Below are 113941 nucleotides of genomic sequence, written 5' to 3' on the forward strand. Positions count from 1 at the left end.
ATCGAGATAGCAGTCAGCGCTGTCGTATTCGCCGGAGAACATGCGACGGAATTCAAGCTGCGCCAGCTTCTCTTCCAGCACGTCGAGTTCTGCCACGGCTTCGTTAAAGGTTTCTTCGTCGTCAGCTTCGACGGCCAGCTCCAGCAAACCGGAAACATCTTCCAGCCCCTGGGCCATTTGATCCAGCGTATCTACGATAGCTTCGAGAGAGGAACGCTCTTTACCCAGCGCCTGTGCGCGTTCAGGTTCGTTCCAGACGTCCGGCTGTTCCAGCTCGGCGTTTACTTCTTCAAGACGCTCTTTCTTGGCATCGTAGTCAAAGATACCCCCTAAGAACGTCAGAGCGCTCCGTGAGGTCCTGAATACGGTTTTTTACCGGATTAATTTCAAACATGGTCTGTTTTCTTTTATGGACTTGTCAAAATGCGGTGATAAGAGCGGGATTGTACCGAATCCACGCCCTTTTTTATAGAGATTACTGCCGCTAAATTGGCCAGATATTGTCGATGATGATCTGAAGGGTGCGGTTACCGCGAAACTCGTTGATGTCCAGTTTGTACGCCAGCTCGACCTCGCGCACGCCGTTGTCCGGCCAGATTGAGGTATCGACGTTAAAAGCAATGCCGTCCAGAAGCGGTCCACCGCCCACGGGCTCGACAATCACTTTCAGATGACGTTCGCCGACAATGCGCTGCTGCAGCAGGCGGAATCGCCCGTCAAACAGCGGTTCCGGGAACATCTGCCCCCACGGGCCGGCATCGCGCAGCATTTGCGCCACGTCCATCGTCATCTCAAGCGGTGAAAGCTCGCCATCGGACACCACTTCCCCCTGAAGCAGGGCCGGGTCAATCCAGTCGGTGACCAGCTCGCCGAACAGGCGCTGGAACTCGTCGAATTTCGCCTCTTCCAGCGACAGGCCAGCCGCCATCGCATGGCCGCCGAACTTGATCATCAGACCCGGGTACAGCGTATCGAGACGCTCCAGAGCATCACGCATGTGCAACCCCTGAATTGAGCGGCCAGAGCCTTTCAGCGTGCCGTCGCCCGCGGGTGCGAACGCGATCACCGGGCGGTGGAAGCGCTCTTTAATTCGTGACGCCAGAATGCCGACCACGCCCTGATGCCACTCGGGATGGTACATCGCCAGGCCGCCCGGCAGCGTATCGCCGCTGCGCTCCAGTTTTTCACACAGGGTCAGCGCTTCGGCCTGCATCCCCTGCTCAATCTCTTTACGTGTCTGGTTCAGGGCGTCCAGCTCGTTGGCCAGCACGCGGGCTTCACCGATGTTGTCGCACAGCAGCAGCGCCACGCCGACGGACATATCGTCCAGCCTCCCGGCAGCGTTCAGACGCGGCCCGAGGGCAAAGCCCAAATCGCTTGCCGCCAGCTTGAGCGGGTCGCGGTTAGCAATCTCCAGCAGTGCCTTGATCCCCGGACGGCACTTGCCCGCCCGGATGCGGCTTAGGCCCTGCCAGGTCAAAATACGGTTATTGGTATCGAGCGGGACCACGTCGGCGACGGTACCCAGCGCCACCAGATCGAGATATTCGGCCAGGTTCGGTGCGGCAATACCGCGGGATTCGAACCAGCCCTTATCGCGCAGCAGGGTCCGTAACGCCAGCATCAGATAAAACGCCACGCCCACGCCTGCGAGGGATTTCGATGGGAAATCGCAGTCGCGCAGATTGGGGTTAATAATCGCTTCCGCTGCGGGCAGCGTTTCTCCCGGCAGGTGGTGATCGGTAACCAGCACCGGGATCCCTAACGCGTGGGCATGATCGACCCCAGCATGGGAAGAGATCCCGTTATCGACGGTCATGATCATCTGCGCACCCCGGGCGTGGGCCTGATCGACCACTTCCGGGCTGAGTCCGTAGCCGTCTTCAAAACGGTTCGGCACCAGATACGTGACGTTATCGCAGCCCAGCGCGCGCAGGCTGAGCACGCTCAGCGCGGTGCTGGTTGCGCCGTCGGCGTCGAAGTCCCCTACCACCACAATCCGCGTTCCTTCACGAAGGGCGTTGTAGAGCATCTCAGTGGCTTTTTCGATACCGCTCAACTGCTGCCAGGGCAGCATCCCTTTCACGCTGCGTTCAAGATCCTCAGCGCTACGCACGCCGCGACTGGCGTAGAGGCGCTTAAGCAGCGCCGGGAGATCGTCCGGCAAATCAACCGGTTCAACCGCCTCGCGGCGGCGCAATTTTATCGGGGCTTTCACGCGGATTATTTACCACCAAACTGTTTCTGGTGCGCGTCGAGGAATTCTTTCATCTCCTTCGGTCCCTGATAGCCCGGAACGACATAGCCGTTGCTCAGGACAATCGCTGGCGTCCCGCTCACGCCAAACTGCACGCCCAGCGCGTAGTGGTTAGCAATGTCGATATCGCAGGAGGCTGGCTTAACCTCTTTTCCGCTCATCGCATCATCAAAGGCTTTGTTGCGGTCTTTCGCACACCAGATGGCCTTCATGTCCTGCTCTGGCTGGCTCTGCACACCCGCGCGAGGGAAGGCAAGATAGCGCACGGTAATGCCCAGCGCGTTGTAGTCTTTCATCTCTTCATGCAGCTTGTGGCAGTAGCCGCAGGTGATGTCGGTGAAGACGGTAATGACGTGTTTTTCCTGCGCCGCCTTATAGACGATCATCTCTTTTTCGAGCGCGTTCAGGTTTTTCATCAGCAGCTGGTTGGTCACGTTGACCGGCTGCGCGCCGCTCACGTCGTACATTGGCCCCTGAATAATGTGTTTGCCGTCTTCAGTGACGTACAGCACGCCGCTGTTGGTCAGTACCGTTTTCATGCCAGCGACCGGCGCAGGCTGAATATCGCTTCCGGTGACGCCGAGCTTAGCCAGCGACTGCTTGATGGCGGCGTCGTCCGCATGGGCGAAACCGGTAAAGGAGGCTGCCAGCAGGGTGAACAGCGCGAAAGTCTTTTTCATATGTGATCCTGTTACAATTCGTCGGCACTCACGCTCGAGGGTGGTGCTGTTGGTGTAGCTGCCGCAGGCGTTCCGTCGCGACATGGGTGTAAATTTGCGTCGTGGAAAGATCGCTGTGTCCCAGCAGCATCTGCACCACGCGTAAATCAGCGCCGTGGTTGAGCAGATGCGTCGCGAAGGCGTGACGCAATACGTGCGGCGAAAGCTTTTCACTGTCGATACCCGCCAGTGTGGCGTAATGCTTGATGCGATGCCAGAACGTTTGTCGCGTCATCTGCTGTGCGCGCTGGCTAGGAAACAGGACATCGATAGACACGCCGTTGAGCAACCACGGACGGCCATGCTCCAGATACGTTTCCAGCCAGTAAACCGCCTCTTCGCCCAGCGGAACCAGCCTTTCCTTATTGCCTTTACCGATGACGCGCACCACGCCCTGACGCAGGCTGATGTCGCTCATCGTCAGGCCAACCAGTTCCGAAACGCGCAGGCCGGTAGCATACAATAGCTCAAGCATGGCTTTATCGCGTAACTCCAGCGGCAGGTCAACTGCCGGTGACTGTAATAATCTCTCAACTTGCGCTTCGCTGAGATCTTTCGGCAGCCGCTGCGGGAGCTTAGGGGATGCCAGCAGCGCGCTGGGATCGTCCTGGCGAATCTTCTCACGATAGAGATGCTGGAAAAGCCGACGCATGGCGCTGAGCAAACGAGCGGAGCTGGTGGCTTTGTACCCCCCTTCTACACGTTCACCGAGCAGCGCCTGCAGGTCGTCGCTTTGCGCGCTCGCCAGCGAGAGCTGCCGACGGGCCAGCCACTCCACCAGCATGGTAAGATCGCGCCGGTAGGCGCTGAGCGTATTCTCGGCCAGGTTTTTTTCCAGCCACAGCGCGTCGAGAAACTGTTCAACGAGTGCGAGATCCTTTTCCACATCAGCCCCTTTGATTCTGCAGTCAGGCCATTATGCCTGATTGTGACCGGTTTCTGGTACACTACGCGCAAAGTCAACGCAAGAATTGAGATAGTTACGCGATGAATATTGGTCTGTTCTATGGTTCCAGCACCTGCTACACCGAAATGGCGGCAGAGAAAATTCGCGACATCATTGGCCCGGAACTGGTGACGTTGCATAACCTGAAAGATGACGCGGTCGCGCTGATGGAACAGTACGATGTACTGATCCTCGGCATCCCAACCTGGGATTTTGGTGAGATACAGGAAGACTGGGAAGCCATCTGGGATCAACTCGATTCAGTCAATCTCGACGGCAAAATCATTGCCATGTACGGCATGGGAGATCAGCTGGGTTACGGGGAGTGGTTCCTGGACGCGCTTGGCATGCTGCACGACAAACTGGCGCCGAAAGGGGTGTCGTTCATCGGCTACTGGCCAACCGAAGGTTACGAGTTCACCAGTAAAAAGCCGATTATTGCCGACGGCGAGCTGTTTGTTGGACTCGCGCTGGATGAAACCAACCAGTACGATCTCAGCGATGAGCGCCTGCAAACCTGGTGCGAGCAGATTTTGGGCGAAATGGCTGAAAAGTTTAGCTAACGCATATTATCCCTGCGTCGTCTGTTGCAATAGCATCCGGCGCAGGTCTCGCCACTCGGCAGCATCCATACTGTCAGCCGCCAGCCAAAGATGCTGGCAACGCCCGCCGTCCACCTTGCGTAACCGTAACATCATGCCGCAGTTGAGCATCCAGGGCATACCGAGGATATCCCACTCTTTACCCTGCCAGCGCAGGCGGGAATCCATCAGTAATTTGATCTCTCCCTGACGGGCATTAATTCGACGCTGGCTGCGTACGCTGTCAAAAACGACAAACGAGAGTAACAGCAGCCACAGCGGCGTATAGCTTAGCGGCCACGGCATCAGTAACACAAAGGCCGCAACCAGGCCGTGGAGCAATAAAGACATCCACTGCGAGCGCCACGAGACGCGAAGATCAGATTGCCACAGGACCACGTTCCCGATTCCGTGTTTGAATTAATTGCACCATCCGTTGCAACTCGGTATCGGCGGGTTTGCCGTGGTTCATCAGCCAGTTGAATAAATCCGGATCGTCAGACTCAAGCAGGCGAACAAACAGACGCTTATCATCGTCGCTTAAAGTGTCATACTCATATTCGAAGAAAGGCATGATGGAAATATCAAGTTCACGCATTCCGCGACGGCACGCCCAGTGAATACGGGCCTTGTTGTTAATATCCATGTTCAGTTTCCTGCATTACGTTTGGCACAGTCGGTGCCCCGTTCAGTGTTCTTTATTTCTCTACGGGGACACCAGCTAGTGTAACGTGTTTTTGACCGTTTCATTACTGGAATATTGCGATCGACGAGCAGGCTTCCAGAATAATCCCTACAAAGACAGCGGATTACATTATTTTGCGTAGCGTTACGCATAACCGGTTTAGGGCACAAATGGCCTGTTGAAAGCGCTTGCATTGCCTGCAGGCTCTTTTACCATTAGGCATTATCAAAGCGTTAAGCAATTCAGGATATCGTTATGGCATTTACACCATTTTCTCCTCGCCAGCCCGCCGCCTCTGCGCGTCTGCCGCTGACGCTTATTTCTCTTGATGACTGGGCGCTGGCGACGCTCACCGGTGCCGACGCCGAAAAATATCTGCAGGGCCAGGTGACCGCCGACGTCAGTCAGATGACCGAACACCAGCACCTGCTGGCCGCCCATTGCGACCCAAAAGGCAAAATGTGGAGCAACCTGCGTCTGTTCCGCCGTCAGGACGGTTTTGCCTTTATTGAGCGCCGCAGCCTGCGTGACGCCCAGCTCAAAGAGCTGAAAAAATACGCGGTCTTCTCCAAAGTCACTATCGCCCCGGACGACGAACATGTCCTGCTGGGTGTGGCAGGCTTCCAGGCGCGTGCGGCGCTGAAAAATCTGTTCAGCGAACTGCCGGATGCCGAAAAGCAGCTCGTCAGCGAAGGTGACACCTCTATCCTGTGGTTTGAACACCCGGCTGAGCGTTTTCTGTTAGTCACCGATGCTGAAACCGCCGAGCGCGTCACCGAGGCGCTGCGCGGCGAAGCGCAGCTTAACAACAGTCAGCAGTGGCTGGCGCTGAACATCGAAGCGGGTCTGCCGGTAATTGACGCAGCAAACAGCGCACAGTTTATTCCTCAGGCAACCAACCTGCAGGCACTGGGCGGCATCAGCTTTAAAAAAGGCTGTTACACCGGCCAGGAGATGGTGGCGCGTGCAAAATTCCGCGGGGCAAACAAACGCGCGCTGTGGACGCTGGCGGGCCATGCCAGCCGTGTACCTGAAGCGGGTGAAGACTTAGAGCTGAAGATGGGTGATAACTGGCGCCGCACCGGCACCGTGTTAGCCGCCGTACAGCTGGATGATGGACGTCTTTTGGTTCAAGCCGTCATGAACAACGACATGGAAGCCGACAGCGTGTTCCGCGTGCGTGACGATGCAAATACGCTGAGTATTGAGCCGCTGCCGTATTCTCTGGAAGAGTGATGCTGTATCGCCCGGTTGCGCTACGCTTACCGGGCCTGCTTATCCCGTAGGCCGGGTAAGGCGAAGCCGCCACCCGACAAAAAACTACGCCTGCCCCACATACAAATAAATCGCCAAAAAGTGGCATACGCTGCCGCCCAGCACAAAGCCGTGCCAGATGGCATGGTTGTAAGGAATGCGCTTGCAGACGTAGAAAATCACGCCGAGCGAGTATACCACGCCGCCTAAGGCCAGAAGCGTCACGCCCCCTATCGACAGTTTGATTGCCAGTTGATACACCACAATTAGCGACAGCCAGCCCATGGTCAGATAGGTTACCAGCGACAGCACCTTAAAGCGGTGCGCGATGGTCAGCTTAAACAGGATCCCCAGCAGTGCCAGGCTCCAGATAACAATCATCAGGCCACGCGACAGCGGCGAGTTGAGCCCCACCAGCAAAAACGGCGTGTAGGTGCCTGCAATAAGAAGATAGATAGCGCAGTGGTCAAATTTCTTGAGCCATATTTTGGCCCGCTGATGCGGGATCGCGTGATAAAGCGTCGACGCCAGAAACAGCAGGATCATACTCCCGCCATACAGGCTGTAGCTGGTAATGGCCATCGCGCTGGCATTAGCGTCCACCGCCTGCACCAGCAATAAGACTAAACCGACAATCCCAAACACCAGGCCAATGCCGTGGCTGATGCTGTTGGCTACTTCCTCAGCCAGCGAATATCCCTGTGCGATTAATGGTCTGCTCACCATACAAAACTCCGGGAAAACAAAAGATGATTATTCATCGCATCACTATGCTAACTGAGAATGATTCCAGTGAACACATGTTAGCTAAAATAAAGTTAAACATAACGTTTCTAAATTACAATCAGACAGTTACGGTTTAATTTCAGCGAACGTGCGTTTCGATTTAAATTATAGACGTTTAAAATCAATCACATAAAACTGGTTCTGGCTGGGATAGATCTCTGCGATCACGCTTTTCAGCGTATCCAGGGTCATATTCTCCTGTTCAGCATGTTTTTGCGTCAATGTGTCGAACGTAACGGTTGACGTCCCTGTTACTTCGATGGTGCAAAAATAACCATCATCCTCATAACGTCCCACCCGCAGGATATCGCCGGTTTTGAAATGGGATTCACTTTGATCCCGGATAGTGATGGTTTTACGCCCGGCCAGAATGTCGTCCTGAAAGCGCTGAAAAAAAGTGATGTCGTTTGGCTGCATGTTATTATTCCCTGAAGAAAAGTCTGATGAGTGAGTGTAGCCATTGTGAGCATGTTCTCCCATTCCGCCATTGCCAGTCTCAATAACCTGGAGATGATGGTCTACAACTATGTCATAAAAAATCGTGACAAAGTGATGTACATGACCATTCGCGAGCTGGCGGATGCTGCAGACGTCTCGACGACCACAATCCTGCGCTTTTGCCGCAAGCTTAACTGCGAAGGGTATTCTGAATTCCGCGTGCGCTTTAAGCTGTACCTTGAGCAGAACGAGCCCCAGCAGGCGAACTTCGGCGCCAGCGAAATAATCAGCTTTTTTAAAAGCGTGAATAATGAAGAGTTCGACGCGTTATTGGATAAGGCGGTCGATATTATTTTATCTTCCGAGCGAATTATATTTGTCGGTGCCGGGACATCAGGTTCGCTGGCAAAATATGGCGCACGTTTCTTTTCTAATATTGGGAAATTCAGTAACCATATTGATGACCCTTATTTCCCGGTCACGAATGACATGGCAAAAAATGCGCTGGCGATTGTGCTCTCCGTCTCGGGCGAGACCGAGGAGATCCTGCGCTTCGCCAGCCAGTTCAGCCTGCATCACTGTAAGGTGCTCTCCATTACCAGCCACGAGCACTCGCGCCTGGCAAAACTGGCGGACTTTAATCTCTCCTGGCACGTTCCTCAGACTCGAATTGCAGGCGTCTACGATATAACCACGCAAATTCCCGTCATCTATATTCTGGAATCTCTCGGCCGTAAGCTGGCGAAGAAACTTACAGAATAAAACACCCTGTTTTTTTGATGTGACAAATCACATTTACCGTAAATTGTTATATCGTGACATTTAATTTCGCTTTGCTAGACTCGATGCCAATAAGTCATTTATTGAGAATAGCAGCGATGAAAAAATTGACCTTACCAAAAGATTTTTTATGGGGTGGCGCGGTTGCCGCTCATCAGGTTGAAGGCGGCTGGAACAAAGGCGGCAAAGGGCCAAGCATTTGCGACGTATTGACCGGCGGCGCACACGGCGTACCGCGTGAAATCACGCAGGAGGTGGTGCCGGGTAAATACTACCCAAACCACGAGGCCATCGACTTCCACGGCCACTATAAAGAAGACATCAAGCTATTTGCCGAGATGGGCTTCAAGTGTTTCCGTACCTCCATCGCCTGGACGCGCATCTTCCCGAAAGGTGATGAAACGCAGCCAAACGAAGAGGGGCTGAAGTTTTACGACGACATGTTCGATGAGCTGCTGAAGTACAACATCGAACCGGTGATCACCCTCTCCCACTTCGAAATGCCGCTGCACCTGGTGCAGGAATACGGTAGCTGGACCAACCGTAAAGTGGTTGATTTCTTTGTGCGCTTCGCGGAAGTGGTTTTTGAGCGCTACAAAAACAAGGTCAAATACTGGATGACCTTCAACGAAATCAATAACCAGCGCAACTGGCGCGCACCGCTGTTCGGCTACTGCTGTTCCGGTGTGGTCTATACCGAACACGAAAATCCCGAAGAGACCATGTATCAGGTGCTTCACCACCAGTTTGTGGCCAGCGCCCTGGCGGTGAAAGCCGCGCGCCGCATCAATCCGGAGATGAAAGTCGGCTGCATGCTGGCCATGGTGGCGCTCTATCCATTCTCCTGCAAGCCGGAAGACGTGATGTTCGCCCAGGAATCGATGCGCGAGCGCTACGTCTTTACCGACGTCCAGCTGCGGGGTTACTACCCGTCTTACGTCCTGAACGAGTGGGAGCGCCGCGGGTTCTCCATCAAAATGGAGGCAGGCGACGAGCAGATCCTGCGTGAAGGTACCTGCGACTACCTGGGCTTCAGCTACTACATGACCAACGCGGTGAAAGCGGAAGGCGGCACCGGGGACGCGATTTCCGGTTTCGAAGGCAGCGTGCCGAACCCGCACGTTAAGGCTTCCGACTGGGGCTGGCAGATTGACCCGGTAGGGTTACGCTATTCCCTGTGCGAACTGTACGAGCGTTACCAGAAACCGCTGTTTATCGTTGAAAACGGCTTCGGCGCCTACGACAAGGTTGAAGAAGACGGCAGCATCAACGATGACTATCGTATCGACTATCTGCGTGCCCACGTGGAGGAGATGATCAAAGCCGTTACCCACGATGGCGTGGATCTGATGGGCTATACGCCATGGGGCTGTATCGACTGCGTGTCGTTCACCACCGGCCAGTACAGCAAACGCTACGGCTTTATCTACGTGAATAAACACGACGACGGTACGGGCGACATGTCGCGTTCACGCAAGAAAAGCTTCGAGTGGTATAAGGGCGTAATTGCCAGCAACGGCGAGAAACTTTAACGCCGAGCGCCGTTACGCTTGATCCCCTCTCCCCTTTGGGGAGAGGGTTAGGTTAGGGGTTTACTTCCCACCCGCCAGCTCAATAAAGCTCCCCGTCACGTAAGACGCCTTCTCGCTCAGCAGCCAGACAATCGCCTGGGCGACCTCTTCCGGCTGACCGCCGCGCTGCATCGGCAGCAACGATTTCACGCGATCCACTCGCCCCGGCTCTCCGCCGGAAGCATGGATATCGGTATAGATCAGACCCGGACGGACGCAGTTGACGCGAATGCCCTGCGCCGCTACCTCCAGCGATAAACCCGTTGTCAGCGAATCCACCGCCCCCTTGGACGCGGCATAATCCACATATTCACCCGGCGCGCCCAGACGCGACGCTGCAGAAGAGACATTCACTATCGCCCCACCCTTGCCGCCATGCCTGAAGGACATTCGTTTTACCGCTTCCCGGCAGCAGAGGAAGTAGCCCGTGACGTTGGTCGCCAGGACGCGGTTAATGCGCTCAGCGGAGAGATTCTCGATGGTGGATTGCTCAAACAGAATTCCCGCATTGTTGACCAGCGCGGTAAGCGGCTCGCCTTCACGATCGATGCTGTCAAACATCGCCAGCACCTGAGCTTCATCACTGATATCTGCGCGGACGGCAAAGGCTTTACCGCCAGCTTCAACGATCTGGTTTATCACGTCCGTCGCGGCTTTAATGTTGTGATGATAGTTCACCGCCACGCTGTAGTCTTCGCGTGCCAGCTGGAGCGCAGTGGCTTTCCCAATGCCCCGACTGGCGCCGGTCACAAGTGCAATGCCCATTTTCTTCTCCCAATAAAAAAGCCGGGTGGCGCCTTCGCCTTACCCGGCCTGGATTACTGCACCAGCGCGATTACTGGTATTCGCTCATCGGTACGCAGGAGCAGAACAGGTTACGGTCGCCGTAGACGTCATCGAGACGCTTCACGGTCGGCCAGTATTTGTTCGCCACACCTGCCGGGAAGACCGCCAGCTCGCGGGAGTAACCGTGGTTCCACTCAGCCACCATCTCGTGCTGGGTGTGCGGAGCGTTGACCAGCGGGTTATCTTCCAGCGTCCACTCGCCGTCCTGCACGCGGTCGATCTCCATGCGGATGGCCAGCATCGCGTCGATAAAGCGGTCCAGCTCTGCTTTGCTTTCAGACTCCGTTGGCTCAACCATCAGCGTACCCGCAACCGGGAACGACATGGTTGGCGCGTGGAAGCCGTAGTCGATCAGACGCTTGGCGATATCCAGCTCGCTAATGCCGGTCTGCTCTTTCAGCGGACGAATATCGAGGATGCACTCGTGCGCCACGCGGCCGTCGCGGCCGGTATAGAGCACGGGGAAGGCGGACTTCAGGCGAGTCGCAATATAGTTGGCATTCAGAATTGCCACCTGGCTCGCCTGCTTCAGCCCTTCCGCGCCCATCATGCGAATGTACATCCAGCTGATTGGCAGGATAGAGGCGCTACCGAACGGTGCCGCAGAGACCGCGCCCTGACGGGTCAGCATGCCTTCGATCTGCACAACGCTGTGGCCTGGGACAAACGGTGCCAGGTGCGCTTTCACGCCGATTGGGCCCATGCCCGGGCCGCCACCGCCGTGCGGGATGCAGAAGGTTTTGTGCAGGTTAAGGTGCGACACGTCCGCGCCGATAAAGCCCGGAGAGGTAATGCCCACCTGCGCGTTCATGTTCGCGCCGTCGAGGTATACCTGACCGCCGAACTGGTGCACCACTTCGCACACTTCACGGATGGTCTCTTCGTACACGCCGTGGGTGGACGGATAGGTCACCATGATGCAGGAGAGCTTGTCGCCCGCCTGTTCGGCTTTCGCGCGCAGGTCAGCCAGGTCGATGTTGCCGTTCTTATCGCACGCGACCACCACGACTTCCATGCCCGCCATCTGGGCTGAGGCCGGGTTGGTGCCGTGGGCGGAGCTTGGGATCAGGCAGATATCGCGGTGACCTTCGTTACGGCTTTCGTGATAATGACGGATTGCCAGCAGGCCCGCATATTCACCCTGCGCGCCGGAGTTCGGCTGCATGCAGAGCGCGTCATAACCGGTCAGCTTCACCAGCCAGTCGGAAAGCTGGTTGATCATCATATGATAACCTTCTGCCTGCTCTGGCGGGCAGAACGGGTGCAGCTCGGAGAATTCGGGCCAGGTGATCGGGATCATCTCTGCCGCGGCGTTGAGCTTCATGGTGCATGATCCCAGCGGGATCATCGCCTGGTTCAGCGCCAGATCCTTACGCTCCAGAGAGTGCATGTAACGCATCATCTCGGTCTCGCTGTGGTAGCGATTAAAGACCGGGTGCGTCAGGATGGCGTCGTTACGCAGCATGCTGTCCTGAATGGAGCGGCTGTCGAGCGCGACCTCTTTGTCGAGCGCGTCAATGTCCAGACCGTGCGCGTCACCCAGCAGCACGCTGAACAGGTTCAGGATATCGTCGCGGGTGGTGCTTTCATCGAGCGTAATGCCGACGGCGTTGTGGATGTCGCTGCGCAGGTTGATCTCTGCCGCGTTCGCGCGGGCCAGCACGGCCGCTTTGTCCGCCACGTCCACGCACAGGGTGTCAAAGTAGTGGGTATGGCGCAGCTTAAGACCTTTTTGCTGCAGGCCGCAGGCCAGGATATCGGCCAGGCGGTGAATGCGGCTGGCAATGCGTTTCAGGCCTGCCGGGCCGTGGAACACGGCGTACAGGCTGGCGATGTTTGCCAGCAGAACCTGCGAGGTACAGATGTTGGAGTTCGCTTTCTCGCGGCGGATATGCTGCTCGCGGGTCTGCATCGCCATGCGCAGTGCAGTATTACCGGCAGCGTCTTTGGAGACGCCGATAATACGGCCAGGCATGGAACGTTTGAATTCATCTTTCGCGCCGAAGAACGCCGCATGCGGACCGCCGTAGCCCATCGGCACGCCGAAGCGCTGCGCTGAGCCGAATACGATATCCGCGCCCTGTTTGCCCGGTGCCGTCAGCAGCACCAGCGCCATAAAATCGGCGGCAACGCTGACAACCACCTTGCGGGATTTCAGCTCGGCAATCAGCGCGCCGTAGTCGTGAACTTCGCCGGTGGTGCCCACCTGCTGCAGCAGAACGCCGAAAACGTCCTGATGATCCAGCACTTTGTCAGCGTCATCGACGATCACGTCAAAGCCGAAGGTTTCCGCACGGGTGCGCACCACGTCCAGCGTCTGCGGATGCACGTCCGCCGCGACGAAGAAGCGGTTGGCATTTTTCAGCTTGCTCACGCGCTTAGCCATCGCCATCGCTTCGGCGGCGGCGGTCGCTTCATCCAGCAGAGAAGCAGAGGCGATATCCATGCCGGTAAGGTCCAGCGTCACCTGCTGGAAGTTCAGCAGCGCTTCCAGGCGGCCCTGGGAGACTTCTGGCTGATAGGGAGTGTAAGCGGTGTACCAGCCCGGGTTTTCCAGCATGTTGCGCAGGATAACCGGCGGTAACTGCACGTTGGTATAGCCCATGCCAATGTAAGACTTATAGCGCTTGTTCAGGCCTGCGATGGCCTTCAGCTCCGCCAGCGCGGCGAATTCCGTGGTGGCTTCCCCCACCTGAGGCGGCGTGGCAAGCTGGATGTCTTTTGGCACAATCTGGCCGATCAGTGCGTTTAATGAATCCGCGCCAACTGTCTTCAGCATCTCCTGCTGTTGCTGAGCATCCGGCCCAATGTGACGTTCGATGAAGGCGCCACGGTTTTCAAGCTGGCTTAAAGTCTGTGTCATGAGCGATGGTTCCTGAAACGTGCAGTGAATGTGTTTTCTCCCTCTCCCTGAGGGAGAGGGCTGGGGTGAGGGTGTCGTCTGTTCCCCTCACCCTACCCTCTCCGCAAAGGGGAGAGGGATAATGGCTTACTCGTCTTCTAACAGTGCTTCGTACGCGGTCGCATCCAGCAGCGCGGCAACCTGGGATTCGTCGCTGGCTTTGATCTTGAAGATCCAGCCGCCTTCATAAGGCTCGCTGTTGACCAGTTCCGGCGAATCGCTCAGCGCATCGTTGACGGCAACAATCTCACCGCTTACAGGGGCATAGATGTCAGATGCTGCTTTTACGGACTCCGCCACGGCGCAGTCGTCGCCCGCGCTAACGGTCGTGCCCACGTCAGGCAGGTCAACAAACACCATGTCGCCCAGCAGCTCTTGCGCGTGCTCGGTGATCCCTACGGTGTAAGTGCCGTCCGCCTCTTTGCGCAGCCACTCGTGTTCTTTGCTGTATTTCAGTTCTGCTGGCACATTGCTCATTGAAGTTCTCCTGATAAAAATAGTTAGGCGACCGGCTTACCGGCGCGAACAAAAATCGGTTTGGTCACGTTGACCGGCATTTCGCGGTTGCGGATTTGCACCACCGCCGTTTCGCCAATGCCCGCCGGCACGCGTGCCAGTGCAATACTGTAGCCCAGCGTCGGGGAGAAGGTACCGCTGGTGATCACGCCTTCACGAGGATTGCCGTCAGCATCGGTAAAGCGCACCGGCAGTTCACCGCGCAGCACGCCCTTCTCGGTCATCACCAGACCCACCAGCTGTTCAGTACCCTTCTCGCGCTGCATCTCCAGCGCTTCACGGCCAATAAACTCACGGTCAGCCGGTTCCCAGGCGATGGTCCAGCCCATGTTGGCGGCCAGCGGAGAGACGCCTTCATCCATCTCCTGACCGTAAAGGTTCATTCCCGCTTCCAGACGCAGCGTATCGCGCGCGCCCAGACCCGCAGGCTTCACGCCCGCTTCCACCAGCGCACGCCAGAAATCAGCGGCCTTCTCGTTCGGCATCGCAATTTCGTAGCCCGCTTCACCGGTGTAGCCGGTGGTGGCGATAAACAGATCGCCCGCCTGCACGCCGAAGAACGGCTTCATGCCTTCGGTTGCTTTGCGCTGCTCGTCGTTAAACAGAGAGGCGGCTTTCGCCTGCGCGTTTGGTCCCTGCACGGCGATCAGCGACAGATCGTCACGGACGGTGATGTCGATGGCATAAGGTTCGGCGTGTTGGGTGATCCAGGAGAGGTCTTTTTCGCGGGTGGCGGAGTTTACAACGAGGCGGAAGAAATCTTCAGTGAAGTAATAAACGATAAGGTCATCAATCACGCCGCCCGAGGCATTCAGCATGCCGGTATAGAGCGCTTTGCCCGGCGTCTTCAGTTTGGCGACGTCGTTTGCCAGCAGATAACGCAAAAACTCCCGGGTGCGGCTACCGCGCAGATCGACAATCGTCATATGGGACACGTCGAACATACCGGCATCGGTGCGCACCGCGTGGTGCTCATCAATCTGCGAGCCGTAGTGCAGCGGCATCATCCAGCCATGGAAGTCCACCATGCGGGCGCCGCATAACACGTGTTGTTCGTACAAAGGAGTCTGTTGAGCCATCTTGTCCTCGTTGAAAAATTCACCGTGAAACCCGGTATCGGCCCCGCGTTCGGGCACCGACGCAAACGTTCTCTTTTACCTGAACTTACCACCGAAACCGGCGGTTAACCATAAGGCAAAATGGGTCATCACATTAGCTTATGACCAAAAAACGCTAAAAAGCCTACAGAGTTATTCACTGGAAAAATGCGATTAACCCCGCACAAAATTAACAATGCTCTAACAGGATTTAGCACATGGTGATATTTCGTGCGGAAAATCGGGCCGAATTTCCGTAACGAGAAAAATGCGACATTAGATTATCTAATGCGAAAAATGACGTGAAATTAGAATATTTCAAACGAGGGAATTTCCCCGGCGCAGAGGCCGGGAAAAGAAAGTGTGACAGGGGTCTAAATTAACGCAGCCAGTCCGGCAGGTCGTTAAGACCCATCGCCTGACGGAGGAGTTGGGGCTTAACGCCCGGAAGGGTGTCAGCAAGCTTGAGGCCAATATCGCGCAGCAGTTTTTTCGCCGGATTCGCTCCGGCAAACAGCTCGCGGAAGCCCTGCATGCCCGCCAGCATCATCGCCGCGCTGTGCTTGCGGCTGCGCTCGTAGCGGCGCAGGTACAGATGCTGACCAATATCTTTCCCTTCGCGATGCAGGCGACGCAGCTCCTCAACCAGCTCCGCCGCGTCCATAAAGCCGAGGTTAACGCCCTGTCCTGCCAGGGGATGAATGGTATGCGCCGCATCCCCCACCAGCGCCAGACGGTGCGCCGCAAACTGACGCGCGTAGCGGCCGGTTAACGGGAATACCTGACGTTCGCTTTCAAGCGTGCACAGGCCAAGGCGGTTATCAAAGGCCACGCACAGCGCCTGGTTAAAGGCCTCCGGCGTCGCCTCATGCATCTGCTGGGCTTTTTCCGGCACCAGTGACCAGACAATCGAGCACAGGTGCGGGTCGCTAAGCGGCAGGAACGCCAGAATGCCGTCGTTGTGGAAAATCTGGCGCGCCACGCCGCCGTGCGGCTCTTCGGTACGGATCGTCGCGACCAGCGCGTGATGACGATAGTCCCAGAAGGTCAGCGGGATGTCGGCTTTATTCCGCAGCCAGGAGTTCGCACCGTCAGCACCGACTACCAGACGCGCGGTCAGCATGTCGCCGCTCTGCAGGGTGATAAACGCCTCGTTTTCGCCCCATGCCACCTGCTGGATCTGCGCAGGCGCAATCAGCGTCACGTCGCTGCACTGCTGTGCTTTCTGCCACAGCGCGTGGTGGATCACCGCGTTTTCAACGATGTGCCCCAGATGGCTATAGCCCATGCTTTCATCATCAAAAGCAATATGACCAAAGCTGTCTTTATCCCACACGTCCATGCCGTGATAGCAGCTGGCGCGGTGCGCCACAATATCTGCCCAGACGCCAAGGTGCGTCAGCAGCTTTTCGCTGGCCGCATTGATCGCCGAGACGCGGAGTTCCGGCGGCGCATCCGGTGCAACGGGCTGGGGCTGCTTTTGCTCCAGCACCGCCACGCGCAGGCCGCTGCCCTGCAATCCACAGGCCAATGCCAGTCCAACCATTCCGCCGCCAACGATGGCGACATCAACATTTTGCACGATGATAACTCCTTAACGCGCGACCCAACCCAGGGTCCGCTGCGCCAGCACGTCACGTGCCGGAATGAATAGTTCCATCGCCATCAGCCCGAGGTTGCGGCCCGCAACCAGCGGTGCCCAGCGATTGGCAAAGAGATGGACTAAGCCGTCGGTAACGCCGATGGTGGCCTCTTTATCCGCCTGACGGCGCTTCTGGTAATGAATCAGCACCGAATACGCCCCGCAGTCTTTTTGCTCGCCCCACGCATGCGCCAGTGATTCGGCCAGGCTCATGACGTCGCGTAAGCCCAGGTTAAAGCCTTGCCCCGCGATGGGGTGCAGCGTCTGTGCGGCATTACCGACAAGCGCCAGACGATGGGAGACAGACTGAGACGCCGTGGTCAGCGAAAGCGGGTAGACCGTCCGCTTGCCTGCGTGGGTAATACGCCCCAGCCGCCAGCCAAAGGCTTTCTGCAGCTCGGTACAAAAACGTTCGTCGGACCAGCCCTTAACCTCTTCCGCCTTATCCTGAGGATGACACCACACCAGGGAACAGCGCCCGTCCGACATCGGCAGCATCGCCAGCGGACCATGCTGCGTAAAGCGTTCAAACGCCCTGCCGTGGTGGTCAGCTGCGGTAGAGACGTTCGCAATGACCGCCACCTGCCCGTAAGGCTGCTGGCGCCACTCCACGCCACACTGGGTGCCGAGCGACGAGCGCGAACCGTCCGCGGCGACCAGAAGCTGGCCTTCAAGAACGGTGCCGTTTTCCAGCGTCACGCTAACCGACGCCTCACTACGGCTCACGCTGGCCACGCGCGCGGGGCAATGCAGCGTGACGCCCGGCGCGTCCTGGAGCAGGCGGAACAGTCGCAATCCGACGTCGTGCAGCTCAACGACCTGTCCCAGGGCATCAATCCGGTAGTCCTGCGCGTCCAGCGTGACAAAGCCAGCATGGCCGCGATCGCTGACGTGCACGGTACCGATCGCCGTGGCGCGGTCGGCTATCGCCTGCCAGATACCAATGCGTGAAAGCTGCTGGCAGGTGCCCTGCGCCAGCGCAATGGCGCGCGCATCAAAACCGGGGTGGTTTGACGCCTCTGGCGCAACGGCTTCCACCAGGTGCACCGGAAGCTGGCCCTGCGTCAAATGCGAAATGGCCAGCGCCAGCGTGGCCCCGGTCATGCCGCCGCCAACGATAATCACGCTCATGCGCGTGCCGCTGCCATCAGCGCCTCGATATCGTCAGCGTTTTTCACGACGCTGGCGGTCAGGTTTTCGTTACCGGTTTCGGTAATCACGATGTCATCTTCAATACGAATGCCAATCCCGCGGTACTCTTCAGGCACGTCGGCATCCGGCGCGATATACAGGCCCGGCTCCACGGTTAACACCATGCCCGGCTCCAGCACGCGCGAACGGTCGGTGCCGTACGCGCCAACGTCATGCACGTCCAGCCCCAGCCAGTGGCTCAGGCCGTGCATGAAATACGGTCGATGCGCGTTTTCAGCAATCAGGCTGTCGACATCCCCTTTCAGGATCCCGAGCCTGACCAGACCGGTAATCATGATGCGCACTACTTCGCCGGTCACTTCCTGCATGGAGGTACCGGGACGATACAGCCTGAGCGCCGTCTCAAGAGACTCGAGAACGATGTCGTAAATGGCGCGCTGTGCCGGTGAGAACTTACCGTTCACCGGGAAGGTACGGGTGATGTCCCCCGCATAGCCCTGATATTCGCAACCGGCGTCAATCAGCACCAGATCGCCGTCGCGCAGCACGCTTTCGTTCTCGGTGTAGTGCAGAATGCAGCCGTTTTCCCCGCCGCCGACAATGGTGTTGTAAGAGGGATAGCGCGCGCCGTGGCGGTTAAATTCGTGGTGAATTTCGCCTTCCAGCTGGTATTCGAACATCCCGGGACGGCATTTCTCCATCGCGCGGGTGTGCGCCAGGGCGCTGATTTCGCCCGCACGGCGCATCACGTTAAGCTCCTCTTCAGACTTGAACAGGCGCATCTCATGCACCACCGGACGCCAGTCCGTCAGCGTGGCCGGTGCGGACAGGTTCTGGCGCGAGCCTTTGCGCAGCTTATCCAGCGCGGTGAAAACAATCTCATCTGCGTACGCATATTCGCCCTGCGCGTGATAGAGCACGTCGAGGCCGTTAAGCAGCTGATAGAGCTGCTGGTTGATTTCGCTAAACGCCAGCGCGCGGTCAACGCCCAGCTTCGCCGGTGCGGCCTCTTGCCCCAGGCGGCGGCCAAACCAGATTTCAGCAGTTAAGTCACGTACGCGGTTGAAAATCACGCTGTGGTTGTGGGTGTCATTGCTCTTAATCAGCACCAGCACCGCTTCCGGCTCGTTAAAGCCGGTGAAGTACCAGAAATCGCTGCTCTGGCGATAGGGATATTCGCTGTCGGCGCTGCGCGTCACTTCGGGCGCAGCAAAAATTAGCGCGGCGCTGCCCGGCTGCATTTTCGCCAGCAGCGCCTGACGGCGGCGCGAATACTCTTGACTCGAGATAACCATGACACCCTCCTGTGCGTTATTTTTCTTAATGTAAGGTTGGCTTGCGGACTTCCGGCGCGGTCGGCTGTGAGCGCGTAAAGTTATCGTGGCACAGCAGTGCCGCCACGCGCACGTACTCGATGATCTCTTCGAGAGACATTTCCAGCTCTTCCTGGTCTTCGTCTTCATCGTAGCCGAGCTGAGCGATATTACGCAGATCGTCGATCGCCTCACCCGCTTCGCCGGTCACTTTATCCAGTTTAGGCTGCGTCACGCCCAGCCCCAGCAGATAGTGGTTTACCCAGCCGGCCAGCGCATCGGCGCGATCGAACACGCTAACGTCGTCGCCTTCAGGCAGATAAAGCTGAAAAAGGAAGCCATCGTCTTCCAGAGAATCGCTGGTGGCGGCGTGCATTTTACGCAGCGCTTCCGCCAGCTCGTGACCAAACGCCAGCCCTTCATTCGTGAGGTCGTGGATCAGCGGCTGCCATGAGCTGTCGCTGTTTCCGCCGCACAGCATGCCACTGATCAGACCGTGCATTTCGGCAGGGGTTAAACCGACTCCCTGCTGGTTCAGTAACTGGTTTAAATCCTTGTAACCAGGCATTTCGTTCTGTATAGACATGAGCATTCGTCGTCAAAGGGGGGAAGTTTCATGATATGCTACCACTTTGGACCCTGGTGATACCAGAAAAGGGCTTGTATCTTCACATCAGGGTAGCTATAGTGTCGCCCCTTCGCAGCCCCCGGGCCGTAAGCGAAGGCAGCGCAGTCAATCAGCAGGAAGGTGGCATGTCTGCACAACCCGTCGATCTCCAGATTTTTGGCCGTTCACTGCGAGTGAATTGTCCGCCTGAACAAAGGGATGCTTTGAATCAGGCTGCGGACGATTTGAATCAGCGGTTGCAAGATCTAAAAGAACGCACTAGAGTCACAAATACTGAGCAGCTGGTTTTCATCGCCGCGTTGAACATCAGCTATGAACTGACTCAGGAAAAAGCGAAGACCCGCGACTACGCGGCAAGCATGGAGCAGCGCATTAAAATGCTCCAGCAGACCATAGAACAGGCATTGCTTGATCAAGGTCGCAATCCCGAAAGACCGGGACCCAAGTTTGAATAACACTTCTCAGTTGACTATGGTAGAGTAACTGTGAAGACAAAATTTCTCTGAGATGTTCGCAAGCGGGCCAGTCCCCTGAGCCGATATTTCATACCACAAGAATGTGGCGCTCCATGGTTGGTGAGCATGCTCGGTCCGTCCGAGAAGCCTTAAAACTATGACGACACATTCACCTTGAACCAAGGGTTCAAGGGTTACAGCCTGCGGCGGCATCTCGGAGATTCCCTCTCTTTTCTTCTACCGACTACCATGACTCAATTCCCTGAAGTTTCTGCTTCACGCCTGGACATCCGTCAGCTAATTCGTCAGCGCCGCCGTGCGTTAACCTCCGATCAGCAAGCGCATTTTGCCCAGCAGGCCGCCGCCCGTATGATGGCGTATCCCCCTGTCTTGATGGCGCATACCGTTGCGCTGTTTCTGTCGTTTGACGGCGAGCTGGACACCCAACCGTTGATAGAGCAACTCTGGCGCGCCGGGAAGAAGGTCTATCTGCCGGTGCTGCACCCGTTTAGCGAGGGGAATCTGCTGTTTCTGCACTACCATCCGCACAGCGAGCTGGTGGTGAATCGCCTGAAAATCACCGAACCGAAACTCGACGTGCGCGACGTGCTGCCGCTGTCACAGCTGGATGTACTGATCACGCCGCTGGTGGCGTTTGATGAACAGGGCCAGCGTTTAGGGATGGGCGGCGGTTTTTATGACCGGACGCTGCAAAACTGGCAGCAGTACGGGTTGCAGCCGGTGGGCTATGCGCATGATTGTCAGGGCGTGGAGGCGTTACCGGTGGAGAAATGGGATGTGCCGTTGCCGGCGGTGGTGACGCCCAGCAAAATCTGGGTCTGGTAGAATAAAGCCGGGTGGCGCTTACGCTTACCCGGCCTACAAATGCTCAGAGTAGGTCGGGTAAGGCGCAGCCGCCACCCGACACCACAAACCGCACTATCAGTACAGCAGACGCGCGCGAATCGTCCCCGGGATGGCCTTCATGCTCAGCAGCGCTTTCTCGGCCACATCATCATCCGCTTCGATATCAATAACCACGTAGCCCATCTGCGAGTTCGTCTGCAGATACTGCGCGGCAATGTTGACGCCCTGCTCGGCAAAGATCTGGTTGATCGCGGTCAGCACGCCTGGACGGTTTTCGTGGATGTGCAGCAGACGACGACCACCGTGCAGCGGCAGAGACACTTCCGGGAAGTTCACGGCAGAGAGCGTAGAACCGTTGTCGGAGTATTTGCTCAGTTTACCCGCCACTTCCAGACCGATGTTCTCCTGCGCTTCCTGGGTGGAACCGCCAATGTGAGGCGTCAGGATCACGTTGTCGAACTCGCACAGCGGAGAGGTAAACGGATCGCTGTTGGTCGCAGGCTCCGTCGGGAAGACGTCGATGGCGGCGCCCGCCAGATGCTTACGCTTCAGCGCATCGCACAGCGCAGGGATATCGACAACCGTGCCGCGCGCGGCGTTAATCAGCAGTGAGCCCGGCTTCATCAGCGCCAGCTCTTCCGCGCCCATCATGTTTTTGGTGGATGCATTTTCCGGCACGTGCAGGCTCACCACGTCACTCATGTTCAGCAGGTCAGACAGGTGTTGAACCTGGGTGGCATTGCCCAGCGGCAGCTTGCTTTCGATATCGTAAAAATAGACATGCATACCGAGAGATTCCGCCAGAATCCCCAGTTGGGTACCGATGTGGCCATAGCCGATAATCCCCAGCTTTTTACCACGCGCTTCATATGAGCCAGACGCCAGTTTGTTCCACACGCCGCGGTGCGCCTTGGCGTTAGCTTCAGGAATGCCGCGCAGCAGAAGCAGCAGTTCGCCAATCACCAGCTCCGCCACGGAACGGGTGTTAGAGAACGGGGCATTGAAGACGGGAATACCGCGTTTCGCGGCAGCATTCAGGTCAACCTGGTTGGTACCAATGCAGAAGCAGCCGATAGCCACCAGCTTTTCCGCCGCGGCAATAACCTCTTCAGTCAGGTGAGTACGGGATCGCAGGCCAATGAAGTGGGCATCACGGATGGACGCTTTCAGCTCTTCGGTATCGAGCGCGCCTTTGTGAAATTCGATGTTGGTGTAACCTGCCGCACGAAGGCTATCGATTGCTTTTTGATGTACGCCCTCGACCAGCAGGAATTTAATCTTGTCTTTCTCCAGTGATACCTTTGCCATTTACCCGACCCTGTTTTTGTCTGAACTGATGTTGTGCTGGATATGAATCCGCCGTAGCCAACATATCAAAAAAAACTATTGCAGCAATATGAACGTTTGCGTCGGCACTCTGAAGAAAAGTCATACAGAGCAAAATGTCAGAGGAAAATGCTATGGAAATTTACAAACGCGGAAGGATCGGCAAAAGAGGCGTAAAAACGTGACACAAGTCACCGAATTTAGCTTTTCAAAAATTTTTTAGCGGGGGGAGGACTCCCCCCATCAGATCATTTTACGATGGTTTTCACGCCGTCAGCGGTGCCGATCAGCGCCACATCCGCGCCACGGTTGGCGAATAGCCCTACGGTCACTACGCCCGGAATGCCGTTGATGGCATTTTCCAGCGCAATCGCATCAAGAATTTCCAGACCGTGAACGTCGAGGATCACGTTACCGTTATCGGTGACTACACCCTGACGGTATTCCGGACGACCGCCAAGCTTCACCAGCTGACGGGCAACCGCGCTACGGGCCATTGGGATCACTTCGACCGGCAGCGGGAAATTACCCAGAATGTCGACCTGCTTGGAGGCGTCCGCGATGCAGATAAACTTGTCCGCAACGGAGGCGATGATTTTTTCGCGCGTCAGCGCCGCGCCGCCGCCTTTGATCATCTGCATGTGGCCGTTGATTTCATCCGCGCCGTCAACGTAAATCCCCAGACGATCCACTTCGTTGAGATCGAAAACGGTAATGCCGAGGCTTTTCAGCTTTTCCGTGGAAGCATCAGAGCTGGAAACCGCGCCCTCGATTTGCCCCTTCATCGTGCCCAGCGCATCGATAAAGTGTGCCGCGGTTGATCCCGTACCGACACCGACAATGGTACCCGGCTGTACGTACTGGAGAGCGGCCCATCCTACTGCTTTTTTCAGTTCATCCTGCGTCATGATCGTTTTGCCTGTGGTGTGAAAACTCAGGGCGCATTATAGAACACGTCGAATGGAATTCGTCTGCCACAAAGGGAAAATTGTGTCATAGTGCAGAATAAGCAAAATTAAGGAGCCAGCCAGAGCAATGAAACGTCCGGACTACAGAACACTACAGGCACTTGATGCAGTTATTCGTGAACGCGGTTTTGAGCGCGCGGCGCAAAAGCTTTGCATCACCCAGTCCGCCGTATCACAGCGTATAAAACAGCTTGAAAACATGTTCGGCCAGCCGCTGCTGGTGCGTACCGTGCCGCCACGTCCAACCGAGCAAGGGCAAAAACTCCTCGCCCTGCTGCGCCAGGTTGAACTGCTGGAAGACGAGTGGCTGGGTGACGAACAAACGGGCTCTACGCCGCTGCTGCTCTCTCTGGCGGTCAACGCCGACAGTCTGGCAACCTGGCTGCTGCCGGCTCTTGCGCCGGTATTAGCAGATTCCCCTATCCGCCTGAACTTACAGGTTGAAGATGAAACCCGAACCCAGGAGCGCCTGCGTCGCGGTGAAGTGGTTGGGGCCGTCAGTATTCAGCCTCAGGCGCTGCCAAGCTGTCTTGTCGATCAGCTGGGCGCACTGGACTATCTGTTTGTGGGGTCAAAAGCCTTTGCCGAGCGCTACTTCCCCAACGGCGTCACCCGCGCCGCGCTGCTGAAAGCCCCTGCCGTGGCGTTCGACCATCTGGACGATATGCATCAGGCGTTCCTGCAGCAAAACTTCGATCTGCCGCCTGGCAGCGTGCCGTGCCATATCGTCAACTCGTCTGAAGCCTTCGTGCAGCTTGCGCGCCAGGGCACCACCTGCTGCATGATCCCACACCTGCAGATTGAGAAAGAGTTGAAAAGCGGTGAGCTGATTGACCTGACGCCGGGGCTGTATCAGCGCCGGATGCTCTACTGGCACCGTTTTGCGCCGGAAAGCCGTATGATGCGCAACGTCACCGACGCGCTGCTGGCGTACGGGCACAAGGTGTTGAGACAGGATTAAAAAGAAAAGCCGGGTGGCAGCTACGCCTTACCCGGCCTACAGATTACTGAGCAGGTTTCGGCTGTGCTGCAACTGGTTCCAGCTGGAAGACCACATCGACCTGATCGTCGAACTGAATAGTTGGCTGCTCGTAAGTTTCCTGAGCGGACACCGGGGCTGCATCAGCCTTCATCATACGAACCATCGGGCTTGGCTGGTAGTTAGAGACGTGGTAACGCACGCTGTAAACCGGGCCAAGCTTGCTCTTAAAGCCAGAAGCCAGCTGTTCCGCCTGGTGAATGGCATCATCAATCGCCGCTTTACGCGCTTCGTCTTTATATTTTTCCGGTTGCGCAACGCCCAGCGACACGGAACGAATTTCGTTGAGACCCGCCTTCAGCGCACCGTCCAGCAGCGAGTTAAGCTTATCCAGCTGACGCACGGTCACTTCGACGGTACGCACGGCGCGGTAGCCCTTCAGGATGCTTTTGCCATTCTGGTAGTCGTAATCGGGTTGAGTACGCAGGTTCGCAGAGTTGATATCTTTTTTACCGACACCGTTCTGCTCGAGGAAAGAGAGGTATTGCGCAACGCGATCGTCAGCCTGCTTCTTGGCCGTCGCCGCATCTTTCGCCGCCACATTCACCTCAATTGCCAGGGTTGCAACATCGGGTACCGCGTCCACGCTTGCGGTGCCTGACGTGACGATGTGCGGACCATCCGGCAGTTCACTTGCCTGCACCGACACCGCACCGAAACTTACTAATGCCGCCAGGGCCATCACCTTAAACTTCACTGTTATTCCTCCATGTTGCGAAGAGTGCCCATTAACAGGGCGCATGCCAGCAAGCTTAGCGGGTCTTGTTCAGTTGTCCATAAGACAAGGATTAGTTGAACAATTCCTGAACGTGGTGAATCCCCTCTTTTGCCAGCTGAAAAGCAATAAACCACATCACCAGCCCCACAAGGGTATTAATGATGCGCTGGGCTTTGGCCGTACGCAGGCGAGGTGCCAGCCATGCCGCCAGAATGGCGAGACCGAAGAACCAGAGGAACGAGGCGCTGACCGTACCGAGCGCAAACCACCGTTTCGGCTCAACGTCCAGCTGTCCGCCCAGGCTGCCCAGCACCACAAAGGTGTCGAGATAAACATGCGGATTAAGCCAGGTGACCGCCAGCATGGTGACGATAATCTTCCAGCGGCCCTGCTTCATGACCTCCGCGCTCGCCAGCTCGAGATTGCTGCTCATCGCCGTTTTCAGGGCACCAAAACCATACCAGAGCAGAAACGCCACGCCGCCCCAGGTAACCAGCGCCAGCAGCCACGGAGACTGCATCAGCAGCGCGCTGCCGCCAAAAATCCCGGCGCAGATCAGCAGTAAATCACTTACCGCGCACAGCAGGGCAATCATCAGATGGTACTGGCGGCGGATGCCCTGAGTCATCACGAACGCATTTTGCGGTCCGAGCGGAAGGATCATGGCCGCGCCTAAGGCAAGCCCTTGAAAATAATAAGATAGCATGACGATTTTCTCGCAGTGTTGTTCTGGAGGCTGACTATACTGCGCGAATCACATTAGAGGAAATGGATAATATTAATTGGGTATTAGCGGAGCTTATGAAAGCAAAGCCCGGTGGCGCGAGCGCCTACCGGGCCTACGGGTGACGTTATTCTGCTTCTTTGACTTTTTTGACGTTTACGTCCATCTGCGGATACGGGAAGCTGATGCCGTTGGCGTCGAAGTCGCGCTTAATGCGTTCCAGCACGTCCCAGTACACGTTTTGCAGATCGCTGCTTTTGCTCCAGATGCGCACCACAAAGTTAATGGAGGAAGCACCGAGTTCGTTCAGGCGAACCGTCTGCTCTTTGTCTTTCAGAATGCGATCGTCTGAAGCAATGATATTAGTAATCAGCGACTTCACCTGATCGATGTCGGAGTCGTATGCCACGCTGATAATCAGTTCGTTACGACGCACCGGTTCACGGGAGAAGTTAATAATGTTGCCTGCAATGATTTTTCCGTTCGGCACGACCACGATGCGGCCATCCACGGTACGCATGGTCGTAGAGAAAATCTGCACCTGCAGCACGGTTCCGGCAATGCCGCCCAGGTCAACGTATTCGCCGGAGCGGAACGGACGGAAGGTTACCAGCAGCACGCCTGCCGCCAGGTTTGAAAGCGAGCCCTGCAGCGCCAGACCAATGGCCAGGCCGGCGGCACCGAGAACGGCGATGACGGAGGCGGTCTGCACGCCCACACGGCCCAGCGCCGCAATCAGCGTAAAGGCGATAACGCCGTAGCGCACCAGTGCGGAGAGGAAGTCAGCCACCGTGGCGTCAATGTGACGGGCCAGCATCACGCGGTTAACCGCGTTCGATACGATACGCGCCACGATCATCCCGACGATGATGATGGCAATCGCCGCGACAATGTTCACGGCATAGCTCAGCAATAGCGCCTGGTTGCGTACCAGCCAGTTACCGGCGTTATTGATGCTGTCTACAACATCGAGTTGTTCCATTTATTCTTCCTTTTGTTAAACCAAAACACAAAATCCATCCCCCATGGAGACAGGCAGGTTCGTAAAGGGTAAACAAAAAGTGCCGGGTTTGCCAAACAGATCACAAAAACAGGTCTGGCAGGGTATTGAAAAAGCATAAAAAAAGGCCCGCATTTGCGGGCCTTCTGATGCTGTTAGCAGCTCAAATTACAGAACGTCGATCGCGTTCAGTTCTTTGAAAGCCTGCTCCAGACGGGTCACCATGGACGTCTGAGCAGCGCGCAGCCATACGCGTGGATCGTAGTATTTCTTGTTCGGCTGGTCTTCGCCTTTCGGGTTGCCCAGCTGGCCCTGCAGGTAAGCTTCGTTCGCTTTGTAGTACTGCAGGATACCGTCCCAGGTTGCCCACTGGGTATCGGTATCGATGTTCATTTTCACTACGCCGTAGCTTACGGAGTCTTTGATTTCCTGAGCAGAAGAACCGGAACCGCCGTGGAAGACGAAGTTCAGGCTGTTGTGCGGCAGGTTGTGTTTCTTAGACACGTATTCCTGAGAATCACGCAGGATGGTCGGGGTCAGAACCACGTTACCTGGTTTGTAAACGCCGTGTACGTTACCGAAGGACGCTGCAATGGTGAAGCGTGGGCTGATTTTGCTCAGCTCGGTGTAAGCGTAATCAACGTCTTCTGGCTGGGTGTACAGGGCAGAAGCGTCCATGTGGCTGTTGTCCACGCCGTCTTCTTCACCACCGGTGCAGCCCAGTTCGATTTCCAGGGTCATGTCCATTTTGGCCATGCGCGCCAGGTACTTAGAGCAGATTTCGATGTTTTCGTGCAGTGACTCTTCAGACAGGTCGATCATGTGAGAAGAGAACAGTGGCTTACCGGTTGCCGCGAAGTGTTTTTCACCCGCGTCCAGCAGACCGTCGATCCACGGCAGCAGTTTCTTCGCGCAGTGGTCAGTGTGCAGGATAACTGGAACACCGTAGTGTTCAGCCATCTGGTGAACGTGGTGCGCACCAGAGATAGCGCCCAGGATTGCAGCACCCTGAGGAATGTCAGTTTTCACGCCTTTACCTGCGATGAACGCAGCGCCGCCGTTAGAGAACTGAACGATAACTGGAGCTTTAACTTTAGCAGCAGTTTCCAGTACGGCGTTGATGGAGTCGGTACCCACGCAGTTAACTGCTGGCAGAGCGAAGTTGTTTTCTTTAGCTACCTGGAACACTTTCTGTACGTCATCACCAGTGATAACGCCAGGTTTTACGAAATCAAAAATTTTAGACATGTTGCTTAGTCCTGTATCTTCGGCCGTTAGAAAAGGTGCGAGCTCTTAAAAGCGCGCTGAAAATTGGGCAGGTTTCCCTGCCCTTGAATGGCTTACTTCTTAGCGCGCTCTTCGAGCATTGCTACTGCTGGCAGTACTTTGCCTTCCACGAATTCGAGGAATGCACCGCCACCAGTGGAGATGTAGGAGATCTTGTCAGCGATACCGAACAGGTCGATTGCTGCCAGGGTATCACCACCGCCTGCGATAGAGAACGCTTCGCTGTCTGCGATAGCGTTAGCAACGATTTCAGTACCTTTGCGGAAGTTCGGGAATTCGAACACGCCAACAGGACCGTTCCACAGGATAGTTTTTGCGTTTTTGAGGATTTCAGCCAGTTTCTGTGCAGAAACGTCGCCCAGGTCCAGAATCTGCTCTTCGTCTTTGATGTCGTTTACAGATTTCAGGGTCGCGGTTGCGGTTTCGGAGAACTCGGTCGCGACGCGAACGTCAGTTGGAACCGGGATATCACAGGTACCCAGCAGGCGTTTGGCTTCGTCAACCAGGTCTGCTTCGTACAGGGATTTACCGACGTTGTGGCCCTGAGCGGCAACGAAGGTATTCGCGATACCACCGCCAACGATCAGCTGGTCAGCGATTTTAGACAGGGAATCCAGAACGGTCAGTTTGGTAGAAACTTTAGAACCACCAACGATAGCCACCATCGGACGAGCTGGTTCTTTCAGTGCTTTACCCAGCGCTTCCAGTTCGTCAGCCAGCAGAGGACCGGCACACGCTACGTCTGCGAATTTACCGATACCGTGGGTTGACGCCTGTGCACGGTGAGCAGTACCGAAGGCATCCATCACGAATACGTCGCACAGTGCAGCGTATTTTTTGGAAAGGGTTTCGTCGTCTTTCTTCTCGCCTTTGTTGAAGCGAACGTTTTCCAGAACAACCAGTTCACCGGCCGCAACTTCAACGCCGTCCAGGTAATCTTTCACCAGGCGAACCGGGTTGGACAGTTTGTCTTTCAGGTAATTAACCACTGGCAGCAGAGAGAACTCTTCGTTGTACTCGCCTTCAGTTGGACGACCCAGGTGGGAGGTGACCATCACTTTCGCGCCCTGCTTCAGAGCCAGTTCGATGGTTGGCAGAGATGCACGGATACGCGCGTCGCTGGTCACTTTGCCATCTTTAACCGGTACGTTCAGATCGGCACGGATGAAAACGCGTTTACCAGCCAGATCCAGATCGGTCATCTTAATTACAGACATGGTGAATCCTCTCGTTGATTCTTAAAGTTTTGCAGACGCACGATGCGTCTTACCTGAAACCTTGAGCGGCCATTGCTAACGTGGTGTCGAGCATTCGGTTAGCAAAGCCCCATTCGTTATCACACCAGACCAGCGTCTTGATAAGGTGTGCCCCACTGACTCTCGTTTGCGTACCATCGACGATGGCGCTGTGCGGGTCGTGGTTAAAATCTACTGAGACCAACGGTAATTCCGTATAGTCAACTATACCATGAAATGCCCCCTGTGCCGCTTTTTGCAGCAACAGGTTGACTTCACAGGCTTTTACCGGTTTTTTCACCGTCACGCTAAGGTCGATTGCGGTAACGTTAATCGTCGGAACACGCACGGCAATCGCTTCAAACCGGTCATTAAACTGCGGAAAAATTCGGGTGATCCCTGCCGCCAGTTTCGTATCTACCGGAATAATTGACTGGCTCGCCGCGCGAGTGCGTCGTAAATCCGGATGGTAGGCGTCGATAACCTGCTGATCGTGCATGGCGGAATGAATCGTGGTCACGGTGCCGGATTCAATGCCATACGCATCGTCTAACAGTTTGATGACCGGAATAATGCAGTTGGTGGTACAGGAGGCGTTGGAAACAATGCGGTGTTCGGCCTGCAGCTCATGCTGGTTGACGCCAAACACGACTGTCGCGTCGAGGTCATTACTGCCGGGATGAGAAAACAGGACTTTTTTCGCGCCTGCAGCCAGATGAGCTTCGCCGTGTTCGCGGTTGCCATAAACACCGGTACAGTCAAGCACGACATCCACACCCAGTTCACGCCAGGGTAGCCCGGAAATGCTGTTCTCATGCAGAACACGAATAGCGTCATCACCCACAAAGAGCTGATCTCTTTCCTGGCGCACATCCCAGGCGAAACGTCCGTGGCTGGTGTCATACTTCAATAAATGCGCCATGCCCGCAGCATCCGCCAGTTCATTGATTGCCACCACGGTTATTTCCGCCCGACGTCCGGATTCATACAAAGCACGAACCACGTTACGCCCGATGCGACCGAAGCCATTAATCGCTACGCGTACGGTCATAGATCTCCTGCAAAGCAATCCCTGAGTTTGAGGTGGCTGAAAGAGTAATCCAGCTACGCCCGAAGGGGAATCCTTGCTGTCACAAACTGCGATTGATTGGTCAATTGTCGAACATTTAATCGACTGAAACGCTTCAGCAAGAATAAGCGAATCGGGGAATAAAAGGAATGTCTGTCCAGATGAATAAGCGAGCTATATGACTTGCGTCACATTTTAGGTGGAATAATGACGCAAAAAAAGCCGGGTGGCGCGCTAGCGCTTACCCGGCCTACTTTCGAGCCATTTGTAGACCCGGTAAGCGTAGCGCCACCGGGCAAAACGGCGATTACAGCAGCTCTTTCGCTTTCGCGACAACGTTCTCAACGGTGAAGCCGAACTCTTCGAACAGCTGCTCTGCCGGAGCAGACTCACCGAAGGTGGTCATACCGACGATGGCACCGTTCAGGCCCACGTATTTGAACCAGTAGTCAGCGATACCCGCTTCCACTGCCACACGCGCGGAAACCGCTTTAGGCAGAACGGATTCACGGTAAGCGGCATCCTGCTTGTCGAACGCATCGGTAGACGGCATGGAGACCACGCGCGCCTTCACGCCTTCGGCAGTCAGTTTTTCCCATGCGGCAACAGCCAGCTCAACTTCAGAACCGGTAGCGATGAAGATCAGCTCAGGCTGGCCCGCGCAATCTTTCAGCACGTAACCACCGCGAGCGATGTTTGCCAGCTGCTCAGGGGTACGCTCCTGCTGCGCCAGGTTCTGACGGGAGAGGATCAGCGCGGTTGGACCGTCCTGACGCTCAACGCCGTATTTCCACGCCACCGCGGATTCAACCTGGTCACATGGACGCCATGTGCTCATGTTCGGGGTCACGCGCAGGGAAGCCACCTGCTCTACCGGCTGGTGAGTTGGGCCGTCTTCGCCAAGACCGATGGAGTCGTGGGTGTAGACCATCACCTGACGCTGTTTCATCAGCGCCGCCATACGCACGGCGTTACGGGCATATTCAACGAACATCAGGAAGGTAGAGGTGTACGGCAGGAAACCACCGTGCAGGGAGATACCGTTGGCAATCGCGGTCATACCGAATTCACGTACACCGTAATGGATGTAGTTACCGGCAGTATCTTCGTTGATTGGCTTAGAACCAGACCACAGGGTCAGGTTAGATGGCGCCAGGTCAGCGGAGCCGCCCAGGAATTCTGGCAGCCATGGGCCGAACGCTTCAATCGCATTCTGAGACGCTTTACGGCTCGCGATTTTAGACGGGTTCGCCTGCAGCTTAGCGATAAACTCGTTCGCTTTCGCGTCGAAGTCAGACGGCATGTCACCTTTCATACGACGGGTGAATTCAGCCGCTTCCTGCGGGAAGGCTTTCGCGTAAGCAGCGAACTTCTCGTTCCAGGCCGCTTCTTTCGCCTGGCCTACTTCTTTTGCATCCCACTGAGCGTAAATCTCTGATGGGATTTCGAATGCAGGGTGTTTCCAGCCCAGCGCTTCGCGGGTCAGTGCGATTTCTGCATCACCCAGCGGCGCGCCGTGGGAGTCGTGCGTACCCGCTTTGTTCGGTGAACCGAAGCCGATGATGGTTTTGCACATCAGCAGGGACGGTTTGTCCGTCACAGCGCGCGCTTCTTCCACTGCACGTTTAATCGAGTCAGCATCGTGACCATCAACGCCACGCACAACGTGCCAGCCGTAGGCTTCGAAACGTGCTGCGGTGTCGTCGGTGAACCAGCCTTCAACGTGACCGTCGATGGAGATACCGTTGTCGTCATAGAACGCAACCAGTTTACCCAGCTTCAGGGTACCTGCCAGGGAACACACTTCGTGAGAAATGCCTTCCATCATGCAGCCGTCGCCCATGAACGCGTAGGTGAAGTGGTCAACGATGTCGTGACCAGGACGGTTGAACTGCGCCGCCAGGGTCTTCTCAGCAATCGCCATACCCACGGCGTTAGCAATACCCTGACCCAGCGGGCCGGTGGTGGTTTCTACGCCAGCGGTGTAGCCCACTTCCGGGTGACCTGGAGTTTTGGAGTGCAGCTGACGGAAGTTTTTCAGCTCTTCAATTGGCAGATCGTAGCCGGTGAGGTGCAGCAGGCTATAGATCAGCATAGAGCCGTGGCCGTTGGATAGCACGAAGCGGTCGCGGTCAGCCCATGACGGGTTCTGCGGGTTGTGGTTCAGGAAATCACGCCACAGGACTTCGGCGATATCAGCCATACCCATAGGGGCCCCTGGGTGGCCGGATTTGGCTTTCTGAACTGCGTCCATGCTCAGCGCACGAATAGCATTAGCAAGCTCTTTACGTGAGGACATTTTAACTCCAGATCGGACTGTTAAAGGCCATGCCCTTGACGACAGCGCGTTTTGGGCTACGCCGGAAAAAAGTGCCAACAATGTAACCCAAGCGGCATGCCATGTACATGGACCATTCTTTTGCAGCTTAAGAAATCTCTGGATCATGCTCGCATGTTGCGCAATCTACTCGCCCGGCCCTGTAGATATTCCTTATACTTAGCCCGACACCGGCTTCGCTGACGGTGACCTTTTCGGATTTTATTCAGATTAACGAGTACGGAAGCAACCTCATGAAAATGCGTGCAATAGTGCTGGCCCTGGGTACAACGCTCCTGCTGAGCGGCTGTCAGAATATGGATTCTAACGGTCTGATGACGTCAGGGGCAGAGGCCTTTCAGGCCTATTCCCTGAGCGATGCGCAGGTGAAAGCGCTGAGCGACCAGGCCTGTAAAGATATGGACGGAAAAGCCACGCTTGCGCCGGCCAACAGTACCTACACGCAGCGTCTGAATAAGATTGCTTCCGCGCTGGGCGACAACATCAACGGCCAGCCGGTGAACTACAAGGTGTACATGGCGAAAGACGTCAACGCCTTCGCGATGGCGAACGGCTGTATCCGCGTCTATAGCGGACTGATGGATATGATGACCGACAACGAAGTGGAAGCGGTTATCGGCCATGAAATGGGCCACGTTGCCCTGGGCCACGTGAAGAAAGGGATGCAGGTTGCCCTGGGCACCAATGCCATCCGCGCAGCGGCGGCCTCTGCGGGCGGGATCGTTGGCAGCCTGTCACAGTCACAGCTTGGCGACGTGGGTGAAAAGCTGGTTAACTCTCAGTTCTCACAGCGTCAGGAGTCCGAGGCGGATGACTACTCCTACGATCTGTTGCGCAAACGCGGCATTAATCCATCAGGCTTAGCCACCAGCTTCGAAAAACTGGCCAAGCTGGAAGCGGGACGCCAAAGCTCAATGTTTGACGATCACCCGGCCTCAGAAGAACGCGCGCAGCATATTCGCGACCGTATGGCCGCAGACGGAATTAAATAATTTCAGGAGGAGGCAGTTTTGCCTCCTTTTTATTTCGCATGAATTGTTAACTTAACAGCACGTATCGATAACACCCCTGAAAGCCCCGCCAAATCTGCCCTATGGCATTGAAATGTCTGGTCACATAATTATTGCAAAGGTCACTTTTTCCGGTAATTATCACCTCCGCAGTTATTCAAATTAATATATCCAGACAGAGACGTTCCCTCCGTGAAAAAAGAATTATCATTAGTTGCTTTAAGCTTATTTGCCGCATTACCTGCCGCTGCAAGCCAGCAATCCGACAGCCAGGGTTTTATTGACGACAGCCGTCTGGACCTGTTTTTCCGCAATGCGTATATCAGCCGCGACTACCATCAGGGCCAGCAGGACAAAGCCGAATGGGGTCAGGGGATCATCGCCACGTTTGCATCCGGCTATACCGAAGGGCTGGTGGGCTTTGGTGTGGACGGTATTGCTCAATACGGCGTGCGCCTGGACGGCGGTCGCGGCAAAAGCGGCGCAGGCGGCATCGACTTCTTTAAGCAGGAAGACGACGGCCGGGCAAAATCCGATCTGGCAAAGTTTGGCGCAACCGCCAAAATGCGCATCTCGAATACCGTACTGAGCTACGGGAATCAGCGTCCTGAATTGCCTATCGTCAATGCCGACAGCTCTCGCCTGCTGTTTGAAAGCTACACCGGCGCCATGCTGACCTCAAAAGAGATCGACGGTCTGGAAATCAACGCCGGTTATTTCACCGACGAGCAGCGTAAAAGTGACGATCGCCACGACAGCGGACTGAAGAGCCTCTCCTTCGGCGGCGCGAGCTACCAGTTTAACGACCAGTTCAGCGGCGCGCTTTACGCCTCTCACAATGAAGAGGTGATGAACAAGCAGTATCTGGGCCTGAACTTCAAGCAGCCGTTCAGCACCGGGCAGCAGCTGGTGCTCGACTTCAACGGCTATAACTCCCGTCTCGATCAGAGTTACGCGGACAGCCTCGACACGGGCCGCAGCAACACTATCTGGAGCCTGGCGGCGAGCTACATCTGGGATATTCACACGTTCAAAGTGGCGTACCAGCAGAGCAGCGGCAGTACCGGCTACAACTACGGCGGCTATCGTGACAAGGGCGGCGTGGGTGACGGCGGTAACACCATCTGGCTGGCGAACTCCTACTGGTCAGATTTTAACGGCGAAGATGAACGTTCATGGCAGGCTTCCTACGGTCTGGACTTTAGCGGCCTTGGCTTACCGGGCCTGAGCTGGACCACCGCCTACGTGCGTGGCGATAACATCAAAACCTCTGAAACCAGCAACGGCAAAGAGCACGAGTGGTTTAACCAGATCCAGTACCAGGTGCAGGATGGTCCGGCTAAGGATCTGAAGCTTAAACTGCGCTACTCCGTCCTGCGCGTCTCCAGCAACGCCAGCGATTACAACGTGGGCGGGGACGAGATCCGCGCTTACGTGGAATACCCGTTTAACGTGTTCTAAAGGCAATAAAAAACCTCTCAATAGAGAGGTTTTTTTTCACGCCAGGCGAGGCTTATTCGCCTTTTTTAGCTGCCTGAATGTAGAGCATTTCCAGTGCCAGAGTCGCTGCGGCCAGCGCAGTGATCTCGGACTGGTCATAGGCAGGCGCCACTTCCACCACGTCCATCCCGACAATGTTCAGATCCTTCAGGCCGCGCACCAGCTTGATGGCACGATCTGAGGTCAAACCGCCGATGACCGGCGTACCGGTACCGGGAGCAAATGCCGGATCCAGGCAGTCGATGTCGAAGGTCAGATAGACAGGCATATCACCCACAATCTGCTTCACCTGAGCGAGGATGTCATCCACGCCGCGGTCGTTAACCTGACCCGCATCCAGCACGGTGAAGCCGTTATCTTTGTCGAACTCGGTGCGAATACCGATCTGCACGGAGTGGTTCGGGTCGATCAGACCTTCGTTCGGCGCGGTAAAGAACATGGTGCCGTGGTCAAACTCACAGCCGTTCGCGTAGGTGTCGGTATGCGCATCAAAGTGTACCAGCGCCATTTTACCGAAGTGCTTCGCGTGGGCGCGCAGCAGCGGCAGGGTCACGAAGTGGTCGCCGCCGAAGGAGAGCATGCGCTTACCGGCAGCCAGCAGCTTCTCGGCGTGCGCCTGCAGCTTTTCGCTCATCTCACGCGCGTCGCCGAAGGCATACACCAGGTCACCGCAGTCCACCACGTTCAGGCGCTCGCGCATGTCGAAGTTCCACGGGAAGCGGTTGTGCTCCCAGGCCAGGTTAGTGGAAACCTGACGGATCGCCGCCGGGCCGTGACGACCACCCGCGCGGCCAGATGTCGCCATATCGAACGGCACGCCGGTGATCACCCAGTCAGCGTCGCTGTCGTACGGCTGGAAGTTCATCGGAAGGCGTAAAAAACCAAACGCGTTAGATACCAGAGAGTTATCGTACTGATGACCTAAAGTGCTCATGTCCTGACCTCTTTTAAAGTCGATACATTAAAAACAGATGAAAAAAAATCCCCTCCGCGTCGTTAAACCCGACGAGGAAGGGATTGATTCGTAAATCGCTTATTAGGGCGAATTATCGCCGGTAATGCATACGGGTTCAAGTGAGTATAGCATTCTGCCGGATGGCGGCTTCGCCTTATCCGGCCTACATTCGTAGGCCCGGTAAGCGCAGCGCCACCGGGCATCAGCGACTATTCGTCTTCCAGATACGTATATCCGTACAGACCCGCTTCAAACTCTTCCAGGAACTGCTGCTGGAGCGCGTCGTCCAGACCGGTGTTTTTCACCTGATCGCGGAACTGTGTCAGCAGGGTTTTCGGATCGAGCTGAACGTATTCCAGCATGTCCGCCACGGTGTCCCCTTCATCGGACAGCTCAACTTCCACGCTGCCGTCAGGGAACACGAACACGTCCACCGCTTCGGTATCACCGAACAGGTTATGCATGTTGCCGAGGATCTCCTGATACGCGCCGACCATAAAGAAGCCCAGCATCGGCGGGTTCTCCGGGTCGTATTCCGGCATTGGCATTGTCGTTGCGATGCCGTCGCCGTCAACGTAGTGGTCGATAGCACCGTCGGAATCGCAGGTAATGTCCAGCAGCACCGCGCGACGTTCCGGGGCGTGGTTCAGCCCTTCCAGCGGCAGAACCGGGAACAGCTGATCGATACCCCAGGCATCCGGCATCGACTGGAACAGCGAGAAGTTGACGTAAATCTTATCCGCCATACGCTCCTGCAGCTCGTCGATAATCGGACGGTGCGCGCGGTTGCTCGGGTCGAGCTGTTTCTGCACTTCATGGCACATGTTCAGATAGAGCTGCTCCGCCCACGCGCGCTCCTGCAGGCTGAAGGTGCCTGAAGAATAGCCCACGTGAATATCGTGCAGGTCCATCTGGCTGTCGTGCAGCCATTCGCGCAGGGAACGACGCGTGCCCGGCTCGTGCATCTCCTGCCAGGTTTCCCACATGCTCTGCAGGGAACGCGGCGCATCGTCTGCCGGCGGCGTCGCTTCGGTGGTTTCGCTGCGCTCAACGCCGATGATGTTCGAGACCAGCACCGTATGGTGCGCGGTCACCGCGCGACCGGATTCGGTGATCACCGTCGGGTGCGGCAGGCCGTTCTCTTCACAGGCATCGCCGATCGCCCAGATGATATTGTTCGCGTATTCGTTCAGGCCGTAGTTCACGGAGCAGTCAGATTGCGAGCGGGTTCCTTCGTAGTCCACGCCCAGGCCGCCGCCCACGTCGAAGCACTGAATATTTACGCCAAGCTTATGCAGCTCAACGTAGAAACGCGCTGACTCACGCACGCCGGTCGCAATATCGCGAATGTTGGCCATCTGCGAGCCGAGGTGGAAGTGCAGCAGCTGAATGCTGTCCAGTCGACCGCGCTCGCGCAGGATTTCCACCAGCTGCAGTACCTGGTTTGCCGCCAGGCCGAACTTGGATTTTTCGCCGCCGGAGGACTGCCATTTGCCGGAACCCTGCGACGCCAGACGCGCACGCACGCCAAGGCGTGGCACCACGTTCAAACGCTCGGCTTCTTCCAGCACGATGGCGATTTCGGTCATCTTTTCGATAACCAGATAGACCTTGTGGCCCATCTTCTCGCCAATCAGCGCCAGACGAATGTATTCACGGTCTTTATAGCCGTTACAGACGATCACTGAACGGGTCATGCCCGCATGCGCCAGAACTGCCATCAGTTCCGCTTTGGAACCTGCTTCCAAACCCAGCGGCTCGCCGGAGTGGATCAGAGATTCAATTACGCGGCGGTGCTGGTTCACCTTGATCGGGTAAACCAGGAAGTAGTCACCTTTATAACCGTAGGACTCACGCGCGCGCTTAAACGCGGCGTTAATCGAACGCAGGCGATGTTGCAGGATCTGCGGGAAGCAGAACAGTGCAGGCAAACGCTGGCCCTGAGCTTCACGGGCTTTAACCAGCTTCGCAAGATCCACGCGCGCTTCAGGGACGTCCGGATCCGGGCAGACGCTGATGTGGCCCAGTTCGTTGACGTCGTAATAGTTATTGCCCCACCAGGCAATATTGTAAGTGCGCAGCATCTTGCTGGCTTCCTCGGAGCTCATCGCAACCTCCTGCATAGAACGTAGTACACCCTGTTCGCCCGCTGACGAAGGCGAAAAAGAAGACATGTCGTCAGACATAGCGAACCTCAACTCTTTGTATTAAGTGTAAAACAGTTGACTACTATCGCAGCGTTATACGGCGATAACAACCCATAAACGGCTCCGTTTCCCAGCAGAGTATGCTGAAATCCAGACCGTGCGACCGGTTTCTTATTCATATCATTGTAAAACACGTATCCGAACTCTGTATGACAAGGTTCGGCGAAACCACGAGAAAACTCTTGTATTAACAAGAGCGCCCTTGTTCAGTTTTCACAAAGCGCGACCGGCCCTGGAATCCTGAGAAGCGCCGAGATGGGTATAACATCGGCAGGTTTGCAGACTAAAAATGCGGGTTGCGGGAATCAAATGCGCGCCAGAACGGCTGCGCTGAATTAGCGGAAAACGATGGTTCATTATCTCGTATCACCTCCACGGCCGCTTCTGCTGAAACGGACCCCAAGCCAAAGCTAAAAGTTCACTGCTTAACCCGGCTGGAAGTGGCGACACGATGAGTTCATCGAGCGCTTATTTTATATGAGCCGCGCGCCGCGTTTTATACCGAGAAGGGGGTTAAAAAGCAAAACAAAAATGCGCGTGTTGCCGGAGCCGTCAGGAATTATTGCCAGCAGCAATTTCAACTGAGTGAGAGGTTAGTCAAAAAAAACTGGAAATCGGGCGAAGAAGTGACCTAAAATAGCCATCCAGATGTTAATCCATCTATACTGATTAACACTCATACTGCCAGTGTCAAAAACCTGCAGGCCTTGGTAGAATTATCTCCTTTGGCTATTCCACACAGCAGCTTGAGCTAACCAAATTCCTCTTAGGTGAAATAAAACATGGCAAAACACCTGTTTACGTCCGAGTCCGTATCAGAAGGACATCCTGATAAAATTGCTGACCAAATCTCCGATGCGGTGCTGGATGCGATCCTGGCGCAGGATCCTAAAGCGCGCGTAGCGTGCGAAACCTATGTCAAAACCGGCATGGTTCTGGTTGGCGGTGAGATCACCACCAGCGCATGGGTTGATATCGAAGAGATCACCCGTAACACGGTGCGTGAGATCGGCTATGTGCATTCTGATATGGGTTTTGATGCCAACTCCTGCGCGGTACTGAGCGCAATTGGCAAACAGTCTCCGGATATCAACCAGGGCGTTGACCGTGCCGATCCGCTGGAACAGGGCGCGGGCGACCAGGGTCTGATGTTCGGCTATGCCACCAACGAAACCGACGTGCTGATGCCTGCACCGGTCACCTACGCACACCGTCTGGTGCAGCGTCAGGCAGAAGTGCGTAAAAACGGCACCCTGCCGTGGCTGCGCCCGGATGCGAAAAGCCAGGTCACCTTCCAGTATGACGACGGCAAAATCGTCGGGATTGACGCGGTGGTTCTGTCTACCCAGCATTCCGAAGAAATCGATCAGAAATCCCTGCAGGAAGCAGTGATGGAAGAGATCATCAAGCCGGTTCTGCCTACCGAATGGCTGAGCTCTGCGACCAAATTCTTCATCAACCCAACCGGACGCTTTGTTATCGGCGGCCCAATGGGTGACTGCGGTCTGACAGGTCGTAAAATCATCGTTGATACTTACGGCGGCATGGCGCGTCACGGTGGCGGTGCGTTCTCCGGTAAAGATCCGTCTAAAGTTGACCGTTCTGCGGCGTACGCGGCACGTTATGTGGCGAAAAACATCGTTGCTGCCGGCCTGGCTGACCGCTGTGAGATTCAGGTCTCCTACGCAATCGGCGTGGCTGAACCCACCTCCATCATGGTTGAAACCTTTGGTACCGAGAAAGTGCCTTCAGAACAGCTGACGCTGCTGGTACGCGAGTTCTTCGACCTGCGTCCATACGGCCTGATTCAGATGCTGGATCTGCTGCACCCTATCTATAAAGAAACCGCTGCATACGGTCACTTTGGTCGTGAACATTTCCCATGGGAAAAAACCGACAAAGCCGCTCTGCTGCGTGAAGCTGCCGGTCTGAAGTAATCGACTGATATCGCTTTTAAAAGGCCAGCCTTCGGGCTGGCCTTTTTTTGTCGGATGGCGGCTGAAAGGTGTACCCTTTGGAACCGATTACACCGCACCGACACGAATGCGCTTTCAGAATATTCTCTTTGCATGTTCGCCTTTCTTCTGCTGTTACATTCCCTTTCAGTTAAGTCTGAAATGTGTCCTTTCGCGATGCATATCACCTCATTTACCTCTATATTTTCAAAGCTTTAATTTTATTTACGGTTGCAAAGCTGTGTAACCGATTACACCTATGTGATTAATCTCACATATTTTTGTGGGTCGCTCACCTACCCTTAACATCAATAAAACTGATAACCCAACTGGAGGGCATAATGCCTGACAATAAAAAACAGGGGCGTACGTCCAACAAGGCGATGACATTCTTCGTCTGTTTCCTCGCCGCCCTGGCAGGATTACTTTTTGGCCTGGATATCGGCGTGATTGCCGGTGCATTACCTTTCATTACAGAAGAGTTCCAGATCAGCGCTCACACCCAGGAGTGGGTGGTTAGCTCAATGATGTTTGGCGCGGCCGTCGGGGCCGTCGGCAGCGGCTGGCTCTCCTTTAAGCTCGGACGTAAAAAGAGCCTGATGATCGGCGCGATCCTGTTCGTTGCCGGCTCACTCTTCTCTGCCGCAGCGCCTAACGTTGAGGTCCTGCTGGTTTCCCGCGTGCTGCTTGGTCTGGCCGTGGGCGTGGCGTCCTATACCGCCCCGCTTTACCTGTCTGAAATTGCGCCGGAGAAAATCCGCGGCAGTATGATTTCCATGTACCAGCTGATGATCACCATTGGTATCCTGGGCGCGTACCTTTCCGATACGGCGTTTAGCTACAGCGGCGCATGGCGCTGGATGCTCGGCGTGATCATCATCCCTGCGGTTCTGCTGCTGATTGGCGTCTTCTTCCTGCCGGACAGCCCTCGCTGGTTTGCTGCAAAACGTCGATTCCACGATGCAGAACGCGTGCTGATGCGCCTGCGCGATACCAGCGCGGAAGCGAAAAACGAGCTGGAAGAGATCCGCGAAAGCCTGAAGGTCAAACAGTCCGGCTGGGCGCTGTTTAAAGAGAACAGCAACTTCCGTCGCGCCGTTTTCCTCGGCGTACTGCTGCAGGTTATGCAGCAGTTCACGGGGATGAACGTCATCATGTACTACGCGCCCAAAATCTTTGAGCTGGCGGGTTATACCAACACCACCGAGCAGATGTGGGGGACCGTCATCGTGGGTCTGACCAACGTGCTGGCGACCTTTATCGCCATCGGTCTGGTGGACCGCTGGGGACGTAAGCCAACCCTGACGCTGGGCTTCCTGGTGATGGCGGCCGGTATGGGCGTCCTCGGTACCATGATGCATGTGGGCATTCACTCCCCAACCGCCCAGTACTTTGCGGTAGGCATGCTGCTGATGTTTATCGTCGGGTTTGCGATGAGCGCCGGTCCGCTGATCTGGGTGCTGTGCTCTGAGATCCAGCCGCTGAAAGGACGTGATTTTGGCATCACCTGCTCTACCGCAACCAACTGGATTGCCAACATGATCGTCGGCGCAACGTTCCTGACCATGCTCAATACCCTGGGCAACGCGAACACCTTCTGGGTCTACGCCGGTCTGAACATCTTCTTTATTGTGCTGACCATCTGGCTGGTTCCAGAAACCAAACATGTGTCCCTGGAACATATTGAACGTAATCTGATGAAAGGTCGTCCTCTGCGCGAAATCGGCGCCCACGACTAATCCTCACTCGGGAGGTGCCTCTTGCACCTCCCCGCTTCGCGCTTTATGCTCTGCCCCTATGAAAGCACCCCGTCTCCCCATCGCCATTCAGCAGGCCGTTATGCGCAGCCTGCGGGAAAAGCTCGCCCAGGCGAACCTGAAGCTTGGGCGCAACTACCCTGAACCCAAACTCGTCTACCAGCAGCGTGGCACCTCGGCCGGTACCGCCTGGCTCGAGTCGTATGAAATCCGCCTTAACCCGGTGCTGATGATGGAAAACCAGCAGGCGTTTATCGATGAAGTGGTGCCGCACGAGCTGGCGCATCTGCTGGTGTGGAAGCACTTCGGGCGCGTCGCCCCCCATGGAAAAGAGTGGAAGTGGATGATGGAGGCGGTGCTCGGCGTTCCGGCGCGCCGTACCCACCAGTTCGAGCTGGAGTCGGTGCGCCGCAATACCTTCCCCTACCGCTGTCAGTGCCAGCAGCACCAGCTTACCGTCCGTCGCCATAATCGCGTGGTGCGCGGCGAGGCGACCTACCGCTGCGTCAAATGCGGCGAGCCGCTGGTTGCGGAATAATCATCTGAACTTTCAGGAACTTTCCTGATCTGACTGATTGCATACAGGAACAACATTCGTTACGTTGCGGGCTCGTTTTGACACGGAGTGTAAGATGTCCCGTAATTTTTCTCTCGCGGTCGCCTTTCTGACGACGGCGCTCTCAGGCCATGCTCTGGCCGACGGTATCAACAGTTTTTCCCAGGCCAAGGCCGCAGGCGTGAAGGTGAACGCCGATGTGCCGGGCGATTTCTACTGCGGCTGTAAAATTAACTGGCAGGGTAAAAAAGGGGTCGTTGACCTTGAATCCTGCGGCTACAAGGTGCGTAAAAACGAAAACCGCGCCAGCCGTATTGAATGGGAACATGTCGTTCCGGCATGGCAGTTTGGCCACCAGCGCCAGTGCTGGCAGGATGGCGGACGTAAAAACTGTGCCAAAGACCCGGTTTACCGCCAGATGGAAAGCGACATGCATAACCTGCAGCCCGCGGTGGGCGAAGTGAACGGCGACCGGGGTAACTTCATGTACAGCCAGTGGAACGGTGGCGAAGGCCAGTACGGCCAGTGCGGTATGAAGATTGATTTTAAAGAGAAAGTCGCCGAGCCCCCTGCCCGCGCGCGCGGCAGCATTGCCCGTACCTACTTCTATATGCGCGACCGTTACGATCTCAACCTCTCCCGCCAGCAGACGCAGCTGTTCAACGCCTGGGACAAGCAGTATCCGGTGACGGAGTGGGAATGCCAGCGCGACGACCGTATCGCCAGAGTCCAGGGGAATCACAACCCTTACGTCCAGCGGGCTTGCCAGGCGCAAAAGAGCTAACCTACACTACGGCAATTCGCTTATATCGCATGACACATGGAATTTCTGACTATGCGCATTCCCCGCATTTACCACCCTGAACTGATTACCGCAGGCCGCGAAATCGCCCTGTCTGATGACGCCGCCAACCACGTTGGCCGCGTGCTGCGCATGGGCGCCGGTCAGGCAATCCAGCTGTTCGACGGCTCGAACCAGGTGTTCGACGCCGAAATTACGCGGGCAGATAAAAAAAGCGTACACGTGAACGTCCTGCGCGGTGAAGTGGATGACCGGGAATCACCGCTGCACATTCATCTGGGCCAGGTCATGTCGCGCGGTGAGAAAATGGAGTTCACCATTCAGAAATCCATTGAACTGGGTGTAAGCCTCATTACGCCACTTTTTTCTGAGCGCTGTGGCGTTAAACTGGACGCGGAACGTCTGAACAAAAAGATCCAGCAGTGGCAGAAAATTGCCATTGCGGCTTGCGAACAGAGTGGCCGGAACCGTATTCCGGAGATCCGCCCGGCGATGGGTCTGGAGGAATGGTGTGCAGAAGAGGACAGTGGGCTGAAGCTCAATCTTCATCCGCGCGCCAGCGCCAGCATCAATACGCTACCGCTGCCCGTTGAGCGCGTTCGCCTGCTGATTGGCCCCGAAGGCGGCCTGTCGGCGGACGAAATTGCGATGACGGCACGTTACCAGTTTACTGATATTCTGTTGGGACCTCGCGTTCTGCGCACTGAGACAACGGCACTCACGGCCATTACCGCGCTACAGGTACGGTTTGGCGATCTGGGTTGAAGCATTAACGGAGAAGAACATGATCAAGCTCGGCATCGTGATGGACCCCATCGCAAACATTAACATCAAGAAAGATTCCAGCTTCGCCATGCTGCTGGAAGCGCAGCGTCGCGGCTATGAACTCCACTATATGGAGATGAACGATCTTTACCTGATCAACGGTGAAGCCCGCGCCCGCACCCGCATCGTTAACGTCGAGCAGAACTACGACAAATGGTACGAATTCGGCACCGAGCAGGACATTGCGCTTGCCGATCTCAACGTCATCCTGATGCGTAAAGATCCGCCATTCGACACTGAATACATCTACTGCACCTATATTCTCGAACGCGCAGAAGAGAAAGGAACGCTGATCGTCAACAAGCCGCAGAGCCTGCGCGACTGCAACGAGAAGCTCTACACCGCCTGGTTCTCTGACCTGACGCCGGAAACGCTGGTGACCCGCAGCAAAGCTCAGCTGAAGGAATTCTGGCAGAAGCACGGCGACATCATCATGAAGCCGCTGGACGGCATGGGCGGTGCGTCGATTTTCCGCGTGAAAGAGAGCGACCCGAACATTGGCGTGATTGCCGAGACCCTGACCGAGCTGGGCACGCGTTACTGCATGGCGCAGAACTATATTCCGGCGATCAAAGACGGCGACAAACGCGTTCTGGTCGTGGATGGCGAACCGGTTCCTTACTGCCTGGCGCGTATCCCGCAGGGTGGTGAAACCCGCGGTAATCTGGCCGCCGGTGGCCGCGGCGAACCGCGTCCGCTGACCGAAAGCGACTGGGAAATTGCCCGCCGCGTTGGCCCGACGCTGAAAGCCAAAGGCCTGATCTTCGTTGGCCTGGATATCATCGGCGATCGTCTGACCGAAGTGAACGTCACCAGCCCGACCTGCATTCGTGAAATTGAGGCTGAATTCCCGATTTCGATCACCGGAATGCTGATGGACGCTATCGAAAAACGTTTACAGAAATAACCTAACAATACTATTAGTGACAGCGCCTGTGTTTGTCCCCATACTGGGCGCTGTCGCTTTTTAAACCAGGAAACAGTACCTCTGACAATGAATTTACAGCATCACTTTCTTATTGCCATGCCTGCTCTCCAGGACCCGATTTTTCGCCGCGCCGTGGTTTATATTTGTGAATACAATGAAGACGGCGCGATGGGTATCATCATCAATAAACCACTGGAAAATCTTCAGGTTGAAGGAATTCTGGACAAGCTGAAAATCTCGGCTGAAGAGCGCCTGCCGGAAATACGGCTTGATAAACCTGTGATGCTGGGCGGACCTCTTGCAGAAGATCGCGGTTTTATCCTGCATACGCCGCCGGTGTTCTCTTCCAGTATTCGAATTTCGGATAACACCGTCATCACCACCTCGCGTGACGTGCTCGAAACGCTGGGTACCGCAGAGCAGCCTTCTGAAGTGCTGGTGGCGTTAGGCTATTCGTCCTGGGAGAAAGGCCAGCTTGAGCAGGAGATCCTCGATAACGCATGGCTTACCGCGCCTGCGGACATGAATATCCTGTTTAAAACCCCCATCGCCGATCGCTGGCGTGACGCGGCGAAGCTGATTGGTATTGATATCCTGACCATGCCTGGCGTAGCGGGGCACGCCTGATGAGCGGAACGCTTCTGGCCTTCGATTTTGGCACCAAAAGCATTGGCGTCGCCGTGGGGCAGCGCATCACCGGTACCGCGCGTCCGCTTACTGCCCTGAAGGCCAACGACGGTACGCCGGACTGGAATCTTATTGAGCGTCTGCTCAAAGAGTGGCAGCCGGATGACATTATTGTTGGGCTGCCGCTGAACATGGACGGTACCGAACAGCCGCTTACCGCCCGGGCGCGAAAGTTCGCCAATAAAATCCATGGCCGCTTTGGCGTCTCCGTGAAGCTTCACGACGAGCGTCTTAGCACCGTCGAAGCGCGTGCGGGTCTGTTTGAGCACGGCGGCTTCCGGGCGCTCAACAAAGGCAGCGTGGACTCCGCTTCTGCCGTGATTATCCTCGAAAGCTATTTCGAACAGGGCTTTTAAGCACGGGGCCTACAGCCGCCCCTGCGCCCGTCTCTCCGCCAGGCTCTGGTCAAAGTTCTGCATTCCTGCCTGCAGACCGGTTTGGATGATGCCGGGCAGTTGCCACGTTTTCCCTTCACGAATAAGATTTGCCGCCGCAGCGGTGTTCACCAGCAGTTCATACAGCGCGACGCGGCCGTCCTGCAGATCGGGAAGCAGCTTCTGCGCCAGCACTGCCCGGAGGCTGCCGGCCAGCTGGTTACGCACCGGATCTTTCTCCTGCGCCGGGAACGTATCGACCAGCCGTTCAATCGCCTGCGATGCCCCGCGCGTATGCAGCGTCGCCAGCACCAGATGTCCGGTTTCCGCCGCCGTTAGCGCCAGGCGGACCGTTTCGCTGTCGCGCAGCTCCCCCAGCAAAATAACGTCCGGATCCTGGCGTAAGGCACTGCGCAGCGCGTCGGCAAATGACGGACTGTGCTGGCCAATCTCCCGCTGCTGGATCAGGCAACGCTCGCTCTGGTAGATAAACTCCACCGGATCTTCAAGCGTGAGGATATGGCCGTCAGTATGGTGGTTGAGAAAATCGACCATCGCCGCCAGCGTCGTAGATTTGCCGCTGCCGGTCGCCCCCGTGACCAGAATCAGCCCGGCGTCATTGGATAACAGTTCCGGGATTGCCCGCGGCGCGCCCAGCGTAGCGAGCTGCGGACAGGTACGCGGCAACAGCCGCAGCGTCACAGAGACACCGCGCATCTGCTTAAAGGCACTCCCGCGCAGACGCTGGCCTCCCGTTACCGTCGCGGCAAAATCCACCTGTCCATTTGCCCACCATGTTCCCTGCTGCTCATCGTTGAGCCACGCTTTTAACAACGCCCCGACGTCAGGAGGAGGAAACGGTGCCGGTTCAAGGCGGCCCGTTCTGCGCCAGCGGGGTGGCGAATCACTGCACAGGTGTAGATCGGAGACGTTATGCTTTACACTAAGGGCCACAATTTCTTCCACATCCATAGACTACTCCTCGGAAAATGAACGACATTGCGCATAACCTGGCACAGGTCCGGGACAAAATCTCAGCCGCCGCAACGCGTTGCGGCCGGGCTTCAGAAGAAATTACGCTGCTTGCAGTCAGCAAAACCAAGCCTGCGAGCGCCATCGCAGAAGCTATTGACGCAGGCCAACGCGCGTTTGGTGAAAACTACGTCCAGGAAGGCGTGGATAAAATTCGTTCCTTCCAGGAACAGGGGAATACGGATCTGCAGTGGCACTTTATTGGTCCACTGCAGTCGAACAAAAGCCGTCTGGTGGCGGAGCACTTTGACTGGTGCCATACCGTTGACCGTCTGCGCATTGCGACACGCCTGAACGACCAGCGTCCGTCAGAGATGCAAGCGCTTAACGTGCTGATTCAAATCAACATCAGCGATGAAAACAGCAAGTCCGGCATTGCGCTGAGCGAGCTGGATGCGCTGGCAGCCGAAGTGGCCGCCCTGCCGCGCCTAACCCTGCGCGGGCTGATGGCAATTCCGGCGCCTGAGTCAAGTTATGAAAGGCAGTTTGCCGTGGCACAGCAAATGGCTGTAGCATTTGAGGCGCTTAAAGCGCGCTATAACACGGTAGACACGCTTTCTCTGGGCATGTCGGACGATATGGAAGCCGCCATCGCGGCAGGCAGCACTATGGTGCGCATCGGCACGGCAATTTTCGGTGCGCGCGACTACTCAAAATAATAAGGAAACCTGAGGAACGCCATGAAGACGTTGACTTTCCTGCTCTCAACTGTGCTTGAGCTGTATACGATGGCGCTTTTGCTGCGCGTCTGGATGCAGTGGGCCCGCTGTGATTTTTACAATCCGTTCTCGCAGTTTGTCGTGAAAATCACGCAGCCTGTTGTCGGGCCGCTGCGTCGTATTATCCCGGCGATGGGTCCCATCGACAGTTCGTCTCTGCTGGTGGCGTTTATTCTCAGCGTTATCAAAGCGATCGTGCTGTTTATGGTCATCACCTTCCAGCCGATTATCTGGATTGCTGCGGTCCTGATTTTAATCAAAACCGTCGGTCTGCTGATTTTTTGGGTGCTGCTGGTCATGGCCATCATGAGCTGGGTAAGCCAGGGCCGTAGTCCGGTAGAATATGCGCTGATCCAACTGGCCGAACCGCTGCTGCGCCCGATTCGCAACCTGCTGCCTTCGATGGGCGGTATTGATTTCTCGCCGATGATCCTGGTACTGCTGCTCTATGTGGTCAACATGGGGATCGCTGAGCTGCTGCAGTCCACGGGCAATATGCTGCTGCCGGGGCTGTGGATGGCGCTATGAGTGCAGTAAGCACCTGCGCTGACGGGCTGGTTTTGCGGCTGTATATTCAGCCCAAAGCCAGCCGTGACGGTATCGTTGGGCTGCATGGCGACGAGTTAAAAGTCGCCATCACCGCCCCGCCGGTTGACGGCCAGGCGAACGCGCATCTTACCAAATATCTGGCAAAACAGTTTCGCGTCGCCAAAAGCCAGGTCATCATTGAAAAAGGTGAACTTGGGCGACATAAACAGGTAAAAATCCTTAATCCGCAATCTATCCCGACGGAAGTCGCGGCTCTGAAAGAACAGGACTAAACCATGCAGAAAGTTGTTCTCGCGACCGGCAACGCCGGTAAAGTGCGCGAGCTGGCCTCGCTATTAAATGATTTTGGTCTGGACGTGATCGCCCAGACCGACCTTGGCGTGGATTCCGCCGAAGAGACGGGGCTGACGTTTATCGAAAACGCGATCCTGAAAGCGCGTCACGCCGCGCAGATTACCGGCCTGCCCGCGATTGCTGACGACTCCGGCCTGGCCGTGGATTTTCTCGGCGGCGCACCGGGGATTTACTCCGCGCGCTATTCCGGCGTTGACGCAACCGACCAGCAGAATCTGGAAAAGCTGCTTGTCGCCCTTAAAGACGTACCGGACGAACAGCGCTCCGCGCAGTTCCACTGCGTACTGGTCTATATGCGTCACGCGGAAGACCCTACGCCGATCGTCTGCCACGGCAGCTGGCCGGGCGTGATTACTCGTGAAGCGGCTGGCAACGGCGGCTTTGGCTACGATCCGATTTTCTTTGTCCCGACCGAGGGCAAAACCGCTGCGGAACTGACCCGCGAAGAGAAAAGCGCGATATCCCACCGTGGACGCGCGCTGAAACTGTTACTGGAAGCACTGCGTAATGGCTAATTTGCCGCCTCTGAGTCTTTATATTCACATCCCGTGGTGCGTGCAGAAATGCCCGTACTGCGATTTCAACTCGCACGCGCTGAAGGGCGAAGTGCCGCACGATGACTACGTTGCGCATCTGCTGGCCGACCTGGACGCCGATGTACCTTACGCACAGGGACGTGAAGTTAAGACCATTTTCATAGGTGGCGGTACGCCGAGCCTGCTGTCAGGCCCGGCGATGCAGACGCTGCTGGACGGCGTGCGTGCGCGCCTGAACCTGGCAGCGGATGCTGAAATCACGATGGAAGCCAACCCCGGTACCGTTGAGGCCGACCGTTTTGTCGACTATCAGCGCGCGGGCGTGAACCGCATCTCCATCGGCGTGCAGAGCTTTAGCGAGCCGAAACTGAAGCGCCTGGGGCGTATTCACGGCCCGGAAGAGGCGAAGCGCGCGGCAAACCTGGCGACCGGTCTGGGCCTGCGCAGCTTTAACCTGGATTTGATGCACGGCCTGCCGGACCAGTCGCTGGAAGAGGCGCTGGACGACCTGCGCCAGGCGATCGAACTGAACCCGCCGCACCTGTCGTGGTATCAGCTCACCATCGAGCCCAACACCCTGTTTGGCTCGCGTCCGCCGGTGCTGCCGGATGACGACGCGCTGTGGGATATCTTCGAGCAGGGTCACAGGCTTTTAACCGCTGCGGGCTATCAGCAGTACGAAACGTCGGCGTATGCAAAGCCGGGCTACCAGTGTCAGCACAACCTGAACTACTGGCGTTTTGGTGACTATCTCGGGATTGGCTGCGGCGCGCACGGCAAGGTGACCTTCCCGGACGGGCGGATTCTGCGTACTGCCAAAACCCGCCACCCGCGCGGGTATATGGAAGGCCGCTACCTGGAGCGCCAGCACGACGTCGAAGCGGCGGATAAGCCGTTTGAGTTCTTTATGAACCGCTTCCGTCTGCTGGAAGCCGCGCCGCGCGCGGAGTTTGCGCTGTACACAGGGCTGGCGGAATCGGTGATTCGCCCGCAGATTGACGAAGCGCTGGCGCAGGGGTATCTCACCGAGAGTGAGAAATACTGGCAGATCACCGAGCACGGCAAGCTGTTCTTAAACTCCCTTCTTGAGCTGTTCCTCGCCGAAGAATCCTGAAGGCGGATTCAGGATTTTGCATCCCGTTCTGCCGGCTGAGGGAAAGGTTGGCAGAGTGTGTGGATGATCGACCTGAAGAGACAGTCGATCACCATGGGTAAAGGATGTTAAAAATTGTTCGCCATGTCCCCGGACCGTACACCCTGAAAGGGAGAGGGAGCAAACCATCCCCTCGCCCCTTTGGGGAGAGGGATAGGGTGAGGGGAACTTACTTCAGCGTCCCCACCAGCGCCTTACGGCTGTCTTCCAGCGACACCACGCGCTTACACACGTCTTTGCCGAACTGCTGGAAATCATCTTCCTGGTTTTTCCACTCGTTCTGAATGGAGGTTTGCAGGCCGCCCAGACTGCCCAGCACGCCCTGCAGCGGGTTACCGCCGCCTTTCAGCACCGCTTTGGCACCCATCTCGTTGATGCTGTCCTGCAGGATGCCGCCCATCGCCTGGTTCACCAGCTGCTGCCCGTCGGCACGGACCTGATCGATCGCCTTATAGTGGAACGTCAGGCCGTCGGAGCGCGTCTCGATAATACGGTTCATCTGCTCTTTAAGCTGCTTGTCCAGCTTCGTCAGGCGGGTGCGCATGTTGCTGCTCTCCCCCACCTCTTTGGTGATGATCTTATCCAGCGCCACGCGGCTCTTTTCGACGCGCGTCAGGGCACCTTCATTAATCCACGGCAGCGCGGTACGCAATTCGGACTGGTAGTCTTTCGCCTGCTCGCGCTGTGCGGCAGTCAGGTTGTACTGCTTGCCGTTATAGGTGACGTTCCCTTCTGGCGTAATCACCAGATTGCCGTTCTCGCCTTTGACCTGCACGGTTTGCGGGCTTAACACCACGTCATCACGCGGGGTGACGCTACACTGATAATCCGCATGGGCGGTGAATCCGGTTGCCATCAAAGCAACTGCCAGCAACGTTTTGCGCATCTTAAACACTCCCTCAGACAAAACGGGCCAGCTAATGCTGGCCCCTTACTGCTTAATTAGTCCCACCAAACGTCGAAAAGTTCGCTGACGCGGACATCTTCGAGCTTGTGGTCTTCAAGCCACTTACGTACCAGAGCCTGATGTTCTTCGGTGCATTTACCCACTTCCTGGGTGCAGATCAGACCTTCCCATGCCAGGTAGCCGCTACCGTCGAAGGCCAGCTTGTTTGGCTCAATCACGTCGTTGATGAACGCATCCACGTCCTGATCGATCTGTTCTACATTGGTGCCTTCCGGGAAACGCCACGCAACGGAGAAGCCCACTTCCTGGAATTCTTCGATGTGCATCTTTTTACGCAGACGACGGCTACGATTCTTTGCCATTATTTCACCCTCTCGAACATTAAGTCCCATACACCGTGACCAAGACGATGGCCACGCTGTTCAAATTTCGTTACCGGACGCGATTCCGGACGCGGTACATAGTCGTTGCTCGCAGACTGGTTTTTGTAACCGTCCAGCGACGACATCACTTCCAGCATATGTTCCGCATACGGTTCCCAGTCGGTCGCCATATGGAAGACACCGCCCAGCTTCAGCTTGCTTTTTACCAGCTCGGCAAACGGCGCCTGAACGATACGGCGTTTATTATGACGCGCTTTGTGCCACGGGTCAGGGAAAAAGAGCTGAACCATGGTTAAAGAATTGTCAGGAATCATTTTGTGCAGCACTTCCACCGCGTCGTGACACATCACGCGCAGGTTCTCAACGCCCTCTTCGTGGGCCGTTGCCAGACACGCGCCCACGCCCGGCGAATGCACTTCGATACCGAGGAAGTTCTGCTCCGGGCGCGCTTTCGCCATGGTCACCAGCGAGGCGCCCATACCGAAGCCAATTTCCAGCGTGACCGACGCGTCGCGGCCAAACAGCTCGGCAAAATCCAGAGGCTGCTCGCTGAACTCAACGCCCATCACCGGCCAGTAGTTGTCCAGCGCGTGTTGCTGACCTTTTGTCAGGCGGCCCTGACGACGGACAAAGCTGCGAATACGGCGCAGCGGGCGACCGTTTTCATCAAATTCCGGTGAAATGACGTCGTTTTTCATAAAAGAGTTGTCTGCTTGTGAGAATGTTCGGGAAACGGGCATTATCCAAAGTTAAGGCTTCTATGCAAGCATGGGAAAGATCCGGTTTACAGCAGATTGACGCTGTGCTGCAATCTGCGTCCCTGATTATGCGAATCGATGACCATGCAAGCCTCTCAATTTTCAGCCCAGGTGCTGGACTGGTACGACAAATACGGGCGTAAAACCCTGCCCTGGCAAATTGAAAAAACGCCTTACAAAGTATGGCTCTCCGAGGTGATGTTGCAACAAACGCAGGTCGCCACGGTGATCCCTTACTTCGAGCGTTTTATGGCGCGCTTCCCGACGGTGACCGATCTGGCCAACGCGCCGCTGGACGAGGTCCTGCACCTGTGGACCGGTCTTGGCTATTACGCCCGCGCGCGTAACCTTCACAAGGCCGCACAGCAGGTCGCCACGCGCCACAGCGGGAAGTTCCCGGAAACCTTCGATGAGGTGGCCGATCTCCCCGGCGTTGGACGTTCAACCGCAGGCGCTATTCTCTCCCTGTCTTTAGGCAAGCATTTCCCTATCCTCGACGGCAACGTGAAGCGCGTGCTGGCGCGCTGCTATGCCGTCGACGGCTGGCCGGGGAAGAAGGACGTTGAAAAACGTCTTTGGGAAATAAGTGAGGCGGTTACTCCGGCTAACGGCGTCGAGCGTTTCAACCAGGCGATGATGGATCTCGGCGCCATGGTCTGCACGCGCTCAAAACCAAAATGCGAACTCTGCCCGGTGAATAATCTCTGCGTGGCGTATGCCAACCATTCATGGGCGCAGTATCCGGGTAAGAAACCCAAGCAGACGCTGCCGGAGCGCACCGGCTATATGCTGCTGATGCAGCACGGTGACGAGGTCTTCCTCGCCCAGCGTCCGCCGAGCGGTCTGTGGGGTGGTCTATACTGCTTCCCACAGTTTGAAGATGAAGACTTGCTGCGTGAATGGCTTAAACAGCGCGGGATTGCTGCCGATAACCTGACGCAGCTGACCGCGTTTCGCCACACCTTCAGCCATTTCCATCTGGATATTGTGCCGATGTGGCTTCCCGTGTCCTCCGTCGCCTCGTGCATGGATGAAGGCACCGCTCTCTGGTATAACTTAGCGCAACCGCCATCAGTCGGACTGGCGGCTCCCGTGGAGCGCCTGTTACAGCAATTACGTGCCGGTGCAATGGTTTAGCATCGACAAGAAAAAGAGGAATGAGTATGGCCAGAACGATTTTTTGTACTTTCCTGCAGCGTGACGCTGAAGGCCAGGATTTCCAGCTTTATCCGGGCGACCTGGGTAAACGCATCTACAATGAAATCTCCAAAGAAGCCTGGGGACAGTGGCAGAAAAAGCAGACCATGCTGATCAACGAGAAGAAACTCAGCATGATGAACCCGGAACACCGCAAGCTGCTTGAGCAGGAGATGGTGAGCTTCCTGTTCGAAGGAAAAGACGTGCACATCGAAGGCTATACGCCACCGGAAAAATAACAGCGTGCGGGGCAAACCCCGCCGTTAAAGCAAACACAACACGCACTCCCGGAATGATGAAAAAACTTTTAGCGCTAGCCCTTGTTGCGCCGTTGCTGGTCTCGTGTTCGTCAAAAAAAGGCGAAGATTACAACGAAGCCTGGATCAAGGACACCAACGGTTTTGACATTTTGATGGGGCAGTTTGCCCACAACATCGAGAACATATGGGGATTTAACGAAGTTCTTATTGCCGGACCTAAGGACTACGTTAAGTACACCGACGCCTATCTGACCCGTAGCCACATCAACTTTGATGAGGGGACGATCACGATTGAGACCATCGCAGGCACGGACCCTGCGGCACGACTGCGTCAGGCGATAATCAAAACCCTGCTGATGGGTGACGATCCTGGCTCTATCGATCTCTACTCCGATGCCGACGATATTACCATCTCGAAAGAGCCGTTCCTGTACGGCCAGGTCGTCGATCAGACCGGTCAGCCGATCCGCTGGGAAGGCCGCGCCACGAAATTTGCCGACTACCTGCTGCAGACGCGCCTGAAGAGCCGCTCTAACGGTCTGAAGATCATCTATAGCGTCACCATCAACCTCGTCCCGAACCACCTCGACAAGCGTGCGCATAAGTATCTGGGCATGGTGCGTCAGGCCTCGCGTAAATACGGCGTGGATGAGTCGCTGATCCTGGCGATTATGCAGACCGAATCCTCGTTTAACCCGTATGCGGTAAGCCGTTCCGATGCCCTGGGGCTGATGCAGGTTGTGCAGCACAGCGCCGGTAAAGACGTCTTCCGCGCGCAGGGTAAATCCGGCACGCCGAGCCGCAGCTATCTGTTCGACCCGCAGAGCAACATTGATACCGGCACGGCCTATCTGGCGATGCTGAACAATGTCTACCTGGGCGGCATAGACAACCCGACGTCGCGCCGCTATGCAGTGATCACCGCCTATAACGGCGGCGCGGGCAGCGTGCTGCGCGTCTTCTCAAATGACAAAGTGCAGGCCGCGAACATCATCAACAGCATGGCGCCGGGGGATGTCTACTCTACCCTCACCACCCGCCACCCGTCTGCGGAATCCCGTCGCTATCTGTATAAGGTGAATACGGCGCAGAAGAACTACCGTCGTCGCTAAAAAACGGCCACTCACCCTGCCCTCTCCCCTTTGGGGTGAGGGCATCAGGCCGCCCCCATCACCCACCCATACGAAAATGTTATTTGCATCACAATCCAAACTGCAAATTAATGTGGATTGCATTTTTTTGCGGGAGGTAACAAAACATATCGTTGCCAACTGATAGAATTGCATCAAATAACAACCCTGAATGTTCCCAAAACAACATATCTCCCGCTCACTTGTGAGGAAAGTAACATGAACCTTAAGCTGCAGCTTAAAATATTGTCGTTTCTGCAGTTCTGCCTGTGGGGTAGCTGGCTGACTACACTCGGCTCCTATATGTTTGTGACGCTCAAGTTCGATGGTGCGTCAATCGGTGCCGTCTACAGCTCGCTCGGTATTGCGGCTGTCTTCATGCCAACGCTGCTGGGCATCGTGGCGGATAAATGGCTAAGCGCCAAATGGCTGTACATGCTTTGCCATCTGGTGGGTGCGGGGACGCTGTTTATGGCAGCCCAGGTGACCACGCCGGGGGCGATGTTCATGGTGATCCTGCTTAACTCGCTGGCCTATATGCCAACGCTTGGGCTGATCAACACCATCTCCTACTACCGCCTGAAGTCTGCGGATATGGATATCGTGACCGATTTCCCGCCAATCCGTATCTGGGGCACCATCGGCTTTATCATGGCGATGTGGGGCGTGAGCTTCGCGGGCTTCGAACTGAGCCATATGCAGCTCTATATCGGTGCGGCGCTCTCCGTGGTGCTGGCGATCTTCACCCTGACGCTGCCGACCATTCCGGTTTCTAACCAGCAGAAAAACCAGAGCTGGAGCACCATGCTCGGCCTGGACGCCTTCGCGCTGTTCAAAAACAAACGCATGGCGATCTTCTTTATCTTCTCCATGCTGCTGGGCGCAGAGCTGCAGATCACCAACATGTTCGGCAACACCTTCCTGCACAGCTTCGATAACAACCCGCTGTTCTCCGGCAGTTTTATCGTTGAACATGCGTCGGTCATGATGTCCATCTCTCAGATCTCTGAGACGCTGTTCATCCTGACCATCCCGTTCTTCCTGAGCCGCTACGGCATCAAGAACGTCATGCTGATCAGTATCGCGGCGTGGATGTTGCGCTTCGGCCTGTTCGCCTACGGCGATCCAAGCCCGTTCGGCACCGTGCTGCTGGTGCTGTCGATGATTGTTTACGGCTGCGCCTTCGACTTCTTCAACATCTCCGGTTCGGTGTTTGTGGAAAAAGAAGTGAAGCCTGAAATCCGCGCCAGCGCGCAGGGTATGTTCCTGATGATGACCAACGGCTTCGGCTGTATTCTGGGCGGCGTGGTGAGCGGTAAAGTGGTTGAGATGTACACCACCAACGGCATCACCAACTGGCAGCCTGTATGGCTGATCTTCGCGGCGTACTCGCTGGTGCTGTTCTTCGCGTTCATCGCGCTGTTCAAGTACAAGCACGTGCGCGAGCCGCACGGTGCGCAGCCGATCGCGCATTGATTGTTGTGCCCGGTGGCGCTGCGCTTGCCGGGCCTACAAAACAAGACCGTAGGCCGGGTAAGGCGAAGCCGCCACCCGGCTATTTTATTCCAGACAGCACCCAACCCACCGACAGCAAATCCGCGCTACCGCCCGGGCTCAGGTTCCGTTCAATCAGTGCGTTATCCATCTTAAGCAACGCCTCGCGGTCCCAGCCAGTGGCCAGTAATTCCCGCGCATAGCCCTGAACGTAGCGCAGCCCTTCCATGCCGCCGCGTGAAACCAGATTACTGTCCTGATTAACCGCCATCAGGCGTAACAGCAGGCCGTGAAGTGAATGTCCGTTCCACTGCGCCAGCGCCTTACGGACCGTCGCAAAGCCGCTCTCAGCCTCGCCGCGCGCCCCGGTTAAGCCGTACTGCTGAAACTGCCGCTCGCCCGCCGTCGCCTGCCCGCTGCGTGCGGCCAGCTCCCGCGACACCAGCCCGCGGCAGATGTTACTCACCTCACAGCAGAGGCTATCTGCGGAGATATTTTTCACACGACCGCCGGCGAAGCACAGTAAACCCAGAGCAAAAATCCCGCCCTTGTGGGTATTCACTCCGTTCGTCGCGGCGTACATCGCCTGCTCGCAGGCCATCCCCATCGGGCGGAGAAGGCGTAGCTGTTCGCCAGCGGGTTTATCCGCATGCGCGCTGCCCAACTCGGCAAAGCGCGTAAACCACGGCGTAATCGCCATAATGCTGCGAACGAACAGCGCATGGTCCATATCGCGATGGGAACCGTTATTGAGCTTGTCCACCAGCCCCGGCTTGGGCGTCAGCTCCAGCTCCTGCCACAGCGCCGCTTCGGCAAGCGCAGGCACGTCAACCGGGCGCGGTTTAGTCGCGAGCAAACCAGTCATCGATCATTTTCTCCACGCGGGAAACCACCTGCTCCACAGGATGAGCGCGCGAACGGGAGCAGGCATGAGCGGGCTCGTCGCAGATCAGGCAACGCCTTAGATTTGCGCCCAGCGACTGACGCCCGACGTGGCCGTGCTTAGGGCAGATCACGTCCAGATCCCACAGCCTGCCGAGCGGGTGCATCTGCTCCAGATTCGCACAGTGCGCTTTGATTTCCGCCGCCGGATGGGCCACGCACCACAGGGCTTCTGGCCCGGTCGGGAGCCATAGAACCTGGCGGTCCAGCACCTGCCAGCGGTTTTCCCACAGCAGCTGGTCGCACATCTGCAGCGCCACGCCCATGGTATTGCGATAGCGCAGGCTGTCCTTGATTTCCCCTGGCGTGACCAGCGTGAGGGAAATCACCGGTTGTTGATAGTGCTCGAGCATGTCAGCCTGGCGCGCTGCGCGGCGCTCTTTCGCCGCCAGCAGTTCGTCCAGGCTGACACCCGTCCGCACGGGTGTCGCTGAAATCATACTTACTCCTTCACCTGTCGCACGGTGTCGATCACGCTGCCGTCGCGGTAGCGGATCACCCCGACGATTTTGTCGGTAAACTCTATCGGTTTAGGGATGCCGGTCAGGGAGATCGCCCGCTCGTACAGCGCGTTGATATCCACAACCTTCAGCCCGGCTTCCAGCAGCCGCTCGCGGATTTCCGGACGCGCCGGGTTAACCGCGATGCCGTGGTCGGTGACCAGCACGTCGATGCTTTCGCCCGGCGTGAGGCGCGTGGTAACCCGCTTCACAACCGTGGGAATGCGGCTGCGCAGCAGCGGCGCGACGACGATGGTCAGATTCGCCGCGGCGGCCACGTCGCAGTGCCCGCCGGACGCGCCTCGCATCACCCCGTCGGAGCCGGTGATGACGTTGACGTTGAAATCAACGTCGATTTCAAGCGCGCTGAGGATCACCACGTCGAGCTGGTCACAGCTTGCCGCCTTGCTGCCGGGGTTGGCGTAGACGTTGGTGGAGATCTCCACGTGGTTCGGGTTGCGCGCCAGCGAAGCCGCCGCCTGACCGTCAAAGCACTGGGTATCGAGCAGCTTTTCGATCAGCCCCTTCTCGTGCAGGTCCACCAGGCTGCCGGTGATGCCGCCGAGCGCAAAGCGCGCCTTCACGCCGCTGCGCTCCATCTTCTCTTCCATAAAGCGGGTGCAGGCCGTGGCCGCCGCGCCGGAGCCGGTCTGCATCGAGAAGCCCGGTTTGAAGTAGCCGGAATGCTCAATCACGTCCGCCGCATAGCGGGCGATCATCAGCTCGCGCGGGTTGCTGGTGACGCGCGCCGCGCCGACGCTGATTTTCGCCGGGTCGCCTACGCTTTCAACCTGCACGATGTAGTCCACCTGGTCCTGCACCAGGCTGGCGGGCATATTGGGGAACGGCACCAGTTCTTCAGTCAGCAGCACCACCTTACGGGCAAAGTGCGCGTCCACCATGGCGTACCCCAGCGAGCCGCAGCACGATTTTCCGTGCGTCCCGTTGGCGTTGCCAAACTCATCGCTGCACGGCACGCCGAGAAACGCCACGTCGATATTCAGCTCGCCGTCCTGGAGCAGCTTCACGCGACCGCCGTGGGAGTGGATTTGCACCGGCTCGTCCATCAGCCCGTGGGAGATGGCATCCGCCAGCCTGCCGCGCATGCCCGAGGTGTAAATCCGGGTGATGACGCCGCTTTCGATATGCTCGATCAGCGCGTCGTTGCAGGTCATCAGCGAGCTGGAGGCCAGGGTCAGGTTTTTGAAGCCCATGCGCGCCAGCAGCGCCACAACGGTGTTGATCACCCGATCGCCTTCGCGAAACGCGTGGTGGAAGGAGATGGTCATGCCGTCCTGCAGGCCGCAGCGCTTAACCGCCTCTTCAACAGAGGCGCACAGCTTGCGGCTGTGTTTCGCGTCGCTGTCCGCCAGCACGGCGTGGCGCTGTGGGCGGTATCAAACGGTTTTAGGTCCCGCAGATGGGGAAAATTCACGTGAAGAAGTTCTGTCTGATTCATTATTTCATCCTTACCGACGCACGCCGGAGGCCGCCGCGCGCTCCAGCACCACCTGCGCGTGGTTAATAATCGGTGCATCCACCATTTTGCCGTTAAGCGACACCACGCCCAGGCCGTTACGCTCGCCCTCTTCTGCAGCCTCAATCACCCTTCTGGCGTGATCCACCTCTTCCTGCGTCGGGGCGTAGGCGTTGTGCAGCAGGTCAATCTGGCGCGGGTTGATCAGCGATTTGCCGTTAAAGCCCATCTTGCGGATCAAATCGACCTCGCGCAGGAACCCGGCCTCGTCGTTAACGTCTGACCACACCACGTCGAAGGCGTCGATGCCCGCCGCGCGGGCGGCGTGCAGCACGGCGCAGCGGGCGTAGAACAGCTCGGTGCCATCGCCGCGCTCGGTCTGCATGTCCATCACGTAGTCAAAGGCGGCCAGCGCAATGCCGATAAGGCGCGGAGAGCTGCGGGCAATCGCCACGGCGTTGATGACGCCAATGGCCGACTCAATCGCCGCCATTACGCGGGTGGAGCCGACCTCGCGGCCACACTCCTGCTCGATGCGCTCAAGGTGGCCTTCCAGCTCGTAGATGTCGTCCGGCGTGTCGGTTTTCGGCAGTCGGATCACGTCCACGCCTGCCCGCACGGCGGCTTTCAGATCCAGCAGGCCAAACGGCGTGCTCAGCGGGTTAATGCGCACCACGGTTTCGATATCCTGATACATCGGATGCTGCAGGGCATGGAACACCAGCATGCGCGCGGTATCCTTCTCGCGCAGGGCAACGGCGTCCTCAAGATCAAACATGATGGAGTCGGGACGGTAGATAAAGGCGGTGGAGAGCATGGCGGCGTTGGCGCCCGGCAGGAACAGCATACTGCGGCGGAGTTTGCTCATTTCAGCGCCCCCCAGTTGATGGCCTGTTCATCGGCGGCACGCATCAGCGCGCTTTGCAGGCGGGCGCGGATCACACAGTCCAGCGCCCCTTTGTCTTCAATAATAATTAATCCCTGGTGCACGTTCATGGCGCGCAATGTGTCGTTGACCACCTGGCGAATTTGCTCGCCAAACTGCTTAATCACTTCACTGTGGATGACTATCTCCAGCTCGCCGTGAGCGGGAGCGATTTTCACCATCAGGTCGCTGGACTCCTGCGTTCCGGCCAGCGCCTCCCTTACAATTTTCATGATAAATTCCTGGTAGTTAAGCGACTTCCGCACTCGCACGGTAATGCGTTTCGAGATGCGCGAAGGTGGAGTCCGGGACAATCTCCCGGATCCGGGAAAACTGCTGTGTCTTCAGTAAGCGGCGCACTTCGGACGCCGATATGGCGTTACCGGTGGCCTTGATGCGCGGCATTTCCACCACCTCAATATGTGAGGCCAGCAGGTCGTGCAGCGTCTGGTTGTACTGGCGGGTAATGTCGCAGAACGGCTCCGAGCCGATGAAGCGGTGCGTGATGCCCAGCGCCGGGGCGATAAAGTCCCGGAAGATCAGCACGTCGATCTCGCTCCACGCCTGCTGCACTTTGCCGGTCTCCTTCAGGAAGTAGGCCGGAAACGTGGCGCGAGAGATGATGTACTGCGAGCCTTCATGCACCACGACGTTCGGCAGATGCGCCACGCCCGCGCGCACCATCTCCAGACGCGCGCTGAACGGGAAGAACGAGGCGTCTTCACGCACCACAAAAAGATGCAGGGCATCGCACCGCTGCGCCGCCTGCTCCACCAGATGGCGGTGGCCGAGGGTGAACGGATTGGCGTTCATCACGATGGCGCCAATGTTCTTCCCGCACTTGCGCTTCGCGCTCAGGGAACGGCAGTAGCGCTCGATCCCCTGCGGGGTGTTCTCCATCAGCACCGCGTTGTTCCCGCTCTGGGCAATCGGCCAGAAGCCGCTGCGGGCAAAGCGCTCCCGGTTGCACGGACGGGTGCAGAGGAAGAGGTGAAAATGGCCGCACTCCAGCGCCGCATTTTCCACCTCTGCCAGCAGCCGCGCGCTGAGGTTCTCGCCGCGAAGCTGCTCGTTGACCGCCACGCATTTGATAACGTTGGCAGCAAGCCCTGCGCAACCCACCAGCTGCGAGCCGGACCAGGCTTCGACGAACAGCGTGATGTCGTTGTCCAGGCCAAGGCCGCTGTCTGCCAGCAGGTAGCGGATCTGGCTTAAGCGTTCCGGGTGTTTCGCCACGAGGGTGTGGCGAAAATCGATGGGTTGCGATTGCATGCTGCCGCCTTACTTAATGTGCTGCCGCAAGCCCGACGGCTGGCGCTTCCACGATCACGTTGCTGAGATGACCGATATGCTCGATCTCCACCTCAATGCGATCGCCCTCTTTCATAAACAGCGGCGGATTGCGCTTTTTACCCACCCCGCCCGGGGATCCGGTGATGATCACATCGCCAGGACTTAAGCGGGTGAAGGTGCTGATGTACTCGATCAGCTCCGCAACCTTGTGGATCATGCTGCTGGTGTTGTCTTCCTGCACCATGCGGCCGTTCAGCCAGGTGCGGATTGCAAGCCTGTGCGGATCGGGGATCTCATCTGCCGTCGCCATCCACGGGCCAAACGCGCCGGTTTTGCGCCAGTTTTTACCGGCGGTAAACCAGGTGTGCTGCCAGTCGCGGGCGGAGCCGTCCATGTAGCAGCTGTAGCCGGCCACGTGGCGCAGGGCGTCGTCGCGGCTGATGTTCTCCCCGCCTTTACCGATGATCACCGCCAGCTCGCCTTCGTAGTCGAATTCGCTGGAGTGGCGCGGCTTCAGCACCGGCTCGTTGTGTCCGGTCTGTGAATCCGGGAAGCGAACAAACAGCGTCGGGGCCGGGTTGTGCTGGTCAAACTCCTTGCGCTTGTCGGCGTAGTTCATGCCCACGCAGAGGATTTTTTCCGGCTGCTCAATCACCGGTAAGAAGGTGATGGCGCTCATCGGCACGTCCACGGCATCGTTCAGGTAGCGGGTGGCCTGTGCCAGCCCGTTGCCCTGCAGCAGCGCTTTAAGGTCGCTGTAGCGGTCGCCAAGACGGCGGCCTAAATCAATCACGCCGTCGGCCTGGACGATGCCGTAGCTGCGTTTTCCCTGGTATAAAAAGCTTGCGAGTTTCATTGTTCTTTCCTGAAAACTTAAACGAGGAAGTTGCCCAGAATCAGCAGTGAGACAGAGACGTTAATCGCCCCGCCGATACGGGTAGCAATCTGGGCGAATGGCATCAGGCTCATGCGGTTGCCTGCGGTCAGGATCGCCACGTCGCCGGTACCGCCCTGACCGCTCTGGCAGCAGGAGACGATGGCGACATCAATCGGGTGCATACCAATCTTTTTGCCGACGAAGAAGCCGGTCGCCACAAGCGCGGAGACGGTGCTGATAATCACCAGCAGGTTGGTCAGCGTGAAGGCGGCCACCAGTTCATGCCACGGGGTGATAGCCACGCCAACGGCAAAGAGAATCGGATAGGTCACAGAGGTCTGGAAGAATTTGTACACCACCTGAGAGCCTTCCAGCAGGCGCGGAGAGGCACCGTTACAGAGCTTCACCAGAACCGCCATAAACAGCATGCCGACCGGAGCAGGCAGGCCAATCAGCTTGTGGCCGAGCATGCCCAGCATATAGAGCAGCACCGCCAGCAGCGCGCCGGAGGCGATAGTGGTCACGTCCGCCTTGCCGGAGAATGCTGGCTGAGAGACGGTGGCATCGGCATTGGCGCGGTTAGGCATCAGCTGGCCTTCACCGGTCAGGTGCGGGTAGCGTTTACCGAGCTGGTTCAGGCAGCCGGAGATGATGATTGCCGTCAGCCCGCCGAGCATGACCATCGGCAGCACGCGGCCGAGCGCCACGCCCTGATCCATATGCAGCAGGGTGGCATAGCCGATGGAGAGCGGGATTGCACCTTCGCCCACGCCGCCCGCCATAATCGGCAGAATGATAAAGAAGAAGATCTGGAACGGCTCAAGACCCAGCGCCAGGCCGACGCCCATCCCTACCAGCATGCCGACGATTTCGCCGCACAGCATCGGGAAGAAAATGCGCAAGAAGCCCTGGATCAGCACCGTGCGGTTCATGCTCATGATGCTGCCGACGATAATGCAGCAGATGTAGAGATAGAGAATGTTGGTGGATTTGTAGAACTTGGTGGTGGACTCGACCACCACGTCCGGCAGCAGGCCGTAATAGACCAGCGCGGAAGGGATAAAGGTGGCGCAAATCGCCGCCGCGCCGAGCTTGCCGACAATCGGCAGGCGTTTGCCAAACTCGCCGCAGGCAAAGCCGAAGAAGGCCAGCGTGGCCACCATGACCACGATATCGCTCGGCAGTTTTCCGCCCAGGCAATCAATGGCAATCAGCGCGCCCGCCAGAACGAACAGCGGCAGAGGAATAATCCCGATTTTCCAGGTATCCATAATATGCCACCAGCGCTCTTTGAGCGAAGGTCGCTGAATTTCAATCGGGTCGTGGGTAACAGAGAAAGAATCGTCAGTTGTGCTCATAATAAGCCCCTTGGTTATTTTGTGCGTTCAGCTTAGAGTCACAAAGGCTTACTTTATGTGAGGGATGGCATATTAAAAGCGAAGTTTTAATGGCAGCTATGGTTTTAATGGTTTCTTTTATTTAATGTGATTTATACCTTATTTATTGCCGTGGTTTTTATGGTTTCTTTTCTAAATTGAACAAACAAATAACATTTGTTCATGCAGCCCAAAGCACGTTAGCCTTTTGGATAACGCTTTTACAGCGCCCGCTGTGCAAGGGATCACAAGTTTTCGGCAAAGCGGGCGTACGCGCAAAAAAAGATGATATATTGGCGATCTTTGTCGCTACCTTACGTGATAGTTATGAAAGTCTCTTTCCAGATCAAGCTGTTTATTTCGCTGGTTGCCTTTTTCTCAGTGCTTTTTGCGTTACTGGGCGGATATTATTATGCCGACGTAGGGAAACAGCTTTATCAGGAAATGAGTACGCGAGCCAAAATACAGGCTGAAGAGATTGCACTTATTCCGACATTGCGTAATGAAGTTGAACAAAAGAATATCAACGCCATCCATGATTTTATGCAGAAGATTTCTGCGCATAGCGACGCCAGCTTTATTGTGATTGGTGATAATAAAGGCCAGCATCTTTTTCACTCCGTCTTTGCCGACAGAGTGGGCACCACGCTGGTAGGCGGTGACAACGAAGCCGTATTGCAGGGTAAAAGCATCACCACCATCCGCAAAGGCGGGCTGGGCATTTCGCTGCGCAGTAAAGCCCCCATCTTCAACGCTGCAGGACAGGTGGTCGGCATCGTTTCGGTCGGCTATCTCACCAGCTACCTGGACACCATTACCGTCAGTAAGGTGGTCAACATTCTGATTGCCGCCGTGCTGCTGCTGATTGCTCTCTTTATCTTCTCCTGGTTCTTTACCCGCAGTATTAAGAAGCAGATCTTCTCCCTTGAGCCGCGCGAGATCGGCCTGCTGGTGCGTCAGCAGAAGGCCATGATGGAGTCTATTTATGAAGGGGTGATTGCCATTGACGATCAAAGGCGGATTGAAGTCATCAACCAGGCGGCGCGCAAGCTGCTGGGCCTGAGCCAGCCGGCCCGTGAACTGCGCGGACAGCTGATAAGCCAGGTGATCGATCCGGTCCCGTTCTTCGACACGCAGACGATGCTGGCGAAAGATACCCATGACGAGATTTGCCGTTTTAACGATCTCACGGTGATTGCCAGCCGGGTACACATCATGCTTGAGGGGTCGCTGCAGGGCTGGGTGATCACCTTCCGCGATCGCAACGAGATCGACTCGCTGAGCGCCCAGCTCAGCCAGGTCAAACGCTATGTCGATAACCTCCGCATTATGCGCCACGAGCAGTTAAACCGGATGACCACCCTCTCCGGCCTGCTGCATATGGGCCGCTATGAGGAGGCGATTGGCTACATTCAGGCGCAGTCTGAACACGCCCAGGAGCTGCTGGACTTTATCTCTTCGCGCTTCAGCTCACCGACCCTGTGCGGTCTGCTGCTGGGGAAAGCCGCCCGCGCGCGGGAGAAAGGCGTTGAATTGTGCTTCGATCCGGCCTGTCGGCTGGATAAATCATTCCTCCCCCTCGGGGAGCAGGAACTGATTTCAATTATTGGCAACCTGCTGGATAACGCCATCGAAGCGACGCAGCGGTCGCCGCTTCCCCACGCGCCGGTGGAGGTGCTGATAAAGCTCAGCGAACAGGAGCTGATTATTGAAGTCGCCGACCAGGGCGTTGGCATTACACCGGAGATCCGTGAGCGGATCTTTGAACGTGGCATCACCACCAAGACGCGCGGCGATCATGGGATTGGTCTGTATCTGATCGAAAGCTATGTCACACAGGCTGGCGGCGCAATAGAAGTTGCCGATAATACCCCGCGCGGCGCCATTTTCTCCCTGTTTATCCCGGCCACGGGAACCGCCCGGCAACTGGAAGACACCGACTATGCAACATGAACTTATCGACGTACTGATTGTTGAAGACGAGAACGAACTGGCGCAACTGCACGCGGAGCTGATAGGCAAACATCCGCGTCTGAGGCTGGTGGGCATTGCCTCGTCGCTGGCTGCGGCCCAGGCAGAGCTTGCAAATAAACAGCCGCAGCTGGTGCTGCTGGATAACTACCTGCCGGACGGCAAAGGGATCTCGCTTATCAATAACCCCATGCTGGCCCGCGCCAACTGCTCGGTGATTTTTATTACTGCCGCCAGCGATATGGACACCTGCAGCCAGGCCATCCGCAACGGCGCGTTCGACTACATCCTCAAACCCGTCTCCTGGAAGCGGCTCAGCCAGTCGCTGGAGCGGTTTGTACAGTTTGCCGAACAGCAGCGGGTCTGGAAGATTGTCGACCAGCAAAACGTCGATTCGCTGTATCAGCTGCAGGCGAAAAACTACCGCCTGGACAACGGCAGCAAAGGCATTGAGGAAAATACGCTGGCGCGGGTGCAGTCGCTGTTTAACGACAAGGCAACGCACTGCTTTACCGTGGATGAGGTGGTGAGCGAGACGGGGTTGAGTAAAACCACCACCCGTCGCTATCTGGAACACTGCGTCGAGGCGGGTTTTCTGACGGTGGAGATGCTGTACGGTAAGATTGGGCATCCGAGGAGAATGTACAAGCGTAGTGCGGTTTGATGAGACGTTCCCTCTCCCTGGGGGAGAGGGTTAGGGTGAGGGCAGCAGCCCGCACTATCTCAGTACATACCCATATAGCCGCTTAATCCCGTCGGCATCCTTCTCGCTGTAAACGCCCTGCAGTTCCGGCGAGAAGCCGGGCAGCAGGTTGATGCCCTCCTCCAGCGCCAGGAAGTAACGCTGTACCGCCCCGCCCCAGACTTCACCCGGCACCACGCACAGCACGCCTGGCGGATAGGGCAGCGCCCCTTCGGCAGCAATTCGCCCTTCGGCATCCCGTATGCGAACCAGCTCCACGTCGCCTCGAATATAGGCCCGGTTCGCATCCTGCGGGTTCATCACCACCTCAGGCAGGCTCTCCTTGCGGAACATCGCCTTCTGCAAATCCTTCACGTCGAAGCTGACGTAGAGATCGTGCATCTCCTGACACAGCTGGCGAAGGGTGTAATCCCGGTAGCGCACCGGGTATTTCTGAAAAATCGTCGGCAGCACGTCCGCCAGCGGCGTGTCGTCTTCAATATGCTGTTCAAACTGGCCCAGCATCGCCACCAGCTGTGCCAGCTTCTCGCTGCTTTCGGCAGGGGTCAGCAGGAACAGGATCGAGTTAAGGTCGCATTTCTCCGGCACAATGCCGTTTTCACGCAGATAGTGCGCCAGAATCGTCGCCGGGATACCGAAATCCGTGTACTCGCCGGTTTCGGCATCGATGCCCGGCGTGGTCAGCAGGAGCTTGCACGGGTCGACAAAGTACTGCTCGCTTGCATAGCCCTCAAAGCCGTGCCATTTGGCCCCCGGCTCGAAGCTGAAGAAGCGCAGCTCGCTGGCAATGGCGTGCGTCGGATGATCCTGCCACGGCCGCCCCGCCACCACCGGTGGGATAAACGGTTTGATCATATGACAGTTGGCAATGATTGCCTTGCGCGCTTCAATACCCAGCTCGACGCACTCCGCCCACAGCCTGCGTCCGCTTTCCCCTTCGTGGATCTTGGCATTCACATCCAGCGCTGCGAACAGCGGATAAAACGGGCTGGTGGAGGCATGCAGCATAAACGCGTTGTTCAGCCGCTTGTGCGGGCAAAAACGCGCCTGACCGCGAATGTGGTTATCCTTTTTATGGATCTGCGAGGTTTGCGAGAACCCGGCCTGCTGTTTATGCACCGACTGGGTCACGAAAATCCCCGGATCGCTCTCGTTCAGCTCCAGCAAGAGCGGGGACGTTTCTACCATCATCGGAATAAACTGCTCGTAGCCCACCCAGGCGGAGTCAAAGAGAATGTAGTCGCACAGATGGCCGATCTTATCGATCACCTGACGGGCGTTGTAGATCGTCCCGTCGTAGGTGCCAAGCTGAATGATCGCCAGGCGGAACGGACGTGCCTCATCGGCCTTCTCCGGTGCCGCCTCGCGGATAAGATCCCGCAGATACGCATCGTCAAAGCAGTGGTCGTCAATCCCGCCAATAAAGCCAAACGGGTTACGCGCGGCCTCAAGGTAAACCGGCGTGGCACCCGCCTGGATCAGCGCCCCGTGGTGGTTAGACTTATGGTTATTGCGGTCGAACAGCACCAGGTCGCCGCGGGTCAGCAGCGCGTTGGTCACTACCTTGTTGGCCGCTGACGTGCCGTTCAGCACGAAGTAGGTTTTATCCGCGTTAAACACTTTCGCCGCGAACTTTTGCGCGTGCTTAGCGGAGCCTTCGTGGATCAGCAGATCGCCCAGCTTCACGTCGGCGTTGCACATGTCGGCGCGAAACACGTTCTCACCGAAGAAATCATAGAACTGTCGCCCTGCCGGGTGCTTTTTGAAAAAGGCCCCGTGCTGGTGGCCCGGACAGGCGAAAGTGCTGTTGCCCATCTCCACATACTGGCTCAGGGTGTCGAAAAAAGGCGGCAGCAGATTCTCTTCATAACGGCTGGCAGCGCTCTCCAGTTCCAGAAACTCCTGAGCTTTACCCGAGATGACCGCGGTGGCGCCGTCGGGCACCTCCGTTGGCTCCGGAGAGAAAATAAACACCGGCAGCTGAAAGCCCGTGCGTTTCAGCAGTGCAAGGATACCGCTGCGGCTTTCAGCCGTTGTGATGACGACGGCCGCCACATCGGTAAAATCAGTGCTGTCCAGCGTCACCTTTTCGCGGTGCGTAGACACAGTGGAGAGCAGCTCGCGGCTGACGGCAATTTTCATGGTTTTCATAGGCGCAGTTACCCTCACCGGGCGGTGAGACAGGGAGGAGAAAATTCGCGCAATAATGTCACCTTTTATTTTGAGGTGCAAGAAGGAATCAGTATGCACGAAATCAGCCAAAGCTAAGGCCCGCGAAGCCCTGCCGTGCCATAATAATGCAATATCAATGATTAAATAACAGGAGTTAACTTTGGTTATCGGGCCATTTATTAACGCAGGAGCCGTATTGCTGGGCGGCGTACTCGGCGCCGTGCTGAGCCAGCGGCTCCCGGAGCGGATTCGCACCTCCATGCCCTCAATATTCGGCCTGGCATCGTTAGGGATTGGTATTCTTCTGATGATCAAATGCGCCAACCTGCCGGTGATGGTGTTGGCTACCCTGCTCGGCGCGCTGATTGGCGAATTTTGCTATCTGGAAAAAGGCATTAACAGCGCGGTGAGTAAAGCCAAAAACCTGATTGCCCGACCGGGCAAGGCGAAACACGGCACGCACGAGACGTTTATTCAGAACTATGTCGCCATCATTATTCTGTTTTGCGCCAGCGGCACCGGGATTTTCGGTTCGATGCAGGAAGGGATGACGGGCGACCCGAGCATTTTGATTGCAAAAGCGTTTCTTGATTTCTTCACCGCCACTATTTTTGCCACCACGCTCGGCATTGCCGTGGCGGCGATTTGCGTCCCGATGCTGCTTATCCAGCTGGCACTGGCTACCTGTGCCACGCTAATTCTCCCGCTAACCACGCCGGCAATGATGGCAGACTTTACCGCCGTCGGCGGCCTGCTGCTGCTGGCTACCGGGCTGCGCATCTGTGGGATCAAGATGTTTGCCGTGGTGAATATGCTGCCCGCACTGCTGCTCGCCATGCCGCTCTCCGCGCTCTGGACGCACTTTTTCGCTTAAGGATGCGGCGAAATGGTGAGAGATTGCGCAGTCTGTAACGAAAACAACATTTTTCGTTGACGCCACCGGGCAGATCGGGTTTAATGCGCCCCGTTGCCCGGATAGCTCAGTCGGTAGAGCAGGGGATTGAAAATCCCCGTGTCCTTGGTTCGATTCCGAGTCCGGGCACCACTATTTAAAGAACCCGCCCAAAAGGCGGGTTTTTGCTATATGGCTACGGCCGATTTCTGGGCGCTGATAAGCGTGGCTTTAATGCAGGCACGCTTACGATAATAGTCCGGTAAGTTAATACAGGCGGTGGCTCTTTTTTATCACTTAATTTTGCCGGATAAATTGCTGACCTGATTTGAAAGGTTGTCGTTGCTCCGCTTCATGTCATCAAGGCTTCTTTGCAATCGCTCGATCTTACTCTCCTGCTCAGAATTCTTTCTCTCAAGCTGTAAAACCTTCTGAGTTAGCTCATCGACTTTGCGGTTGTCGGACTTCATCTTCCTCAGGCTATCCTGCATCTCCTTTAGATCCTCCCCCCTGAAATTAGAAGGCTCGATTTCATCTGCACCATAAATTACCGGGATATATCCACTATTAAAGTTGCTGGGTTCGATACTAACCTGAACTTTATTTTGCCCCGTAGAGTGCGCATAACCTATTGAAGAAAAATAAAAAAAAGAAACAACACACAGACCAGACAGATATTTATTCATTTCTAACGTCCTTTTAAATTTTTCAATCACTTCCAGGAGTCTCCTTCTGGTATCACCCGCTCAGGATAAAACACTTGGCTTAGCCTCTGGCATTTCATAAACGGGGTTAAAGAGCAGAAGATACTTTTCGTTTTTCATTATAATACGCGTTTCCTCTCCCCCAAAATCCAACCGCCACCCGCTCATTTTCTGCCACCTTACATCCGCCGGCATCGAGAAAAGTGCGTTACCACGCACCTTATTAACGAACCCGCCCTCGTGGCGGTTTTTTGCTTTTGAATTCCTGACAACTTTAGGGATCGTTCCCACCTGTGCCCAGCAGTTTATTTTTGAAGATAAACAGACACGCCTCATTGAAGTTCTCCGCCCCCAGCCGTTCCGAGAGCGCCGTACGTTTGCGGTAGAGACTTTTCACTGACGTATTCAGTTCGCCTGCAATCTCCTCCATTGACATGCCTGCCCTCAGCAACCGCAACATGATCGTTTCATGCGTGCTCAGCCGTAAATTCAGCAGCCACTTCGTGGTCAGGCGCCTGCCCTTCATATTGAGCACCAGGTTAAACAGCGAGGCCATGTCCGGCGCCGTCAGCGATGTGTTCATAAACAGCTTCATACTGAGCAGATTCTCCTCGCGATGGCGCATATCAAGCATAACGCAGCAAATCGTTTTTCTCGTTCTGGCCGGATGGCGTATCAGGTAATCATATAAACGAAGCGGCGCACGACTATCAATCAATACAGAATATTCATCTGCACCGTTATCAAATATGTTTCTGTCAATCGAGTCGAGCAGGATAATATCCGGAAAAAATATCCGCATCCCCCTGACAAGGTAGCGATCCTGAGTCACTAACACTATTGAAGTTGCCACTAACCATCCCTTTTAGATTAAAGCAAGAACGATCCCTCAGAAAGAAGGCCGCCTTCGTTTTATAGCGCTGTTATATTAACGACAAATGTATTCTGGCTTTGGACATCCCTCAATACACACATTGATGAGTAAGACTTCCTGTAGACTATCATTCAATGTCTGCCTTTAATTATAAATAAAAAACAATCCCAGAAAAGTCACTTCTCTAAACATTAAGAATTTTTGTCATGAAACTTCCCAAACATGCACCAGAAAGTACTTTAATTGAGGCAAATATGCGTCATTTAAAATATATACAAAACTGTCACAATAAAAATAAAACCACTATATTTCAATGTATTACAATTAACGACTCAATTCAAAATAAACACAAAAAACTGCTCATTACAGAATTATCTCAAAACTACACAGCAGCTTTTCAGCATATTTATCCGGCAACATATCAGGTGTACATTACCTCCCATCAAGACCACTGAGATGAGGTTTCATAATTACCTTTAAGTAAGTACCCCATAACGTTACTGCATTCAGATTTAATGTTCCCATTTATGGCCTTTAACGCAGAGTTAAAAGGCGGCCGTGTTATGCAATGGATTCATGATAAACAAATGGCAAATAGATATGGAAAGATCGCTTCGCTTAAGTACATTATTCTTTTATCGCACCCCAACATTATTGTTTCTGTTATTACTCTTTCCTGTTCTGGTTCAGGGTTCGGAATCCGTTTATGAGCAACAGATTCAACAGGCGCGTAACGGTAATTACACGTCGTTTCTCGATTATCTTCAGCGTTATCAGCAGCAGCATGCCCTGACGCCTGAACACGTTGCGGACTGGTTACAGGTGGCGGCCTGGGCAGGTCATGATGACGAGGTTATTCAGGTCTGGCAGCGCTACAGCATTTATATGCCGCTGCCCGCCCGTGGCGTTGCGGCTGTCGCACAGGCCAGGAGAAATCAGAAAGCGTGGCAGCCAGCTCTGGCGCTCTGGAAAGAAGCGCTGAGCCTTGCGCCGGATAACGACGATTATCGTATCGGCTATATCAAAACCCTGGCCGATGCCCGTAAAGATACGCTTGCCCTTAAGGAAGCCCGACAGCTGGTGGCGGAGGAGCCCTCTCAGGCGCATCTTCAGACGCTGGGGTATGTCTGGTTACGCCAGGGAAAAAGCTGGGATCGGCTTTTAGCAGACGCGCGCGCGCTGAATATCGCGCCAGAAAATCACGCGCTTCTTCGCGAGCTGATCGACGCGCTAACGGATAACCGGGTCAATACTCCCGCTCTCCAGCTTTCAAAAAAGGTGGCGCTGTCCCCAGCGGAACGTCGTCGTCTAGAGCTGAATGCCGCAGCCGAAAGCGTTCGCCTTGCAGATGTGCCTGGCAGAACAGAAAAGGAGCGCCTGCAGCTTGCGCAATCCGCACTGAATCGTTACGACGCGCTGCTGTCTCGCTGGCAAAGCGAGCCGCAGGCGGCGGAAGACGTCGTCCTTGCGCGTATCGACCGGCTCGGCGCGCTCTACGCTCATGCCGATTACCCGCGGGTCATCAGCGAATATCAGGATCTGACGGCAGCCCGGCATCCGGTGCCGGGCTGGGCAATCGGCTGGGTGATCTCGTCCTACCTCCAGGAGAAAAATACCGCTGCCGCCTTCGCGCTTCTGCAGCGCTATCCGCAATACGCTTCCGATCCGCAGGACGAGGAACACCCGCTTTTCTACGCCTGGCTGGATACGGGAGAGTATCAGGCCGCCCGCCAGTACGTTGAGCGCCAGACCCGCAACGTCCCCTGGACCCGTTACGATTTCGGCTCCCCTACCCCTCAGCCGAACGATCGGTGGCTTGCCGGCCAGTCGCTCCGTTTTAACTATTTGCTGGCGACGAATGCCCTGCCGGAAGCCGAAAAGCTGGCGCGACGTCTGGCGACAACCGCGCCGGGCAATCAGGGATTGCAGATTGACTACGCCACGCTGCTTCAGACGCGAGGCCTGCCGCGCGCGGCCGAGCAAACGCTGAAAATGGCGGAGGCGCTGGAGCCCTCGAATCTCGAACTTGAGCAGCAGCAGGCTTACGTCGCCATGGATCTGCAGGAATGGCGGCAGATGGATTTACTGGCCGACGACGTTGTCGCCCGCGCGCCGCGCGATCGCAGCGCAAGGCGTCTGGACAGGCTCCGCACCGTCCACCATATGTCCGAGCTGCGCCTCAACGCGAGCAAGGGTTTGCACTCCGATAACCCCGTCAGCGGGACGCACGACCTCAACTGGGACGCCACGCTCTATGGCCCACCCGTGGCGGATAGCTGGCGGCTGTTTGCCGGCACCCGCTATGCAGAGGGTAATTTCGATGAAGGCAAAGGCTCCAGCCGTCACCTGTTGGGCGGCGTCGAATGGCGGCCACGCAACCTCCAGCTCGAAGCCGAACTCTCCAGCAACCGCTATCACGGGGCAAACAAGCCGGGCGCTCGCCTCTCAACTACGTACGTTCTGACAGATAACTGGCAGGTCAGCGGCAGCCTTGAACGCCTGTCGCGCACCACGCCCCTGCGGGCGTTACGCAACGGGATCAACGCCAACCGGGGGGAAGGCGGCGTGCGCTGGTATCAAAACGAGCGTCGTGAGTACCAGTTCAGCGCCGCCCTCAGCCGCTTCTCGGATCATAACCGCCGCCAGGAATACACCCTCACGGGCAAGGAGCGTCTCTGGCAGACCCCGTCACTGACGCTGGATCTCGAACCGGGGATCGCCGCCAGTAAAAATAGCCTGCGGGACACGCTCTACTACAACCCGGCGCGGGATCTCTCCGTGACGGCGGCCCTGGCCGTTGACCATGAGATGTACCGCCATTACGACACCCTCTGGAGCCAGCAGTTTGTGGCGGGAGGCGGCAGCTACTGGCAGAAAAATCAGTCCGCTGGCGCCATCGCCCTGCTGGGTTACGGACAGCGCGTCCAGTGGAACAACGTTATTGATACCGGCGTGATGCTGAACTGGGACAAGCGCCCTTACGACGGCAAACGCGAGAGCAACCTCTCCGTCACGTTAGACGCGACTTTACGCTTTTAAGGATGATTATGCTTAACACACGTTTTTCCGCGAGCCTGATACTCCTCGGCTGGCTCTGCCTCAGCGCGAGCGTCTGCGCGCAGGCATTTTCGTTTATTGCGCCCAAAGCGCGGCCACAGCTGGAGGCGAGCAAACCCTGGCCGCAGAACCAGTTTCTGGTGCTGGCCTACCACGATGTAGAAGACGATGCCGCCGATCAGCGCTACCTCTCCGTGCGCACCAGCGCGCTAAACGAGCAGATAAGCTGGCTGCTGCACAACGGTTATCACATCATCAGCGTGCAGGACATTCTGGATGCCCATAACGGGAAAAAAACGCTGCCACCGAAAGCCGTTCTGCTCAGCTTTGACGACGGCTACAGCAGCTTTTACACCCGCGTCTGGCCGCTGCTTCAGGCGTGGAACGTCCCTGCGCTCTGGGCGCCGGTGGGCAGCTGGGTGGATACGCCGGAAAATCAAAAAGTTAACTTCGGCGGTCTGATGACGCCCCGCGATCGCTTCGCGACGTGGGACATGGTGCGCGAGCTCAGCCGGTCCCCGCTGATTGAGATCGGATCGCACACCTGGGCCTCGCATTACGGCATTCCGGCCAACCCGCAGGGCAGCCGCGAACCTGCCATCGCCAACCGCTTTTATGACAAAACCACGGGCCGCTATGAAACCGATCGGCAGTTCAGCCAGCGGATCGGCGATGACGTTCGCAAAGTGACTGAAAAAATCACGCAGGTAACGGGCAAGGCACCGCGCGCCTGGGTCTGGCCCTACGGCGCTGCTAACGGTACGTCGCTTGCGATCGCCAGACAGCAGGGTTATCAGCTGGCCTTTACCCTTGAGGACGGGCTGGGGAACGTGCAGGATCTCGGCAACATTCCTCGTCTGCTGATCGCCGGAAACCCCTCGCTCAAGGCTTTTGCCAATACGGTAAGCCAGGTTCAGGAGCACGATCCCGTTCGCGTCATGCACGTCGATCTCGACTACGTTTACGATCCCGATCCGGCCCAGCAGACCCAAAACATCAACAAGCTGATCCAGCGGGTCTACGACATGAAAATCAGCCATGTTTTTCTGCAGGCGTTTGCCGACCCGCAGGGCGACGGCAGGATCAAGGCGCTCTATTTCCCCAACCGTCGTCTGCCGGTCCGGGCCGATCTCTTTAATTTTGTCTCCTGGCAGCTGCAAACCCGCGCGGGGGTGAAAGTCTTCGCGTGGATGCCGGTGCTCTCGTTCGATCTCGATCCTGCCCTGCCGCGCGTGCAGCGCCGGGATCGTCAAACCGGCCAGCTGCGCGAAGCCACCGAGCCCTATATCCGGCTCTCCCCGTGGGACCTGCAGGTGCGCCAGCAGGTAACGGACATCTACGAAGATCTGGCCCGCTATGCCAGCTTCAACGGGATTTTGTTCCATGACGATGCGGTGCTGACGGACGTGGACGATGGCGCTCAGAGCACAACACGTCAGAAAAGCCAGCTGCTGATTGGGTTTACCCACGCCCTGAGCCTGGCGGTGAAGCATATCCGTGGCCCGCAGATAAAAACCGCGCGCAACATGTTCGCCTTACCCATTCTTCAGCCGGAAAGCGAAGCGTGGTTCGCGCAGAATCTTGACGATTTTCTGGCGGAGTATGACTGGACGGTGCCGATGGCCATGCCGCTGATGGAGTCCATTTCGGCTGACGAGAGCGATGCCTGGCTGGCGCGTCTGGTTAAAGCGGTCGCCACACGTCCCGGCGCGATCGATAAAACCATTTTTGAACTGCAGGCCAGGGACTGGGATAAGAAACCGCAGCGCGCCGTTTCTGATAGCCAGCTTGCGCAGTGGATGCGCGTGCTTCAGCTGAACGGCGTCAAAAACTACGGTTACTACCCCGATGATTTCATCAACAACCAACCTGATATCACACGCATCAGGCCTGTATTTTCTTCGTACTGGTACCCTGACAATGACTGATCGCATTATCGCCTTTTCCATTTTATGTCTGGTATTCGGGTTGCCGTTAGGCGTGGCCGCCCTCTTTACCGGCGAACTGATTCTGGATTTTGTGTTCTTCTGGCCGCTGTTCATGTCCGTGCTCTGGATAACCGGCGGGCTCTATTTCTGGTTTCAGCTTGAACGCCACTGGTCGTGGGATAGAGAGACGCCCGCCCCGACGCTCGCCGGTGAGCCGCTCATCTCCATTCTGATCCCCTGCTTTAACGAGGGACGAAATGCCCGGGAGACCATCAGCGCCGCGCTGGATCAGCGGTATGAAAATATAGAAGTTATCGCCATCAACGACGGCTCGTCTGACAACACGGCGCAGGTGCTGCAGGCGCTGGCGCTGGAACAGCCGCGCCTGCGGGTGATTAATCTCGCGGAAAATCAGGGGAAAGCGCTGGCGCTCAAAGCCGGCGCGGCGGCGGCCCGGGGCGATCTGCTGGTCTGCATTGACGGTGACGCCCTGCTCGATCGCGATACGGCAGCGTATCTGGTGGCACCGCTGATTCAGTATCCCCACGTCGGGGCGGTCACCGGGAACCCGCGTATTCGCACGCGCTCCACGCTGATCGGCCGCATTCAGGTGGGCGAGTTCTCATCGATTATCGGGCTCATCAAGCGGACGCAGCGGATCTATGGCCGGGTCTTTACCGTCTCGGGCGTCATCGCCGCCTTTCGTCGACAGGCGCTGGCGGACGTCGGGTACTGGAGCCCGGACATGATCACCGAAGACATCGACATCAGCTGGAAGCTCCAGCTGCGCCACTGGGATATCTTTTTCGAGCCGCGGGCGCTGTGCTGGATCCTGATGCCGGAGACGCTCAAGGGCCTGTGGAAACAGCGTTTGCGCTGGGCCCAGGGCGGCGCGGAGGTGTTTCTGGTCAACCTTCGCAGGATTGTGCGCTGGGAGCATCACCGCATGTGGCCCCTTTTTATCGAGTACGCCCTGTCAACGCTGTGGGCCTTCGCGTATGCCATGACGGTGCTGTTATTTATTCTCAGCCATATCGCCCCTGTTCCTGCCAGGCTGATCGTGGAGAGCCTCTTTCCACCGGAGTTTACCGGGCTACTGCTGGGCGTGATGTGCCTCCTGCAGTTCCTCGTCAGTTTGTACATTGAGCGGCGCTATGAACGGAAGGTGGCCAGCTCGCTTTTCTGGGTGATCTGGTTCCCGATGGTGTACTGGATGATCGGCCTGTTCACCACCCTCGTCGCCTTTCCAAAAGTCATGCTTAAACGCCAGCGCGCCCGCGCGCGCTGGATCAGTCCGGACCGGGGAAAAGGAAGCCTTCAATGAACGAAAATACCTTAATACTGACCGAACATCGGCTGTTGCCACGTCTTTTCGATGCCGCGTTAACGCTGGTGGCGTGGGGAGGCTTTCTGTTTTTCCTGTATGCCCGGCTCTGGATGCAGCTAACCGAGGAGAGCGACCACAGCTGGGGCGTGATTATTGCGTCCTTTAATACGGTATTGCTCTACCTGCTGTTCGCCGCACTCAACGGCTGGCTGCTGATTTTGTGGTATCAGTACAATCGCCGCCGCGCCCACGTCAGGCGGCGCCAGCCGGGTTATTTGCAGGAGGAGGAGCTGGCCCGCAGCTTTAATGTCTCACCGCAGATCATCTCCGAGATGAGCCAGTACAACCTGCTGACGGTCTATCATGACCAGATTGGCCGCATCATCGATCTGAAGATCAACGGGCAGGAAGAGGAAGAACAGTAACGAAAAGCCCCCGCAGGATATCCTGCGGGGGCTTTTTTATTGCGGGTAAAAACTACTTATCTTTAACCACGATCAGCGGCTCAATATCGCTCTCTTTCTTCACCACCAGCGAGTCATCGCCGCGCAGACAGGTCCCACCGTAGTTCCCGCCCACGGTAAAGGTACAGACCTGAATGTACTTCCCGTCGACCTTCGGCAGGCACCATAGCTGCTGGTAGATGTTTTTACGGTCGACAAACTTGCCGCTGGATTTATCCAGAAGCTCGTCCTGGGCGCTGATCAGGTCGATATTGCTGCCGCAGCGTCCGGCAATCGGCTTAACGGCATATCCGGTCTGCTTCAGCAGATCGTTGACCTCAAAATCGGTGTCGAGCAGGTAACGGTGATTCGGGAACAGTTGCCACAGCACCGGAAGAATCGCCTTGTTGCCTGGAATAACGGTCCACAGCGGTTCAAAGACCAGCACCTCCGGGCGCAGCAGAACGTCAATCAGGCGCACTTCGCCTTCAGGATGTCCGGTGCGGATCGGCACGGCGGCGTATTCGGTTTCGCTGACCTCGCGGATCTGCTCTATCGCCGTTTCCCACGCCCAGGTTTTCCACACGCAGTTGACGTGGCGACCTTCGTCGTCGATCAGCTGCCCGGCGGCATCCCAGCTGAGCGCCCCCAGCCCGTGGAGGATTTTGGTCTCGAACCCGGCCTGCATCAGCGAACGCTGAATAAAGAGCGCGTGATAGTCCTCTTCGACATCGTTGTCCTGCATGATGTGGACGAACGGCCGCGCGTGGCTGTGCTTCCAGGCGCCGGTCAGCTCTTCCAGCAGGCCTTCTGCCGGGTTATGCCCGTTGCCGCGATAGCCGTTTTTCACCCACTCTTCGAGAATCAGCCCGCCCTCGGTATGGCAGGAGGCGGAGTCGGCGTTGTACTCGTAGACCTTGATGCCGCGCTCATCCATGCAGAAATCCATACGACCGGTGATCATATGGTGACGACGCCACTGCCAGGAGAGGCGCAGGCGCGGCCAGAGGATTTTCGGGATGTCGAAAAGCGCCAGCAGGCTGTCGTCTTTCAGCACCTTGTCCGTGGCGTGCAGGTACATCAGATGCAGTTCGTTGGTGGCCTTGATCAGCTCCTGCTCGGCGCTTTCGGTAATGGTGAAGTACTGGCAGGGATCTTTGTTGATCACGTGGCCGTTGGCGCGAACATACGCCTGCTGCAGCGCGTCATTTTCGTTGAGCCACTTGCCGTCGAACTGACGTTTGTTTTTCAGCCGCGCGCCGCTGATTTTCAGCAGTTCACCGTCGATTTCCGGCTGGGGAATGCTGTGTTCCGTGTCGTCGGTCTGGATCATCCAGCCGAGGATCTCCGTGTCGTTGAAGGTGTCATGAATTGTATAACACCCGTTCTCCACGCTCAGTCGCAGCTCGCGCGTCCACTGCTGCCCAAGCGGCAGCGGGGAGTGAATCACGTTCTGCTCCGCAATACGCACCCTATCGTCCAGAAGCTGGGTGATCACCGCCACGTGGCCGGTCTCGTGAAACTCGCCGCCCTTTTGCCAGATCAGCAGCGCTCCGGCGCGCGGCGCGCGTTTTGAACCGTTGGCAAAGGCCTGAAGGGGCAGAATGTTATCGTTCACCACCTGACGCAAAAAGCGCAGAGAGAAGATCTCCCACGCCATACCGACGTCGGTAAACACAAAGCCATAGTTGAGGAACAGGAAACGGCGGGCAAACTCAACGCACTGCCACTTGTGGCCCATGTATTCATTGCCGATGTAGCTGCGAAAATCCGCGTCTTCCGGGTATTTTCGCGGGTCCAGACTGCCGTAATTTGAAGAGTAAATCGCCACGCCACCGGGCGCATAGCCTAACAATGTCCCGAATGGCGCATCACTGCTTAACTTTCCTTTACGCATGTATCCAACCTAAAACAGGCAGGCGGCAATTTTTTATGGGTTGTCGTCGTCTGCACGTTGTAATTAACCTGACAGAGGGACATTTATCATACACCTGCGCGGCGCATTAACTACATGTTAAACAGCCAGCACGCCGCGAAATGCCCTGGCGCGATCTCCTGCATCGCAGGCTCCTGCGTCTGGCAAACCGGCATGGCGTACGGGCATCGGCTGCAAAACTTACAGCCCGGCAGCGCGGACGCAGGGCCGGGCATTTCACCGCGCAGGGTTGCGTCTTCAAGGTTGCGAATCCGCGGGTCGGGCTGGGGAACCGCCGCCAGCAGCGCGCGGGTATAAGGGTGCGCCGGACGCTGATACAGCTCATTCGCCGGGGCCACCTCCACCAGCTTACCGAGATACATCACCCCAATGCGGCTGGAGATATGGCGCACCATGGAGAGATCGTGGGCGATAAACAGATAGGTCAGCCCCAGCTCCTGCTGCAGATCCTGCAGAATATTCACCACCTGCGCCTGCACCGAAACGTCCAGCGCCGAGAGCGGCTCATCGCACAGCACAAATTCGGGACGCACGGACAACGCGCGGGCAATACTGATGCGTTGACGCTGCCCGCCGCTGAACTCATGCGGGAACCGTTCAAGGTGTTCCTGCTTCAGCCCCACTTTGTAGAGCAGCGTTTCCGTCCGTTCCCGCTGTTCTTCACGGCTGTAGCCGTGGATCTGCATCGGCTCGGCCACCAGCTGTCGCACCGTCATGCCTGGGTTGAGCGAGGAGTAAGGATCCTGAAAAATCGCCTGCATCCGCTTGCGCAGCGGCTTGAGTTCTTTTTCGCGGGCGCGGGCAATCGCCTGCCCGGCGAAGTGGATCTCGCCCGCGGTAATATCGAAAAGGCGCAGGATGGCGCGTCCGAGCGTCGATTTCCCGCAGCCGGACTCCCCCACCAGGCCAAACGTCTCGCCGGGCTGGATATCAAAGCTCACGCCATCAACCGCCTTCACGGCCGCGCCTTTACGCAGCAGACCGCCGTTAAGCTGATAGTGCTTGCGCAGATCGCGCACGCTCACTAATGGTGCCTGTTGTTCACTCATGCATGAGTCTCCTTATCGGCCCATAGCCAGCAGGCGGCGCGATGGCCCTCTCCGGCGGTGTAAAATGCGGGCTGCCGTTCACACTGGGGCATGCGTTTTGGGCAGCGTTCGGCGAACGGGCAGCCCGGCGGCGGGTTAAGCAGGCCGGGCGGCGAACCTTCGATCGGCGATAGACGCTGATTGACCTCATCCGGGCGCGGCAGCGAGGCCAGCAGCCCCTGGGTGTAAGGATGCGCAGGGCGATAAAAAATGTCCTCTACGCTGCCCTCCTCCATCACCAGCCCGCCGTACATCACCACTACGCGGCTGCAGACCTGCGCCACCACGCCGAGATCGTGGGTGATCAGCAGAATCGCGGTTTGGGTCTGCTGCTGCAGGCTTTTCAGCAAACGCAGGATCTGCGCCTGAATGGTGACGTCCAGCGCGGTGGTCGGCTCATCGGCAATAAGCAGCTTCGGGTTGCAGGAGAGCGCAATGGCGATCATCACCCGCTGGCGCATCCCGCCGCTGAACTCGTGAGGATACTGGTCGTATCGGCGTTCCGCCTCGGCAATCCCCACCTGTTCCAGCATGGCGATCGCCGCCGCTTTGGCCGCTTTTTTCGACAGCTTTTTATTTCGCACCAGGATCTCAGACATCTGCTTGCCGATAGTGAGCACCGGGTTCAGGGCGGTCATCGGATCCTGAAAAATCATCGCGATCTCGTTGCCGCGAATAGCGCGCATCTGCGCAGGGGTTTTCTGCGCCAGATCGTCATTCTGGAAGCGAATGCTGCCGCCGGTGATCCGTCCGTTGCTCCCCAGAAGCTGGATAATCGACTTACAGGTGACGCTTTTTCCGCAGCCCGACTCGCCAACAATGCCGACAAGTTCTCCCGGCTGCACCTGAAAGCTTACGCCGCGCACCGCGTGAACTTCACCCTCGCGGGTGCGGAAAGTAGTTTGCAGGTTATCAAGCGCTAATAAGCTACTCATCGCGATTCGCTCCCGGCTCAAAGGCGGTACGGAAGACATCGCCGAGCACGTTAAAGCTGAACACCGTCAGCAGGATCAGGATGCCGGGGAACATCGCCAGCCACGACGCTTCGCCAATATAAGACTGGGCGTTGTTGAGCATGCTTCCCCACGACGCCGCCGGCGCCTGCACACCCAGCCCTAAGAAGCTGAGCGTCGACTCCATCAGAATGGCCGAGGCGATATTGAGCGTGGCGGCCACGATAATGGTCGGCAGCACGCCGGGAATAATGTGGCGCACGATAATACGCAGCGGGTTTTCCCCCGATGCGCGGGCATAAAGCACGTACTCGCGCTCTTTCACCGACAGGGTTTCTGCGCGCACCAGCCGCGACATGTTCATCCACGTCAGCAGGCTGATGATCAGAATGATGTTATCCACGCCCGGCTTGAGGTAAGCATTCACCACCAGCAGCAGGAAGAAGGCCGGAATGGCCATCAGGATATCCACGGCGCGCATCATCAGGTTATCCAGCCAGCCGCCAAAATAGCCGCTCACCGTGCCCACCACCGTGCCGATAAGCGTGGAAAAGAGCATGGCGAGAAAACCGACCATCAGGGAGATCTGGCCGCCATAAAGCGCGCGGGTGAAGTAGTCGCGTCCGTACTCGTCGGTGCCGAACCAGTGTGCGGCATCCGGCGGTAACGTGCGTGCGCCGAGCGCCATCCGATCCGGATCGTACGGACTTAACCCCGCACAGAGCGCGGCGACAATGAAAATAAAAAGCACAAACAGGGAGAACTGCGCCGGACGGTTGCGGCGCAGCTGGTGACGAACCTGCTGCCAGCGTCTGCTCATCCGGGTTACCTCAGCGTACGAATGCGTGGATCGGCGAAGCGATAAAGCAGATCGGCGATCAGGTTACCGACGATCAGCATCATCGACGAGAGCATGATGATCGCCATGATCAGCGGGTAGTCCAGCGAGGCGATCGACTGGATCCCGAGCAGCCCCATCCCCGGCCAGGAGAAGACGCTTTCCGTCACGTAGGCCCCCACAATCAGCTCACCGAACGACAGTCCGAACAGGGTGATCACCGGCAGCAGCACGTTTTTCAGCACGTGCCTAAACAGAATGCTGGAACGCGTGGCGCCGTAGGCAAGCTGGGTTTGCACGTAGTCGGACGAGAGCTGCGAGATGGTGTTGGAGCGGATGTAGCGCACATAGCTGGAGAGGTTGTAGAACGTGAGGGCAATACACGGCAGTACGCCGTGACGCAGCACGTCCAGCGCGTTATCCTCCATGCCGATGGTGCGCATTCCCATGCTGGGGAACCAGCTAAGCTGCACGGCAAAGACCGTAATGAGCAAGATGCCGAACCAGAAAATCGGCACCGAAATGCCGATATAGGCGAACAGGTTAAGCAGGTGATCCAGCCAGCGATGCTTGAATGCCCCCGCCAGCAGGCCCAGCGGGATCGCCAGCACGATCGCCAGCAGCAGCGACGCGCCCATCAGCCCCAGCGTGGCCGGAATGCGTTCGCCGATCATCTCCAGCACCGGGCGGTGGTAAATCAGCGAATAGCCGAGATCGCCCTGCAGGACATTTTTTAGCCACAGGACGTACTGCGTCACCAGCGGCTTATCCAGCCCCAGGCTCTGGCGAATACGTTCGATATCTTCCGGAGCCATACGCGGCGTAATGTACGCCGCCACCGGATCGCCGGGCGCCAGTTTGACCAGCAAAAACGCCACCAGCGAAATAAAGAACAGCATCGGCAGCAGCTGCAGCAGCCGACGCGTGAGAAGTGTGTTCACGACGTGCCCTTTCAAAAGCCCCGACCTGACGGCCGGGGCAATCGCTTATTTCTGATAGATTTTTGACAGATCCTGGAACAGATAGACCGGTTTCGGCTCCGCTTCCTGGGTACCGCCGAAACGCTTGTCTACCGCGACGGTCGCATTGGTATAGGCGATTGGGTAGTACGTCATGTCGTTCGCCACGGTCTGCTGAATTTGCTTGTAGATATCAGCACGTTTTGCGGCGTCGGTTTCCACGGCGCCTTTATCCCACAGGGCATCAAACTGCGGATTTTTGTAGTGCGCGTAGTTATAGGCTTCGTTGCTCATGAACAGCGATTTGTAGCCGTCCGGCTCTGAGCCCATGATGTAGCCGCCCAGGTTCAGCTCCCACGCGGTGTTGTTCATATCGAGGCTGCGCTGGGACATGGCGTTGGAGTCCAGCGGCATCAGCTCCACGTTCACCCCAATGCCCTTCAGCGCCTGCTGAATGTAGAGCGCCATGCTCTCCTGGGTTTTGTTGGTATTCACATACGCCAGGCGCAGCTTGAGGTTGTCCGGCGCGCCGGACGCTTTAAGCAGCTCTTTGGCTTTTTGCACGTCGAATTTGTACTGCTCGACGTCATCCGTCTTGTAAAGCGTATCGGGCGTCAGGAAGGACGTCGCCGGTTTGGCGTAGTCCAGCGAGGTAAAGGCGGTCTGGGTCAGCTCGTCTTTGTTGATGGCGTAAGCAATGGCCTGACGCAATTCTTTGCTCTTCATTACCGGCACGTTCTGGTTGAACGTCATATAGGCCAGACGGCCTTCCGGATAGACCACGAAGTCAAACTTACCGGTATTTTTCAGGCGGTTTACGTCCTGCGGGTCAACCATCTTGAGGTTGATTTCACCGTTTTGCAGCGCCAGGTTGGCGGCGTTACTGTCTTTGGCGAAACGGTAGGTGACTGAATCAAGCTTCGCTTTGCCGTTCCAGTAATCGTCAAAACGGGTCAGGGCGTAATATTGTCCGGCGCGGTACTCTTTAAATTTGAACGGCCCGGAGCCGACCGGCGCATCGTTTTTGCTGCTCTTTTCCAGGTCGCCTTCGCCGGCGAACACGTGCTGCGGGATCGGGTAGATCTGTACCAGGGTGCCGGTAAAGGCCGCGCTAACCTGCGGTAAGGTGAACTTAACGGTGCGGTCGTCAACCTTGCTTACCTGTACCGGCTTATCGCCGTAGGTAAACATGCTGCGGAAGAAGCTGTGCTGTTTGGCATCGAGCAGCTTGTTGAACGTAAAGACCACGTCGTCCGCCGTCAGCGGCTGACCGTCCTGCCATTTCAGGTTCGGTTTTAACGTCAGGGTGTAGCTCAGGTTGTCGGCGGAGGGCGTGAGGCTTTCCGCCAGGCCCCACTCGATCTTGCCGTTATTAAAGCTGTACAGCGGGGCATACAACGCCTGCATGATGGTTAACGTTGTGCGGTCGCTGGCATAAAGCGGATTAACGGCTAACGGGTCGCCGGAGTTAATACCGATAATCAGCGAACCGCCCGCTTTTGGCGCGTCGCTTTTTGACGCCGCGGCCGTATTTGTCTCTTTATTTTTCGCATCATCACAGCCCGCCAGGCCTAACGCGAGCGAAACGACCACTGCCGATAACAGAAGCTTGCGCATCTCACTAACTCCTTGCCTAATAAAGTGTTTATAACTGCATCTTTTATTTATGTTGAAGCATCATAGGCAGCTTTATCCATTAACGCATTAGTTATGAAAATGCGATTTTCGATTAAGCTTATGCCGGATTTGATATATATAAGCAGCAGAAGGAATAGCGGTTAATTGATTGCGCTCGCAACGTTAAACGGTTCACAAATCTCCTGCTACACTGCCTCAACACATCACTCAAAAGGCAGGCCAACATGTCAGACAACACGTATCAGCCACCCAAAGTGTGGGAATGGAAAAAGAACAACGGCGGCGCGTTCGCCAACATTAACCGTCCGATTTCCGGCGCAACGCATGAGAAAGATCTGCCCGTGGGCTCCCACCCGCTGCAGCTTTACTCTCTCGGGACACCGAACGGCCAGAAAGTGACGATCATGCTCGAAGAGCTGCTGGCGCTGGGCGTGACGGGCGCGGAGTACGACGCGTGGTTGATCCGCATCGGCGAGGGCGATCAGTTCTCCAGCGGCTTCGTTGAGGTGAACCCGAACTCGAAAATACCGGCGCTGCGTGATCACTCCACGAACCCGCCAACCCGCGTATTTGAATCCGGCAATATCCTGCTCTATCTCGCAGAGAAATTCGGCCACTTCCTGCCGAAAGATCCGGCGGGGCGCACCGAGACGCTGAACTGGCTGTTCTGGCTGCAGGGCGCGGCGCCGTTCCTCGGCGGCGGTTTTGGCCACTTCTACAACTACGCGCCGGTAAAAATTGAGTACGCCATTGACCGCTTTACCATGGAAGCCAAACGCCTGTTCGACGTGCTGGATAAACAGCTGGCGCGTGGTCGCTACGTGGCGGGTGAGGAGTACACCATCGCGGATATGGCAATCTGGCCATGGTTCGGCTGCGTGGCGCTGGGCAGCGTGTACAACGCCGCCGAGTTCCTGGATGCAGAGAAGTACACCAACGTCCAGCGCTGGGCGAAAGACGTGGCGAATCGGCATGCCGTTAAGCGCGGACGTATCGTTAACCGCACCAGCGGCGAGCTGAACGAGCAGCTCCACGAGCGCCATGCGGCGAGCGACTTCGAGACCAATACGGAAGATAAGCGTCAGGCGTAATGTTCCGCCGGGCGGATCCCCGCCCGGCAGCTGAGATCCTTGACCAGGGCATGATTAGCTTAAAGGTTGAACCGGTATTGCTGGCACTATCTGGACGTTTTTCTCGCGTCAGAGAGTGAGAAATGACGTATCAACCGACAGCAGTCACAAAGGATCTGTTATGAAACTTATTAAAACAACGCTGGTTATCAGCGCCCTCATTTTCTCCACCTCGGGAATGGCCATCGACAAAACTGCAGCTGGCGCGGTAGCAGGCGCGGCGATTGGCGCGGCCACTGGCAAAGATCTGAAATCGACCGTTGGCGGCGCCGTTGTTGGCGCAGGCACGGGTGCTATGTTCAAAAACGGCGGCAAAGGTAAAGCCGCGCGTAAAGGCGGTGCGGTAGGTGCTGCCGTGGGCGCAGGTGCCGCGGCGGTGACCGGCAAGAGCGTGCTGAAAGGTGCAGCCGTTGGTGCGGGCACGGGTGCGCTGATTGGTGAGGCGACGCACTAATACATACAGCCGGGCAGCGCTGCGTTTGCCCGGTATTAATCACATCCCCGATGACGCTTTCCGCTTATTGTCCGTGTCTCATTCCTAATATTTTTCATTACCACATTAATACTTAATATCCCGCGCTTTTTGCCGTCCGGCCTGTTTCATCTGACGTTTATCCTGGCGGCAGTCGTGATTACTCTGGTTATTGTTCGCCACGCAGGTCTGCTTCACCTGCCGTGACGCGTCGCGGGTTTCCTGCCTGACATCACGCGCCACGCGCCGTTCCTGCGCCTGTTGGGTCGCATCGGCAAAAACCGAGAACATCATCAGAAAAATGAAAGAGAGAACAGGGATGAGAGATAACGATCTGTTCATAGCAACACCTCACAGAAGAGAGCCCAGAACGTCAGGGGGTTAGCAAAAGAATAGCAGTTTCAACGCGAGCTGAATGGGGAAGGCGTTAATAATACAAGGCCGCATCCGGCGGCCTTGAAACGTTGCGTTATGCCGTCAGGCGGAACTTTTGCACCGAGCGCTGAAGCTCTTCGGTCTGACGCTCCAGCGCCGCCGCCGCCGCGGAAACTTCTTCAACCAGCGAGGCGTTTTGCTGGGTTACGCCGTCCATCTGGGTAATGGCAATCCCGACCTGCGAAATGCCCTTGCTTTGCTCCTCAGAGGCGGAAGCGATTTGCTTCATAATAGTTGTCACTTCCGTCACGTCCCGCAGAATCGCATCCATGGTGGTGCCGGTGTCGCCCACCAGCTTCGCCCCCTGCTCTACGCGGGACACGGAGTCGGTAATCAGCCCTTCAATCTCTTTTGCCGCGTTGGCGCTGCGGCTTGCCAGGTTGCGAACTTCTCCTGCCACTACCGCGAAACCACGCCCCTGTTCACCCGCGCGCGCCGCTTCAACCGCCGCATTGAGCGCCAGAATATTGGTCTGGAAGGCAATACTGTTGATAACGTTAGTGATTTCAGCGATTTTCTTCGAGCTTTCCGAAATACCGCTCATGGTGGTCACCACCTCTTCCACCAGCGAACCGCCGCGGCTGGCGGTAGTTGAGGCCACATCGGCCAGCTGGCTGGCCTGACGCGCGCTTTCCGCATTCAGTTTCACCGTGGCGGTCAGCTGTTCCATGCTGGCTGCCGTCTCTTCCAGCGCAGCCGCCTGCTCTTCGGTACGGGAAGAGAGATCGTTGTTACCGCTGGAGATTTCCGTCGCGCCGCGCCAGATATTTTCACTGCCGGAGCGGATCGTGCTGACCGCTTCGCGCAGGCTGTCCTGCATGGCGCTCAGCAGCGGCACCAGCTGGCCCACGCAGTTGCGGCCGAACGGCTCAATGGGCTGGCTGAGATCGCCCTGGGCAATCTGGCGGAACTGCTGGCGAATGCGATCCAGCGGTTTGACCAGCATCGCCACCAGGTAACGGTCGGTGAAGAGCAGGATCAGCAGGCCGATAATCGTGGCAACGATAATCACCGTGCGGGTCATGCTTGTCAGGCCGTCCACCACCACGCGGGTGCTGTCGAGCGACTTCGCGGCGGCATTGTTGAACTCCTCAGCGGCCGCACCAAACGCGCGGCTCAGCGGCGGCGTGACGTTGTTGGCCTGCTGGCGATACCCCTCCAGAGCCCCCTGCTTCGCCTGCTGCATTTGCGGCGTTACGCCCTGTTCAAGCAGCGCCTGCCAGGTGCCAATCACCCTGGAAGAGATCTGCTCATCCATCGGGCCTGGGGAGATCGCCTTCATCTCGGCCAGTTTCTTGCCCATGTTATCCAGCGCCTGTTGGGCAGAGGACAGATCCGGCGTGCCGCCTGCGGCTTTGACTTCCATTGCGCGGCTCAGACGGGTCACAAAGCGAAAATATTGATCGTTACCCTGGCTGAGTACCGTCATCTGTTTAACCAGCTGGCGATCGACTTCGTTGCCATCTGAAACGCGAGAAAGGGACCAGGTGCTGTACAAGCCAACACCCGCCCACATTAAACAAAAGATCCCGAGAATCGTCAGCATGACGAAGCGGATCGTGAAATTACGGAGCATATTCATAAGTCTTCCTTGCCGTGAGGGTGAGTTCGCCCAGAGGCGAGTACTACTCTCGTTATCGGCAGGAAAGAGGGAAATTATAACGTTTTGTGATCATTTTTAATTAGCATGGCTTCACTGGTCACACAGCAGTTGTTAACCATCAGGCCCGAGCTTAGTGATGTAATTTGTGATGTGATAAGTTCAGGAGGAAAACGTTGTTTCGAAAATTTCATCAATAAGAAAGGAGACATCATGTCCTGGCACCCTTACCCCGGCCGCTATGAGAATATGCAATACCGTTATTGCGGCAAAAGTGGCCTGCGCCTGCCCGCGCTGTCGCTGGGACTGTGGCATAGCTTCGGCCACGTCCAGCCTCTTGATGCCCAACGCGCGCTGCTGCGAAAAGCCTTCGACCTCGGCATCATTCATTTCGATCTTGCCAATAACTACGGACCACCGCCGGGTAGCGCGGAAGAAAATTTCGGCCGCCTGCTGCGGGAAGATTTTGCCGCATACCGCGACGAACTGGTTATCTCCACCAAGGCGGGTTATGACATGTGGCCTGGGCCGTACGGTTCCGGCGGTTCACGCAAATATCTGCTCGCCAGCCTCGACCAGAGCCTGAAGCGTCTGGGCGTCGAGTACGTCGATATTTTCTACTCCCACCGCGTGGATGAAAACACCCCGATGGAAGAGACGGCATCCGCGCTGGCCCATGCCGTGCAGAGCGGAAAAGCGCTGTATGTGGGGATTTCCTCCTACTCGACAGATCGCACACAAAAAATGGCCGAGCTGCTGCGCGAGTGGAAGATCCCCCTGCTGATCCATCAGCCGTCCTATAACCTGCTTAACCGCTGGGTCGATAAGACCGGCTTGCTGGATGCGCTGGAAGCAAACGGTACGGGCTGTATTGCCTTCACCCCGCTGGCGCAGGGGCTGCTGACCGGGAAATACCTGAACGGTATCCCTGAAGGATCACGCATGCAGCGCGAAGGGAATAAAGTGCGCGGCCTGACGCAAAAGATGCTCACCGACGCCAACCTGAGCAGCCTTCGCCTGCTGAATGAGATGGCGCAGGCGCGCGGACAAACCATGGCGCAGATGGCACTAAGCTGGCTGCTGAAAGATGCGCGCGTGACGTCCGTGCTGATTGGCGCAAGCCGCCCGGAACAGCTGGAAGAGAATGTACAGGCGCTGGAAAACCTGCGCTTTACGGAGGACGAACTCAAGCGGATTGACCAGCATGTTGCGGATGGGGAGTTGAATCTGTGGCAGGCGTCGTCTGATAAATAATGCCGCACCGAGCAGTCCCCTCTCCCCTTTGGGGAGAGGGTTAGGATGAGGGGTAAGGCGTACTTTACTTCTTACTGATCTTATCCAGATACCCCATCACAAACGCAGACAGCACAAACGTCAGATGGATAATGACGTACCACATCAGTTTGTTATCCGGCACGTTCTTCGCGTCCATAAATACGCGTAGCAGGTGGATAGAAGAGATCGCCACAATCGACGCGGCCACTTTATTCTTCAGCGACGAGGCATCCATTTTGCCCAACCAGCTGAGCTTCTCTTTACGCTCGTCGATATCAAGCTGGGAGACGAAATTCTCGTAGCCGGAGAACATCACCATCACCAGCAGCCCACCCACCAGGGTCATATCCACCAGCGAGAGCAGAACCAGAATCAAATCCGCTTCGGCAATGGAAAAGATATTCGGCAGAACGTGCAGGATTTCCTGAAAGAACTTAATCGTCAGCGCGATAAGCGCCAGCGAAAGGCCAAAATAGACGGGGGCCAGTATCCAGCGAGAGGCGTACATGGCATTTTCAAAAAAGCGTTCCATAGAGTCCTGTTTGCAAAAGAAACCAGCGCCCAGTATATCTCAACGGCGCTGACTGTTTGCAATAACTCAACGGTACGTCACTCAGACGTTGTCTGGATTAACTTCCGGACGTGCGTACTCCGGCCAGACAAGCGCCACCAGTTCAGGATAGGCTTCCAGACTGAACTCGCGAAAACACTGCCGCAAATTCAATACGTCCAGATCGGAATAAGATACCTTTTCTCCGTTAAGACAGCGCTTTTTGATATTGTCATAATATTTATAGACTGCTGAATTCAGATCGCTACAGCGACGCTGCGCCTCAAACAGTCCGGGCGTGTCATTAATTTCCGACATTTTCATGCGCTTAATTGTCGCATGTAAAAAGTCGATATATTCGTGGTTCACCCGCCAGTACCAGACAGGCGTAACGGAGTTCATCAATACAGAGAAATGGTCTTCACCTTCCTCTTTTGTCATCAGTTCAGGTTGTGGGGGCTCACTGGCGTCTTTCGACACTTTCGTTTTATTGAACTCCTGCATCAATAAAAGCACACCAGCGGTCAATAATAGTAATGTGATGACCGTAAAAAAGATGCTGTTCATGGGTAGGCTCCATTTTTTTTGATTTTAAATTTGCCTCATGATATTGTCAACGAATCTCACGCCTTTACCAACCCCACCCTGTTGAAATTAAAGGAAATTAAAAATGCTGCCCGACTATCTCGTCCCGGCTAAGTACCACATTACGCCTGTGGAACAGCAACCGACGGAAGCAGAAAAAGAGGCCAGTTTCACTCAGGGGAAAAGAAAGCTCTCTGATTTCGAGCCCGATATATTAATTGGTGTTTCCCGAACTGGCAAATCGCGAAATATGTTGCTGGAAGAGCACGATCGTCATATAAAAGACCGCTTATTTCGCGCTATAAAAATTGAAGCCTTTGTCCACCTGCTGAATGACCTGCAGGCCGAGGGGGAAATAGATGCCCAGAAACTAAGTCAAATAATAGCCGAGAAAACCGAAGAAATTAATGAAGCGGGCAATGAAATTTGGCTTAATTTAATTACGCGCGAAAAAAACAACCCAATTTTTTATAGCCTGGGGGAAGATTAACGTGAAAGAAGTTAAAAATAACGACGTTTATTTGACTTTAGATGATAAAAAAAGTGATGAATTTATCTTAAAGCAAAATCTCGACGCGCTACGAAACACAAAAAATGACGAGATGACGCGCATTACACAAGACCTGGTATCGATCCCGGCGACGCTGGTTCGGCTTAAATGGCAGAATCGCCGTGAAATTTATCCGCTGCAGGTCAAAGAAGAAATTTACGGTGCCGTGATGAATGCCATCATTGAACAGCGGCCAGAGCTGAAAGAGAAGCTTCTGGGGCGCCTCGAGGCCAATTATCAGTATCTGCTCGCCAGAGAAATCGCCACCCTGCGTCTGACGCGCAAGCTGTCAGACGGTGAGTACCGTACCTCAAACGTCACCTGCGTTGCGCTTGATGAGGACGCGCTGGCAACCCCTTCTGCCGCACCAACGAATAACAAAAGCGCATAAACCGACAGGCATAAAAAAAGCCGGCTTTCGCCAGCTTCTTTATCACTTCGAGGCCGCCTTTTCTTCGCCGACCAGTCCAATCTTCAGGTAACCCGCCTGATGCAGCGTGTCCATTACCTTCATCATGGTTTCATAATCAACGGTTTTATCCGCACGGAAGAAGACCGTAGTGTCTTTCTTTCCGCCCGTAAGCTGCTCCAGTGCCGGGATGACTGAGTCGGCCGTCACCGGGTCGTTGCCGAGGAACATGGATTTATCCGCTTTCACCGACAGGTAAACAGGCTTCTCCGGGCGCGGCTGGGGCTGGCTGGAAGATGCCGGCAGATTCACCTTCACATCCACCGTCGCCAGCGGTGCAGCTACCATGAAGATAATCAGCAGAACCAGCATGACGTCGATAAACGGCGTCACGTTGATTTCATGCATTTCGCCGTTATCGTCCAGATTTTCGTTTAGACGCATCGCCATACTATTAACCTGCGCGCAGTTTAGACGCCGCATGCACCGGCTTAACCGAGCTGGCATTCAGATCGAGATCGCGACTTTGCAGCAGCAGAACCTGCGCAGCAACGTCTCCGAGAGTCGCTTTATAGCTGCCAATCATACGCGCGAAGATATTGTAGATGACCACCGCCGGGATAGCGGCAACCAGACCGATTGCTGTCGCCAGCAGCGCTTCTGCGATACCCGGCGCCACGACCGCCAGGTTGGTAGTTTGGGTCTGCGCGATACCGATAAAGCTGTTCATGATGCCCCAGACCGTGCCGAAAAGACCGATGAACGGTGAGATCGCGCCGATGGTAGCCAGATAACCATTGCCGCGCCCCATGTGTCGGCCAACGGCCGCAACGCGACGCTCCAGGCGGAAACCGGTACGCTCTTTGATGCCTTCGTTATCTTCACTGCCAGCGGAGAGTTCCAGCTCGTTCTGCGCTTCATTCACGAGCAGGGTGGTCAGGCTTTTCGCGTGGAAAGATGATGTCATATCTGAAGCCTGATCCAGAGAGCGGGCTTCAGCCAGCTGCTGCTGCTCCCGCTTCAGGCGGCGCTTCTGCGAAAGCAACTCGGCACTTTTGCTGAAGAAGATAGCCCAGGTGACAACGGACGCCAGAATCAGGCCGATCATCACAATCTTAACCACGATGTCAGCATGCTGATACATGCCCCAAACGGAGAGATCCGTCTGCATCAAATTATTACCCACTCTGTATCTCCAGGACGCAAATCACAAAATCTGAGCGTAATAATATCAAAACGTCGTCGAATTGATAGTAGTTCTCATTAGTATTTGCATGGTGCCGTAATTTTCGCTCACTTTCCTTGCGCTTACGCAGTAAAAATTTCTTATGCGGTTTTTTGCTAATATTTTCTGCTTATTCGATAAGCCTCGGGGTGCAGTTTTTTCCAATCGTGGTAGTCTGGACGTCCAGACGTACAAAAACAGGGTTAGCGAACATGACAAAGAAGCATCTTGATACCACGCTGGTACAGGCAGGACGCAGCAAAAAATATACTCAGGGATCGGTCAACAGCGTGATTCAACGAGCCTCCTCGCTGGTGTTTGACACCGTTGAGGAGAAAAAAATCGCCACGCGTAACCGCGCGAAAGGCGGGCTGTTTTATGGCCGTCGCGGCACGCTAACCCATTTTTCTCTGCAGGAAGCGATGTGCGAGCTGGAAGGCGGCGCGGGCTGTGCGCTCTTCCCGTGCGGGGCGGCGGCGGTCGCCAACACCATTCTGGCGTTTGTGGAACAGGGCGACCATATCCTGATGACCAACACCGCCTATGAACCCAGCCAGGACTTCTGCACCAAAATCCTCAGCAAGCTCGGGGTAACGACCGGCTGGTTCGACCCGCTGATTGGTGAAGGCATTGCCGAACTTATTCAGCCAAACACGCGCATTGTGTTCCTGGAATCTCCGGGGTCGCTCACCATGGAAGTTCACGACGTGCCGGCTATCGTGAAGGCCGTACGCAACAAAGCGCCAGAGGCGATCGTTATGATCGACAACACCTGGGCTGCAGGCGTGCTGTTCAAAGCGCTGGAATTCGACATTGATATTTCGATTCAGGCGGCAACGAAATACCTGATAGGCCACTCTGACGGCATGATTGGTACTGCGGTCTCCAACTCGCGCTGCTGGGATCAGCTGCGTGAAAATGCCTACCTGATGGGCCAGATGGTGGATGCCGACACGGCCTACATGACCAGCCGCGGTATCCGCACGCTGGGCATTCGTCTGCGTCAGCACCATGAAAGCAGCCTGAAGGTCGCCGAATGGCTGGCGCAGCATCCGCTGGTTGAGCGCGTGAATCATCCCGCGTTACCGGGTAGTAAAGGCCATGAGTTCTGGCAACGTGACTTTACGGGCAGCAGCGGGTTGTTCTCATTCGTACTGAAAAAGCGGCTGAATAACGACGAGCTGGCGAGCTATCTGGATAATTTTACCCTTTTCAGCATGGCCTACTCCTGGGGCGGTTTTGAATCCCTGATCCTGGCTAACCAGCCGGAACAGATCGCGGCCCTTCGCCCCGGGGGTGAAGTAGACTTCAGCGGTACCCTGATACGACTGCATATCGGTTTAGAAAATGTTGACGATCTGATTGCCGATTTAGCAGCAGGGTTCGAGCGTATCGTGTAGAGTGCTGGCTGAAAATGTACTCCCTGGACGCTTTTGTGGACACCGCAAGCAGAAAAGTCTGCATGAGTTGCGCCCGGGATCAAACCCGACGGGCGAATAAGGGAGTACAATAGCGCTATATCTGCTGTTCCACAGGAAAGTCCATGGCTGTTATTCAAGATATTATCGCGGCGCTCTGGCAACACGACTTTGCCGCGCTGGCGGATCCTCACGTCGTCGGTATCGTTTACCTCGTGATGTTCGCAACTCTGTTTCTGGAAAATGGATTACTGCCAGCCTCGTTTTTACCCGGTGATAGCCTGCTTTTACTTGCCGGTGCGTTAATCGGGAAAGGCGTCATGGACTTCACGCCAACGATGGTTATTCTCACCTCCGCAGCCAGCCTGGGCTGCTGGTTGAGCTATCTTCAGGGCCGCTGGCTCGGGAATACCCGCGTCGTAAAAGGCTGGCTGGCGCAGTTACCGCATAAATATCATCAGCGTGCGACCTGCATGTTCGATCGCCACGGCCTGCTGGCATTGCTGGCGGGGCGTTTCCTGGCGTTTGTTCGCACCCTTCTGCCGACGATGGCGGGCATTTCCGGTCTGTCGAACCGCCGCTTCCAGTTCTTCAACTGGCTGAGCGCCCTGCTGTGGGTGGGTGTAGTCACCACGCTTGGCTATGCGCTGAATATGATCCCTTTTGTGAAACACCACGAAGATCAGGTGATGACCTTCCTGATGGTGCTGCCGATGTTCCTGCTGGTGGCGGGTCTGGTGGGAACCATCGCGGTGGTGATTAAGAAGAAGTACTGCAGCGCATAATTCAACAAAGCCGGGTGGCGCTGTCGCTTACCCGGCCTGTGTTTCCCCTCAGGCTCCCTGCATCGTTCTGATACGTGACGCATCATCTCCCGGCGTGACGCCGAAATAGCGCTTAAACTCCCGACTGAACTGCGACGCACTTTCATAGCCCACCCGCATCGCCGCCGCGCTGGCCTTCATGCCGTCGTGGATCATCAACATCCGCGCCTTATGCAGCCGGTAGGTTTTGAGGTACTGCAGCGGAGAGGTGCTGGTCACCGACTTAAAGTTATGGTGAAACGCCGAAACGATCATGTTTGCTTCCGCCGCCAGCTGGTCGACGCTGAGGTTTTCCGTGTACTGGCTCTCGATACGCTTGAGCACGCGGCTTATCAGGCTGAAGTGGGTCTGTCGGCTCACCAGAGCCAGTAACGCCCCGCCGCCCGGGCCCAGCAGCACGTGGTAGAGAATTTCGCGGACGATCTGCTTGCCCAGAATACGCGCGTCCAGCGGCCTCTCCATTACGTCCAGCAGACGCTCAATGGCGCAGAGGATCTCCTCCGACAGCGTCGCCGAATTAATCCCGCTCGAGGCCATCGAAGGCTGAAAGAGTTCATCTTCGCCAATATCCATCAGCAGCTCCTGCAGCTGGAGGATGTCGACATTGACGCGGATCCCCGCCAGCGGAACCGCCTCTGTCGCGAAGGTTTCACATTCAAAGGGTAAAGGTACCGTAAGGAGAAGATATTCATTGGTGTCGTAGCGGAACACGCGCTCGTTGATATAGCCAATTTTATGGCCTGAGAAGAGAAAAACGATGCCCGGCTGATACATGACCGGCGTGCGTGTCCCCGGCTGCGTGCCATAGAGCAGGCGAATATCCGGCAGCAGATCGCTGGCACGATTCTCATTATCTATCAATCTCTTAATCTGCACAGTGAGCTGCTGGCAGATAGCCTCACGGTTCATCTTGCGTTACTCCGGGTACGGTTTTCGACGCTAACAGTGTGCGTCGTTTTCCGCGCTTTCTCCAGCGCTCTGTAGAAATGGGCAAGACATCGGCAGGAATGTGCATTGAGGGGATAGCCCCGGACGGCCACAATGTGCAGCATCAGGTCGCCCTCTGCGCACCACGGTTTTTCACCCACTAAAGGGAACGAGCAATGAACAACTTTAATCTTCACACCCCAACCCGCATTCTGTTTGGTAAAGACGCTATCGCTGACCTGCGCGCGCAGATCCCTGCTGACGCCCGCGTACTGATCACCTACGGTGGCGGCAGCGTGAAAAAAACCGGCGTACTGGATCAGGTTTATAGCGCGCTGGACGGTCTGGACGTGCGAGAGTTCGGCGGTATCGAACCAAACCCGTCCTACGAAACGCTGATGAACGCGGTGAAAATTGCCCGCGAAGAAAACGTCACCTTCCTGCTGGCCGTCGGCGGCGGCTCCGTACTGGACGGCACCAAATTCATCGCTGCGGCAGCGCACTACGCTGACGGCATCGATCCGTGGCACATTCTGGAAACCCGCGGCAGCGACATTAAAAGCGCCATCCCGATGGGCTCCGTGCTGACCCTGCCAGCCACCGGTTCTGAATCCAACAAGGGCGCGGTGATCTCCCGTAAAACCACCGGTGACAAGCAGGCCTTCATGAACGAACACGTTCACCCTGTGTTCGCTATCCTGGACCCGGTTTACACCTACACCCTGCCTGCGCGTCAGGTGGCGAACGGCGTAGTCGATGCCTTTGTTCATACCGTTGAGCAGTACGTCACGTACCCGGTGAATGCCAAAATTCAGGATCGCTTCGCGGAAGGCATTCTTCTGACGCTGATTGAAGAAGGTCCGAAAGCGCTGAAAGAGCCTGAAAACTACGACGTTCGTGCCAACGTGATGTGGGCCGCCACACAGGCGCTGAATGGCCTGATCGGCGCTGGCGTGCCGCAGGACTGGGCGACCCATATGCTGGGCCACGAGCTGACGGCGATGCACGGTCTGGATCATGCTCAGACGCTGGCCGTTGTGCTGCCTGCGCTGTGGAATGAAAAGCGTGATACCAAACGCGCCAAACTGCTGCAGTACGCTGAGCGCGTGTGGAACATCACCGAGGGTTCTGACGACGCGCGCATTGATGCCGCCATCGAAGCGACCCGCAGCTTCTTTGAAGGTCTGGGCGTGCCAACGCGTCTGTCCGGCTACGGGCTGGACGGCAGCTCCATCCCTGCCCTGCTGGCGAAACTCGAAGAGCACGGCATGACCCATCTGGGCGAGCACGGCGACATCACGCTGGACGTCAGCCGTCGTATTTACGAGGCGGCACGCTAAGCGTTTTTGTCCCCCCGACTTTCGTTTTTTGACATTTCGTCCAGACTTAATGCACACCCCATCGCCGGAGTCTCCCTCCGGCGATGCGCACCTGAAGGAGGAAAAATGGCAAACCAAACCGTAATCAAGCTGCAGGACGGCAACGTGATGCCCCAGCTGGGGCTAGGTGTATGGAAAGCCGGTAACGACGAGGTCGTCTCCGCCATTCATAAAGCCCTGGAAGTCGGCTATCGGTCGATTGACACCGCCGCCGCGTACAAAAACGAGGACGGCGTGGGTACCGCACTGGCCAGCGCCGGTGTCCCCCGCGGTGAGTTATTCATCACCACGAAACTGTGGAATGACGATCAAAAACGTCCCCGCGAGGCCCTGCAGGAGAGCCTGGATAAGCTCCAGCTCGACTTCGTCGACCTTTATCTGATGCACTGGCCGGTCCCGGCTATCGACCATTACGTTGATGCCTGGAAAGGAATGATTGAACTGCAGAAAGAGGGGCTGGTAAAAAGTATCGGCGTCTGCAACTTCCAGGTTCATCACCTGCAGCGGCTGATCGACGAGACGGGCGTCGCGCCTGTCATTAACCAGATCGAACTGCACCCGCTGCTGCAGCAGCGTCAGCTTCACGCCTGGAACGCCACGCATAAAATCCAGACCGAGTCCTGGAGCCCTCTGGCACAGGGTGGCGAAGGCGTGTTTGATCAGAAAATTATTCGCGACCTGGCGGATAAATACGGCAAAACCCCGGCGCAGATCGTCATTCGCTGGCATCTGGACAACGGCCTGGTGGTGATCCCGAAATCGGTCACGCCATCGCGCATCGCCGAGAACTTCGACGTCTGGGATTTCCGTCTGGACAAAGATGAGCTGGGGGAAATTGCGAAGCTGGATAAGGGCAAGCGGCTTGGGCCGGACCCGGATCAGTTTGGCGGGTAATTGCGTAAAAAAGCCGGGTGGCGGCTTCGCCTTACCCGGCCTGCGTGTCGACATAAAAACCCCGGCTTGCCGGGGTTTTTTATTTACGCTTTGCGCTTCACGGGCTTCTTCACACTCGAATTACCATTCGAACGCTGATGCACAATCGGCGTGTGCTTGGTCAGCGCCGGGCGAGTATTGCGGTTCTGGCGACGAGCTTCGCGCATCTCATCCAGCGTCGGGGCCGGTACCAGACAGTCGCGGCGCGAGCCGATCAGGTGCTTTTTACCCATCTCTTCCAGCGCCTGGCGGATCAGCGGCCAGTTTTTCGGATCGTGGTAACGCAGCAGTGCCTTGTGCAGACGACGCTGTTTATCCCCTTTCGGCACCACCACCTCTTCACTCTTGTAGCCAATCTTACTCAGCGGGTTCTTGCCGGTGTAATACATGGTCGTCGAGTTGGCGAGCGGTGACGGATAGAAGTTCTGCACCTGATCCAGGCGGAAGCGGCGCTGCTTCAGCCACAGCGCCAGGTTGACCATGTCCTCATCACGCGTGCCCGGGTGCGCGGAGATGAAGTACGGGATCAGATACTGCTCTTTGCCCGCCTGCTTCGAGTAGGTGTCGAACAGCTCTTTAAAGCGATCGTAGCTACCCATGCCCGGCTTCATCATCTTCGACAGCGGGCCTTCTTCGGTGTGCTCCGGCGCAATCTTCAGATAGCCACCGACGTGGTGCGTCGCCAGCTCTTTGATGTAGCGCGGATCTTCCACGGCGATGTCATAACGTACCCCGGAGGCTATCAGGATCTTCTTGATGCCTTTCAGGTCACGCGCGCGGCGGTAGAGGTTGATCGTCGGCTCATGGTTAGTGTCCATGTGCTCGCAAATGCTTGGATAGACGCAGGAGAGGCGACGACAGGTTTGCTCTGCGCGCGGCGACTTGCAGCGCAGCATGTACATGTTCGCGGTTGGACCGCCGAGGTCGGAAATCACGCCGGTAAATCCAGGTACCGAGTCGCGAATCGCTTCGATCTCATTGATGATCGAATCTTCAGAGCGGCTCTGAATAATGCGCCCTTCGTGCTCGGTAATCGAGCAGAAGGAACAGCCGCCGAAGCAGCCGCGCATGATGTTGATCGAGAAGCGGATCATCTCATACGCCGGGATACGGGCGTTGCCGTACGCCGGGTGCGGCACGCGCTTGTACGGCAGCGCAAAAACGCTGTCCATCTCTTCGGTGGAAAGCGGGATCGCCGGCGGGTTGATCCAGATAAAGCGCTCGCCGTGCTTCTGCATCAACGCGCGGGCGCAGCCTGGGTTAGTTTCATGGTGCAAAATACGGGACGCGTGCGCGTAGAGCACCTTGTCGGCTTTCACCTTCTCAAAGGAGGGCAGCAGCACGTAGGTCTTTTCCCACGGCTTCGGGCGCGGAGGCTGCACGACGATAGCCTTCGCTTCCGCTTTCTTTGGCTCAACCGGCTTGTTATCGGCACATGGCAGATCGTCGCCGTACGGGTGTGGGATCGGGTCGATTTTGCCCGGCATATCAATAATGCGGGAATCCACGCCGCGCCAGCCCGGCAGCGCCTCTTTCACCATGATGGCGGTATTGCGCACGTCGCGGATGCTGCTCACCGGCTCGCCCTGCGACAGACGGTGCGCCACTTCCACCAGCGGACGCTCGCCGTTTCCGTAAATCAGCATGTCGGCTTTGGAATCCACCAGCACCGAGCGGCGCACTGTATCAGACCAGTAATCGTAGTGCGCGGTACGGCGCAGGCTCGCCTCGATGCCGCCGAGGATCACCGGCACGTCTTTCCAGGCTTCTTTGCAGCGCTGGGTATATACCAGGGTTGCACGGTCAGGGCGTTTACCCGCCACGTTATCCGGCGTGTAGGCGTCGTCATGACGCAGCTTACGGTCGGCGGTATAGCGGTTGATCATCGAGTCCATGTTGCCTGCAGTCACGCCGAAGAACAGGTTCGGTTTACCCAGACGCATAAAGTCGTCTTTGCTGTTCCAGTCAGGCTGGGAGATGATCCCCACGCGGAAGCCCTGCGCCTCAAGCATACGGCCACAGATGGCCATGCCGAAGCTCGGATGGTCAACATAGGCATCGCCCGTGACCAGAATGATGTCGCAGCTGTCCCAGCCCAGTTGGTCCATCTCTTCCCGGGACATCGGCAGGAATGGCGCCGGTCCAAAGCAGGCCGCCCAGTACTGGGGCCAGGAGAAGAGGTCACGATCCGGCTGGATCAGGGAAATTGCGCTCATAATGCTTCCGAAGAAAAAATAAACAAAAGGAGCGGGATTATACGCTGTTCATCCGCCGGATTTGAAGAAAAGGATGCAGGAAGCAGGCAGATATTCACGGAACTCGTTAAAATACAGCGCCCTCATAATTTTGGATCATAATATTCACTATATTTTCCGGTGATTTGCCCCGGAATGCGTGTTTGTGCGGAGCTCAGTTGTGAAGCCCAACGATTCGTTACATGTCTCCCAACTGCGGGTTGTCCTTCACCTCTGCGGTTTTCTGGTTCTGCTGTACAGCCTTTCTATGCTGCCGCCGATGGTTATCGCCCTGCTGAATAAAGAGCGGACCTACTTTGCCTTTCTGACCACCTTTTTAACCTTTTTTACTCTCGGAGGGCTAACCTGGCGGGCAACCCGTCACGCGGGCATACAGCTGCGCACCCGCGACGGTTTCGTGATCATCGTGCTGTTCTGGCTGCTGTTTTCATTGATTAGCGCCATGCCGCTCTGGATGGATGACGGGCTACAGCTCTCTTTTGCCGACTCGCTCTTTGAAGGGGTTTCCGGGATCACCACCACCGGGGCAACGGTGATCGGGGACGTCAGCGCCCTGCCTAAATCGTACCTTTACTACCGCGCTCAGCTGAATTTCATTGGCGGGTTAGGCGTCATCGTGCTGGCCGTCGCGGTCCTGCCGCTGCTGGGCATCGGTGGCATGAAGCTCTATCAGTCAGAGATGCCGGGACCGTTCAAGGAGGAGCGCCTGACGCCCCGCCTTGCCGATACCGCGCGCACGCTGTGGGTGACCTACTTCGCGCTGGGGGTGGCCTGCACCTTGGCCTACTGGCTGGCGGGCATGTCATTTTTTGACGCCCTCTGTCACGGGCTGTCGACCGTGTCACTGGGCGGGTTCTCCACCCGCAGCGAGAGCATTGGGTTTTATGACAGCCACGCGATTGAGCTGGTCGCCGGGGCGTTTTCACTGCTCTCCGCGTTTAACTTCACCCTCTGGTACGTCGCCATTGTCAGACGCACCCTGAAACCGATTCGCCGCAGCCCGGAGGTTAAATTCTTTCTGAGCGCCGCCGCGGTGATTATCGTCATCACCGCCTGGCAGGTCAGGCATGCCGGGATGTACAACGCCACTGATAGCCTGGTGCATGCCTTCTTCCTTGCCAGTTCGATGATGACCGATAACGGCCTTTCGACAGCCGACTATGCCCAGTGGCCGGCACACACCATCTTCCTGCTGTTGAGCGCCAGCTTTTTTGGCGGCTGCGTAGGCTCGACCTGCGGCGGGATCAAAGCGCTGCGTTTTCTCATTATGTTCAAGCAGAGTATTCAGGAGATGAACCAGCTGGCGCATCCGAGGGCGCTGCTGAGCATTAAGGTGGGCAAAAGCGTGGTGAATGAACGCGTCCTGCGCTCGGTCTGGAGCTTCTTTTTTCTCTACGTGATGATTACGGGCTTTTTTGTCTGGTCGCTCAATCTGATGGGCTACGACCTGTTTACGTCATTCGCAACGGTTGCCGCCTGCATCAACAACATGGGGCTGGGGTTTGGCGAGACGGCGTCGACGTTCGGCACGTTAACAGAGGGGGCAAAACTGCTGATGTGCGCGGCGATGATCTTAGGGCGTCTGGAAATTTATCCGGTGCTGATACTGTTCTCGCGCTTTTTCTGGCGGGCATAAAACATTCCCGGCGAACCGGGAATGTCAGGATTATGGGGCAGGATTGATCAGCATCTGCCCTACGGAGCCCCTGTCCATCATCTCCAGCGTCTGGCTGTGGAACAGGAACGGGAAATGCGGCCACGAAGGCTGACCGTAGTAGACAAGCAGCTCAACCTGGCCGTCCACCCAGACGGTATCTTTCCAGCCGCGGTCTTCCGGGAACGGCATGGCACCGTTGACGTTGCGGATCAGGAATGCCACCCCTTCAATATGGAACGACTGCGGCATATCTGAACGCACCGTCCAGCGCTCCCAGGTACCCTGCTGCGCGGTAATGTCGATGCGGTTGACGTCCCACAGCGCGCCGTTGATGCCCGGGTCGTCGCCGAGGCTGATATCACGGCTGCGCACCGGCGAGCCGCTCATGATCTCCTGCGGCAGCAGGCGCATGGGCAGGCTATCGGTCACCAGCGGCAGCAGACCGGTTGGACGCAGGGTCAGCACCAGGGTCGAGACCAGAATGCTCGACGGTTCAAAGAACCCGCGAATACGGTCGACAATGCTGGCCGCTTCACCGCAGGTGACAGACACTTCATCCCCATTGGTCATATCAATGAGAACTTCGCGACGTTCGCCCGGCGAGAGCGCAAGCTGTTTGACGGACACCGGCGCCGGTAAAAAGCCCTGATCGCCGGAGATCACGTGCAGCGGACGGCCATCGCTCATTTGCAGCTGATAGCGGCGCGAGTTGGACGCGTTGAGCAGGCGCAGGCGCACCCAGCCGCGAGAAACTTCGACATACGGGCTTTGCGCGCCGTTGACCAGCAGCGTATCGCCGACGAAGCCACCGCTGCCCGGCTCGCTGTATTCTGGCGTACCGAAGTTATCCAGACGTTTGTCCTGGATGATAATCGGGAAGTCATCCACGCCGTAGTGATTCGGGATCGGCAGAGATTTGCTGACTTCATCTTCCACAAGCCACATGCCGGCCAGGCCGTTATAGACCTGCTGCGCCGTGCGGTTAGGCGTGTTGGCGTGATACCACAGGGTTGCCGCGCTCTGGCGAATCGGCAGAACGGGCGCCCAGTCGGCGCTGGGTGACATCATTCGCGCCGCGCCGCCAATCAGCGGGCCAGGCACCTGCAGGCCGCTGATGGTCATAGCGACATTTTCAGGGGTGCGGTTACTGTAGATGAGCTTTACGTCATCGCCATTCCACACGCGTATGGTCGGCCCGAGGTAACGTCCGTTAATGCCCCAGACGGGCGCACGCGTCCCCTGGGTAAAGGACCAGTGGCTACGCTGCAGCGTCAGGAAAAGCGGCTGACCGCGACGGGATTCAATTAATGGCGGTATAGGCAGCGGCTGTTGCTGCCCGGCGGCGCTGGCTGTCAGCGGCATCGCACCCGCACAAAGGGCGATCCCCGAAGCCTGAATAAACTGACGCCGACTGAGTGACATATAAGCTCCATCTGAAACGACTAACAACGCGGGAATTCGTTTTCCCTTCAACGCCGGGTTAAATCTTACCGGCGGCTTCTCTCTCTGCGACTTCTTTGTCGAGCTGCGCAATATGCTGAGCCATTAGCTCACGGCAGTGTGCTGCCAATTCACGCACCTGATCTTTACCGTATTTGCTGGTATCGACAGGTGGCAGCATTTCGACAATCACCAGCCCATTATTCAGGCGGTTAAGATTAATCTTATTCGAAGTATTGGAAACGCACACGGGAATAATTGGAACACCTGCCGCAATTGCAGCATGAAACGCACCGGTTTTAAACGGCAGCAGGCCGCGACCACGGCTGCGCGTTCCTTCCGGGAACATCCAGATTGAGATTTTGCGCTTTTTAAAATGATTCACCACTTCGGCAATGGTGCTGTGCGCTTTTGCACGGTTATTACGGTCGATCAGCAGGTTACCGGTAAGCCAGTACAGCTGACCAAAAAACGGGATCCACAGCAGGCTTTTTTTGCCCACCGTCACGGTCGGTGGAAGCACAATATTAGAGGCCGTCACCATATCGTAGTTATTCTGATGGTTGGCAATATAGATGGCGTTACCGAAATTCTCCGCCCCTTCCGGCAGACGTTTTTCAACCTTCAGGCCAAACAGCGGAGCAAGGCGCCCGAACATATGGCCAAAGGTGGCGACATGCTTCGGATTACGCGGGCTGAACAGGCAATAAATAGAGCCGAAAATACAGACCAGAATACAGTAGATGACGGTAAGAATAAGACGAACAATATATAGCATAGCGACCTCTGAAGCCCCAACAGCTGACAATTATACTTCACCTGTGGCCAGGTAAGGACTTTATTACGAGCGCGTATTGTTAATCGCAACGCACGAATTAACAACGATTTTACGGGAAATTTTATTGAAATTCCCCCTCCGGACAGAGGGGGGATATCACGACATTACTCTTCGCTGTCGCCCGCAGCGCTGCGTGCAGGAGAGTCAATCTCCACGCGATCGATACGCTGCAGACCGCGCATCAGCGAGCCGCGGCGACCGCGCTCACCCACCACCTTCTGCAGCTCTTCCGGACGAAGCTTGATTTTGCGCTTGCCGACGTGAATGGTCAGCGTGCTCTGCGGCGGCAGAAGGAAGAGGTGCGCCAGGCCATCTTCGCCTTTCGCGGCCTCCGCCGACGGGATATTGATGATCTTGTTGCCCTTGCCTTTTGACAGCTCCGGCAGATCGCTGACCGGGAACATCAGCATACGTCCGGCGGTAGTGATCGCCAGCAGCATGTCGCTTTCGTTCTCAATCACCAGCGGTGCCATCACGTGAGCGTTGTCCGGCAGGCTAATCAGCGCCTTACCGGCACGATTGCGGGAAACCAGATCGTTGAAGGTACAGATAAAGCCGTAGCCCGCATCGGACGCCAGCAGCAGCTTCTGGTCATCGGCTTCCATCAGCATATGGTCAACCGTCGCGCCCGGCGGCAGCGTCAGCTTGCCGGTTAGCGGCTCGCCCTGCCCGCGCGCGGAAGGCAGCGTGATCGGGTCAATGGCGTAGCTGCGACCGGTGGAGTCGATAAACGCCACCGGCTGGTTGCTCTTGCCTTTCACCGCCGCTTTGAAGCTGTCGCCCGCTTTATAGCTGAGCCCCGGCGCGTCGATATCGTGGCCTTTGGCGCTGCGTACCCAGCCGCTCTGCGACAGGACAATGGTCACAGGCTCGGACGGCTGCATGTCGTGCTCATTCATCGCCTTCGCTTCTTCGCGCTCGTGCAGCGGAGAACGACGGTCGTCGCCGAAGGCATCGGCATCGGCCTGCAGCTCTTTTTTCAGCAGGTTATTCATCTTGCGTTCGGACGCGAGGATCGCCTGCAGCTGATCGCGCTCTTTTTCCAGCTCGTTCTGCTCGCCGCGGATCTTCATCTCTTCCAGTTTGGCGAGATGGCGCAGCTTCAGCTCGAGGATCGCTTCGGCCTGGGTTTCGCTGATGCCAAAGCGCGACATCAGGGCGGGCTTCGGCTCGTCCTCGGTGCGGATGATCTCAATCACCTCGTCGATATTGAGGAACGCCACCAGCAAACCTTCAAGGATATGCAGGCGCTTAAGCACTTTCTCCAGACGATGGTTCAGACGACGGCGTACCGTATCGCGGCGGAACGTCAGCCATTCGGTGAGGATCTCCAGCAGGTTTTTCACCGCCGGGCGTCCGTCGAGGCCGATCATGTTCAGGTTGATGCGGTAGCTTTTTTCCAGATCGGTGGTGGCAAACAGGTGGTTCATCACCTGCTCCATGTCCACGCGGTTGGAGCGCGGCACGATCACCAGACGGGTCGGGTTCTCGTGGTCCGATTCATCGCGCAGGTCGTCGACCATCGGCAGCTTTTTATTGCGCATCTGGGAGGCGATCTGCTCCAGCACTTTGGCGCCGGAAACCTGATGCGGCAGCGCGGTGATCACCACGGCGCCGTCCTCTTTATTCCACACCGCGCGCATGCGCACAGAGCCGCGCCCGTTCTGGTAGATTTTGCGGATTTCCGCGCGCGAGGTGATGATTTCGGCTTCGGTTGGGAAATCTGGCCCCTGCACGATATCCAGCAGATCGTCGAGCGAGGCTTTCGGCTGCTCGATCAGGGTGATGGCGGCTTTCGCCACTTCACGCAGGTTGTGCGGCGGAATGTCCGTCGCCATACCGACCGCAATACCGGTGGTACCGTTCAGCAGGATGTTCGGCAGACGCGCAGGCAGCATCTTTGGCTCCTGCATCGTACCGTCGAAGTTTGGCACCCAGTCGACGGTTCCTTGACCTAGCTCGCCCAGCAGCACTTCGGCATATTTAGAGAGACGGGATTCGGTATAACGCATTGCTGCGAAGGATTTCGGATCGTCCGGCGCCCCCCAGTTCCCCTGACCATCCACCAGCGGGTAGCGGTAAGAGAACGGCTGAGCCATCAGCACCATCGCTTCATAGCAGGCGCTGTCGCCGTGCGGATGGTATTTACCCAGCACGTCACCGACGGTACGGGCGGATTTCTTGAACTTGGCGGTGGCGTTCAGCCCCAGTTCGGACATCGCATACACGATGCGGCGCTGAACGGGCTTCAGGCCATCCCCGATAAACGGCAACGCCCTGTCCATGATGACGTACATGGAATAGTTCAGGTAGGCGTTTTCCGTGAATTCATGTAGCGCGAGGCGCTCTGCCATATCGCTCATTACGTGTGATTCCTCAACTCAGAAACCGAAGGGTTTCAGGCAATATTGCCGCAGATACTACCCTATCTGACGAGTTGAGTCACAAAGAAAAAGGGCCGCTTATGCGGCCCTTTCCGGGTTATTTGTTCAGCTTAATGACCTGCTTCACGTCGATTTCAAAATCGTTCCACTCTTTATCGACCTTGCCCTGGATTTCCACTTTATCCTGAGGGGTGACGGTCACGCCGTTCCAGCGCTTGTGGTCAATCTCCACATTGACCGTGCCGGTCTCATCGCGGAAGGTGTAGCGGTCATCGGACAGGCGCTGGGTAATGTTCCCGCGCAGCTTCACCCAGCTATCGTCCTTCATCTCTTTTACCTTCACCGCAGTGGTGAGGTTAGCGTCGTTATCAACAAAACCTCCCGTCTGCGTCTGGGTCTGGGTTTGCGTGGCCGACGGGCCGTTAAATCCGCCCTGCGCGGCAAAAACGGGGGCAGTGGTCATCATCATGATGGCGGCAATAGCAGCGAATTTTTTCATATTAACTCTCCCTTTAATCTGGTTTCGCAGTCCATTAAACAGGGTAATCCTTAACAACTTCTTAAGGGAAAAATTTATTTATTATTGCTGTACAGCAGGCGCTTACAGAGGGTTTACTGACGGCATCAAGGAGGGAATATGCGCATTTTACTGGTAGAAGACGACACGTTAATCGGCGACGGTATCAGGGCGGGTTTAAGCAAAATGGGCTTTAGCGTGGACTGGTTTACCGACGGTAAAACCGGTCAGGCCGCGCTTGCTTCTGCGCCCTATGATGCCGTGGTGCTGGATCTGACGCTGCCGGAAATCGACGGTCTGGACATCCTGCGCGCGTGGCGCGAAAGCGGGCGCAGCGAGCCGGTATTGATCCTGACCGCGCGGGATGCGCTCAACCAGCGCGTGGAAGGGCTGCGTCTTGGCGCGGATGATTATCTCTGCAAGCCGTTCGCGCTGATTGAAGTCGGCGCCCGCCTCGAGGCGCTGGTCCGCCGCAGTCACGGCCAGACGCATAGCGAGCTACGCCACGGCAAGGTCACGCTCGATCCGACCCGTCTCGTCGCCACGCTGGACGGTGAACCGCTGACGCTGAAGCCGAAAGAGTTCGCGCTGCTGGAACTGCTGATGCGCAATGCAGGCCGCGTGCTCCCTCGCAAGACGATTGAGGAAAAACTGTATACCTGGGATGACGACGTCTCCAGCAACGCGGTAGAAGTCCACGTTCATCACCTGCGCCGCAAGCTTGGCAGCGAGTTTATCCGCACCGTGCACGGCATCGGCTATACCCTGGGTGACGCATGAAGCTGACGCAACGCCTGAGCCTGAAGCTGCGCCTGACGCTCCTTTTTTTAGCGCTCTCCCTGACGGCATGGTTTGCCGCCAGCCTGGTGGCCTGGCAGCAGACCACCCACAAGCTGGATAAGCTCTTCGACACGCAGCAGATGCTGTTTGCCAAACGGCTGCTGACGATGGATCTTGACGAGATCCGCGCCCCCGAACGGATGCGAGAGATCCCGAAAAAAGTGAAGCATGGCCGTCTCGATGACGACGCGCTGGCTTTCGCCATTTACGCCGTTGACGGCAAAATGCTGCTGAACGATGGCGAGAACGGGCGCGATATTCCGTACCACTATCGCCGCGACGGGTTTGCTAACGGGCAGCTCCAGGACGACAACGACGAATGGCGTTTCCTGTGGCTGACCTCACCCGACGGGAAGTACCGCGTGGTGGTCGGCCAGGAGTGGGAGTATCGCCAGGAGATGGCGCTGGACGTGGTCAGCTCGCAGCTCGCGCCCTGGCTGGTGGCGCTGCCCGTGATGCTGCTGTTGCTGGTTTTGCTCCTGAGCCGGGAGCTAAAGCCGCTGAAAAAGCTGGCGCAGACCCTGCGCTCCCGCTCGCCGGATGCTACCGATAAACTGCCGACGGAGGGCGTCCCTACGGAAGTGCGCCCCCTTCTTGATTCGCTGAATCATCTCTTCGCGCGTACCCAGGAAATGATGACCCGCGAGCGCCGCTTTACGTCCGACGCCGCCCACGAGCTGCGCAGCCCGCTGGCGGCCCTGAAGGTGCAAACTGACGTGGCGCAGCTCTCGCAGGACGATCCGCAGGCGAGGGAAAAAGCGCTGGTGCAGCTGCATGCGGGCATCGACCGCGCTTCCCGGCTGGTGGACCAGCTCCTCACGCTGTCGCGTCTGGACTCGCTGGATAATCTTGACGACGTCGAACCGATAACGCTTGCCGATTTACTTCAGTCGGCGGTGCTGGATATCTGGCATCCGGCGCAGCAGGCAGGGATTGATATTCGCCTCAACAACCACGCCCCGCAGCTCAAACGTCAGGGACAGCCCCTGCTGCTAGGCCTGCTGGTGCGCAACCTGCTGGACAACGCCATCCGCTACAGCCCGCGCGGCAGCGTGGTGGACGTCACCCTGGACGCGCGTAATTTTACCGTGCGCGACAACGGCCCAGGCATTTCACCTGACGCGCTGGCGCGCATCGGCGAGCGCTTTTATCGTCCGCCGGGTCAGGATGCCACGGGCAGCGGGCTGGGGTTATCCATCGTAAAACGCATCGCCGCGCTGCACGGTATGCGCGTCTCGTTGAGCAATGCGCCTGAAGGCGGTTTTGAAGTGAAGGTCAGCTGGTAGAGATTATTGCGTTTAATGCAAAAGACTTTGCACATTTTGCTCATTTTTCCGCTCCGTCCTCGCGCGTAGAATACTCGCCATACTCTCATCGTCGAGGACAAATAATGAGCAACATCCTGATTATCAACGGTGCAAAAGAATTTGCGCACTCTAAAGGCCAGCTGAATGACACCCTGACCGAGGTCGCGGACGGTTTCCTGCGCGACGCCGGGCATGATGTTAAGGTCGTACGCGCGGACAGCAACTACGACGTGAAAGCCGAAGTACAGAACTTCCTGTGGGCTGACGTGGTGATCTGGCAGATGCCAGGCTGGTGGATGGGCGCGCCGTGGACCGTAAAAAAATACATGGACGACGTGTTCACCGAAGGTCATGGCTCACTGTATGCCAGCGATGGCCGCACCCGCGCTGACGCGTCCAAAAAATACGGGTCAGGCGGTCTGATTCAGGGCAAAAAATATATGCTCTCTCTGACCTGGAACGCCCCGCTGGAAGCCTTCACCGAGAAAGATCAGTTCTTCGAAGGCGTGGGCGTTGACGGCGCGTACCTGCCGTTCCACAAGGCTAACCAGTTCCTGGGCATGGATCCTCTGCCGACGTTTATCGTCAACGACGTGATTAAAATGCCTGATGTCCCGAGCTATATCGCAGAATATCGCAAGCATCTCGCGGAAATTTTTGCTTAACTGGTAGCCTGGAATTAAAGGAGTAGTAAACATGCTTACCGTTATTGCAGAAATCCGTACTCGTCCAGGTCAACATCACCGTCAGGCGGTGCTGGATCAGTTCGCGAAAATTATCCCGACCGTACTGAAAGAAGAAGGCTGCCACGGCTACGCGCCGATGGTGGATGCCGCCACTGACGCCAGCTTCCAGGCGACCGCGCCGGACTCGATCATCATGGTTGAGCAGTGGGAAACCGTCGCGCACCTCGAAGCACACCTGCAGACCGCGCACATGAAAGCGTGGAGTGACGCGGTGAAGGGTGACGTGCTGGAAACCCACATCCGCATTCTGGAGCAAGGGGTTTAAGTTTTCCCTCACCCCAGCCCTCTCCTGACGGGAGAGGGAGAACAGGTCCAGGCCCGGTGAGCGTCAGCGCAACCGGGCTTTGTTGTTTTTAGCTGCTTTTCTTCCCCGGTTTTAACCCGCGATGTAGCTCGTTGATGCGCTTCATCGACTTGATAGTGCGCTGCGGCTCGGTGGAGGCTACGGATAAAATAATCATCTCCAGACACAGCAGCACCGTGCCGTGGAGCGGGATTTTGCCCTTTTCGCCGCCGCGCGGAACGTGGATCACCACGCTGGCCTCCTTGCTGAAGCGCGAATCAAGGGCATTGGTCAGCAGGATGGTGGGAATGCCCAGACGTTTTGCTTCACGCAGGGTGGTTTGTCCCTCCCGGTGCGCGGACTTCTGCGCCATCATCACCAGCACGTCGCCGCGCTGAAGCGCAATCAGCTGCTCGGCAAGTCCTATTCCGGTACGGTTAAGCGGCGTGGCGGGTAACCCCATGCGGCTGAACAGCCTGGCGGTATACTCGGCCAGAATGCCGGAGGCGCCAATGCCAAATATGGCGACCTGCCTCGCCTGCGCCAGCAGAGAGACCGCCTGGGCCATCGCGTAGCGGTTGTGCGGCTCGGACAACACCTCGCAGGTGTGTTGATGCCCCTCCAGCACGAAATCAATGCTCGCGTTGACGTCGCTGGCAAGCGTGTTCACCGTAGTGGACATCTTTTCGCTGGAGGTGACTACCGGACCAAACCACTGCTCAAGCGTTTGCTTGAGATCGCGCAGCCCGGCGAAACCCAGCGCCTGAATGGCGCGGACCACCGTGGCATCCGAGGTTTTCAGTTCCGCAGCAATCTCCATGGCGGTCTGCTCCATCACCGCTTCGCGATTGTCATGAATATAGCGTGCAACCTGCAGCAGACGCGGCGTCAGCTGATGCGCCCGCGCGCGAAAACGGTCGCCATAGACATCCACGCGCCCTTTCTCTTTGCGGATCACCGTGATGCCTCCGGCAGCGGACGCCCGGCAATCTGAGACTGCACCTGCGCGACCATCAGCCCTAAAGACGCGAACGAATTCGAGATCGCCTCTTCACGCGAGATCAGCACGTAATGCCCGGTTCGGCAGGCATTGAGGAACTGACACCAGCCCGGCATGACCGCATCCATCGCCGCCAGCTCGTCCTGCGGTTTACCGCCCGTATCCCCGCGCCAGGTGGCGAAGACGAAATCGGCATCCAGCTCCGGCAGGCGCTCGGCGCTGACGTCAATCCGTCCCTCTTCCGGGATGGACTCAATCAGCGGCGGGAACTTGAATCCTGCGTCGCGCAGCACGCGGCCCAGCGAGTGGTAGCTGTGCATGGCGTTAATCTTCCCCTGATTCGCCTGAATCACGGACACGGTCACCTTGCTGGTATCAATAGTCGACTTCAGCGCCTTAATCTGCTCCTGATAGCGCCGCTCCAGAACCTTGAGCCGCGCCTGCGTTCCCGTCAGCTGAGCCAGCTTGCGGTAGATTTCCGGCGCGCCGCCGTCGAGATGATCGATGCTCACCGTCGGGGCAATTTTCGCCAGCTGTTCCACCGGGGTGTTGCGGGTCGGCTCGGTAACGATCAGATCAGGCTTTGCGGCGGCGATGGCTTCGATGTCGATATCGGCCGTGCCGATAAATTTAATGTCGGAATTATCGAAGTCGACGCCGGTCAACATGCCGCTGGAGCGCAGAAAGTGGCTGCCGTCCGGCCGCGTGCGGCCATGGCTTGCCACCGGCAGCACGCCAAGCTCAATCAGAGGAATGGTGATATCCAGATCGTGTAATGAAACAATCCGCTTCGGATGAACCGGCACAACGACCTTGCGCCCTAAATCGTCGGTAAATACCTGCGTTGGCTCCGCCGCGCTTACCGCGAACCCCACCAGCAACAGCATCGAAAACAGTACGCGCATTATAGTCCCCCTAAAAT

The 113941-nt window shown here is 56.7% G+C and carries 111 protein-coding genes, 1 tRNA gene, 1 other RNA gene and 2 pseudogenes (2 of these 115 running past the window's edge); 50 read left to right on the forward strand and 65 right to left on the reverse strand.

Going from position 1 to position 113941, the window contains the following annotated elements; translation table 11 throughout:
* The 4 genes from prfB to xerD all read right to left on the reverse strand — a co-directional run.
* A protein-coding gene (gene prfB, locus ELK40_RS18795) for a peptide chain release factor 2 (protein WP_096151315.1) occupies positions 1-394 on the reverse strand; the annotation gives its coding sequence in 2 pieces (ribosomal slippage) (positions 1-318 and positions 320-394; 1098 coding nt in all) (it extends 705 nt beyond the left edge of the window).
* Positions 395-484: 90 nt separating this feature from the next.
* Entirely contained in the window at positions 485-2218 is a 1734-nt protein-coding gene (recJ, locus tag ELK40_RS18800; protein WP_127732240.1) for a single-stranded-DNA-specific exonuclease RecJ, read from the reverse strand.
* A gap of 5 nt (positions 2219-2223) precedes the next feature.
* On the reverse strand, positions 2224-2937 hold the full coding sequence (dsbC, locus tag ELK40_RS18805) for a bifunctional protein-disulfide isomerase/oxidoreductase DsbC (protein WP_111963201.1): 714 nt from the start codon (positions 2935-2937) through the stop codon (positions 2224-2226).
* Between the two features lie 28 nt (positions 2938-2965).
* Positions 2966-3862 (reverse strand): site-specific tyrosine recombinase XerD, encoded by an 897-nt coding sequence (xerD, locus tag ELK40_RS18810; protein WP_111963202.1) that lies wholly within the window; start codon positions 3860-3862, stop codon positions 2966-2968.
* A gap of 101 nt (positions 3863-3963) precedes the next feature.
* Here xerD and fldB point away from each other — a divergent pair, with 101 nt between their 5' ends.
* Positions 3964-4485 (forward strand): flavodoxin FldB, encoded by a 522-nt coding sequence (gene fldB, locus ELK40_RS18815; RefSeq protein WP_008499710.1) that lies wholly within the window; start codon positions 3964-3966, stop codon positions 4483-4485.
* Positions 4486-4491: 6 nt separating this feature from the next.
* Here the strand turns inward: fldB and ELK40_RS18820 are convergent, their stop codons facing one another.
* Positions 4492-4902 carry a protein YgfX gene (locus ELK40_RS18820; protein ID WP_021242050.1) on the reverse strand — a complete coding sequence of 137 codons (411 nt, stop codon included), beginning with the start codon at positions 4900-4902 and terminating at the stop codon, positions 4492-4494.
* The gene (gene sdhE, locus ELK40_RS18825; protein WP_006178375.1) at positions 4883-5149 is read right to left on the reverse strand and encodes an FAD assembly factor SdhE; all 267 of its coding nucleotides are present in this window, start codon (positions 5147-5149) and stop codon (positions 4883-4885) included. Before sdhE ends, ELK40_RS18820 begins: the two co-directional genes overlap by 20 nt.
* Positions 5150-5443: 294 nt before the next feature.
* Here sdhE and ygfZ point away from each other — a divergent pair, with 294 nt between their 5' ends.
* A complete protein-coding gene (gene ygfZ / locus ELK40_RS18830; RefSeq protein WP_127732242.1) occupies positions 5444-6424 on the forward strand; it encodes a tRNA-modifying protein YgfZ in 981 nt (326 codons plus the stop codon).
* Between the two features lie 84 nt (positions 6425-6508).
* Here ygfZ and ELK40_RS18835 read toward each other — a convergent pair whose 3' ends face one another.
* Positions 6509-7168: a hemolysin III family protein gene (locus ELK40_RS18835; RefSeq protein WP_127732244.1), complete on the reverse strand. Its 660-nt coding sequence runs from the start codon at positions 7166-7168 to the stop codon at positions 6509-6511.
* Positions 7169-7333: 165 nt separating this feature from the next.
* A complete protein-coding gene (gene yqfB, locus ELK40_RS18840; RefSeq protein ID WP_127732246.1) occupies positions 7334-7645 on the reverse strand; it encodes a N(4)-acetylcytidine aminohydrolase in 312 nt (103 codons plus the stop codon).
* A gap of 51 nt (positions 7646-7696) precedes the next feature.
* Between yqfB and ELK40_RS18845 the strand changes: the two genes are divergently transcribed.
* Positions 7697-8428: a MurR/RpiR family transcriptional regulator gene (locus ELK40_RS18845; RefSeq protein WP_032660101.1), complete on the forward strand. Its 732-nt coding sequence runs from the start codon at positions 7697-7699 to the stop codon at positions 8426-8428.
* A gap of 116 nt (positions 8429-8544) precedes the next feature.
* Positions 8545-9978, forward strand: a complete 1434-nt coding sequence (bglA, locus tag ELK40_RS18850; RefSeq protein ID WP_115876233.1) for a 6-phospho-beta-glucosidase BglA — start codon at positions 8545-8547, stop codon at positions 9976-9978.
* A gap of 60 nt (positions 9979-10038) precedes the next feature.
* Here the strand turns inward: bglA and ELK40_RS18855 are convergent, their stop codons facing one another.
* The 8 genes from ELK40_RS18855 to ELK40_RS18890 all read right to left on the reverse strand — a co-directional run bounded on the left by ELK40_RS18855 (position 10039) and on the right by ELK40_RS18890 (position 20071).
* A complete protein-coding gene (locus tag ELK40_RS18855; RefSeq protein ID WP_127732248.1) occupies positions 10039-10782 on the reverse strand; it encodes an SDR family oxidoreductase in 744 nt (247 codons plus the stop codon).
* Positions 10783-10852: 70 nt separating this feature from the next.
* Positions 10853-13726: an aminomethyl-transferring glycine dehydrogenase gene (gene gcvP, locus ELK40_RS18860; protein WP_127732250.1), complete on the reverse strand. Its 2874-nt coding sequence runs from the start codon at positions 13724-13726 to the stop codon at positions 10853-10855.
* Positions 13727-13852: 126 nt separating this feature from the next.
* Positions 13853-14242, reverse strand: coding sequence for a glycine cleavage system protein GcvH (gene gcvH, locus ELK40_RS18865; protein ID WP_008499718.1), 390 nt, complete (start codon positions 14240-14242; stop codon positions 13853-13855).
* A gap of 23 nt (positions 14243-14265) precedes the next feature.
* Positions 14266-15360, reverse strand: a complete 1095-nt coding sequence (gene gcvT / locus ELK40_RS18870; protein ID WP_115876383.1) for a glycine cleavage system aminomethyltransferase GcvT — start codon at positions 15358-15360, stop codon at positions 14266-14268.
* Positions 15361-15757: 397 nt separating this feature from the next.
* Positions 15758-16960, reverse strand: a complete 1203-nt coding sequence (gene ubiI / locus ELK40_RS18875; RefSeq protein ID WP_127732252.1) for an FAD-dependent 2-octaprenylphenol hydroxylase — start codon at positions 16958-16960, stop codon at positions 15758-15760.
* A gap of 12 nt (positions 16961-16972) precedes the next feature.
* A complete protein-coding gene (gene ubiH / locus ELK40_RS18880) occupies positions 16973-18151 on the reverse strand; it encodes a 2-octaprenyl-6-methoxyphenyl hydroxylase (RefSeq protein WP_127732254.1) in 1179 nt (392 codons plus the stop codon).
* Complete coding sequence (pepP, locus tag ELK40_RS18885) at positions 18148-19461, reverse strand: Xaa-Pro aminopeptidase (RefSeq protein WP_127732832.1); 1314 nt, start codon at positions 19459-19461, stop codon at positions 18148-18150. The genes ubiH and pepP overlap by 4 nt, the downstream gene beginning before the upstream one ends.
* Before the next feature lie 31 nt (positions 19462-19492).
* On the reverse strand, positions 19493-20071 hold the full coding sequence (locus ELK40_RS18890; RefSeq protein WP_029739212.1) for a YecA family protein: 579 nt from the start codon (positions 20069-20071) through the stop codon (positions 19493-19495).
* A gap of 167 nt (positions 20072-20238) precedes the next feature.
* On the opposite strand from ELK40_RS18890, the gene zapA reads away from it, so the two are divergent.
* The 3 genes from zapA (at position 20239) to ELK40_RS18905 (ending at position 21414) form a co-directional block, all read left to right on the forward strand.
* A complete protein-coding gene (gene zapA, locus ELK40_RS18895; protein WP_006811891.1) occupies positions 20239-20568 on the forward strand; it encodes a cell division protein ZapA in 330 nt (109 codons plus the stop codon).
* Between the two features lie 41 nt (positions 20569-20609).
* Positions 20610-20793: non-coding RNA, 6S RNA (gene ssrS, locus ELK40_RS18900), on the forward strand.
* 24 nt (positions 20794-20817) lie between these two features.
* Complete coding sequence (locus tag ELK40_RS18905; RefSeq protein WP_127732256.1) at positions 20818-21414, forward strand: 5-formyltetrahydrofolate cyclo-ligase; 597 nt, start codon at positions 20818-20820, stop codon at positions 21412-21414.
* A gap of 96 nt (positions 21415-21510) precedes the next feature.
* On the opposite strand, the gene serA is transcribed toward ELK40_RS18905, so the two are convergent.
* Both serA and rpiA read right to left on the reverse strand, forming a co-directional pair.
* The gene (gene serA, locus ELK40_RS18910) at positions 21511-22743 is read right to left on the reverse strand and encodes a phosphoglycerate dehydrogenase (protein ID WP_127732258.1); all 1233 of its coding nucleotides are present in this window, start codon (positions 22741-22743) and stop codon (positions 21511-21513) included.
* Between the two features lie 266 nt (positions 22744-23009).
* A complete protein-coding gene (rpiA, locus tag ELK40_RS18915; RefSeq protein ID WP_003860091.1) occupies positions 23010-23669 on the reverse strand; it encodes a ribose-5-phosphate isomerase RpiA in 660 nt (219 codons plus the stop codon).
* 127 nt (positions 23670-23796) lie between these two features.
* Between rpiA and argP the strand changes: the two genes are divergently transcribed.
* Positions 23797-24690 carry a DNA-binding transcriptional regulator ArgP gene (gene argP, locus ELK40_RS18920; RefSeq protein WP_008499727.1) on the forward strand — a complete coding sequence of 298 codons (894 nt, stop codon included), beginning with the start codon at positions 23797-23799 and terminating at the stop codon, positions 24688-24690.
* Positions 24691-24733: 43 nt separating this feature from the next.
* Here argP and ELK40_RS18925 read toward each other — a convergent pair whose 3' ends face one another.
* The 7 genes from ELK40_RS18925 to tkt all read right to left on the reverse strand — a co-directional run bounded on the left by ELK40_RS18925 (position 24734) and on the right by tkt (position 33100).
* Positions 24734-25465 carry an oxidative stress defense protein gene (locus tag ELK40_RS18925; RefSeq protein WP_008499728.1) on the reverse strand — a complete coding sequence of 244 codons (732 nt, stop codon included), beginning with the start codon at positions 25463-25465 and terminating at the stop codon, positions 24734-24736.
* A 91-nt stretch (positions 25466-25556) separates the two neighbouring features.
* Entirely contained in the window at positions 25557-26192 is a 636-nt protein-coding gene (gene argO, locus ELK40_RS18930; RefSeq protein WP_127732260.1) for an arginine exporter ArgO, read from the reverse strand.
* Between the two features lie 145 nt (positions 26193-26337).
* Complete coding sequence (locus tag ELK40_RS18935) at positions 26338-27192, reverse strand: small-conductance mechanosensitive channel MscS (protein ID WP_111963216.1); 855 nt, start codon at positions 27190-27192, stop codon at positions 26338-26340.
* Between the two features lie 186 nt (positions 27193-27378).
* Positions 27379-28458: a class II fructose-bisphosphate aldolase gene (gene fbaA / locus ELK40_RS18940; protein WP_008499731.1), complete on the reverse strand. Its 1080-nt coding sequence runs from the start codon at positions 28456-28458 to the stop codon at positions 27379-27381.
* A 92-nt stretch (positions 28459-28550) separates the two neighbouring features.
* Entirely contained in the window at positions 28551-29714 is a 1164-nt protein-coding gene (pgk, locus tag ELK40_RS18945; protein WP_023309116.1) for a phosphoglycerate kinase, read from the reverse strand.
* 49 nt (positions 29715-29763) lie between these two features.
* The gene (gene epd, locus ELK40_RS18950; protein ID WP_127732263.1) at positions 29764-30783 is read right to left on the reverse strand and encodes an erythrose-4-phosphate dehydrogenase; all 1020 of its coding nucleotides are present in this window, start codon (positions 30781-30783) and stop codon (positions 29764-29766) included.
* 325 nt (positions 30784-31108) lie between these two features.
* Positions 31109-33100, reverse strand: coding sequence for a transketolase (gene tkt / locus ELK40_RS18955; RefSeq protein WP_045355615.1), 1992 nt, complete (start codon positions 33098-33100; stop codon positions 31109-31111).
* Positions 33101-33372: 272 nt separating this feature from the next.
* Here tkt and ELK40_RS18960 point away from each other — a divergent pair, with 272 nt between their 5' ends.
* On the forward strand, positions 33373-34131 hold the full coding sequence (locus tag ELK40_RS18960; RefSeq protein ID WP_021242066.1) for a M48 family metallopeptidase: 759 nt from the start codon (positions 33373-33375) through the stop codon (positions 34129-34131).
* 210 nt (positions 34132-34341) lie between these two features.
* The gene (locus ELK40_RS18965) at positions 34342-35610 is read left to right on the forward strand and encodes an OprD family outer membrane porin (protein WP_115876239.1); all 1269 of its coding nucleotides are present in this window, start codon (positions 34342-34344) and stop codon (positions 35608-35610) included.
* Between the two features lie 52 nt (positions 35611-35662).
* Here ELK40_RS18965 and speB read toward each other — a convergent pair whose 3' ends face one another.
* The 4 genes and pseudogenes from speB to ELK40_RS22985 form a co-directional block, all read right to left on the reverse strand.
* Positions 35663-36583 (reverse strand): agmatinase, encoded by a 921-nt coding sequence (gene speB, locus ELK40_RS18970; RefSeq protein WP_008499737.1) that lies wholly within the window; start codon positions 36581-36583, stop codon positions 35663-35665.
* Between the two features lie 230 nt (positions 36584-36813).
* Positions 36814-38790 (reverse strand): biosynthetic arginine decarboxylase, encoded by a 1977-nt coding sequence (speA, locus tag ELK40_RS18975; RefSeq protein ID WP_008499744.1) that lies wholly within the window; start codon positions 38788-38790, stop codon positions 36814-36816.
* An 8-nt stretch (positions 38791-38798) separates the two neighbouring features.
* Entirely contained in the window at positions 38799-38930 is a 132-nt protein-coding gene (yqgB, locus tag ELK40_RS18980; RefSeq protein ID WP_127312443.1) for an acid stress response protein YqgB, read from the reverse strand.
* A gap of 94 nt (positions 38931-39024) precedes the next feature.
* Positions 39025-39114 (reverse strand): annotated as a pseudogene (locus ELK40_RS22985) (hypothetical protein); the annotation flags it as partial.
* A 479-nt stretch (positions 39115-39593) separates the two neighbouring features.
* Between ELK40_RS22985 and metK the strand changes: the two are divergent.
* The 8 genes from metK to ruvX all read left to right on the forward strand — a co-directional run bounded on the left by metK (position 39594) and on the right by ruvX (position 46677).
* Entirely contained in the window at positions 39594-40748 is a 1155-nt protein-coding gene (metK, locus tag ELK40_RS18990; protein WP_014885184.1) for a methionine adenosyltransferase, read from the forward strand.
* A 359-nt stretch (positions 40749-41107) separates the two neighbouring features.
* Entirely contained in the window at positions 41108-42505 is a 1398-nt protein-coding gene (gene galP / locus ELK40_RS18995; RefSeq protein ID WP_111963220.1) for a galactose/proton symporter, read from the forward strand.
* A 58-nt stretch (positions 42506-42563) separates the two neighbouring features.
* Entirely contained in the window at positions 42564-43061 is a 498-nt protein-coding gene (locus ELK40_RS19000; RefSeq protein WP_021242073.1) for a SprT family zinc-dependent metalloprotease, read from the forward strand.
* A gap of 94 nt (positions 43062-43155) precedes the next feature.
* Positions 43156-43863 carry a deoxyribonuclease I gene (gene endA / locus ELK40_RS19005; RefSeq protein WP_115876242.1) on the forward strand — a complete coding sequence of 236 codons (708 nt, stop codon included), beginning with the start codon at positions 43156-43158 and terminating at the stop codon, positions 43861-43863.
* Between the two features lie 51 nt (positions 43864-43914).
* Positions 43915-44646 (forward strand): 16S rRNA (uracil(1498)-N(3))-methyltransferase, encoded by a 732-nt coding sequence (rsmE, locus tag ELK40_RS19010; RefSeq protein ID WP_127732265.1) that lies wholly within the window; start codon positions 43915-43917, stop codon positions 44644-44646.
* 19 nt (positions 44647-44665) lie between these two features.
* Positions 44666-45613: a glutathione synthase gene (gshB, locus tag ELK40_RS19015; RefSeq protein ID WP_047173570.1), complete on the forward strand. Its 948-nt coding sequence runs from the start codon at positions 44666-44668 to the stop codon at positions 45611-45613.
* Between the two features lie 87 nt (positions 45614-45700).
* Positions 45701-46261: a YqgE/AlgH family protein gene (locus tag ELK40_RS19020; RefSeq protein WP_020883695.1), complete on the forward strand. Its 561-nt coding sequence runs from the start codon at positions 45701-45703 to the stop codon at positions 46259-46261.
* Positions 46261-46677, forward strand: a complete 417-nt coding sequence (gene ruvX, locus ELK40_RS19025; RefSeq protein ID WP_127732267.1) for a Holliday junction resolvase RuvX — start codon at positions 46261-46263, stop codon at positions 46675-46677. Before ELK40_RS19020 ends, ruvX begins: the two co-directional genes overlap by 1 nt.
* 9 nt (positions 46678-46686) lie before the next feature.
* Here the strand turns inward: ruvX and ELK40_RS19030 are convergent, their stop codons facing one another.
* On the reverse strand, positions 46687-47667 hold the full coding sequence (locus ELK40_RS19030) for a type IV pilus twitching motility protein PilT (RefSeq protein ID WP_127732269.1): 981 nt from the start codon (positions 47665-47667) through the stop codon (positions 46687-46689).
* A gap of 17 nt (positions 47668-47684) precedes the next feature.
* Between ELK40_RS19030 and ELK40_RS19035 the strand changes: the two genes are divergently transcribed.
* Genes ELK40_RS19035 through hemW form a run of 5 tightly spaced genes read left to right on the forward strand, consistent with a single transcriptional unit; the run spans position 47685 to position 50999 of the window.
* Positions 47685-48386, forward strand: a complete 702-nt coding sequence (locus tag ELK40_RS19035) for a YggS family pyridoxal phosphate-dependent enzyme (protein ID WP_115876245.1) — start codon at positions 47685-47687, stop codon at positions 48384-48386.
* A 21-nt stretch (positions 48387-48407) separates the two neighbouring features.
* Positions 48408-48974: a YggT family protein gene (locus ELK40_RS19040; RefSeq protein WP_111963226.1), complete on the forward strand. Its 567-nt coding sequence runs from the start codon at positions 48408-48410 to the stop codon at positions 48972-48974.
* Entirely contained in the window at positions 48971-49267 is a 297-nt protein-coding gene (gene yggU, locus ELK40_RS19045) for a DUF167 family protein YggU (RefSeq protein ID WP_023309131.1), read from the forward strand. Before ELK40_RS19040 ends, yggU begins: the two co-directional genes overlap by 4 nt.
* 3 nt (positions 49268-49270) lie before the next feature.
* Positions 49271-49864, forward strand: a complete 594-nt coding sequence (locus ELK40_RS19050) for an XTP/dITP diphosphatase (RefSeq protein ID WP_127732271.1) — start codon at positions 49271-49273, stop codon at positions 49862-49864.
* On the forward strand, positions 49857-50999 hold the full coding sequence (hemW, locus tag ELK40_RS19055) for a radical SAM family heme chaperone HemW (protein WP_127732273.1): 1143 nt from the start codon (positions 49857-49859) through the stop codon (positions 50997-50999). Before ELK40_RS19050 ends, hemW begins: the two co-directional genes overlap by 8 nt.
* Positions 51000-51207: 208 nt before the next feature.
* On the opposite strand, the gene ELK40_RS19060 is transcribed toward hemW, so the two are convergent.
* The 3 genes from ELK40_RS19060 to trmB are packed head-to-tail and all read right to left on the reverse strand — an operon-like array spanning position 51208 to position 53026.
* A complete protein-coding gene (locus tag ELK40_RS19060) occupies positions 51208-51924 on the reverse strand; it encodes a DUF2884 domain-containing protein (RefSeq protein ID WP_008499762.1) in 717 nt (238 codons plus the stop codon).
* Between the two features lie 56 nt (positions 51925-51980).
* Positions 51981-52307, reverse strand: a complete 327-nt coding sequence (locus ELK40_RS19065; RefSeq protein ID WP_127732275.1) for a YggL family protein — start codon at positions 52305-52307, stop codon at positions 51981-51983.
* Positions 52307-53026, reverse strand: coding sequence for a tRNA (guanosine(46)-N7)-methyltransferase TrmB (trmB, locus tag ELK40_RS19070; RefSeq protein WP_127732277.1), 720 nt, complete (start codon positions 53024-53026; stop codon positions 52307-52309). The genes ELK40_RS19065 and trmB overlap by 1 nt, the downstream gene beginning before the upstream one ends.
* Positions 53027-53170: 144 nt before the next feature.
* On the opposite strand from trmB, the gene mutY reads away from it, so the two are divergent.
* From mutY to ELK40_RS19090, 4 genes are all read left to right on the forward strand, one after another.
* Positions 53171-54223 carry an A/G-specific adenine glycosylase gene (gene mutY / locus ELK40_RS19075; protein WP_206529370.1) on the forward strand — a complete coding sequence of 351 codons (1053 nt, stop codon included), beginning with the start codon at positions 53171-53173 and terminating at the stop codon, positions 54221-54223.
* 26 nt (positions 54224-54249) lie between these two features.
* Entirely contained in the window at positions 54250-54522 is a 273-nt protein-coding gene (locus ELK40_RS19080; protein ID WP_023309138.1) for an oxidative damage protection protein, read from the forward strand.
* Positions 54523-54578: 56 nt separating this feature from the next.
* Positions 54579-55655 carry a membrane-bound lytic murein transglycosylase MltC gene (gene mltC / locus ELK40_RS19085; protein ID WP_111963230.1) on the forward strand — a complete coding sequence of 359 codons (1077 nt, stop codon included), beginning with the start codon at positions 54579-54581 and terminating at the stop codon, positions 55653-55655.
* A gap of 237 nt (positions 55656-55892) precedes the next feature.
* Positions 55893-57149, forward strand: coding sequence for a nucleoside permease (locus ELK40_RS19090; protein WP_115876247.1), 1257 nt, complete (start codon positions 55893-55895; stop codon positions 57147-57149).
* A gap of 79 nt (positions 57150-57228) precedes the next feature.
* Here ELK40_RS19090 and citG read toward each other — a convergent pair whose 3' ends face one another.
* From citG to ELK40_RS19130, 8 genes and pseudogenes are all read right to left on the reverse strand, one after another.
* The gene (gene citG, locus ELK40_RS19095) at positions 57229-58032 is read right to left on the reverse strand and encodes a triphosphoribosyl-dephospho-CoA synthase CitG (protein ID WP_127732280.1); all 804 of its coding nucleotides are present in this window, start codon (positions 58030-58032) and stop codon (positions 57229-57231) included.
* Positions 58010-58549 carry a citrate lyase holo-[acyl-carrier protein] synthase gene (gene citX, locus ELK40_RS19100; protein ID WP_127732282.1) on the reverse strand — a complete coding sequence of 180 codons (540 nt, stop codon included), beginning with the start codon at positions 58547-58549 and terminating at the stop codon, positions 58010-58012. Before citX ends, citG begins: the two co-directional genes overlap by 23 nt.
* 2 nt (positions 58550-58551) lie before the next feature.
* Positions 58552-60068, reverse strand: a pseudogene (gene citF / locus ELK40_RS19105) (citrate lyase subunit alpha).
* 10 nt (positions 60069-60078) lie between these two features.
* Positions 60079-60954, reverse strand: coding sequence for a citrate (pro-3S)-lyase subunit beta (gene citE / locus ELK40_RS19110; protein ID WP_127732284.1), 876 nt, complete (start codon positions 60952-60954; stop codon positions 60079-60081).
* A complete protein-coding gene (gene citD / locus ELK40_RS19115) occupies positions 60951-61244 on the reverse strand; it encodes a citrate lyase acyl carrier protein (protein ID WP_008499773.1) in 294 nt (97 codons plus the stop codon). The genes citE and citD overlap by 4 nt, the downstream gene beginning before the upstream one ends.
* A gap of 16 nt (positions 61245-61260) precedes the next feature.
* Positions 61261-62283: a [citrate (pro-3S)-lyase] ligase gene (gene citC / locus ELK40_RS19120; protein ID WP_047173623.1), complete on the reverse strand. Its 1023-nt coding sequence runs from the start codon at positions 62281-62283 to the stop codon at positions 61261-61263.
* Between the two features lie 13 nt (positions 62284-62296).
* A complete protein-coding gene (locus tag ELK40_RS19125; protein WP_047173579.1) occupies positions 62297-63160 on the reverse strand; it encodes a fumarylacetoacetate hydrolase family protein in 864 nt (287 codons plus the stop codon).
* 17 nt (positions 63161-63177) lie between these two features.
* A complete protein-coding gene (locus ELK40_RS19130; RefSeq protein WP_115876255.1) occupies positions 63178-64539 on the reverse strand; it encodes a 2-hydroxycarboxylate transporter family protein in 1362 nt (453 codons plus the stop codon).
* Positions 64540-64884: 345 nt separating this feature from the next.
* Here ELK40_RS19130 and ELK40_RS19135 point away from each other — a divergent pair, with 345 nt between their 5' ends.
* Both ELK40_RS19135 and ELK40_RS19140 read left to right on the forward strand, forming a co-directional pair.
* On the forward strand, positions 64885-66510 hold the full coding sequence (locus tag ELK40_RS19135) for a sensor histidine kinase (protein ID WP_164850639.1): 1626 nt from the start codon (positions 64885-64887) through the stop codon (positions 66508-66510).
* Positions 66500-67192, forward strand: coding sequence for a response regulator (locus ELK40_RS19140; RefSeq protein ID WP_115876257.1), 693 nt, complete (start codon positions 66500-66502; stop codon positions 67190-67192). Before ELK40_RS19135 ends, ELK40_RS19140 begins: the two co-directional genes overlap by 11 nt.
* 54 nt (positions 67193-67246) lie before the next feature.
* Here ELK40_RS19140 and ELK40_RS19145 read toward each other — a convergent pair whose 3' ends face one another.
* Complete coding sequence (locus ELK40_RS19145; protein ID WP_127732286.1) at positions 67247-69382, reverse strand: ornithine decarboxylase; 2136 nt, start codon at positions 69380-69382, stop codon at positions 67247-67249.
* A 181-nt stretch (positions 69383-69563) separates the two neighbouring features.
* Here ELK40_RS19145 and ELK40_RS19150 point away from each other — a divergent pair, with 181 nt between their 5' ends.
* Both ELK40_RS19150 and ELK40_RS19155 read left to right on the forward strand, forming a co-directional pair.
* The gene (locus ELK40_RS19150) at positions 69564-70277 is read left to right on the forward strand and encodes a DUF554 domain-containing protein (RefSeq protein ID WP_127732288.1); all 714 of its coding nucleotides are present in this window, start codon (positions 69564-69566) and stop codon (positions 70275-70277) included.
* A gap of 95 nt (positions 70278-70372) precedes the next feature.
* Positions 70373-70448 (forward strand) — tRNA-Phe (locus tag ELK40_RS19155).
* Positions 70449-70588: 140 nt separating this feature from the next.
* Here ELK40_RS19155 and ELK40_RS19160 read toward each other — a convergent pair.
* Both ELK40_RS19160 and ELK40_RS19165 read right to left on the reverse strand, forming a co-directional pair.
* Positions 70589-71011: a hypothetical protein gene (locus ELK40_RS19160; RefSeq protein ID WP_240741437.1), complete on the reverse strand. Its 423-nt coding sequence runs from the start codon at positions 71009-71011 to the stop codon at positions 70589-70591.
* Between the two features lie 262 nt (positions 71012-71273).
* Positions 71274-71801 (reverse strand): LuxR C-terminal-related transcriptional regulator, encoded by a 528-nt coding sequence (locus ELK40_RS19165; RefSeq protein WP_164850663.1) that lies wholly within the window; start codon positions 71799-71801, stop codon positions 71274-71276.
* Between the two features lie 278 nt (positions 71802-72079).
* Here ELK40_RS19165 and ELK40_RS19170 point away from each other — a divergent pair, with 278 nt between their 5' ends.
* From ELK40_RS19170 to pgaD, 5 genes are all read left to right on the forward strand, one after another.
* The gene (locus ELK40_RS19170; protein WP_127732290.1) at positions 72080-72328 is read left to right on the forward strand and encodes a hypothetical protein; all 249 of its coding nucleotides are present in this window, start codon (positions 72080-72082) and stop codon (positions 72326-72328) included.
* A gap of 145 nt (positions 72329-72473) precedes the next feature.
* Complete coding sequence (gene pgaA / locus ELK40_RS19175) at positions 72474-74912, forward strand: poly-beta-1,6 N-acetyl-D-glucosamine export porin PgaA (RefSeq protein WP_127732292.1); 2439 nt, start codon at positions 72474-72476, stop codon at positions 74910-74912.
* A gap of 8 nt (positions 74913-74920) precedes the next feature.
* Positions 74921-76858 carry a poly-beta-1,6-N-acetyl-D-glucosamine N-deacetylase PgaB gene (gene pgaB, locus ELK40_RS19180; protein WP_127732294.1) on the forward strand — a complete coding sequence of 646 codons (1938 nt, stop codon included), beginning with the start codon at positions 74921-74923 and terminating at the stop codon, positions 76856-76858.
* Positions 76851-78182: a poly-beta-1,6-N-acetyl-D-glucosamine synthase gene (pgaC, locus tag ELK40_RS19185; RefSeq protein ID WP_127732296.1), complete on the forward strand. Its 1332-nt coding sequence runs from the start codon at positions 76851-76853 to the stop codon at positions 78180-78182. The genes pgaB and pgaC overlap by 8 nt, the downstream gene beginning before the upstream one ends.
* Positions 78179-78610, forward strand: coding sequence for a poly-beta-1,6-N-acetyl-D-glucosamine biosynthesis protein PgaD (gene pgaD / locus ELK40_RS19190; RefSeq protein ID WP_111963254.1), 432 nt, complete (start codon positions 78179-78181; stop codon positions 78608-78610). The genes pgaC and pgaD overlap by 4 nt, the downstream gene beginning before the upstream one ends.
* Before the next feature lie 52 nt (positions 78611-78662).
* On the opposite strand, the gene gss is transcribed toward pgaD, so the two are convergent.
* The 6 genes from gss to ELK40_RS19220 form a co-directional block, all read right to left on the reverse strand.
* Positions 78663-80525 (reverse strand): bifunctional glutathionylspermidine amidase/synthase, encoded by a 1863-nt coding sequence (gene gss, locus ELK40_RS19195; protein ID WP_127732298.1) that lies wholly within the window; start codon positions 80523-80525, stop codon positions 78663-78665.
* Between the two features lie 110 nt (positions 80526-80635).
* Positions 80636-81613, reverse strand: coding sequence for an ABC transporter ATP-binding protein (locus ELK40_RS19200; protein WP_127732300.1), 978 nt, complete (start codon positions 81611-81613; stop codon positions 80636-80638).
* A complete protein-coding gene (locus ELK40_RS19205; protein ID WP_127732302.1) occupies positions 81610-82587 on the reverse strand; it encodes an ABC transporter ATP-binding protein in 978 nt (325 codons plus the stop codon). The genes ELK40_RS19200 and ELK40_RS19205 overlap by 4 nt, the downstream gene beginning before the upstream one ends.
* Positions 82580-83425: an ABC transporter permease gene (locus tag ELK40_RS19210; protein ID WP_115876267.1), complete on the reverse strand. Its 846-nt coding sequence runs from the start codon at positions 83423-83425 to the stop codon at positions 82580-82582. Before ELK40_RS19210 ends, ELK40_RS19205 begins: the two co-directional genes overlap by 8 nt.
* Before the next feature lie 5 nt (positions 83426-83430).
* On the reverse strand, positions 83431-84384 hold the full coding sequence (locus ELK40_RS19215; protein WP_127732304.1) for an ABC transporter permease: 954 nt from the start codon (positions 84382-84384) through the stop codon (positions 83431-83433).
* A gap of 45 nt (positions 84385-84429) precedes the next feature.
* Positions 84430-86019, reverse strand: coding sequence for an ABC transporter substrate-binding protein (locus ELK40_RS19220; RefSeq protein ID WP_127732306.1), 1590 nt, complete (start codon positions 86017-86019; stop codon positions 84430-84432).
* A 245-nt stretch (positions 86020-86264) separates the two neighbouring features.
* Here ELK40_RS19220 and yghU point away from each other — a divergent pair, with 245 nt between their 5' ends.
* Positions 86265-87131, forward strand: coding sequence for a glutathione-dependent disulfide-bond oxidoreductase (yghU, locus tag ELK40_RS19225; protein WP_115876270.1), 867 nt, complete (start codon positions 86265-86267; stop codon positions 87129-87131).
* Positions 87132-87291: 160 nt separating this feature from the next.
* Positions 87292-87624 carry a hypothetical protein gene (locus ELK40_RS19230; RefSeq protein WP_029740720.1) on the forward strand — a complete coding sequence of 111 codons (333 nt, stop codon included), beginning with the start codon at positions 87292-87294 and terminating at the stop codon, positions 87622-87624.
* A gap of 105 nt (positions 87625-87729) precedes the next feature.
* On the opposite strand, the gene ELK40_RS19235 is transcribed toward ELK40_RS19230, so the two are convergent.
* Both ELK40_RS19235 and ELK40_RS19240 read right to left on the reverse strand, forming a co-directional pair.
* Entirely contained in the window at positions 87730-87984 is a 255-nt protein-coding gene (locus ELK40_RS19235; RefSeq protein WP_115876271.1) for a hypothetical protein, read from the reverse strand.
* Positions 87985-88111: 127 nt separating this feature from the next.
* Positions 88112-89659: a methyl-accepting chemotaxis protein gene (locus ELK40_RS19240; RefSeq protein WP_127732308.1), complete on the reverse strand. Its 1548-nt coding sequence runs from the start codon at positions 89657-89659 to the stop codon at positions 88112-88114.
* A gap of 231 nt (positions 89660-89890) precedes the next feature.
* Between ELK40_RS19240 and ELK40_RS19245 the strand changes: the two genes are divergently transcribed.
* On the forward strand, positions 89891-90931 hold the full coding sequence (locus ELK40_RS19245) for an aldo/keto reductase (protein ID WP_127732309.1): 1041 nt from the start codon (positions 89891-89893) through the stop codon (positions 90929-90931).
* A gap of 64 nt (positions 90932-90995) precedes the next feature.
* Here ELK40_RS19245 and ELK40_RS19250 read toward each other — a convergent pair whose 3' ends face one another.
* Entirely contained in the window at positions 90996-91484 is a 489-nt protein-coding gene (locus tag ELK40_RS19250; RefSeq protein ID WP_008499805.1) for a TIGR00645 family protein, read from the reverse strand.
* 81 nt (positions 91485-91565) lie between these two features.
* On the reverse strand, positions 91566-92069 hold the full coding sequence (locus ELK40_RS19255; RefSeq protein ID WP_111963268.1) for an RNA helicase: 504 nt from the start codon (positions 92067-92069) through the stop codon (positions 91566-91568).
* Between the two features lie 103 nt (positions 92070-92172).
* Between ELK40_RS19255 and ELK40_RS19260 the strand changes: the two genes are divergently transcribed.
* Complete coding sequence (locus ELK40_RS19260) at positions 92173-92577, forward strand: hypothetical protein (RefSeq protein WP_032659974.1); 405 nt, start codon at positions 92173-92175, stop codon at positions 92575-92577.
* A 1-nt stretch (position 92578) separates the two neighbouring features.
* Complete coding sequence (locus ELK40_RS19265; RefSeq protein WP_115876276.1) at positions 92579-93028, forward strand: cytoplasmic protein; 450 nt, start codon at positions 92579-92581, stop codon at positions 93026-93028.
* A 42-nt stretch (positions 93029-93070) separates the two neighbouring features.
* Here ELK40_RS19265 and exbD read toward each other — a convergent pair whose 3' ends face one another.
* Together exbD and exbB are read right to left on the reverse strand one after the other, a co-directional pair.
* Entirely contained in the window at positions 93071-93496 is a 426-nt protein-coding gene (gene exbD / locus ELK40_RS19270; RefSeq protein ID WP_023333404.1) for a TonB system transport protein ExbD, read from the reverse strand.
* A gap of 4 nt (positions 93497-93500) precedes the next feature.
* Complete coding sequence (exbB, locus tag ELK40_RS19275) at positions 93501-94232, reverse strand: tol-pal system-associated acyl-CoA thioesterase (protein WP_023333405.1); 732 nt, start codon at positions 94230-94232, stop codon at positions 93501-93503.
* A 251-nt stretch (positions 94233-94483) separates the two neighbouring features.
* On the opposite strand from exbB, the gene metC reads away from it, so the two are divergent.
* Complete coding sequence (gene metC, locus ELK40_RS19280; RefSeq protein ID WP_115876278.1) at positions 94484-95671, forward strand: cystathionine beta-lyase; 1188 nt, start codon at positions 94484-94486, stop codon at positions 95669-95671.
* 143 nt (positions 95672-95814) lie between these two features.
* Complete coding sequence (gene yghB / locus ELK40_RS19285) at positions 95815-96474, forward strand: DedA family general envelope maintenance protein YghB (protein WP_023309176.1); 660 nt, start codon at positions 95815-95817, stop codon at positions 96472-96474.
* Between the two features lie 48 nt (positions 96475-96522).
* Here the strand turns inward: yghB and ELK40_RS19290 are convergent, their stop codons facing one another.
* Positions 96523-97422 (reverse strand): AraC family transcriptional regulator, encoded by a 900-nt coding sequence (locus tag ELK40_RS19290; protein ID WP_127732311.1) that lies wholly within the window; start codon positions 97420-97422, stop codon positions 96523-96525.
* Positions 97423-97616: 194 nt separating this feature from the next.
* On the opposite strand from ELK40_RS19290, the gene yqhD reads away from it, so the two are divergent.
* Both yqhD and dkgA read left to right on the forward strand, forming a co-directional pair.
* The gene (gene yqhD / locus ELK40_RS19295) at positions 97617-98780 is read left to right on the forward strand and encodes an alcohol dehydrogenase (RefSeq protein WP_127732313.1); all 1164 of its coding nucleotides are present in this window, start codon (positions 97617-97619) and stop codon (positions 98778-98780) included.
* Positions 98781-98885: 105 nt separating this feature from the next.
* Positions 98886-99713, forward strand: a complete 828-nt coding sequence (dkgA, locus tag ELK40_RS19300) for a 2,5-didehydrogluconate reductase DkgA (protein WP_115876281.1) — start codon at positions 98886-98888, stop codon at positions 99711-99713.
* An 83-nt stretch (positions 99714-99796) separates the two neighbouring features.
* On the opposite strand, the gene ELK40_RS19305 is transcribed toward dkgA, so the two are convergent.
* Complete coding sequence (locus ELK40_RS19305; protein WP_127732316.1) at positions 99797-101968, reverse strand: YgiQ family radical SAM protein; 2172 nt, start codon at positions 101966-101968, stop codon at positions 99797-99799.
* Positions 101969-102167: 199 nt separating this feature from the next.
* Between ELK40_RS19305 and ELK40_RS19310 the strand changes: the two genes are divergently transcribed.
* Entirely contained in the window at positions 102168-103643 is a 1476-nt protein-coding gene (locus tag ELK40_RS19310) for a TrkH family potassium uptake protein (RefSeq protein ID WP_127732318.1), read from the forward strand.
* A gap of 30 nt (positions 103644-103673) precedes the next feature.
* On the opposite strand, the gene ftsP is transcribed toward ELK40_RS19310, so the two are convergent.
* The 4 genes from ftsP to ELK40_RS19330 all read right to left on the reverse strand — a co-directional run bounded on the left by ftsP (position 103674) and on the right by ELK40_RS19330 (position 108825).
* Positions 103674-105086 carry a cell division protein FtsP gene (gene ftsP / locus ELK40_RS19315; protein ID WP_023309186.1) on the reverse strand — a complete coding sequence of 471 codons (1413 nt, stop codon included), beginning with the start codon at positions 105084-105086 and terminating at the stop codon, positions 103674-103676.
* Positions 105087-105144: 58 nt separating this feature from the next.
* Positions 105145-105882: a 1-acylglycerol-3-phosphate O-acyltransferase gene (plsC, locus tag ELK40_RS19320; RefSeq protein ID WP_045404006.1), complete on the reverse strand. Its 738-nt coding sequence runs from the start codon at positions 105880-105882 to the stop codon at positions 105145-105147.
* Between the two features lie 164 nt (positions 105883-106046).
* Positions 106047-108305, reverse strand: a complete 2259-nt coding sequence (gene parC, locus ELK40_RS19325; RefSeq protein WP_111963276.1) for a DNA topoisomerase IV subunit A — start codon at positions 108303-108305, stop codon at positions 106047-106049.
* Positions 108306-108423: 118 nt separating this feature from the next.
* On the reverse strand, positions 108424-108825 hold the full coding sequence (locus ELK40_RS19330) for a NirD/YgiW/YdeI family stress tolerance protein (RefSeq protein WP_111963277.1): 402 nt from the start codon (positions 108823-108825) through the stop codon (positions 108424-108426).
* Positions 108826-108963: 138 nt separating this feature from the next.
* Here ELK40_RS19330 and qseB point away from each other — a divergent pair, with 138 nt between their 5' ends.
* The 4 genes from qseB (at position 108964) to ELK40_RS19350 (ending at position 112001) form a co-directional block, all read left to right on the forward strand.
* A complete protein-coding gene (gene qseB, locus ELK40_RS19335) occupies positions 108964-109623 on the forward strand; it encodes a quorum sensing response regulator transcription factor QseB (RefSeq protein WP_023326078.1) in 660 nt (219 codons plus the stop codon).
* A complete protein-coding gene (gene qseC / locus ELK40_RS19340; protein WP_127732320.1) occupies positions 109620-110969 on the forward strand; it encodes a quorum sensing histidine kinase QseC in 1350 nt (449 codons plus the stop codon). Before qseB ends, qseC begins: the two co-directional genes overlap by 4 nt.
* Before the next feature lie 104 nt (positions 110970-111073).
* Positions 111074-111655 carry an NAD(P)H-dependent oxidoreductase gene (locus ELK40_RS19345; RefSeq protein WP_127732322.1) on the forward strand — a complete coding sequence of 194 codons (582 nt, stop codon included), beginning with the start codon at positions 111074-111076 and terminating at the stop codon, positions 111653-111655.
* Between the two features lie 31 nt (positions 111656-111686).
* Positions 111687-112001: a putative quinol monooxygenase gene (locus ELK40_RS19350; protein WP_008502984.1), complete on the forward strand. Its 315-nt coding sequence runs from the start codon at positions 111687-111689 to the stop codon at positions 111999-112001.
* A gap of 88 nt (positions 112002-112089) precedes the next feature.
* Here ELK40_RS19350 and ELK40_RS19355 read toward each other — a convergent pair whose 3' ends face one another.
* The 3 genes in view from ELK40_RS19355 to ELK40_RS19365 are tightly spaced (at most 10 nt apart) and all read right to left on the reverse strand, a layout consistent with a single transcriptional unit that may run on beyond the window.
* A complete protein-coding gene (locus ELK40_RS19355; protein WP_111963280.1) occupies positions 112090-112977 on the reverse strand; it encodes a MurR/RpiR family transcriptional regulator in 888 nt (295 codons plus the stop codon).
* Entirely contained in the window at positions 112974-113924 is a 951-nt protein-coding gene (locus tag ELK40_RS19360) for an iron-siderophore ABC transporter substrate-binding protein (protein ID WP_127732324.1), read from the reverse strand. The genes ELK40_RS19355 and ELK40_RS19360 overlap by 4 nt, the downstream gene beginning before the upstream one ends.
* Before the next feature lie 10 nt (positions 113925-113934).
* On the reverse strand, positions 113935-113941 hold the 3' end of the coding sequence (locus ELK40_RS19365; protein WP_115876286.1) for an iron ABC transporter permease. 1034 nt of this gene lie beyond the right edge of the window; 7 of the gene's 1041 nt are visible here — the last part of the coding sequence; its start codon lies off the right edge, out of view; it ends in the stop codon at positions 113935-113937.

The organism is Enterobacter sp. N18-03635 (genome assembly GCF_004006055.1).
In the GTDB taxonomy this organism is placed as follows: Bacteria; Pseudomonadota; Gammaproteobacteria; order Enterobacterales; family Enterobacteriaceae; genus Enterobacter; species Enterobacter vonholyi.

Excerpts from the sequence above, each read along its gene's own strand:
- argP (WP_008499727.1), top strand. The coding sequence starts at position 23,797 with ATGAAACGTCCGGACTACAGAACACTACAGGCACTTGATGCAGTTATT.
- ELK40_RS19245 (WP_127732309.1), top strand. The coding sequence starts at position 89,891 with ATGTCCTGGCACCCTTACCCCGGCCGCTATGAGAATATGCAATACCGT.
- dkgA (WP_115876281.1), top strand. The coding sequence starts at position 98,886 with ATGGCAAACCAAACCGTAATCAAGCTGCAGGACGGCAACGTGATGCCC.
- serA (WP_127732258.1), bottom strand. The coding sequence starts at position 22,743 with ATGGCAAAGGTATCACTGGAGAAAGACAAGATTAAATTCCTGCTGGTC.
- ELK40_RS18935 (WP_111963216.1), bottom strand. The coding sequence starts at position 27,192 with ATGGAACAACTCGATGTTGTAGACAGCATCAATAACGCCGGTAACTGG.
- ELK40_RS19000 (WP_021242073.1), top strand. The coding sequence starts at position 42,564 with ATGAAAGCACCCCGTCTCCCCATCGCCATTCAGCAGGCCGTTATGCGC.
- ELK40_RS18845 (WP_032660101.1), top strand. The coding sequence starts at position 7,697 with ATGTTCTCCCATTCCGCCATTGCCAGTCTCAATAACCTGGAGATGATG.
- ELK40_RS19210 (WP_115876267.1), bottom strand. The coding sequence starts at position 83,425 with ATGAGCAGACGCTGGCAGCAGGTTCGTCACCAGCTGCGCCGCAACCGT.
- citD (WP_008499773.1), bottom strand. The coding sequence starts at position 61,244 with ATGAAAATTGTAAGGGAGGCGCTGGCCGGAACGCAGGAGTCCAGCGAC.
- ELK40_RS19305 (WP_127732316.1), bottom strand. The coding sequence starts at position 101,968 with ATGAGCGCAATTTCCCTGATCCAGCCGGATCGTGACCTCTTCTCCTGG.
- ELK40_RS19170 (WP_127732290.1), top strand. The coding sequence starts at position 72,080 with ATGAAACTTCCCAAACATGCACCAGAAAGTACTTTAATTGAGGCAAAT.
- endA (WP_115876242.1), top strand. The coding sequence starts at position 43,156 with ATGTCCCGTAATTTTTCTCTCGCGGTCGCCTTTCTGACGACGGCGCTC.
- ELK40_RS19350 (WP_008502984.1), top strand. The coding sequence starts at position 111,687 with ATGCTTACCGTTATTGCAGAAATCCGTACTCGTCCAGGTCAACATCAC.
- ELK40_RS19255 (WP_111963268.1), bottom strand. The coding sequence starts at position 92,069 with ATGAACAGCATCTTTTTTACGGTCATCACATTACTATTATTGACCGCT.
- ubiH (WP_127732254.1), bottom strand. The coding sequence starts at position 18,151 with ATGAGCGTGATTATCGTTGGCGGCGGCATGACCGGGGCCACGCTGGCG.
- citC (WP_047173623.1), bottom strand. The coding sequence starts at position 62,283 with ATGCAATCGCAACCCATCGATTTTCGCCACACCCTCGTGGCGAAACAC.
- ELK40_RS19080 (WP_023309138.1), top strand. The coding sequence starts at position 54,250 with ATGGCCAGAACGATTTTTTGTACTTTCCTGCAGCGTGACGCTGAAGGC.
- ELK40_RS18905 (WP_127732256.1), top strand. The coding sequence starts at position 20,818 with ATGACTCAATTCCCTGAAGTTTCTGCTTCACGCCTGGACATCCGTCAG.
- yqfB (WP_127732246.1), bottom strand. The coding sequence starts at position 7,645 with ATGCAGCCAAACGACATCACTTTTTTTCAGCGCTTTCAGGACGACATT.
- ELK40_RS19360 (WP_127732324.1), bottom strand. The coding sequence starts at position 113,924 with ATGCGCGTACTGTTTTCGATGCTGTTGCTGGTGGGGTTCGCGGTAAGC.
- qseB (WP_023326078.1), top strand. The coding sequence starts at position 108,964 with ATGCGCATTTTACTGGTAGAAGACGACACGTTAATCGGCGACGGTATC.
- ELK40_RS19235 (WP_115876271.1), bottom strand. The coding sequence starts at position 87,984 with ATGAACAGATCGTTATCTCTCATCCCTGTTCTCTCTTTCATTTTTCTG.
- citE (WP_127732284.1), bottom strand. The coding sequence starts at position 60,954 with ATGAGCAAACTCCGCCGCAGTATGCTGTTCCTGCCGGGCGCCAACGCC.
- ELK40_RS19040 (WP_111963226.1), top strand. The coding sequence starts at position 48,408 with ATGAAGACGTTGACTTTCCTGCTCTCAACTGTGCTTGAGCTGTATACG.
- yghU (WP_115876270.1), top strand. The coding sequence starts at position 86,265 with ATGTCAGACAACACGTATCAGCCACCCAAAGTGTGGGAATGGAAAAAG.
- dsbC (WP_111963201.1), bottom strand. The coding sequence starts at position 2,937 with ATGAAAAAGACTTTCGCGCTGTTCACCCTGCTGGCAGCCTCCTTTACC.
- mltC (WP_111963230.1), top strand. The coding sequence starts at position 54,579 with ATGAAAAAACTTTTAGCGCTAGCCCTTGTTGCGCCGTTGCTGGTCTCG.
- parC (WP_111963276.1), bottom strand. The coding sequence starts at position 108,305 with ATGAGCGATATGGCAGAGCGCCTCGCGCTACATGAATTCACGGAAAAC.
- ELK40_RS19065 (WP_127732275.1), bottom strand. The coding sequence starts at position 52,307 with ATGGCAAAGAATCGTAGCCGTCGTCTGCGTAAAAAGATGCACATCGAA.
- trmB (WP_127732277.1), bottom strand. The coding sequence starts at position 53,026 with ATGAAAAACGACGTCATTTCACCGGAATTTGATGAAAACGGTCGCCCG.
- gcvT (WP_115876383.1), bottom strand. The coding sequence starts at position 15,360 with ATGGCTCAACAGACTCCTTTGTACGAACAACACGTGTTATGCGGCGCC.
- ELK40_RS19165 (WP_164850663.1), bottom strand. The coding sequence starts at position 71,801 with ATGCGGATATTTTTTCCGGATATTATCCTGCTCGACTCGATTGACAGA.
- tkt (WP_045355615.1), bottom strand. The coding sequence starts at position 33,100 with ATGTCCTCACGTAAAGAGCTTGCTAATGCTATTCGTGCGCTGAGCATG.
- ELK40_RS19130 (WP_115876255.1), bottom strand. The coding sequence starts at position 64,539 with ATGAGCACAACTGACGATTCTTTCTCTGTTACCCACGACCCGATTGAA.
- gshB (WP_047173570.1), top strand. The coding sequence starts at position 44,666 with ATGATCAAGCTCGGCATCGTGATGGACCCCATCGCAAACATTAACATC.
- citG (WP_127732280.1), bottom strand. The coding sequence starts at position 58,032 with ATGACTGGTTTGCTCGCGACTAAACCGCGCCCGGTTGACGTGCCTGCG.
- metK (WP_014885184.1), top strand. The coding sequence starts at position 39,594 with ATGGCAAAACACCTGTTTACGTCCGAGTCCGTATCAGAAGGACATCCT.
- ELK40_RS19250 (WP_008499805.1), bottom strand. The coding sequence starts at position 91,484 with ATGGAACGCTTTTTTGAAAATGCCATGTACGCCTCTCGCTGGATACTG.
- pgaA (WP_127732292.1), top strand. The coding sequence starts at position 72,474 with ATGGAAAGATCGCTTCGCTTAAGTACATTATTCTTTTATCGCACCCCA.
- ELK40_RS19220 (WP_127732306.1), bottom strand. The coding sequence starts at position 86,019 with ATGCGCAAGCTTCTGTTATCGGCAGTGGTCGTTTCGCTCGCGTTAGGC.
- ELK40_RS19205 (WP_127732302.1), bottom strand. The coding sequence starts at position 82,587 with ATGAGTAGCTTATTAGCGCTTGATAACCTGCAAACTACTTTCCGCACC.
- plsC (WP_045404006.1), bottom strand. The coding sequence starts at position 105,882 with ATGCTATATATTGTTCGTCTTATTCTTACCGTCATCTACTGTATTCTG.
- pgaB (WP_127732294.1), top strand. The coding sequence starts at position 74,921 with ATGCTTAACACACGTTTTTCCGCGAGCCTGATACTCCTCGGCTGGCTC.
- epd (WP_127732263.1), bottom strand. The coding sequence starts at position 30,783 with ATGACCGTACGCGTAGCGATTAATGGCTTCGGTCGCATCGGGCGTAAC.
- zapA (WP_006811891.1), top strand. The coding sequence starts at position 20,239 with ATGTCTGCACAACCCGTCGATCTCCAGATTTTTGGCCGTTCACTGCGA.
- ELK40_RS19145 (WP_127732286.1), bottom strand. The coding sequence starts at position 69,382 with ATGAAAACCATGAAAATTGCCGTCAGCCGCGAGCTGCTCTCCACTGTG.
- ELK40_RS19050 (WP_127732271.1), top strand. The coding sequence starts at position 49,271 with ATGCAGAAAGTTGTTCTCGCGACCGGCAACGCCGGTAAAGTGCGCGAG.
- yghB (WP_023309176.1), top strand. The coding sequence starts at position 95,815 with ATGGCTGTTATTCAAGATATTATCGCGGCGCTCTGGCAACACGACTTT.
- pgk (WP_023309116.1), bottom strand. The coding sequence starts at position 29,714 with ATGTCTGTAATTAAGATGACCGATCTGGATCTGGCTGGTAAACGCGTT.
- gcvP (WP_127732250.1), bottom strand. The coding sequence starts at position 13,726 with ATGACACAGACTTTAAGCCAGCTTGAAAACCGTGGCGCCTTCATCGAA.
- exbD (WP_023333404.1), bottom strand. The coding sequence starts at position 93,496 with ATGGCGATGCGTCTAAACGAAAATCTGGACGATAACGGCGAAATGCAT.
- pgaC (WP_127732296.1), top strand. The coding sequence starts at position 76,851 with ATGACTGATCGCATTATCGCCTTTTCCATTTTATGTCTGGTATTCGGG.
- speA (WP_008499744.1), bottom strand. The coding sequence starts at position 38,790 with ATGTCTGACGACATGTCTTCTTTTTCGCCTTCGTCAGCGGGCGAACAG.
- ELK40_RS19290 (WP_127732311.1), bottom strand. The coding sequence starts at position 97,422 with ATGAACCGTGAGGCTATCTGCCAGCAGCTCACTGTGCAGATTAAGAGA.
- ELK40_RS19345 (WP_127732322.1), top strand. The coding sequence starts at position 111,074 with ATGAGCAACATCCTGATTATCAACGGTGCAAAAGAATTTGCGCACTCT.
- ELK40_RS19060 (WP_008499762.1), bottom strand. The coding sequence starts at position 51,924 with ATGCGCAAAACGTTGCTGGCAGTTGCTTTGATGGCAACCGGATTCACC.
- ELK40_RS19330 (WP_111963277.1), bottom strand. The coding sequence starts at position 108,825 with ATGAAAAAATTCGCTGCTATTGCCGCCATCATGATGATGACCACTGCC.
- ELK40_RS19030 (WP_127732269.1), bottom strand. The coding sequence starts at position 47,667 with ATGGATGTGGAAGAAATTGTGGCCCTTAGTGTAAAGCATAACGTCTCC.
- ELK40_RS18890 (WP_029739212.1), bottom strand. The coding sequence starts at position 20,071 with ATGTCTATACAGAACGAAATGCCTGGTTACAAGGATTTAAACCAGTTA.
- gss (WP_127732298.1), bottom strand. The coding sequence starts at position 80,525 with ATGCGTAAAGGAAAGTTAAGCAGTGATGCGCCATTCGGGACATTGTTA.
- fldB (WP_008499710.1), top strand. The coding sequence starts at position 3,964 with ATGAATATTGGTCTGTTCTATGGTTCCAGCACCTGCTACACCGAAATG.
- ELK40_RS18855 (WP_127732248.1), bottom strand. The coding sequence starts at position 10,782 with ATGGGCATTGCACTTGTGACCGGCGCCAGTCGGGGCATTGGGAAAGCC.
- ruvX (WP_127732267.1), top strand. The coding sequence starts at position 46,261 with ATGAGCGGAACGCTTCTGGCCTTCGATTTTGGCACCAAAAGCATTGGC.
- mutY (WP_206529370.1), top strand. The coding sequence starts at position 53,171 with ATGCAAGCCTCTCAATTTTCAGCCCAGGTGCTGGACTGGTACGACAAA.
- ELK40_RS19125 (WP_047173579.1), bottom strand. The coding sequence starts at position 63,160 with ATGAAACTCGCAAGCTTTTTATACCAGGGAAAACGCAGCTACGGCATC.
- ELK40_RS18960 (WP_021242066.1), top strand. The coding sequence starts at position 33,373 with ATGAAAATGCGTGCAATAGTGCTGGCCCTGGGTACAACGCTCCTGCTG.
- metC (WP_115876278.1), top strand. The coding sequence starts at position 94,484 with ATGACAAAGAAGCATCTTGATACCACGCTGGTACAGGCAGGACGCAGC.
- rsmE (WP_127732265.1), top strand. The coding sequence starts at position 43,915 with ATGCGCATTCCCCGCATTTACCACCCTGAACTGATTACCGCAGGCCGC.
- speB (WP_008499737.1), bottom strand. The coding sequence starts at position 36,583 with ATGAGCACTTTAGGTCATCAGTACGATAACTCTCTGGTATCTAACGCG.
- ELK40_RS19140 (WP_115876257.1), top strand. The coding sequence starts at position 66,500 with ATGCAACATGAACTTATCGACGTACTGATTGTTGAAGACGAGAACGAA.
- ELK40_RS19035 (WP_115876245.1), top strand. The coding sequence starts at position 47,685 with ATGAACGACATTGCGCATAACCTGGCACAGGTCCGGGACAAAATCTCA.
- ELK40_RS19200 (WP_127732300.1), bottom strand. The coding sequence starts at position 81,613 with ATGAGTGAACAACAGGCACCATTAGTGAGCGTGCGCGATCTGCGCAAG.
- ELK40_RS19230 (WP_029740720.1), top strand. The coding sequence starts at position 87,292 with ATGAAACTTATTAAAACAACGCTGGTTATCAGCGCCCTCATTTTCTCC.
- qseC (WP_127732320.1), top strand. The coding sequence starts at position 109,620 with ATGAAGCTGACGCAACGCCTGAGCCTGAAGCTGCGCCTGACGCTCCTT.
- sdhE (WP_006178375.1), bottom strand. The coding sequence starts at position 5,149 with ATGGATATTAACAACAAGGCCCGTATTCACTGGGCGTGCCGTCGCGGA.
- ELK40_RS19135 (WP_164850639.1), top strand. The coding sequence starts at position 64,885 with ATGAAAGTCTCTTTCCAGATCAAGCTGTTTATTTCGCTGGTTGCCTTT.
- hemW (WP_127732273.1), top strand. The coding sequence starts at position 49,857 with ATGGCTAATTTGCCGCCTCTGAGTCTTTATATTCACATCCCGTGGTGC.
- galP (WP_111963220.1), top strand. The coding sequence starts at position 41,108 with ATGCCTGACAATAAAAAACAGGGGCGTACGTCCAACAAGGCGATGACA.
- ELK40_RS19240 (WP_127732308.1), bottom strand. The coding sequence starts at position 89,659 with ATGAATATGCTCCGTAATTTCACGATCCGCTTCGTCATGCTGACGATT.
- ELK40_RS19260 (WP_032659974.1), top strand. The coding sequence starts at position 92,173 with ATGCTGCCCGACTATCTCGTCCCGGCTAAGTACCACATTACGCCTGTG.
- ygfZ (WP_127732242.1), top strand. The coding sequence starts at position 5,444 with ATGGCATTTACACCATTTTCTCCTCGCCAGCCCGCCGCCTCTGCGCGT.
- bglA (WP_115876233.1), top strand. The coding sequence starts at position 8,545 with ATGAAAAAATTGACCTTACCAAAAGATTTTTTATGGGGTGGCGCGGTT.
- citX (WP_127732282.1), bottom strand. The coding sequence starts at position 58,549 with ATGATTTCAGCGACACCCGTGCGGACGGGTGTCAGCCTGGACGAACTG.
- fbaA (WP_008499731.1), bottom strand. The coding sequence starts at position 28,458 with ATGTCTAAAATTTTTGATTTCGTAAAACCTGGCGTTATCACTGGTGAT.
- yqhD (WP_127732313.1), top strand. The coding sequence starts at position 97,617 with ATGAACAACTTTAATCTTCACACCCCAACCCGCATTCTGTTTGGTAAA.
- gcvH (WP_008499718.1), bottom strand. The coding sequence starts at position 14,242 with ATGAGCAATGTGCCAGCAGAACTGAAATACAGCAAAGAACACGAGTGG.
- ELK40_RS19090 (WP_115876247.1), top strand. The coding sequence starts at position 55,893 with ATGAACCTTAAGCTGCAGCTTAAAATATTGTCGTTTCTGCAGTTCTGC.
- ELK40_RS19020 (WP_020883695.1), top strand. The coding sequence starts at position 45,701 with ATGAATTTACAGCATCACTTTCTTATTGCCATGCCTGCTCTCCAGGAC.
- ftsP (WP_023309186.1), bottom strand. The coding sequence starts at position 105,086 with ATGTCACTCAGTCGGCGTCAGTTTATTCAGGCTTCGGGGATCGCCCTT.
- ELK40_RS18835 (WP_127732244.1), bottom strand. The coding sequence starts at position 7,168 with ATGGTGAGCAGACCATTAATCGCACAGGGATATTCGCTGGCTGAGGAA.
- argO (WP_127732260.1), bottom strand. The coding sequence starts at position 26,192 with ATGCTATCTTATTATTTTCAAGGGCTTGCCTTAGGCGCGGCCATGATC.
- rpiA (WP_003860091.1), bottom strand. The coding sequence starts at position 23,669 with ATGACGCAGGATGAACTGAAAAAAGCAGTAGGATGGGCCGCTCTCCAG.
- pgaD (WP_111963254.1), top strand. The coding sequence starts at position 78,179 with ATGAACGAAAATACCTTAATACTGACCGAACATCGGCTGTTGCCACGT.
- yqgB (WP_127312443.1), bottom strand. The coding sequence starts at position 38,930 with ATGAATAAGAAACCGGTCGCACGGTCTGGATTTCAGCATACTCTGCTG.
- yggU (WP_023309131.1), top strand. The coding sequence starts at position 48,971 with ATGAGTGCAGTAAGCACCTGCGCTGACGGGCTGGTTTTGCGGCTGTAT.